The organism is Micromonospora sp. CPM1 (genome assembly GCF_023896895.1).
Taxonomy (GTDB): domain Bacteria; phylum Actinomycetota; class Actinomycetes; order Mycobacteriales; family Micromonosporaceae; genus Micromonospora; species Micromonospora tulbaghiae.
In genome coordinates, this window is the sequence record NZ_JAMHIU010000010.1 from 114,044 (window position 1) to 224,345 (window position 110,302).

119 protein-coding genes, 1 pseudogene and 1 riboswitch (1 of these 121 only partly in view) are annotated in these 110,302 nt (G+C 73.1%); of the genes and pseudogenes, 74 read left to right on the forward strand and 46 right to left on the reverse strand.

What is annotated here, in order from left to right:
• The 7 genes from pdxH to M8C11_RS14530 form a co-directional block, all read left to right on the forward strand.
• On the forward strand, positions 1–429 hold the 3' portion of the coding sequence (gene pdxH, locus M8C11_RS14500; protein WP_252450006.1) for a pyridoxamine 5'-phosphate oxidase. 201 nt of this gene lie to the left of the window's left edge; 429 of the gene's 630 nt are visible here — the last part of the coding sequence; its start codon lies beyond the left edge, outside the window; it ends in the stop codon at positions 427–429.
• Entirely contained in the window at positions 426–1,718 is a 1,293-nt protein-coding gene (locus M8C11_RS14505; protein ID WP_121685968.1) for an MFS transporter, read from the forward strand. Before pdxH ends, M8C11_RS14505 begins: the two co-directional genes overlap by 4 nt.
• Positions 1,719–1,734: 16 nt before the next feature.
• The gene (locus tag M8C11_RS14510; protein WP_252449902.1) at positions 1,735–2,661 is read left to right on the forward strand and encodes an aldose 1-epimerase family protein; all 927 of its coding nucleotides are present in this window, start codon (positions 1,735–1,737) and stop codon (positions 2,659–2,661) included.
• Positions 2,662–2,663: 2 nt separating this feature from the next.
• On the forward strand, positions 2,664–3,266 hold the full coding sequence (locus M8C11_RS14515) for a nitroreductase family protein (RefSeq protein ID WP_252449903.1): 603 nt from the start codon (positions 2,664–2,666) through the stop codon (positions 3,264–3,266).
• Positions 3,267–3,319: 53 nt separating this feature from the next.
• Positions 3,320–3,625, forward strand: coding sequence for a type II toxin-antitoxin system VapB family antitoxin (locus M8C11_RS14520; protein ID WP_013283726.1), 306 nt, complete (start codon positions 3,320–3,322; stop codon positions 3,623–3,625).
• Positions 3,626–3,656: 31 nt separating this feature from the next.
• A complete protein-coding gene (locus tag M8C11_RS14525; RefSeq protein WP_091414735.1) occupies positions 3,657–4,817 on the forward strand; it encodes an acyl-CoA dehydrogenase family protein in 1,161 nt (386 codons plus the stop codon).
• 115 nt (positions 4,818–4,932) lie between these two features.
• A complete protein-coding gene (locus M8C11_RS14530) occupies positions 4,933–5,709 on the forward strand; it encodes a DUF4230 domain-containing protein (RefSeq protein ID WP_120571985.1) in 777 nt (258 codons plus the stop codon).
• A 97-nt stretch (positions 5,710–5,806) separates the two neighbouring features.
• On the opposite strand, the gene M8C11_RS14535 is transcribed toward M8C11_RS14530, so the two are convergent.
• A complete protein-coding gene (locus tag M8C11_RS14535) occupies positions 5,807–6,010 on the reverse strand; it encodes a PspC domain-containing protein (RefSeq protein WP_013473752.1) in 204 nt (67 codons plus the stop codon).
• A gap of 762 nt (positions 6,011–6,772) precedes the next feature.
• Here M8C11_RS14535 and M8C11_RS14540 point away from each other — a divergent pair.
• The 6 genes from M8C11_RS14540 (at position 6,773) to M8C11_RS14565 (ending at position 15,431) form a co-directional block, all read left to right on the forward strand.
• On the forward strand, positions 6,773–8,143 hold the full coding sequence (locus M8C11_RS14540) for an L-serine ammonia-lyase (RefSeq protein ID WP_252449904.1): 1,371 nt from the start codon (positions 6,773–6,775) through the stop codon (positions 8,141–8,143).
• A 66-nt stretch (positions 8,144–8,209) separates the two neighbouring features.
• Positions 8,210–9,037, forward strand: a complete 828-nt coding sequence (locus M8C11_RS14545; protein WP_120571984.1) for an ABC transporter permease — start codon at positions 8,210–8,212, stop codon at positions 9,035–9,037.
• Positions 9,038–9,781 (forward strand): ABC transporter ATP-binding protein, encoded by a 744-nt coding sequence (locus M8C11_RS14550; RefSeq protein WP_030503547.1) that lies wholly within the window; start codon positions 9,038–9,040, stop codon positions 9,779–9,781. It begins immediately after the preceding gene.
• Positions 9,778–11,757, forward strand: a complete 1,980-nt coding sequence (locus tag M8C11_RS14555) for a DUF5941 domain-containing protein (RefSeq protein WP_252449905.1) — start codon at positions 9,778–9,780, stop codon at positions 11,755–11,757. Before M8C11_RS14550 ends, M8C11_RS14555 begins: the two co-directional genes overlap by 4 nt.
• Before the next feature lie 16 nt (positions 11,758–11,773).
• Entirely contained in the window at positions 11,774–13,957 is a 2,184-nt protein-coding gene (locus M8C11_RS14560) for a bifunctional glycosyltransferase family 2 protein/CDP-glycerol:glycerophosphate glycerophosphotransferase (protein WP_252449906.1), read from the forward strand.
• A 157-nt stretch (positions 13,958–14,114) separates the two neighbouring features.
• Positions 14,115–15,431 (forward strand): ABC transporter ATP-binding protein, encoded by a 1,317-nt coding sequence (locus tag M8C11_RS14565; RefSeq protein ID WP_252450007.1) that lies wholly within the window; start codon positions 14,115–14,117, stop codon positions 15,429–15,431.
• A gap of 33 nt (positions 15,432–15,464) precedes the next feature.
• Here M8C11_RS14565 and M8C11_RS14570 read toward each other — a convergent pair whose 3' ends face one another.
• Both M8C11_RS14570 and M8C11_RS14575 read right to left on the reverse strand, forming a co-directional pair.
• Entirely contained in the window at positions 15,465–15,797 is a 333-nt protein-coding gene (locus M8C11_RS14570) for a hypothetical protein (protein ID WP_091414746.1), read from the reverse strand.
• Complete coding sequence (locus tag M8C11_RS14575) at positions 15,794–16,054, reverse strand: hypothetical protein (RefSeq protein WP_252449907.1); 261 nt, start codon at positions 16,052–16,054, stop codon at positions 15,794–15,796. Before M8C11_RS14575 ends, M8C11_RS14570 begins: the two co-directional genes overlap by 4 nt.
• 158 nt (positions 16,055–16,212) lie before the next feature.
• Here M8C11_RS14575 and M8C11_RS14580 point away from each other — a divergent pair, with 158 nt between their 5' ends.
• The 3 genes from M8C11_RS14580 to M8C11_RS14590 are packed head-to-tail and all read left to right on the forward strand — an operon-like array spanning position 16,213 to position 18,187.
• Positions 16,213–17,013, forward strand: a complete 801-nt coding sequence (locus tag M8C11_RS14580) for a helix-turn-helix transcriptional regulator (protein WP_252449908.1) — start codon at positions 16,213–16,215, stop codon at positions 17,011–17,013.
• Positions 17,004–17,192 carry a DUF397 domain-containing protein gene (locus M8C11_RS14585; protein WP_252449909.1) on the forward strand — a complete coding sequence of 63 codons (189 nt, stop codon included), beginning with the start codon at positions 17,004–17,006 and terminating at the stop codon, positions 17,190–17,192. Before M8C11_RS14580 ends, M8C11_RS14585 begins: the two co-directional genes overlap by 10 nt.
• Before the next feature lie 47 nt (positions 17,193–17,239).
• The gene (locus M8C11_RS14590) at positions 17,240–18,187 is read left to right on the forward strand and encodes a phosphotransferase (RefSeq protein WP_252449910.1); all 948 of its coding nucleotides are present in this window, start codon (positions 17,240–17,242) and stop codon (positions 18,185–18,187) included.
• On the opposite strand, the gene M8C11_RS14595 is transcribed toward M8C11_RS14590, so the two are convergent.
• The 3 genes and pseudogenes from M8C11_RS14595 to M8C11_RS30545 all read right to left on the reverse strand — a co-directional run.
• On the reverse strand, positions 18,129–18,458 hold the full coding sequence (locus M8C11_RS14595) for a hypothetical protein (protein WP_252449911.1): 330 nt from the start codon (positions 18,456–18,458) through the stop codon (positions 18,129–18,131). The genes M8C11_RS14590 and M8C11_RS14595 overlap by 59 nt on opposite strands.
• Positions 18,459–18,518: 60 nt before the next feature.
• Positions 18,519–18,902: a nuclear transport factor 2 family protein gene (locus M8C11_RS30540; RefSeq protein WP_308212746.1), complete on the reverse strand. Its 384-nt coding sequence runs from the start codon at positions 18,900–18,902 to the stop codon at positions 18,519–18,521.
• Positions 18,903–18,923: 21 nt separating this feature from the next.
• A pseudogene (locus tag M8C11_RS30545) lies at positions 18,924–19,634 on the reverse strand (hypothetical protein); the annotation flags it as partial.
• Between M8C11_RS30545 and M8C11_RS14605 the strand changes: the two are divergent.
• A complete protein-coding gene (locus M8C11_RS14605) occupies positions 19,633–20,589 on the forward strand; it encodes a sulfotransferase (RefSeq protein WP_252449914.1) in 957 nt (318 codons plus the stop codon). The pseudogene M8C11_RS30545 and the gene M8C11_RS14605 sit on opposite strands and share 2 nt — an antisense overlap.
• 21 nt (positions 20,590–20,610) lie before the next feature.
• On the opposite strand, the gene M8C11_RS14610 is transcribed toward M8C11_RS14605, so the two are convergent.
• The gene (locus M8C11_RS14610; RefSeq protein ID WP_252449915.1) at positions 20,611–21,135 is read right to left on the reverse strand and encodes a hypothetical protein; all 525 of its coding nucleotides are present in this window, start codon (positions 21,133–21,135) and stop codon (positions 20,611–20,613) included.
• A gap of 110 nt (positions 21,136–21,245) precedes the next feature.
• Between M8C11_RS14610 and M8C11_RS14615 the strand changes: the two genes are divergently transcribed.
• From M8C11_RS14615 to M8C11_RS14640, 6 genes are read left to right on the forward strand one after another with little or no spacing between them, the layout of a single operon-like run.
• The gene (locus M8C11_RS14615; protein WP_252449917.1) at positions 21,246–21,674 is read left to right on the forward strand and encodes a GntR family transcriptional regulator; all 429 of its coding nucleotides are present in this window, start codon (positions 21,246–21,248) and stop codon (positions 21,672–21,674) included.
• Entirely contained in the window at positions 21,671–22,579 is a 909-nt protein-coding gene (locus tag M8C11_RS14620; protein WP_252449918.1) for an ABC transporter ATP-binding protein, read from the forward strand. Before M8C11_RS14615 ends, M8C11_RS14620 begins: the two co-directional genes overlap by 4 nt.
• Complete coding sequence (locus M8C11_RS14625; RefSeq protein WP_252449919.1) at positions 22,576–23,640, forward strand: ABC transporter permease; 1,065 nt, start codon at positions 22,576–22,578, stop codon at positions 23,638–23,640. The genes M8C11_RS14620 and M8C11_RS14625 overlap by 4 nt, the downstream gene beginning before the upstream one ends.
• A 48-nt stretch (positions 23,641–23,688) precedes the next feature.
• On the forward strand, positions 23,689–24,156 hold the full coding sequence (locus M8C11_RS14630) for a DUF4442 domain-containing protein (protein ID WP_091414765.1): 468 nt from the start codon (positions 23,689–23,691) through the stop codon (positions 24,154–24,156).
• A gap of 47 nt (positions 24,157–24,203) precedes the next feature.
• Positions 24,204–24,956 carry an HAD family phosphatase gene (locus M8C11_RS14635; protein WP_252449920.1) on the forward strand — a complete coding sequence of 251 codons (753 nt, stop codon included), beginning with the start codon at positions 24,204–24,206 and terminating at the stop codon, positions 24,954–24,956.
• Entirely contained in the window at positions 24,953–27,328 is a 2,376-nt protein-coding gene (locus M8C11_RS14640; protein ID WP_252449921.1) for a glycoside hydrolase family 65 protein, read from the forward strand. The genes M8C11_RS14635 and M8C11_RS14640 overlap by 4 nt, the downstream gene beginning before the upstream one ends.
• Before the next feature lie 42 nt (positions 27,329–27,370).
• Here the strand turns inward: M8C11_RS14640 and M8C11_RS14645 are convergent, their stop codons facing one another.
• The 3 genes from M8C11_RS14645 to M8C11_RS14655 form a co-directional block, all read right to left on the reverse strand.
• Positions 27,371–27,550 (reverse strand): hypothetical protein, encoded by a 180-nt coding sequence (locus M8C11_RS14645; protein WP_252449922.1) that lies wholly within the window; start codon positions 27,548–27,550, stop codon positions 27,371–27,373.
• A gap of 61 nt (positions 27,551–27,611) precedes the next feature.
• Positions 27,612–27,959 (reverse strand): thioredoxin, encoded by a 348-nt coding sequence (trxA, locus tag M8C11_RS14650; protein WP_305884545.1) that lies wholly within the window; start codon positions 27,957–27,959, stop codon positions 27,612–27,614.
• Positions 27,929–28,321, reverse strand: a complete 393-nt coding sequence (locus M8C11_RS14655) for a MerR family transcriptional regulator (RefSeq protein ID WP_013283752.1) — start codon at positions 28,319–28,321, stop codon at positions 27,929–27,931. Before M8C11_RS14655 ends, trxA begins: the two co-directional genes overlap by 31 nt.
• Positions 28,322–28,592: 271 nt before the next feature.
• Here M8C11_RS14655 and M8C11_RS14660 point away from each other — a divergent pair, with 271 nt between their 5' ends.
• Positions 28,593–29,246: a dienelactone hydrolase family protein gene (locus M8C11_RS14660; RefSeq protein WP_252449923.1), complete on the forward strand. Its 654-nt coding sequence runs from the start codon at positions 28,593–28,595 to the stop codon at positions 29,244–29,246.
• Positions 29,247–29,366: 120 nt separating this feature from the next.
• Here the strand turns inward: M8C11_RS14660 and M8C11_RS14665 are convergent, their stop codons facing one another.
• Positions 29,367–30,518 (reverse strand): AI-2E family transporter, encoded by a 1,152-nt coding sequence (locus tag M8C11_RS14665; protein WP_252449924.1) that lies wholly within the window; start codon positions 30,516–30,518, stop codon positions 29,367–29,369.
• A gap of 130 nt (positions 30,519–30,648) precedes the next feature.
• Here M8C11_RS14665 and M8C11_RS14670 point away from each other — a divergent pair, with 130 nt between their 5' ends.
• Positions 30,649–30,831 (forward strand): antitoxin, encoded by a 183-nt coding sequence (locus M8C11_RS14670; protein ID WP_252449925.1) that lies wholly within the window; start codon positions 30,649–30,651, stop codon positions 30,829–30,831.
• Between the two features lie 120 nt (positions 30,832–30,951).
• Here M8C11_RS14670 and M8C11_RS14675 read toward each other — a convergent pair whose 3' ends face one another.
• The 8 genes from M8C11_RS14675 to eccB all read right to left on the reverse strand — a co-directional run bounded on the left by M8C11_RS14675 (position 30,952) and on the right by eccB (position 37,423).
• Positions 30,952–31,563, reverse strand: coding sequence for a C39 family peptidase (locus tag M8C11_RS14675; RefSeq protein ID WP_252449926.1), 612 nt, complete (start codon positions 31,561–31,563; stop codon positions 30,952–30,954).
• Positions 31,564–31,709: 146 nt separating this feature from the next.
• A complete protein-coding gene (locus tag M8C11_RS14680) occupies positions 31,710–32,123 on the reverse strand; it encodes a pyridoxamine 5'-phosphate oxidase family protein (RefSeq protein WP_252449928.1) in 414 nt (137 codons plus the stop codon).
• Positions 32,124–32,154: 31 nt separating this feature from the next.
• The gene (locus tag M8C11_RS14685; RefSeq protein WP_252449929.1) at positions 32,155–32,490 is read right to left on the reverse strand and encodes a YkvA family protein; all 336 of its coding nucleotides are present in this window, start codon (positions 32,488–32,490) and stop codon (positions 32,155–32,157) included.
• A gap of 93 nt (positions 32,491–32,583) precedes the next feature.
• Entirely contained in the window at positions 32,584–33,414 is an 831-nt protein-coding gene (locus tag M8C11_RS14690) for a hypothetical protein (protein WP_252449930.1), read from the reverse strand.
• Positions 33,415–33,569: 155 nt separating this feature from the next.
• Positions 33,570–34,025, reverse strand: coding sequence for a hypothetical protein (locus M8C11_RS14695; protein WP_252449932.1), 456 nt, complete (start codon positions 34,023–34,025; stop codon positions 33,570–33,572).
• A 161-nt stretch (positions 34,026–34,186) separates the two neighbouring features.
• Positions 34,187–35,473, reverse strand: a complete 1,287-nt coding sequence (locus tag M8C11_RS14700) for a WXG100 family type VII secretion target (RefSeq protein ID WP_252449933.1) — start codon at positions 35,471–35,473, stop codon at positions 34,187–34,189.
• Positions 35,466–35,804 (reverse strand): hypothetical protein, encoded by a 339-nt coding sequence (locus M8C11_RS14705; RefSeq protein ID WP_233585692.1) that lies wholly within the window; start codon positions 35,802–35,804, stop codon positions 35,466–35,468. The genes M8C11_RS14700 and M8C11_RS14705 overlap by 8 nt, the downstream gene beginning before the upstream one ends.
• Positions 35,805–35,953: 149 nt before the next feature.
• The gene (eccB, locus tag M8C11_RS14710) at positions 35,954–37,423 is read right to left on the reverse strand and encodes a type VII secretion protein EccB (protein WP_121684412.1); all 1,470 of its coding nucleotides are present in this window, start codon (positions 37,421–37,423) and stop codon (positions 35,954–35,956) included.
• A 162-nt stretch (positions 37,424–37,585) separates the two neighbouring features.
• Between eccB and M8C11_RS14715 the strand changes: the two genes are divergently transcribed.
• Positions 37,586–38,758, forward strand: a complete 1,173-nt coding sequence (locus M8C11_RS14715) for a type VII secretion protein EccE (RefSeq protein ID WP_120571964.1) — start codon at positions 37,586–37,588, stop codon at positions 38,756–38,758.
• Here M8C11_RS14715 and eccD read toward each other — a convergent pair.
• Positions 38,742–40,139, reverse strand: a complete 1,398-nt coding sequence (gene eccD, locus M8C11_RS14720; protein WP_252449934.1) for a type VII secretion integral membrane protein EccD — start codon at positions 40,137–40,139, stop codon at positions 38,742–38,744. The genes M8C11_RS14715 and eccD overlap by 17 nt on opposite strands.
• A gap of 170 nt (positions 40,140–40,309) precedes the next feature.
• Here eccD and eccCa point away from each other — a divergent pair, with 170 nt between their 5' ends.
• From eccCa to M8C11_RS14755, 7 genes are all read left to right on the forward strand, one after another.
• Positions 40,310–44,275 (forward strand): type VII secretion protein EccCa, encoded by a 3,966-nt coding sequence (eccCa, locus tag M8C11_RS14725; protein WP_252449935.1) that lies wholly within the window; start codon positions 40,310–40,312, stop codon positions 44,273–44,275.
• 74 nt (positions 44,276–44,349) lie between these two features.
• Complete coding sequence (locus M8C11_RS14730) at positions 44,350–44,760, forward strand: YbaB/EbfC family nucleoid-associated protein (protein ID WP_252449936.1); 411 nt, start codon at positions 44,350–44,352, stop codon at positions 44,758–44,760.
• A gap of 18 nt (positions 44,761–44,778) precedes the next feature.
• Positions 44,779–45,072: a hypothetical protein gene (locus tag M8C11_RS14735; RefSeq protein WP_252449937.1), complete on the forward strand. Its 294-nt coding sequence runs from the start codon at positions 44,779–44,781 to the stop codon at positions 45,070–45,072.
• A 31-nt stretch (positions 45,073–45,103) separates the two neighbouring features.
• Entirely contained in the window at positions 45,104–45,832 is a 729-nt protein-coding gene (locus tag M8C11_RS14740) for a hypothetical protein (protein ID WP_121684416.1), read from the forward strand.
• A 12-nt stretch (positions 45,833–45,844) separates the two neighbouring features.
• The gene (locus tag M8C11_RS14745; RefSeq protein ID WP_252449938.1) at positions 45,845–46,114 is read left to right on the forward strand and encodes a hypothetical protein; all 270 of its coding nucleotides are present in this window, start codon (positions 45,845–45,847) and stop codon (positions 46,112–46,114) included.
• 214 nt (positions 46,115–46,328) lie between these two features.
• Entirely contained in the window at positions 46,329–46,637 is a 309-nt protein-coding gene (locus M8C11_RS14750) for a WXG100 family type VII secretion target (RefSeq protein WP_013283772.1), read from the forward strand.
• A gap of 28 nt (positions 46,638–46,665) precedes the next feature.
• Entirely contained in the window at positions 46,666–46,947 is a 282-nt protein-coding gene (locus M8C11_RS14755) for a WXG100 family type VII secretion target (RefSeq protein ID WP_013283773.1), read from the forward strand.
• Between the two features lie 60 nt (positions 46,948–47,007).
• On the opposite strand, the gene mycP is transcribed toward M8C11_RS14755, so the two are convergent.
• Positions 47,008–48,246, reverse strand: coding sequence for a type VII secretion-associated serine protease mycosin (gene mycP, locus M8C11_RS14760; protein ID WP_233585693.1), 1,239 nt, complete (start codon positions 48,244–48,246; stop codon positions 47,008–47,010).
• Between the two features lie 56 nt (positions 48,247–48,302).
• A complete protein-coding gene (locus tag M8C11_RS14765; RefSeq protein WP_120571957.1) occupies positions 48,303–48,644 on the reverse strand; it encodes a helix-turn-helix domain-containing protein in 342 nt (113 codons plus the stop codon).
• A gap of 166 nt (positions 48,645–48,810) precedes the next feature.
• On the opposite strand from M8C11_RS14765, the gene M8C11_RS14770 reads away from it, so the two are divergent.
• Positions 48,811–49,464 (forward strand): carbonic anhydrase, encoded by a 654-nt coding sequence (locus M8C11_RS14770; RefSeq protein ID WP_252449939.1) that lies wholly within the window; start codon positions 48,811–48,813, stop codon positions 49,462–49,464.
• Between the two features lie 57 nt (positions 49,465–49,521).
• Here the strand turns inward: M8C11_RS14770 and M8C11_RS14775 are convergent, their stop codons facing one another.
• From M8C11_RS14775 to M8C11_RS14790, 4 genes are all read right to left on the reverse strand, one after another.
• Complete coding sequence (locus M8C11_RS14775) at positions 49,522–50,550, reverse strand: hypothetical protein (protein WP_121684419.1); 1,029 nt, start codon at positions 50,548–50,550, stop codon at positions 49,522–49,524.
• 3 nt (positions 50,551–50,553) lie between these two features.
• A riboswitch (cyclic di-AMP (ydaO/yuaA leader) is annotated at positions 50,554–50,685 on the reverse strand.
• A gap of 154 nt (positions 50,686–50,839) precedes the next feature.
• Positions 50,840–52,114 (reverse strand): YibE/F family protein, encoded by a 1,275-nt coding sequence (locus tag M8C11_RS14780; protein ID WP_252449940.1) that lies wholly within the window; start codon positions 52,112–52,114, stop codon positions 50,840–50,842.
• A 164-nt stretch (positions 52,115–52,278) separates the two neighbouring features.
• On the reverse strand, positions 52,279–52,488 hold the full coding sequence (locus tag M8C11_RS14785; RefSeq protein WP_121684421.1) for an SHOCT domain-containing protein: 210 nt from the start codon (positions 52,486–52,488) through the stop codon (positions 52,279–52,281).
• Positions 52,489–52,612: 124 nt separating this feature from the next.
• Positions 52,613–52,912, reverse strand: a complete 300-nt coding sequence (locus tag M8C11_RS14790) for a metal-sensitive transcriptional regulator (RefSeq protein WP_013283780.1) — start codon at positions 52,910–52,912, stop codon at positions 52,613–52,615.
• Positions 52,913–52,992: 80 nt separating this feature from the next.
• On the opposite strand from M8C11_RS14790, the gene M8C11_RS14795 reads away from it, so the two are divergent.
• From M8C11_RS14795 to M8C11_RS14810, 4 genes are all read left to right on the forward strand, one after another.
• On the forward strand, positions 52,993–53,199 hold the full coding sequence (locus tag M8C11_RS14795; protein ID WP_120571952.1) for a heavy-metal-associated domain-containing protein: 207 nt from the start codon (positions 52,993–52,995) through the stop codon (positions 53,197–53,199).
• A 36-nt stretch (positions 53,200–53,235) separates the two neighbouring features.
• The gene (locus M8C11_RS14800; RefSeq protein WP_252449941.1) at positions 53,236–54,207 is read left to right on the forward strand and encodes a DUF748 domain-containing protein; all 972 of its coding nucleotides are present in this window, start codon (positions 53,236–53,238) and stop codon (positions 54,205–54,207) included.
• A gap of 17 nt (positions 54,208–54,224) precedes the next feature.
• Positions 54,225–56,480 (forward strand): cation-translocating P-type ATPase, encoded by a 2,256-nt coding sequence (locus tag M8C11_RS14805; RefSeq protein WP_252449942.1) that lies wholly within the window; start codon positions 54,225–54,227, stop codon positions 56,478–56,480.
• Positions 56,481–56,547: 67 nt separating this feature from the next.
• Positions 56,548–56,721 (forward strand): CsbD family protein, encoded by a 174-nt coding sequence (locus M8C11_RS14810; RefSeq protein ID WP_091416163.1) that lies wholly within the window; start codon positions 56,548–56,550, stop codon positions 56,719–56,721.
• Positions 56,722–56,788: 67 nt separating this feature from the next.
• On the opposite strand, the gene M8C11_RS14815 is transcribed toward M8C11_RS14810, so the two are convergent.
• From M8C11_RS14815 to M8C11_RS14825, 3 genes are all read right to left on the reverse strand, one after another.
• On the reverse strand, positions 56,789–58,039 hold the full coding sequence (locus M8C11_RS14815; RefSeq protein WP_252449943.1) for an RNA polymerase sigma factor: 1,251 nt from the start codon (positions 58,037–58,039) through the stop codon (positions 56,789–56,791).
• The gene (locus M8C11_RS14820) at positions 58,036–58,395 is read right to left on the reverse strand and encodes a YciI family protein (protein WP_233585707.1); all 360 of its coding nucleotides are present in this window, start codon (positions 58,393–58,395) and stop codon (positions 58,036–58,038) included. The genes M8C11_RS14815 and M8C11_RS14820 overlap by 4 nt, the downstream gene beginning before the upstream one ends.
• A 100-nt stretch (positions 58,396–58,495) precedes the next feature.
• Positions 58,496–59,686, reverse strand: coding sequence for a DUF2786 domain-containing protein (locus M8C11_RS14825; protein ID WP_252449944.1), 1,191 nt, complete (start codon positions 59,684–59,686; stop codon positions 58,496–58,498).
• Between the two features lie 204 nt (positions 59,687–59,890).
• Between M8C11_RS14825 and M8C11_RS14830 the strand changes: the two genes are divergently transcribed.
• Entirely contained in the window at positions 59,891–60,673 is a 783-nt protein-coding gene (locus tag M8C11_RS14830; RefSeq protein WP_252449945.1) for a DUF3152 domain-containing protein, read from the forward strand.
• 42 nt (positions 60,674–60,715) lie between these two features.
• On the opposite strand, the gene M8C11_RS14835 is transcribed toward M8C11_RS14830, so the two are convergent.
• Together M8C11_RS14835 and M8C11_RS14840 are read right to left on the reverse strand one after the other, a co-directional pair.
• Positions 60,716–61,141, reverse strand: a complete 426-nt coding sequence (locus M8C11_RS14835) for an ATP-binding protein (RefSeq protein WP_252449946.1) — start codon at positions 61,139–61,141, stop codon at positions 60,716–60,718.
• A gap of 38 nt (positions 61,142–61,179) precedes the next feature.
• Positions 61,180–61,935, reverse strand: coding sequence for a cyclopropane-fatty-acyl-phospholipid synthase family protein (locus M8C11_RS14840; protein WP_252449947.1), 756 nt, complete (start codon positions 61,933–61,935; stop codon positions 61,180–61,182).
• Positions 61,936–62,020: 85 nt separating this feature from the next.
• On the opposite strand from M8C11_RS14840, the gene M8C11_RS14845 reads away from it, so the two are divergent.
• On the forward strand, positions 62,021–62,239 hold the full coding sequence (locus M8C11_RS14845; protein WP_120574013.1) for a hypothetical protein: 219 nt from the start codon (positions 62,021–62,023) through the stop codon (positions 62,237–62,239).
• A gap of 8 nt (positions 62,240–62,247) precedes the next feature.
• Here the strand turns inward: M8C11_RS14845 and M8C11_RS14850 are convergent, their stop codons facing one another.
• Positions 62,248–62,958, reverse strand: a complete 711-nt coding sequence (locus M8C11_RS14850) for a GAF and ANTAR domain-containing protein (RefSeq protein WP_252449948.1) — start codon at positions 62,956–62,958, stop codon at positions 62,248–62,250.
• Between the two features lie 180 nt (positions 62,959–63,138).
• Positions 63,139–63,588, reverse strand: coding sequence for an STAS domain-containing protein (locus tag M8C11_RS14855; RefSeq protein ID WP_252449949.1), 450 nt, complete (start codon positions 63,586–63,588; stop codon positions 63,139–63,141).
• 196 nt (positions 63,589–63,784) lie between these two features.
• Here M8C11_RS14855 and M8C11_RS14860 point away from each other — a divergent pair, with 196 nt between their 5' ends.
• The 10 genes from M8C11_RS14860 (at position 63,785) to M8C11_RS14905 (ending at position 75,580) form a co-directional block, all read left to right on the forward strand.
• The gene (locus tag M8C11_RS14860; protein WP_252449951.1) at positions 63,785–64,489 is read left to right on the forward strand and encodes a GAF and ANTAR domain-containing protein; all 705 of its coding nucleotides are present in this window, start codon (positions 63,785–63,787) and stop codon (positions 64,487–64,489) included.
• A 373-nt stretch (positions 64,490–64,862) separates the two neighbouring features.
• A complete protein-coding gene (kdpF, locus tag M8C11_RS14865) occupies positions 64,863–64,952 on the forward strand; it encodes a K(+)-transporting ATPase subunit F (protein ID WP_036343797.1) in 90 nt (29 codons plus the stop codon).
• Positions 64,952–66,607, forward strand: a complete 1,656-nt coding sequence (gene kdpA, locus M8C11_RS14870; RefSeq protein ID WP_252449952.1) for a potassium-transporting ATPase subunit KdpA — start codon at positions 64,952–64,954, stop codon at positions 66,605–66,607. Before kdpF ends, kdpA begins: the two co-directional genes overlap by 1 nt.
• 20 nt (positions 66,608–66,627) lie before the next feature.
• Complete coding sequence (gene kdpB / locus M8C11_RS14875; protein ID WP_252449953.1) at positions 66,628–68,799, forward strand: potassium-transporting ATPase subunit KdpB; 2,172 nt, start codon at positions 66,628–66,630, stop codon at positions 68,797–68,799.
• Complete coding sequence (locus M8C11_RS14880; protein ID WP_252449954.1) at positions 68,799–69,680, forward strand: potassium-transporting ATPase subunit C; 882 nt, start codon at positions 68,799–68,801, stop codon at positions 69,678–69,680. The genes kdpB and M8C11_RS14880 overlap by 1 nt, the downstream gene beginning before the upstream one ends.
• 71 nt (positions 69,681–69,751) lie before the next feature.
• Positions 69,752–72,298 (forward strand): DUF4118 domain-containing protein, encoded by a 2,547-nt coding sequence (locus M8C11_RS14885; protein WP_252449955.1) that lies wholly within the window; start codon positions 69,752–69,754, stop codon positions 72,296–72,298.
• Positions 72,295–72,975, forward strand: coding sequence for a response regulator (locus M8C11_RS14890; protein ID WP_091414872.1), 681 nt, complete (start codon positions 72,295–72,297; stop codon positions 72,973–72,975). The genes M8C11_RS14885 and M8C11_RS14890 overlap by 4 nt, the downstream gene beginning before the upstream one ends.
• Positions 72,976–73,033: 58 nt before the next feature.
• Entirely contained in the window at positions 73,034–74,140 is a 1,107-nt protein-coding gene (locus M8C11_RS14895) for a magnesium and cobalt transport protein CorA (RefSeq protein ID WP_252449956.1), read from the forward strand.
• A gap of 180 nt (positions 74,141–74,320) precedes the next feature.
• Positions 74,321–75,199: an ion transporter gene (locus tag M8C11_RS14900; RefSeq protein ID WP_255498983.1), complete on the forward strand. Its 879-nt coding sequence runs from the start codon at positions 74,321–74,323 to the stop codon at positions 75,197–75,199.
• 111 nt (positions 75,200–75,310) lie between these two features.
• Positions 75,311–75,580, forward strand: coding sequence for a GlsB/YeaQ/YmgE family stress response membrane protein (locus tag M8C11_RS14905; RefSeq protein ID WP_252449957.1), 270 nt, complete (start codon positions 75,311–75,313; stop codon positions 75,578–75,580).
• Positions 75,581–75,629: 49 nt separating this feature from the next.
• On the opposite strand, the gene M8C11_RS14910 is transcribed toward M8C11_RS14905, so the two are convergent.
• From M8C11_RS14910 to M8C11_RS14925, 4 genes are all read right to left on the reverse strand, one after another.
• On the reverse strand, positions 75,630–77,213 hold the full coding sequence (locus M8C11_RS14910) for a DUF4139 domain-containing protein (protein WP_252449958.1): 1,584 nt from the start codon (positions 77,211–77,213) through the stop codon (positions 75,630–75,632).
• Between the two features lie 36 nt (positions 77,214–77,249).
• Positions 77,250–78,095: a hypothetical protein gene (locus M8C11_RS14915; protein WP_252449959.1), complete on the reverse strand. Its 846-nt coding sequence runs from the start codon at positions 78,093–78,095 to the stop codon at positions 77,250–77,252.
• Complete coding sequence (locus M8C11_RS14920) at positions 78,092–78,601, reverse strand: SigE family RNA polymerase sigma factor (RefSeq protein ID WP_252449960.1); 510 nt, start codon at positions 78,599–78,601, stop codon at positions 78,092–78,094. The genes M8C11_RS14915 and M8C11_RS14920 overlap by 4 nt, the downstream gene beginning before the upstream one ends.
• 84 nt (positions 78,602–78,685) lie before the next feature.
• The gene (locus tag M8C11_RS14925; RefSeq protein WP_252449961.1) at positions 78,686–80,104 is read right to left on the reverse strand and encodes a PLP-dependent aminotransferase family protein; all 1,419 of its coding nucleotides are present in this window, start codon (positions 80,102–80,104) and stop codon (positions 78,686–78,688) included.
• 108 nt (positions 80,105–80,212) lie between these two features.
• Here M8C11_RS14925 and M8C11_RS14930 point away from each other — a divergent pair, with 108 nt between their 5' ends.
• Positions 80,213–81,490 (forward strand): MFS transporter, encoded by a 1,278-nt coding sequence (locus tag M8C11_RS14930; protein ID WP_151499357.1) that lies wholly within the window; start codon positions 80,213–80,215, stop codon positions 81,488–81,490.
• Positions 81,491–81,573: 83 nt separating this feature from the next.
• Positions 81,574–81,921, forward strand: coding sequence for an STAS domain-containing protein (locus tag M8C11_RS14935; RefSeq protein WP_225853154.1), 348 nt, complete (start codon positions 81,574–81,576; stop codon positions 81,919–81,921).
• Here M8C11_RS14935 and M8C11_RS14940 read toward each other — a convergent pair.
• Complete coding sequence (locus M8C11_RS14940; RefSeq protein ID WP_192580639.1) at positions 81,904–83,175, reverse strand: PP2C family protein-serine/threonine phosphatase; 1,272 nt, start codon at positions 83,173–83,175, stop codon at positions 81,904–81,906. The two genes, M8C11_RS14935 and M8C11_RS14940, sit on opposite strands and share 18 nt — an antisense overlap.
• 205 nt (positions 83,176–83,380) lie before the next feature.
• On the opposite strand from M8C11_RS14940, the gene M8C11_RS14945 reads away from it, so the two are divergent.
• From M8C11_RS14945 to M8C11_RS14965, 5 genes are read left to right on the forward strand one after another with little or no spacing between them, the layout of a single operon-like run.
• A complete protein-coding gene (locus M8C11_RS14945; protein ID WP_252449962.1) occupies positions 83,381–84,979 on the forward strand; it encodes an ABC transporter substrate-binding protein in 1,599 nt (532 codons plus the stop codon).
• Positions 84,961–85,980, forward strand: a complete 1,020-nt coding sequence (locus M8C11_RS14950) for an ABC transporter permease (protein ID WP_252449963.1) — start codon at positions 84,961–84,963, stop codon at positions 85,978–85,980. Before M8C11_RS14945 ends, M8C11_RS14950 begins: the two co-directional genes overlap by 19 nt.
• On the forward strand, positions 85,973–86,839 hold the full coding sequence (locus M8C11_RS14955; protein WP_252449964.1) for an ABC transporter permease: 867 nt from the start codon (positions 85,973–85,975) through the stop codon (positions 86,837–86,839). The genes M8C11_RS14950 and M8C11_RS14955 overlap by 8 nt, the downstream gene beginning before the upstream one ends.
• Entirely contained in the window at positions 86,836–87,804 is a 969-nt protein-coding gene (locus tag M8C11_RS14960) for an ABC transporter ATP-binding protein (RefSeq protein ID WP_252449965.1), read from the forward strand. The genes M8C11_RS14955 and M8C11_RS14960 overlap by 4 nt, the downstream gene beginning before the upstream one ends.
• Positions 87,801–88,511: an ABC transporter ATP-binding protein gene (locus tag M8C11_RS14965; RefSeq protein WP_252449966.1), complete on the forward strand. Its 711-nt coding sequence runs from the start codon at positions 87,801–87,803 to the stop codon at positions 88,509–88,511. Before M8C11_RS14960 ends, M8C11_RS14965 begins: the two co-directional genes overlap by 4 nt.
• Positions 88,512–88,518: 7 nt before the next feature.
• Here M8C11_RS14965 and M8C11_RS14970 read toward each other — a convergent pair whose 3' ends face one another.
• From M8C11_RS14970 to M8C11_RS14980, 3 genes are all read right to left on the reverse strand, one after another.
• Entirely contained in the window at positions 88,519–88,959 is a 441-nt protein-coding gene (locus M8C11_RS14970) for a hypothetical protein (protein WP_151499351.1), read from the reverse strand.
• Between the two features lie 111 nt (positions 88,960–89,070).
• Complete coding sequence (locus M8C11_RS14975; RefSeq protein WP_151499350.1) at positions 89,071–89,868, reverse strand: trypsin-like serine protease; 798 nt, start codon at positions 89,866–89,868, stop codon at positions 89,071–89,073.
• Positions 89,869–90,037: 169 nt separating this feature from the next.
• On the reverse strand, positions 90,038–91,198 hold the full coding sequence (locus tag M8C11_RS14980; protein WP_121684446.1) for a peptidoglycan DD-metalloendopeptidase family protein: 1,161 nt from the start codon (positions 91,196–91,198) through the stop codon (positions 90,038–90,040).
• 168 nt (positions 91,199–91,366) lie between these two features.
• On the opposite strand from M8C11_RS14980, the gene M8C11_RS14985 reads away from it, so the two are divergent.
• A complete protein-coding gene (locus M8C11_RS14985; RefSeq protein ID WP_120571922.1) occupies positions 91,367–91,843 on the forward strand; it encodes a TspO/MBR family protein in 477 nt (158 codons plus the stop codon).
• A gap of 15 nt (positions 91,844–91,858) precedes the next feature.
• Here the strand turns inward: M8C11_RS14985 and M8C11_RS14990 are convergent, their stop codons facing one another.
• The gene (locus M8C11_RS14990; RefSeq protein WP_252449967.1) at positions 91,859–92,725 is read right to left on the reverse strand and encodes a helix-turn-helix transcriptional regulator; all 867 of its coding nucleotides are present in this window, start codon (positions 92,723–92,725) and stop codon (positions 91,859–91,861) included.
• A 132-nt stretch (positions 92,726–92,857) separates the two neighbouring features.
• Between M8C11_RS14990 and M8C11_RS14995 the strand changes: the two genes are divergently transcribed.
• The 12 genes from M8C11_RS14995 (at position 92,858) to M8C11_RS15050 (ending at position 103,185) form a co-directional block, all read left to right on the forward strand.
• Positions 92,858–93,763: an oxidoreductase gene (locus M8C11_RS14995; protein WP_252449968.1), complete on the forward strand. Its 906-nt coding sequence runs from the start codon at positions 92,858–92,860 to the stop codon at positions 93,761–93,763.
• A gap of 87 nt (positions 93,764–93,850) precedes the next feature.
• The gene (locus M8C11_RS15000) at positions 93,851–94,918 is read left to right on the forward strand and encodes a DUF2855 family protein (RefSeq protein ID WP_252449969.1); all 1,068 of its coding nucleotides are present in this window, start codon (positions 93,851–93,853) and stop codon (positions 94,916–94,918) included.
• Between the two features lie 118 nt (positions 94,919–95,036).
• Positions 95,037–95,255: a hypothetical protein gene (locus M8C11_RS15005; RefSeq protein ID WP_252449970.1), complete on the forward strand. Its 219-nt coding sequence runs from the start codon at positions 95,037–95,039 to the stop codon at positions 95,253–95,255.
• Positions 95,256–95,394: 139 nt separating this feature from the next.
• A complete protein-coding gene (locus M8C11_RS15010; RefSeq protein WP_252449971.1) occupies positions 95,395–96,144 on the forward strand; it encodes a GAF and ANTAR domain-containing protein in 750 nt (249 codons plus the stop codon).
• Between the two features lie 169 nt (positions 96,145–96,313).
• Entirely contained in the window at positions 96,314–97,066 is a 753-nt protein-coding gene (locus M8C11_RS15015; RefSeq protein ID WP_252449972.1) for a SigB/SigF/SigG family RNA polymerase sigma factor, read from the forward strand.
• A gap of 167 nt (positions 97,067–97,233) precedes the next feature.
• Positions 97,234–97,626, forward strand: a complete 393-nt coding sequence (locus M8C11_RS15020; RefSeq protein WP_252449973.1) for a lipopolysaccharide assembly protein LapA domain-containing protein — start codon at positions 97,234–97,236, stop codon at positions 97,624–97,626.
• Entirely contained in the window at positions 97,626–98,117 is a 492-nt protein-coding gene (locus M8C11_RS15025; protein ID WP_208576470.1) for a DUF5994 family protein, read from the forward strand. The genes M8C11_RS15020 and M8C11_RS15025 overlap by 1 nt, the downstream gene beginning before the upstream one ends.
• Before the next feature lie 67 nt (positions 98,118–98,184).
• Complete coding sequence (locus M8C11_RS15030; protein WP_252449974.1) at positions 98,185–98,358, forward strand: hypothetical protein; 174 nt, start codon at positions 98,185–98,187, stop codon at positions 98,356–98,358.
• Complete coding sequence (locus M8C11_RS15035; protein WP_252449975.1) at positions 98,355–99,368, forward strand: glycosyltransferase family 4 protein; 1,014 nt, start codon at positions 98,355–98,357, stop codon at positions 99,366–99,368. Before M8C11_RS15030 ends, M8C11_RS15035 begins: the two co-directional genes overlap by 4 nt.
• Positions 99,369–99,506: 138 nt before the next feature.
• Positions 99,507–100,643, forward strand: coding sequence for a glycosyltransferase (locus M8C11_RS15040; protein ID WP_208576473.1), 1,137 nt, complete (start codon positions 99,507–99,509; stop codon positions 100,641–100,643).
• Positions 100,640–101,692, forward strand: coding sequence for a glycosyltransferase (locus M8C11_RS15045; protein WP_374668251.1), 1,053 nt, complete (start codon positions 100,640–100,642; stop codon positions 101,690–101,692). The genes M8C11_RS15040 and M8C11_RS15045 overlap by 4 nt, the downstream gene beginning before the upstream one ends.
• Positions 101,689–103,185, forward strand: a complete 1,497-nt coding sequence (locus tag M8C11_RS15050) for a glycoside hydrolase family 130 protein (protein WP_252449976.1) — start codon at positions 101,689–101,691, stop codon at positions 103,183–103,185. Before M8C11_RS15045 ends, M8C11_RS15050 begins: the two co-directional genes overlap by 4 nt.
• A 47-nt stretch (positions 103,186–103,232) precedes the next feature.
• Here M8C11_RS15050 and M8C11_RS15055 read toward each other — a convergent pair whose 3' ends face one another.
• Positions 103,233–104,525 carry a GAF domain-containing protein gene (locus M8C11_RS15055; RefSeq protein WP_208576475.1) on the reverse strand — a complete coding sequence of 431 codons (1,293 nt, stop codon included), beginning with the start codon at positions 104,523–104,525 and terminating at the stop codon, positions 103,233–103,235.
• Positions 104,526–104,679: 154 nt separating this feature from the next.
• Here M8C11_RS15055 and M8C11_RS15060 point away from each other — a divergent pair, with 154 nt between their 5' ends.
• Positions 104,680–106,065: a glycoside hydrolase family 6 protein gene (locus M8C11_RS15060; RefSeq protein WP_208576476.1), complete on the forward strand. Its 1,386-nt coding sequence runs from the start codon at positions 104,680–104,682 to the stop codon at positions 106,063–106,065.
• A gap of 54 nt (positions 106,066–106,119) precedes the next feature.
• Here M8C11_RS15060 and M8C11_RS15065 read toward each other — a convergent pair whose 3' ends face one another.
• The 3 genes from M8C11_RS15065 to M8C11_RS15075 all read right to left on the reverse strand — a co-directional run bounded on the left by M8C11_RS15065 (position 106,120) and on the right by M8C11_RS15075 (position 107,956).
• A complete protein-coding gene (locus tag M8C11_RS15065; RefSeq protein WP_208576477.1) occupies positions 106,120–106,794 on the reverse strand; it encodes an NADPH-dependent F420 reductase in 675 nt (224 codons plus the stop codon).
• Between the two features lie 10 nt (positions 106,795–106,804).
• Positions 106,805–107,203, reverse strand: a complete 399-nt coding sequence (locus M8C11_RS15070) for an ester cyclase (RefSeq protein ID WP_252449977.1) — start codon at positions 107,201–107,203, stop codon at positions 106,805–106,807.
• 66 nt (positions 107,204–107,269) lie between these two features.
• Positions 107,270–107,956, reverse strand: a complete 687-nt coding sequence (locus M8C11_RS15075) for an SDR family NAD(P)-dependent oxidoreductase (protein WP_120571913.1) — start codon at positions 107,954–107,956, stop codon at positions 107,270–107,272.
• 115 nt (positions 107,957–108,071) lie between these two features.
• On the opposite strand from M8C11_RS15075, the gene M8C11_RS15080 reads away from it, so the two are divergent.
• The 3 genes from M8C11_RS15080 (at position 108,072) to M8C11_RS15090 (ending at position 110,234) form a co-directional block, all read left to right on the forward strand.
• Positions 108,072–108,695, forward strand: coding sequence for a TetR/AcrR family transcriptional regulator (locus M8C11_RS15080; RefSeq protein WP_252449978.1), 624 nt, complete (start codon positions 108,072–108,074; stop codon positions 108,693–108,695).
• A 175-nt stretch (positions 108,696–108,870) separates the two neighbouring features.
• On the forward strand, positions 108,871–109,905 hold the full coding sequence (locus tag M8C11_RS15085) for a sporulation protein (protein WP_252450010.1): 1,035 nt from the start codon (positions 108,871–108,873) through the stop codon (positions 109,903–109,905).
• Between the two features lie 107 nt (positions 109,906–110,012).
• The gene (locus tag M8C11_RS15090; protein ID WP_018788305.1) at positions 110,013–110,234 is read left to right on the forward strand and encodes a hypothetical protein; all 222 of its coding nucleotides are present in this window, start codon (positions 110,013–110,015) and stop codon (positions 110,232–110,234) included.
• Positions 110,235–110,302 lie beyond the last annotated feature (68 nt).

Genomic DNA, 110,302 nt, shown 5'->3' on the forward strand with positions numbered 1-110,302 from the left:
TTCGTCTTCTACACCAACCACGGCTCGCGCAAGGGCACCGAGGTGACCGGGAACCCGTGGGCCAGCCTGGTGTTCCCCTGGTTCCCGATGCAGCGGCAGGTGATCGTGACCGGCCGGGTCGAGCAGGTGGACCGCGCCGAGACCGAGGCGTACTTCGCCGGCCGGCCGCGCGGCTCGCAGCTCGGGGCGTGGGCCAGTGCCCAGTCGACGGTGGTGCCGGACCGGGCCGCGCTCGACGCGGCGTACCGGGCGGCGGCCGAGCGGTTCGCCGACGTCGACCCGATCCCCGCGCCGCCGTACTGGGGCGGGTTCCGGGTCCGGCCGGAGACCGTCGAGTTCTGGCAGGGCCGGGCCAGCCGGCTGCACGACCGGCTGCGTTTCCGGCGTACCGGGAACGGGGTCTTCGTCGTCGAGCGGCTCGCACCGTGACCGACGTCACGTCGGCCCGGCGGCGGGGCGCGAGCCGCTGGGCGATCGACCTGCGCCCGCTGCGGGTGCCCGCGTACCGGCGGGTCTGGACCGGCAACGCGATCGCCATGTTCGGCTTCCAGTTCACCGCCGTGGCGGTGCCGGTGGAGATGTTCGACCTGACCGGCGGCTCGCTCTGGGTCGGCCTGCTCGGCATCGCCGGCTTCGTACCGTTGCTGGTGTTCGGGCTGTGGGGCGGCGCGGTCGCCGACGCCCGGGACCGCCGCCGGGTGCTGCTCGTCGGCGGCTGCGTGCTCTGGGCCTCGACGCTCGGGCTGCTCGTGCAGTCGCTGGCCGGCGCGCGCAGCCCGCTGCTGCTCCTGCTGCTGGTCGCCCTCCAGTCGACGGCCTTCGCGATCACCTCGCCGGCCCGTAGCGCGATCCTGCCCCGGCTCGTGCCGGCCGAGCTGGTCCCGGCGGCCACCACGCTGAACTTCACCACGTTCACCGCCGCCGCCGTCTTCGGCCCGCTCGCCGCCGGGCTGATCTTCGCCGCCTGGCAGGTCGGGGTGGCGCTGCCCATCGCGTACGCGGCGGACGCGCTGCTGTTCACCGCGTCGCTCTGGGCCACGCTGCGCCTGCCCGCGATGCCGCCGTCGCCGGACCCGGACGGCGGCGTGCGCAAGGCCGGGTTCGCCAGCATCGTCGACGGCTTCCGCTATCTGGCGACCACGCGGGTGCTGCTGCTCTCCTTCGCCATCGACCTGATCGCGATGATCCTGGCCATGCCGCGGGCGCTGTTCCCGGAGCTGGCGCAGGAACGCTTCGGCGGTGCCTCGGCGGTGGGCTGGCTCTACAGCTCCATCGCCATCGGCGCGATGCTCGGCGGCCTGACCTCGGGGTGGATCGGCCGGGTCCGCCGCCAGGGCCTCGCGCTCACCGTGGCGGTGGTCGGCTGGGGCGTGGCGATTGCGCTCGCCGGGCTGGCCGGGCAGTTGTGGGTCGCCGTGGTGCTGCTGGGCGTCGCCGGTGCCGCCGACCTGGTCAGCGCCACGCTGCGCCAGTCGATGCTGCTGGTCTACGCGCCGGACCGGATGCGTGGGCGTCTCCAAGGCGTGAACACGGTGGTGGTGGCCGGCGGCCCGCGCCTGGGCGATCTGCGCGCCGGTGCGATGGCCGCCGGTTTCGGCACCGGCTTCGCCATGGTCGGTGGCGGTCTGGCCGCCGCCGTGCTCGCGGTGGTGCTGGTGGTGGCGTTCCCGGCGCTGTTGCGCTATCGCTCGACCACCCCCGCCGAGGAGCGCCGCTGACGGTAGGGTCGCCGACATGGGGATCGACGTGCAGCCACCGTCCGGTACACAGTGGACCATCGCGGCCGACGGCCACGAGGCCGTCGTGGTCGAGGTGGGCGGCGGGCTGCGGGCCTACCGCTACGACGGGGTGGACCACCTCGACGGGTACGCCGAGGACGAGGTCTGCCCCGGTTCGGCCGGGCAGGTGCTGGCGCCCTGGCCGAACCGCATCCGGGACGGCGTCTACACGGTCGGGGAGCGGTCGTTGCAGCTCGACCTCACCGAGCCGGAGCGGCACAACGCCCTGCACGGCCTGGTGAACTGGGTGCGGTGGCAGCCGATCGAGCAGTCCGCGGACAGCGTGACCATCGGCTACGACCTGCCGCCGAGCCCCGGCTACCCGTGGGCGCTGCGGCTGCGGGCCCGGTGGAGCGTCGGCCCGGACGGCCTGCGGGCCGAGCACGAGGCGACGAACCTGTCCGACGAGCCCGCGCCGTTCGGCTTCTCCGTCCACCCCTATCTGCAACTGCCGAAGGTCGGCGTGGACGAGCTGCGGCTGCACCTGCCGGCCCGGCGCCGGGTGCTGGTGGACAGCCGCCTGCTGCCGGTCGCCGCCGCGGAGGTGACCGGCTCCGAGTTCGACTTCACCAGCCCGCGCCCGATCGGCGACCTGGTCCTCGACACCGCGTTCGGTGACGTCGAGCGGGACGCCGACGGCGGCTCGGCCGTGGTGCTCAGCGCGCCGGACGGCTCGTCCGGGCTGCGGATCTGGGCGGACCGCGAGTTCGGCTGGTGGCAGGTGTTCACCGGCGACACCCTCGGCGGGGAACGGCACCGCCGGTCCGTGGCGGTGGAGCCGATGACCTGCCCGCCCGACGCGTTCCGCTCCGGCAAGGACCTGATCATGCTGGAGCCGGGGCAGACCTGGCAGGGCGCCTGGGGCGTCCGCCCGGAGGTCTGAGCGTGGAGTTCGCCGAGGTCGTCCGGCGCCGCCGGATGGTGCGCAACTACGACCCCGACCGGCCGGTGCCGCCGGAGGTGGTGGACCGGCTGCTGGACCACGCCGTCCGCGCCCCGTCGGCCGGGTTCTCGCAGGGCTGGGGCTTCCTGGTGCTGGAGGAACCCGAGGACCGGGAACGGTTCTGGACCGCGACCACGCCGGGTGGCGGCGGCCGGGAACGCTGGCTGTCCGGGATGCGCCGGGCGCCGCTGATCGTGGTGCCGCACGCCAACCGCGACGCCTACCTGGACCGCTACGCCGAGGCGGACAAGGGCTGGTCGGACCGCGCCGAGGAGCGCTGGCCGGTGCCCTACTGGTTCGTGGACACCGGATTCGCGGCGCTGCTGATGCTGCTCACCGCCGTGGACGAAGGACTGGGCGCCTGCTTCTTCGGTATCCCGCCGCAGCGCATCGGGGCGTACCGGGAGGCGTTCGGGGTACCGCCGGAACTGCACCCGATCGGTGCGATCACAGTCGGTTATCGAGCCGTCGACCACCGGTCACCGTCGCTGCGCCGCGGGCGGCGTCCGGTGCAGGATGTGGTGCGGCGGGGACGGTGGACCTGAGCGGTTAGGCTGACATCCACATTGTCAGCCTGGCCTGGGGAGGAGAGCACGCCGTGATCTTCAGGGCGGTCCGGGACGGGCGTCCCTACCCGGAGCACAACCTCACGCTGAAGCAGTGGGCCGAGATTCCGCCGCGCCCGCTGCGGCTTGACCAGCTCATCACCACCAAGCGCGAACTCGCGCTGGACAAGCTGCTCGCGGAGGACTCCACCTTCTACGGCGACCTCTTCCCGCACGTCGTCCAGTGGAACGGCGGCCTCTACCTGGAGGACGGCCTGCACCGGGCGCTGCGCGCGGCGCTCCAGCAGCGCAACCAGATCCACGCGCGGGTGCTCGTGCTCGGCGACCAGGGCGAGTGACGCCTCCCTGAGTCTTGGTTAAGGTGACGCCATGACTCCTCTCGACCTGCTCGACATCGACGCGTCGCTCAGCGAGGAGGAGCGGCAGATCCGCGCCGTCGTGCGCCGGCTCGTGACCGACCGGGTACGCCCGCACGTCGCCGGATGGTACGAGGACGGTCAGGTGCCGGCCCGCGAACTGGCCCGCGAGTTCGGCAAGCTCGGCCTGCTCGGCATGCACCTGACCGGGTACGGCTGCGCCGGCTCCTCGGCCGTCGCGTACGGGCTGGCCTGCCTGGAACTGGAGGCCGGCGACTCCGGCGTCCGGTCGCTGGTGTCGGTGCAGGGTTCGCTGGCCATGTACGCCATCTGGCGCTTCGGCAGCGAGGAGCAGAAGCAGCGCTGGCTGCCCGCGATGGCGGCCGGCGAGGCGATCGGCTGTTTCGGGCTCACCGAACCCGACCACGGCTCCGACCCCGGGTCGATGGCCACCCGGGCCCGCCGCGACGGCGACGACTGGATCCTCAACGGCAGCAAACTGTGGATCACCAACGCGCCGATCGCCGACGTGGGCGTGATCTGGGCGCGTACCGACGAAGGGGTGCGCGGCTTCGCCGTACCCATGGACACGCCGGGGGTGACGGCGCGCGAGATCCGGCACAAGATGTCGCTGCGCGCGTCCCTGACCGGCGAGATCGCGCTCGACGACGTCCGGCTGCCGGCTGATGCGCGACTGCCCGAGGCGATCGGGCTGAAGGCGCCGCTGGGGTGCCTGACCGAGGCTCGGCACGGCATCGTCTGGGGCGCGCTCGGCGCGGCCCGCGACTGCCTGGAGACGGCCCTGGAGTACGCGACCACCCGCACCCAGTTCGGCCGCCCGCTCGCCGGTTTCCAGCTCACCCAGGCCAAGCTCGCCGACATGGCGGTGGAGTGGAACAAGGGGATGCTGCTCGCGCTGCACCTGGGCCGCCTCGCCGACGCCGGCTCGCTACGGCCCCACCAGGTGAGCGTGGGCAAGCTGAACAACGTCCGCGAGGCCCTCGCCATCGCCCGGCAGTGCCGCACGATCCTCGGCGCCAACGGCGTCTCGGGGGAGTACCCGGTGATGCGGCACGCCAACAACCTGGAGAGTGTGCTCACCTACGAGGGCACCTCCGAGATCCACCAGCTCGTGATCGGCCAGCGGCTGACGGGCGTGTCCGCGTTCGCCTGACCTGCGGTTTCACCCGATCGGGTCGCTCGGCGCGCGACTGTCGCACGGTGGCCGTACCGTCATTGTCAGTCGATGTGTCGGACGAGGACTCTGTCGGACGAGGACGGTGAGGGCGATGGCCCGCGACGGTGACATCAACGAGCCCACCCGGGAGTTCCCGGACTACCCCACCAGCGAGTCCCTTCGCGACCGGGCGGAGGGCTCGCCCGACCACGACCGCGAGTACGCCCCGGGTGCCCCGGCGTCGGGCGGCGGCCCGGTGCGCGGCCTGCTCTGGGTGCTCGGCGCGGCGGCGCTGGCAGTGGTGGTGCTGCTCGGCGTGCAGGCCACCGGTCTGCTGCCCGACTTCCGCAACCCGTTCGCCAAGGAGCAGACCGACCGCAGCCAGCCGCCGCTGCTCAAGTCGATCCGTGACCTGAGCCGCTACGTCGCCGCCGAGGGCAACTTCCAGGTGGTGGTCGACGTGCAGAACGACAGGCGCAACGTGCCCGACTTCCTGCTCAACGAGCGCACGCTGTTCGTCGGGGCGGGCCGGGTCGAGGCGTACGTCGACTTCGCGAAGATCGCCGACGGCGCCGTCGTGGTCTCCGAGGACGGCAAGTCCGCCGAGATCAAGCTGCCTGCGCCGCAGCTCGGCGAGACCGACCTGGACATGGACAAGAGCTACGTGTTCGCCGAGCAGCGCGGCCTGATCAACCGGCTCAACGACCTGGTGGCCGGCGATCCCAACCGGCAGCAGCAGATCTACAAGCTCGCCGAGGACCGGATCACCGCCGCCGCCCGGGACAGCGGGCTCACCGCCCGGGCCCAGGAGAACACCCGCAAGATGCTTGAAGGACTGCTGCGCTCCCTCGGGTACGAGAAGGTGACTGTCACCTACACGGCTCCCTGACCTTCGTGCTCTGACCTTCTGCTCTGACGTCGCGCGCCCGCCCCGGTGCTCCGGGGCGGGCGCGTCGCGTGCGTGCCGGTGTCCGGCTCGTGTCGCGTCAGCGGGTGGCGAGGTAGCGGTCCTCGTTCGGCATCAGGATCCACAGGATCAGGTAGATGATCACCTGCGTGCCGGGCAGCAGCAGCGACAGCAGGAACAGCAGCCGGACCATCCCGGCCGACATGCCGAACCGCTGCCCCAGGCCGGCGCAGACACCGGCGATCATGCGCCCCTGGCGGGGCCGGACCAGTTTGCGACTCATCGTCGTCTCCCACTTCTGCGGCGATCCGCCGCGCTGATTCCACGGTAGAAAGGGGTACGCGCCGCGCCCTCAGCCCCGAGGAGGATCGGCGACCCGGGCACCCGTAGGTGCATACCCCGGACCCTCCCCACCAACGCACCACGCTGTGTCGTCCGCGAAGACTCCCCAGGCCGTCACACGATCACCCGGCCCTCGCCCCCGCTCCTCGCGATCTTGCACTTTCGGCCTCCGTTGTGCCCGATTCGCGTCGTTAGTGAGGGCCGCAAGTGCAAGATCGCCGGGGGTCGTGGGGGTTGCGTGGGCGGGAGCGCTGCTCGGCGAGGGCTGCTGCGTTGAGCGCCTTCCGTCTAGCGAGACAGGTGTTCCGTGCAGTGGGATCGGTAAAGATCTTGGTACCAAGTGCCCCTATGGGGGCCGTTCCGTACCAAGATCTCGCCCGGCGCCCGGCGCCCGGCGCCCGGCGCCCGGCTTGGCGCGCGTCGATCTTGGAGTTGTGGCACCTCTCGAATGGCGTCAATCGGGCATCCTGGGCGCCATAACTCCAAGATCGACGCGGGGAGAGGGCGGGAGGGGGCGGGAGTGGGGGGACCGCGTGGTGGTCGGGCATGGGGCCGAGTGGGGGCGGGTATTCACGGGGGCGAGGTAGGCTCGCCGGTCGGGCGCCCCCACCCCGGGTGCCGGCCGTCTACCCGCCCGGCGGGCGCGGCACCCACGCACCGGCTCGGAACCGCACAACGGGGACGACGGCGAGGAAAGCAGCCAATGATCAGTGTTTTCGATCTTTTCAGCGTCGGTATCGGGCCGTCCAGCTCGCACACCGTCGGGCCGATGCGGGCCGCCCGTACGTTCGTGGCGGGCCTGAAGGCCGACGGGCAGCTCGCCGACGTGGCGCGGGTACGGGCGGAGCTGTTCGGCTCGCTCGGCGCGACCGGTCACGGGCACGGCAGTGACCGGGCGGTGCTGCTGGGGCTGGAGGGCGAGGTCCCGGAGACCGTCGACACCGACTCGGTCGGGCCGCGTGTGGAGCGGATCCGCACCCAGCGGCGGCTCGACCTGTTCGGCAGCCAGGGGATCGACTTCGACCCGGACGCGGATCTGGTGCTGCATCGCCGGCGCTCGCTGCCGTACCACCCGAACGGGATGACGTTCGCGGCGTACGACGCGGCCGGGAACGAGGTGCGGTCGCGCACGTACTACTCGGTCGGCGGCGGGTTCGTGGTGGACGAGGCGGCGGCCGGGGCGGACCGGATCAAGGCGGACACCACCCGGGTGAAGCACCCCTTCCTGACCGGCGCGGAACTGCTCGAGGTCACCTCCGGGACCGGCCTGTCGATCAGCGAGGTGATGCTCGCCAACGAGCTGTCCTGGCGCAGCGAGGCGGACGTACGGGCGGGGCTGCTGGAGATCTGGCGGGTGATGCGCGAGTGCGTGGAGAACGGCTGCACCCGTGACGGCGTACTCCCGGGCGGGTTGAAGGTCCGGCGGCGCGCGGCCGAGATGCGGCGCAGCCTGGAGGCGGAGACCGGCAGCCAGGATCCGCTGCGCGCGATGGACTGGGTGACGCTGTTCGCGCTGGCGGTCAACGAGGAGAACGCGGCCGGCGGGCGGGTGGTCACCGCGCCGACGAACGGCGCCGCCGGGATCATCCCGGCCGTGCTGCACTACTACACCCGGTTCGTGCCCGGCGCCTCCGAGGAGGGCGTGGTCCGGTTCCTGCTCGCGGCGGGCGCGATCGGCGTGCTGTTCAAGGAGAACGCGTCGATCTCCGGGGCCGAGGTGGGCTGTCAGGGCGAGGTGGGTTCGGCGTGTTCGATGGCGGCGGCCGGTCTGGCCGAGGCGCTCGGCGGTACGCCGGAGCAGGTGGAGAACGCCGCCGAGATCGGCATGGAGCACAACCTGGGGCTGACCTGCGACCCGGTGGGTGGCCTGGTGCAGATTCCGTGCATCGAGCGCAACGCGGTGGCGAGCATCAAGGCGATCACCGCGGCCCGGCTGGCGTTGCGCGGCGACGGGGTGCACCACGTGTCGCTGGACAAGGTCATCAAGACCATGCGGGAGACCGGCGCGGACATGAAGGTCAAGTACAAGGAGACCGCGCGCGGCGGGCTCGCCGTCAACGTGATCGAGTGCTGACCTCGTTGGGGTGATCCCGGCCCGCACCCGGCCCGGGAGCGCTACTGACAAAGCGACCATCATGCGGTGACGTCAGGCGTCGCGGCGCTCTGGTCCGCCCGCACCTCGCTGCGCATCCTGGTCCGCCGGGATCTCGCGGTGAAGTACCAGCAGTCGGTGCTGGGCTACTTCTGGTCGCTGATCGAGCCGCTCGGCATGGGCCTGATCTACTGGTTCGTCTTCGGCGTGCTCTACTCCGGCGCGACCCGGCGGCACCTGGGCGAGGCGGCCGGGTCGTACCCCCTGTTCCTCATCACCGGGATCTTCGCCTGGATGTGGGCGAGCTCGGCGCTGACCGAGGCCGCGAACGCGCTGACCGGGCAGTCCCGGCTGATCACCACGATGAACCTGCCCCGGCCGATCTTCCCGATCGGGCGGGTCACCGGGCGCTTCGCCGAGTACCTGGCCGGGCTGCCGATCCTGGTCGCCGTCGCGGCGCTCTACGCGAGCCAGGGGAAGATCCGCCCCGGCTGGAGCCTGCTCGCGCTTCCGCTCGCGGTGGCGGTGCAGTTCGTGCTGCTGGTGGGCTTGGCGCTGCTGCTGTCGGCGGGCAACGTGCTGATGCGCGACATCGAGCGCACGATGCGGCTGGTCATCCGGCTGCTGTTCTACGCGACCCCGATCATCTACCCGCTCGACCTTGTGCGGGAGTCGGGCATGCCGGGCTGGCTCAAGATCGGGTACGAGCTGAACCCGCTGGTCGGGATCTTCCAGCTCCACCACGCGGTCTGGTATCCGGACGAGTTCCCCGACGCCCGGCTGCTCACGATCACGGTGTCCGGCAGCGTGCTGGTGCTGGCGCTCGGCTGGTGGGCGTTCCACCGCCTCGAACCGGCAGTGCTGAAGGAACTCTGAATGGCGCCGATCATCGAGGCGGACGGGCTCGGCATCCGGTTCGTCCGCAACCGGCGCCGCCAACTGCGGCTGCGGGAGCTGATCGTGCACCGGGGCGCCCGCGACCCGGACGCCGGCCGGTTCTGGCCGTTGCGCGACCTGTCGTTCCGGATCGAGCCGGGCGAGACGGTGGGCGTGGTGGGGCGCAACGGCACCGGCAAGAGCACGCTGCTGCGGCTGATCGCCGGTGTGCTCATCCCGGACGAGGGTTCGATCCGGGTGCACGGCCGGGTGGCACCGCTGCTCGAACTGTCCGCCGGGTTCTCCGGCGACCTGACCGGCCGGGAGAACCTGTACCTGGTGGGCGGCCTGCACGGCCTGTCGTCGGCGTACCTGCGGGAGCACTTCGACGAGATCGTCTCGTTCGCCGGTGAGCAGGTGGAACGCGCGATCGACACGTCGGTGCGGCACTACTCGTCGGGGATGAAGGTGCGGCTGGGCTTCGCGGTGATCGCGCACCTGCCGCACCCCGTACTGCTTGTGGACGAGGTGACGGCGGTCGGGGACGCGGAGTTCCGCGCGAAGTGCTATGCGACCATCGAGCGACTTCTCGCGGAAGGGCGCACGCTGGTGCTGGTGTCACACAACGACAAGGACCTCACCCGGTTCTGCCGTCGGGGGCTCTACCTCGACGCCGGACGGCTGATCGTCGACGGGACGATCGACGAGGCGCTGGCCGCCTACGCCGACGCGGCGAAGCGGTGACGCTCGCGATCGTGCTCGCCGCCGAACCGGCGGCGGGCCCGCTCACCGAACGCCTGGCCGCGCAGTGGCGCCGGGCCGGGGCGGCCGACGTGCGCGTCGCCGCGGACCTGACCGAGCTGGCCGACCTGGTCGCCGACGCGACCGGCCCGGTGCTGGTGAGCGGCGCGGATCTGGTGGCGCACACGGCCGTACTCAAGCATCTCGCGACCAGCCCGGTGGGGCCGACGGTGGCGCTGGTGCTCACCGATCCGCCCGCCCCCGGGCAGGCGACCGTGCGCGAGGAGCGGGGGCAGGTGGTCGAGGTCGGCGCCGCCGACCCGAGCGGCGTGTTCGGCGGCGCGCTGCGGGTGGGCGCGGCCGACCTGCCGGCGCTCGCCGAGGCCGCCCGCCGCGCCGCGGGCGTCGCACCAGGCGCGGCCTCCGCGCCGGACGCGCGCCTGGCCGGCCCAGTGCCCGCGCCCGGCGTCAGCGCCGTCCAGGGCGGGCGGCTCGACGCGGTGGACCGGCTCGTGGCCGACCTCGCCGCGCGCGGCACGCTGATCTTCGCCCAGCGGGTACGTCTGCTCGTGGCGCACCGGGTCGGCGACGAGGCGCAGCGGGCGGCGGCCGAGTCGGCGGTGGCCGCCGTCGACGAGGACCGGGCCGAGCTGAAGCTGTCGGTGAAGGAGCGGGACGACTTCTTCACCACGTTCTTCGTCAGCACCTGGTCGCCGTACGTCACGAAGGCCGCGGCCCGGATCGGGATCGGCCCGACCGGGGTCACCATGGTCTCGGTGGCGTTCGCGGTGGCCGCGGCGGTGCTGTTCGGCACCGGTGGACGGCCCGCGCTGGTCGCCGGCGCGGTCCTGCTCTACCTGGGTTTCGTGCTGGACTGCGTGGACGGGCAGCTCGCCCGCTACACCCGGCACTTCAGCGCCTGGGGCGGCTGGCTGGACACGATGGCCGACCGGTTCAAGGAGTACGTGGTCTACGCCGGTCTCGGCTTCGGGGCCACGCACGCCGGGTTCCGGTACGGCTGGGCGCTGGCCCTGGCCGCGATGACGTTGCAGACCGTGCGGCACATGACCGACACCTGGTACGGCGCGCTGCACGACGAGGCGGCCCGGCGGCCGAAGGTGGTGAGCGCCGACGCGGGTGGCATCGGCGGGAAGCTGAACGCCGCGTCGACGCGGGTGCAGGCGGACACCGGTTCGGTGTCGTACTGGCTGAAGCGCACGGTGGTGTTCCCGATCGGTGAGCGGTGGGCGTTGATCGCGATCGCCGCCGCGCTGTTCGGGCCGCTGGTGGCGCTGGTCGCGGTGCTGGTCTGGGGGACGCTGGCGTTCGCGTACACCGGGGGGTTGCGGACCTTGCGGGCGCGGTGGATGCGGGTGCCGGTGCTGACCACTGTGGACGCCGGTCTGCACCGGGACGACGGTCTGCTGGCCCGGACGCTGCCGACCGCGCGACGGCCGCTGCTGCTGGCGGTGCTCGGTGCGCTGGGCGCGGCGGGGACGCTGGTGTGGGCGCTGCTCGCGGTGCACGGCGGCGGCGACCTGCCGGTCTGGGTGCCGGTGCTCGCGCTGGTGCTGCTGCTGGGCGCCGCCCAGGGCTCGCGGGCGCCGCACGACGGGTCGCTGGACTGGCTGGTGCCGGCCGCGTTGCGGGCCGCCGAGTACCTGTTCGCCATCGCGGTCGGGGTGGCGGGCCGGGCGCCGGCCTGGCTGATCTTCGGGTACGTCCTGGTGCTCACGCTGCTGCACTACGACCTGACCGCACGGCTGGAGAAGCGGCAGGCGGCGCCGCCGCTGCACGCCGCCACGTTGGGCTGGCCGGGGCGTTCGCTGCTGCTGGCAATCGGGCTGATTGCCGGATATGCGAGTTACGCTCTGGCTACACTCGGTGCGTACCTTCTCGTGGTTTTTGTCGCGAGCGTGGTCCTCGCCTGGGTGGTCCTGCCGGCCCGCGCCCGTGGGGGTGTGCGCTCGCCGGGCTGACGGAGGGCGGGCCGGGGTGACCTTGATCAGCTTCGTCGTGCCGGCCTTCAAGGTGCAGGGCTACCTGCGGGAATGTCTCGACTCGATCCTCGACCAGCCGTTCGGCGACATCGAGGTGATCGGGGTCGACGACGCCTCCCCGGACGACAGCGGCGAGATCCTGGCCGAGTACGCGCTGCGCGACCCCCGGGTCCGCCCGGTGCGCCTCGCCGAGAACGTCGGGCTCGGTCCGGCCCGCAACATCGGGCTGGACCGGGCCGTCGGCGAGTACGTGTGGTTCGTCGACGGGGACGACTGGCTGGTGCCCGGCTGCCTGCCGCACGTCGCGGACCGGCTCCGCGACACCGCGCCGGACGTGCTGATCGTGGACCACGTCCGGGCGCACTGGAACAACATCGGCACCCGTAGCGCGATGCGCGACGTGTTCCCCGAACCGCCCGGCGCGACCACGTTTCCGCTGCGGGACCGGCCGGAGACGCTGAAGCTGCTGCACACCGCGTGGAACCGGGTGGTGCGCCGGGAGTTCCTGCTCGAACGCGGGCTGCGCTTCGAGCCGGGCTGGTACGAGGACGTCTCGTTCAGCTATCCGGCGTTGATGGCGGCCGGGCGAATCGGCGTACTCGACCGGATCTGCCTGAACTACCGGCAGCGCCGCACCGGCGCGATCACGAAGACCCGGGGGGACCGGCACTTCGAGGTCTTCGCGCAGTGGCACCGGGTGTTCGGGCTGATGGACCGCTGGAGGGTGACCGGGCTGCGGCCGGCGGTCTTCGAGCGGATGATCTGGCACTACCTCACGGTGCTCGGCAACGGCGACCGGATCGCGCCGGAGCTGCGGGCACCGTTCTTCGCCCAGATGCACGCCGACTACGTGCGGTTCCTGCCGCCCGAGGGTTATCCGGTCCCGCCCGGCGCGGAAGGGCTCAAGCACCGGCTGGTGGCGGCCGGGCGCTGGCGGACGTTCAGCGCGTTGCGCGAGGCGCACCAGGCGGGGGAGACGGCCCGGCGGACCGCCCGGCGGGCCCGGCGGCGGGTGACGCCGGTGGTGCGGCGTACCGCCCGGCGGGCCCGTGACCTGGCGCTCGGCGAGTACTACCGGGCCGAGCTGCACCGGCCGGTCGACCCGACGCTCGCCGTGTACGCGGCCTACTGGTACCGGGGCTACTCGTGCAACCCGGCGGCGATCTACGAGGCGGCCCGCCGGCTCGCGCCCCAGGTGCGCGGCGTGTGGATCGTCCGCCGGGACCGGGTGGCCGCGTTGCCGCCGGGTGTCGAGTACGTGGTGGCGGGCAGTCGTGAGTACCACCGCGTCCTGGCCCGCGCCCGCTGGCTCGTCAACAACGTCAACTTCCCGGACTTCGTCCGCAAACGGCCCGGCTCGGTGCACGTACAGACCCACCACGGCACGCCGGTGAAGGTGATGGGCCTGGACCAGCAGCGCTACCCGGTGGGCGCGGTGGGGATGAACTTCGCCGGCCTGCTGCGCCGCGTCGACCGCTGGGACTACAGCATCACTTCGAACAGCTTCTCGACGCAGATGTGGGAGCGGGCGTACCCGGCGGAGTACACCACGCTGGAGGTCGGCTACCCGCGCAACGACCGGCTGGCGCTGGCCACCGCCGAGGACCGCGGCCAGGTCCGCGCCGCGCTGGGCATCGCACCCGACGAGTACGTGGTGCTCTACGCGCCGACGCACCGGGAGCATCTGCCCGGGTGGCGGCCGCCGTTCGACCCGGATCGGATGCTCGACGTCCTCGGGCCGCGGGGCCGGCTGCTGATGCGCAGCCACTACTTCCACGACCGGGAGCGGAACCCCCGGGGACCGGCGGCGGACGGCGTGCTGGACGTGAGCGCGTACGACCGGGTGGAGGACCTCTACCTGGCGGCGGACGTGCTGGTCACCGACTATTCCTCGGCGATGTTCGACTACGCGGTGCTGGACCGGCCGATAGTGGTCTACGCGCCGGACTGGGACGCCTACCGGGTGGCCCGTGGCGTCTACTTCGACCTGCTGGCCGAGCCGCCCGGCGCGGTCGCGCTGGACTTCCCCGGGCTGCTCGACGTGTTCCGTTCCGGCGCGGTCGACGACGAGGCGGCCGAGCGGGCCCGGACGGCGTTCCGGTCGCGGTTCTGCGCGCTCGACGACGGGCACGCCGCCGAGCGCGTGGTGCGCCGCGTGTTCCTCGGCGAAACGCCGTAAAAGTGGTTACTGGCTGGTCACTTAACCGTCGAGCCCGGCGAATACCGCTTAATAGGACTGTCACGAGCCGAACATGGCACGTTTACCCGATGTGCGAATCAGATGATCCTGGTCACAGTCATTCCCGGGTTTGGGGCGAGGAACTGGGGAGGTGACGGTGGCGACCGTCGCGCTCAAGGATGTCACCAAGGTGTTCCCGGACGGAACAGTCGCGGTCGACACCATCAATCTGGACGTCAACGACGGCGAGTTCATGGTGCTGCTCGGCCCGTCGGGATGCGGGAAATCGACAGTTCTGCGCATGGTGGCCGGGCTGGAGGACCCGTCCTCCGGCGCCATCATGCTCGGCGGTGAGCTGGCGAACGACCTGCCGCCGCGCGACCGGAAGATCGCCATGGTCTTCCAGGACTTCGCGCTCTATCCGCACATGACGGTCGGCGACAACATCGGCTTCCCGCTGCGGCTCTCCGGCGTCGAGCCCGCCCCGCGCGGCGAGCGGATCCAGGACGTGGCGAGCGCGCTCGGCATCGGCGACGTGCTCGGGCGCAAGCCCAGCCAGCTCTCCGGCGGCCAGCGGCAGCGGGTCGCGATGGGGCGGGCGATAGTGCGCCGGCCCGGCCTGTTCCTGATGGACGAGCCACTTTCCAACCTGGACAGCGGGCTGCGCGCCGAGCTGCGGGCGGAGATCTCCGGACTCACCCGCGAGCTGGGCGTCACCACGATCTACGTGACCCACGACCAGGCCGAGGCGCTGACCATGGCCGACCGGGTCGCCATCATGCGCAAGGGCGTGCTCCAGGACGTGGGCACCCCCACCCAGGTGTACGGGCGGCCGGCCACGCTCTACGTCGCCGCGTTCCTGGGCAGCCCGCGGATGAACCTGCTGGAGGCGTCGGTCTACGTCCACCTCGACCGGTACGTCGCGCTGAACCTCGGCGAGCAGTCGCTCTACCTGCCCTGGGACGACATCCGCAGCCGGGCGGTGGCGCACTACCACGGCGAGCGGATCGTGGTCGGCATGCGCGCGGAGGCGCTCACCCCGGTCGCCCCGGACACCGCCGGTGACGTGCTGCACGGGCGCATCCGCTACCTGGAGCACCACGGCCACGAGTCGCTCGCGTTCCTCGACATCGGCGCCACCGCGATCGTCGTGGACGAGATGGGCACACCGGTCGAGCAGGCCGCACCGGGCCAGCGCGGCCTGCGCCGGTTCAACCAGGTGATGCAGCGGCTCACCGGCCGCGCGACGGAGGCTCCGGCCGCGGCCCCGGAGGCCGGCGGGGGCGGGGGCGGCAACCGCACGAGCGTGCTGCCCGACCCGGGCCGCCACCACCGTCGTCCGGCGGAACTGGCGGTACGGCTCGCGCCGTACCCGCAGGTGTCGCCCGGGCACCCGCTCGCCGTGCAGGTACGGATGGACGCGCTGCACTTCTTCGACGAGCGAGGCGACCGCATCGACGTCGGCTGGCGGTGAACTGCCGGTCTCATCCGCGGACGGGCGGACGGCTCATCCGCGGATGATCGGCCGGCGGTGCGGGCCCCAGGCGACGAAGCGGGCGAACATGTCGGCGGGGGCGGGCGCGTCGTCCGGGTTCAGCCGGTAGAGGTCGCGCGTCGCCTCGTAGAACAGCCCGCACAGGTAGATGGCCAGGCCGATCTGGTTGTCCTCGTACTCGGTCTTGAGCAGCAGCCGGGCCATCGGGCACGGCCACGGCCGGCCGCAGGCCCGGCAGCACCACATGGGACGCAGCGGCGTGTGCGGGGTGGCGTGCAGCGGGTACGGCCGGGGGCGGTCCGGCGTGGGTCCGTCCGGCGGCTGCCCGAGCTGGTGGCTGATCACCGGCGCTCCTCGTGGTGGCCGTTCCTCGGGAACTGCTCCGGGTGACCGCCGTTGGTCCCGCGCTGCTGCGGGGCGGACCAGCGGCCGCCGTTGGCCCGCCACTGCTGGGCCGGGGTGAGGTTGCCGACCCGGCCGGGGCCCATCGTCGGCAGTGGACGCCTCGGCTGCCGCATCCACTCCGGCAGGTTGTCGCCCCGTACCCGGTGGGGCAGTGTCGGTGCCGACGCACCCCGGCAGCGGAACCAGCGCAGTCGCACGGCGCAACTCCTCTCGGTAGCGGGAACCGGACGAATTCGGCTCCACTGCGTGACAGTCTCGTCACCGCGCCGCTAGGGTCGGAAGGCGTTCCACCCCCACCTTCCTGGCCGTCCTACCGGCCGTCTTTCCGTGTGCAGCCGTGTGCAGAGGTGTGCAGATGATCCGTGTGCCGTTGTGGGAACTGTTCGCCGGTGAGCTGCGCCGGTTACGTACCGATGCCGGGCTGACCCAGGAGGCGCTGGGCGAGCGGGTGAGCTATTCGGCGTCGCTGGTGGCGGCCGTCGAGCAGTGCCGCCGTGCGCCGCGCGCCGAGTTCACCGAGCGCTGCGACGAGGTGCTGAACGGCGGCGGCCTGCTGGTGCGGATCCGGGACGCGCTGATGCAGGAGGCGCTGATGCCGTGGTTCCGCGAGTGGGTGAGCATCGAGCAGGAGGCTGCCTCACTGCGTAGCTTCGAGCCGCTGGTTGTTCCCGGGTTGTTGCAGACCGAGGAGTACATCCGCGCGCTGCACGAGGGCGCGAGTCCACTCGTCGGTGAAGCGATGGAGCAGCAGGTAGCCGCGCGGTTGGCCCGCCAGCCGGTGCTGGACCGGCCCGCGCCGCCGCAGTTCGTGGCGGTGCTCGACCACTCGGTACTGAGCCGTGCGGTCGGCGGGCCGAAGGTGATGCGTGAGCAGTTGGAGCATCTGGTCGAGATGGGCCGCCGACCGCGGGTGCATCTACACCTGGTCCCGGAGACGGTCGGCGCCTATCCCGGGCTCAACGGTGCGTTCGTGCTCGCCACCCCCGCCGACGGCGACGACGTGGGCTACCTCGATAACCAGTTGCACGGCACAATCGTGGAGCGGACGGTGGACGTGAACTCACTGCGACAGACGTGGGAGTCCGTCCGCGCGGAGGCGATGCCGCACGGGGCGACTCTGGCGGCGATCACGGAGGCGGCGAAGCGATGGAGTTGACCGGCGCGATCTGGCGCAAGAGCACCCGCAGCAGCGGCAATTCCGGCAACTGCGTCGAGGTGGCGGACAACCTGCCCGGCGTGGTGGGGGTGCGGGACAGCAAGGACCGGCAGGGGCCGGTGTTGGCGTTCACGCCGTCGAGCTGGGCGGCGTTCGTCGCGTACGCCAAACGGGCGTGAGTGCCGTACCGGATCTCGGTCCCCCGCCACGGCGCACACCCGTCGACGTGGAGCAGGTGCGTCGCCTGGTCGCCGACCAGTTCCCGCACCTGGCCGACCTCCGGATCGAACCGGTCGCCAAGGGCGGCTGGGACAACTGGACCTTCCACCTCGGCCCTGAGCTGCTGGTGCGCCTGCCCAGCGCTGCCGAGTACGCCCTGGCCGTCGAGAAGGAACACCTGTGGCTCCCGGCCCTCGCCGCTCGGCTGCCGCTACCCGTCCCCGCGCCGCTGGCGAAGGGCGAGCCGGGTGCGGGCTACCCGTATCCGTGGTCGATCTACCGCTGGCTCGACGGCGAGACCGCGGCCGTGGACCGGATCGCCGACCCGGCGCGGTTCGCCCTCGACCTGGCCGACTTTCTCGCGGCCCTGCACGGCGTCGACGCCACCGGCGGGCCGCAGCCGGGTGTCCACAACTGGTTCCGGGGCGGCACTCTGCGCACGTACGACAAGAAGGTCGAGCGTGCGCTCGCGGCGCTGGGCGGCCACGTCGACGGCGAGCTGGTCCGCGAGATCTGGGCGCGGGCACTCGACTCCCGCTGGGACGGGGTGGACCGCTGGTTCCACGGCGACATCGCCTCGGGAAACCTTCTGCTCGCTCACGGCCAGCTGGCGGCCGTCATCGACTTCGGGACGTGCGGCGTCGGTGACCCGGCCTGCGACCTGGCGATCGCCTGGACGTTGCTGACCGCCGAGGGCCGGGAGGCGTTTCGCGAGCGGCTGTCGGTGGATGACGCGACGTGGGCGCGCGGACGTGGCTGGGCCCTCTGGAAGACCCTTTCCACCTACTCCCGCTCTTTCGACGACCCCGAGGACACGGAAGAATCCGCGGACGCGCAGCGTGTCCTCGGGGAGATGTTCTCCGAATACGCCGCCGGCGCCGTCGAGGCGGCGAACGTCAGCAGGAGCTCATCCGGTCGATCGGAACCGTCAGGCTCGCGCTCACGACCATCGTGAACACGGAGGCCGCGAGCCACGGCCAGGGACTCCGGACACGGCTCCACCTGCCGCCCCAGGCGAGGGCGATGGACAGGCCCGCCGTCAGCAGCATCACCACGCTCAACAGGAAGAGGACCAGCCTCGCCTGTTGAAAGGAGTCGACGGTGTCGTTCGGGCACGGTGCCGTGGGCGCGAGGAACGGCAGGCAACTGAGACAGCCGAGAAGGGTGAGCAGCCCCGACAACACGGTGACCACAATCGCCGCAGCCCTGGCCGCACTGGATCGCATCTCCCGGAGGGTAGGGATCGAAGGTCTCGCGGGCGACACGACCAGGCAACGGTGCCGACCTCACCCGGCGCCGGCGGCCTGCTCTCCCGGCGCGAACGGCCACTCCTCGAACGACAGGCACCGGCCGTCCTCGGCGAACCGCATGATCCACAGATCGCGCCACTCCTGGTCGACGGGGTCGCCGTACCGGACCTGGACCCGGGCCACAGCGGTGTCGCCGTCGACGGCGACGACCTCCGCTGTCATCTCGAAGACCTCGTCGGGCCCGTCGCGCTCGCTGTCCCACATGCGGGTGATGGCGGGCAGGCCGACGACCGGGTCCCGGTACGGCCCCTGCTGGTAGCTCGCGTCGGACGTGAACATCGTGCCGAGCGCCGCCGTCCCCGGTGTGCGCCACGCCTGCTCGTACGCCGCGATCCAGGCGGCCACCCGATTCCGGTCCATGGTTGCCAGCCTGCCACCCGAGCGTGCCCGGGTCTCCCAGATCGGCTGCGCGGGGTCGTCGTTGTGCACGACGACGTCGGCGTGCTCGACCGGGCGGGCCGTGGCGAAGTAGAGCCGCTGGGCGGGGAGGTAGCGCTCGCGCCAGCGCCGTTCGACGTCCGCGCGCGGCGACACCTGGCGCTCACGGATCACGGCACGGCCCACGGTCCGGTCGAGCGCGGTCGAGACGAAGACGCGCAGCTCCCACCGGTCGACCAGCTCCGGGCGCAGGAGGAAGACGCCGTCGACGATCAGCACGGCGTCCGCCGGGGCGGTCGTGAGCGGCGGGGACAGCACCGTATCCGTGGCGTGGTCGTAGACCGTGTGCCGGAAGCGTCGATCGCCGCCCGGGCCGAGCGGATCGAGCAGCACCCGCTTCAGCGCCCCGTGGTCGTGGGTGTCGACGTAGCAGCCCTCGGCCGAGAACTCGCCGCGTCGATAGCGCCGCGCCCGGGGGAAGAGGAAGTCGTCGACTGTCGCCCGGATGACGTACCGGCCGCGGGCGCGCAGGACGGCGGCCAGCTCGTCGGCGAGCGTGGTCTTGCCGGCGGCGGGCGGCCCGTCGACGCCGACCCGGGTCGGGTGCGCCACGGTGACGGACCCGATCGCGTCGGCCAGGAGGTCGGTCAGCTGATCGCGGCGGGGATAAATGGATTGCCGCTGCGCCGGGCCGGGAGTTTGACTGCCGTCCATGCCGTCCCCCTCACCGGTCTTCGTCGCGGGCACGGGCCGTTCGGGCACGTCGCGGATCGCCGACATCATCGGCCAGCATCCGCTGATCCACCGGATCCCGATGGAGACCAAGTTCCTCGTCGAGCCCGGTGGCCTGCGGGACCTGGCCGACGCGCTCACCGACCGGTACGACCCCATCGTCGGCGAGGACGCCCTGCACCGGCTGAGTGACTTCCTCACCGTACGCGTGCCCGGGCGGCGTGACGACCGTGGCAAGACAGTGCCCGAGCTGGTCGGCGAGCGGCGTTACCGGGACGCCGTACACCGGCTCTGGCCGCGGCTGATCGCGCACGCCTTCGAGGAGCCCGTGCCCGCGGAGGGCTTCGGCGACGGCGACCGCCCGGCCGGGCCGTTCGGGCCGGCCGGCCGACGGCGGGTCGTGCCGAGGTACTTCCGCGACCGGGGCGAACTGATCGCCGTCCTGCGGGGCCTGGTCGAGACCCTGTTCGGCGGGGCGGCCGCCGACGCGGGCAAACCGACCTGGTGCGAGAAGACGCCGTTCAACCTCTTCACCATGGACTTCCTGTGGGAGCTGGTCCCCGAGGCGACGATCGTGCACATCAAGCGTCACCCGGTGGCGGTGTTCGCCTCCCACCTGGCCCAGCCGTGGGCGCCGTCCACTGTCGACGGGGTGCTCGCCTACCTCGTGCCGGTCTACCAGCGATGGCTGGCCTGGAAGGACGCGGCCGATCTGACGAGCAGGCGATACGTCGAGGTGAAGGCGGAGAACCTCGCGGCCGACTGGCCCGGGCAGCGGCGGGCCCTGTTCGAGCGGCTCGGCGTCGAGGACGCCGTCACCGCGTCGACGTTCCAGGCGGACAAGCTGGCGCACCGCGACGACCAGTTCGACGCCGGCACCCGCACGTACGTCGAGCGGGAACTGGGCGAGATCATCCCCGCGATGGGATACGAGTGACGGCCGCGACGGCCCCCCGGATCACGCCTTGTGGCGCAGCTCGCGGAGCACGCCGTGCCGGCGGAGCGCCCACCCCAGGCGCCGTGCGCCGGGGTGCCTGACGAACAGCACCGCCGCCCGGCGGATCAGCCCGAACCGGTTGTCGCTCACCTGGTCGTCGACCGCCCGCCAGATCAGCTCGCGTACGCCGGCGCTGTCCAGCATCGCCCGTACCTCGTGGCGTACCCGGGGATCCTCGGCCGCGGACGTGACGGCGGTGACCAGGCCGGGCCGGTCGGCGAGCGGCTCCACCGCCGCGGCGACGAGCGGCCGGCGTACGGTGTCCCGCTCCAGCAGCAGCAACACCGCCTCCCGGACCTCGGTGCTGTCGAGCCCGGACCGCAGCAGGCCGAGCGCGCTCCGCTCGACCTCGCGGTCGCGGTCCGGCAGGGACAGCGCGGCCAGCAGCACCGTCACCTCGTCGAGGTCGACGAGGTGACGCAGCCCGTCGCGGAACTCCGGCAGCGCCCACGCCACCGTCAGCCCGCGCGCGAGATCGCGGTTCATGGGCCACTCGCTACCCGGAGTCGGCAGCCTCCGAAACGCCGTCCGGTCGTTGCCATGTCGTTTAACTGGTGTTCTACTTAACCATAACAATCTGACGGAGGGTCACCAGTGTGATCAACTTTCATGTCGACCGGTCCAGTAGCGTCCCCGCGTACGCCCAGCTCGTGCGGCAGGTCCGTGAGGCGTTGCGGATCGGGACGCTGCGCCCCGGGGACCAGCTCCCCACCGTGCGCAGCGTGGTGACCTCGTGCACCGTCAACCCGACCACTGTGCTCAAGGCCTACCGGGAGCTGGAACTGTCCGGCCTGGTGGAGGCAAGGCAGGGCGCGGGCACGTTCGTCAGCGGCACGCTCGGGCACGCCGATCCACACGTCATGGCCCGCCTGCGCGGCAGCCTGGCCCGGTGGCTCGGCCAGGCCCGGGAGGCCGGTCTGGAGGACGAGGACGTCCAAGCGCTGCTCGCCTCGGTGATCGCGGAGAACGCGACACCCGCGACGAGGGAGAACGCGGCGGCCCGGAAGGTGGGGGGCGCGGCGTGAGCGGCGGGCCGGTCGCCGTCGAGGCGCGTGACCTGAACCGGCGCTACGGCCCCGTGTGGGCGCTCCGGGAGTGCTCGTTCGCGCTGCCCGCCAACCGGGTCGTCGCGCTGGTCGGCGCGAACGGCGCGGGCAAGTCGACGCTGCTGAGCATCATCGCCGGCACCCTGGCGGCCACCAGCGGCACCGTGCTGGTGCACGGCCGGCCGGTGGTGCGGGGCGGTTCCGCCGACGGCGGCAGCCGGGTGGCGATCCTCGCCCAGGACAAGCCGCTCTACCGCGACTTCACCGTGTCGGACATGCTGCGCTTCGGCCGCTCGACGAACCGGGTGTGGGACCAGCGGCGGGCGCTGTCGTGGCTCGACCGCTTCGCCGTCCCGCTGGACCGGCGCTGCGGCAAGCTGTCCGGCGGGCAGCGGGCGCAGGTCGCGCTGGCGGTCGCGCTCGGCTCCCGCCCGGCGGTGCTGCTGCTGGACGAACCCCTCGCGAACCTGGATCCGCTGGCCCGCGTCGAGGTGACAGGCGAGCTGCTGGCGGAGGTCGCGGACGACGACATGACAGTCATGCTGTCGACCCACATCGTCGCCGAGCTGAGCGGCGTCGGTGACCACCTGCTGCTGCTCGACGCCGGCCGGCCCGTCCTCACCGGCGACGTGGAGGAACTGCTCGACAGCCACGTCCGGCTGACCGGGCCCCGGGCCGACCAGCCACCCGGGCCGGGCACAGTCGTCCAGGCGCAGCACACCGGTCGCCAGTCCACCTTCGTCCTCCGGCGGCCGGCGGCACCGGCGGCGCACGCCGTCGTGGCGCCCGGCTGGGCCGCCCAGCCCATCACTCTGGACGAGCTGATCCTGACCCACCTGAGGGCGTCGGCCGCCGTGTCGCACGAGCGGGAGGCAGCCGCATGAGCCCGATCGGTCAACTGTCCGCCCCGACGGTCCGCCGGAGCGACCTCGGGCGTGCCGGGGGCGTACGCGGTCTGCTCTGGCTGACCTGGCGTCAGCACCGCTGGACCGTGATCGGCACGCTGGTCCTGGCCGCGGTCCTGGTGGGCTGGATGACCTACCTGTCAGTGGAGCTGACGAGCCTGTGGCACCAGTGCCACGAGACGTTCTGTGCGGAGGACTCGCCACAGGGCCGGCGGCTCGGCGGCTCCTCCAGCCTGGTCCTGACCCTGGCCGTCCTGTCGCAGCTGGTGCAGTGGATGCCGCTGCTGATCGGCGTGTTCGTCGGCGTCCCGGTGCTGACCAGGGAACACGAGCAGCGCACCCTGCTGCTGGCCTGGAGCCAGGATGTCTCGCCGCAGCGGTGGCTCTGGACGAGGCTGGCCCTGCTCGGCCTGTTCGTCGCGGCCGTGACCTCGGCCGTCGCCGGCGTCAGTGATCACCTGGAACGACTCCAGGCCCGGGTCGCCCCGGTGAGCCTGTTCGAGTACGGGCCGTTCCTCAACACCGCGATGCTTCCGGCCGTGATCAGCCTCTGCTGGTTCGCGGTCGGCGTCGCACTCGGCGCCGCGATCAGGCGCACGCTCCCGGCCGTGTTCGGCGTGATCGTCGGCTTCGTCGGCCTGAACTACCTCGTCCGGTGGCGCTACCCCACGCTGATGGAGCCGTTGACCGCGCACCGCGTCATCGGCGGGCCGGGTGTGGGTGTGCTGCGCGACAACGCCCTGGTCGTCAGCGGCGGCATGATCGACTACGGGATCGACGGGCCGTCCGGCGCGTTCGACGCCTCGGGGCGAGAGCTCAGCGGGGTCGAGCTGCAACGACTCTGCCCACCCGACAACGGCACCGGCCGGACGCTCGCCTGCTTCGTCGAGCACAACCTTCAGCAGCACCTCCAGTACCAGCCGGGCAGCCGGATCCCCGAGTTCCACCTGATCGTCGCCGGCGGCTATCTGGGCCTGACCGCGCTGGCGTTCCTCGTCGTCTGGTGGATCGTCCGGCGTACCGACCTGAGCGCGGGCTGACCGGGAACCGGCCTTGCCGGTGTTGTTACTGGCGAGTAGCGTTCGGGCATGAGCATCGACTCTCGCCAGGTGGCGGCCGGTCTCCTCGACGCCGTGCCGTTCGCCCGCACGCTCGGAATCGAGTTCGTCGAGGTGGCGCCCGAGGCCGAGGGCGGGGTCCGGGCCGTGGTCCGGCTCCCCGACGACCCGGCGCACCACAACCACGTGGGCGGCCCGCACGCCGGGGCCATGTTCACGCTGGGGGAGACCGCCTCGGGCGCGGTTGTTCTGGCCGCGTTCGGGCAGGTGCTCGACCGGGCCGTACCCCTGGCCGTGACCGCGACCATCCGCTACCTCAAGGTGGCGGTGGGGCCGGTGCTGGCGACCGCGCGGCTCGGCGGCGTACCCGCCGAGGTGCTGGCGGAGCTGGACGCCGGACGGCGGCCGGAGTTCCCGGTCGAGGTGGAGGTCCGCACCGAGGACGGCACGCTCACCTCCTCGCTCACCGTGATCTGGACGCTCCGCCCGAACCGCTGAGCCCCGAACGGGGTTTGCCCGGGGCGAGCGCTGGATAGATTCAAGCGATGCTGGGCCTCCCCGCGCACGTGAGCGCTTGTCTCTTCGATCTGGACGGTGTGCTGACGCAGACCGCCAAGGTGCACAACGCCGCCTGGGCGGAGACGTTCGACGCGTACCTGCGGCGACGGTCGGCCGAAACCGGCGAGCCGTTCCACCCGTTCGACCCCGGACCGGACTACAACCGGTACGTGGACGGCAGACCGCGCGCCGACGGGGTGCGCACATTCCTGGCCTCGCGCGGCATCACGCTGCCCGAGGGATCGCCGGACGACCCGCCCGAGGCGGACACCGTCAACGGCCTCGGCAACCGCAAGAACGTCGTCCTGCTCCAGCAGATCGAGCAGCGCGGCGTCGAGGTGTACGAGGGTTCGGTGCGCTACCTGGAGGCAGCCACCACGGCCGGGCTGCGCCGCGCGGTCGTCTCGGCCAGCGCCAACTGCGCCGCCGTGGTCCACGCCGCCGGGCTGGACCGCTGGCTGGAGGCGCGGGTGGACGGCGTGGTCGCCCGCGCGAGCGGGCTGCGCGGCAAACCGCACCCCGACACGTTCCTGGAAGGCGCCCGGCTGCTCGGCGTCGAACCGGCGCAGGCCGCCGTCTTCGAGGACGCCCTCGCCGGGGTGGCCGCCGGGCGGGCCGGCGGATTCGGGTACGTGATCGGCGTCGACCGGGTCGGCCAGGCCGACGAGCTGCTGGCGCAAGGCGCCGACGTGGTGGTCACCGACCTCGCCGACCTTCTCGCCCCGGAGCCGGCCGCGTGATCCGGGAACGGGCGTACCCGGTCGAGCCCTGGCACGTCCGGGAGATGCAACTCGACATGGACGTGCTGGCCCAGTCCGAGTCGGTGTTCGCGCTGTCGAACGGCCACATCGGGCTGCGGGGCAACCTCGACGAGGGCGAGCCGCACGGGCTGCCCGGCACCTACCTGAACTCCTTCTACGAGCTGCGCCCGCTGCCGTACGCGGAGGCGGGCTTCGGTTTCCCCGAGTCCGGGCAGACCATCGTCAACGTCACCAACGGCAAGCTGATCCGGCTGCTCGTGGACGACGAGCCGCTCGACGTGCGCTACGGCGAACTGCTCGCCCACGAGCGGGTCCTCGACATGCGCGCCGGCACGCTCCACCGGGACCTGCACTGGCGCTCGCCGGCCGGCCGCGAGGTCAAGGTCCGCACCACCCGGCTGGTGTCGTTCACCCAGCGCTCGGTGGCCGCCATCCACTACGAGGTGGAGCCGGTCGACGGGCCGCTGCGCCTGATCCTCCAGTCCGAGCTGGTCGCCAACGAGTCGCTGCCGCCGCAGAGCCGCGACCCCCGGGTGGCCGCCGTCCTGGAGTCGCCGTTGCAGGCCGAGGAGGAACTGACCACCGACGACGGCGGCCAGCTCATCCACCGGACCAAGGTCAGCGGCCTGCGGGTCGCCGCCGCGATGGGCCACGACGTCGACGGGCCCGAACGCACCACGATCGAGAGCGAGGGGTACGAGGACTGGGTCCGCACCACCATCGGCTGCGTGCTCAAGCCCGGCCAGAAGCTCCGGGTGGTCAAGTACCTCACGTACGGCTGGTCCAGCCGCCGGTCCCTCCCGGCGCTGCGCGACCAGGTCGGCGCGGCGCTCGCCGCGGCCCGGCTCGACGGCTGGGACGGCCTGCGCCGGGCCCAGCGCGAATACCTGGACGCGTTCTGGGACGCCGCCGACGTGCGCGTCGAAGGCGACCCCGAGGTGCAGCAGGCCGTCCGGTTCGGCCTCTTCCACGTCCTCCAGGCCGGCGCCCGCGCGGAACGGCGGCCGATCTCGGCCAAGGGCCTCACCGGCCCCGGGTACGACGGCCACGCGTTCTGGGACACCGAGATGTTCGTGCTGCCGGTGCTCACGTACACGCAGCCGGGAGCGGTCCGGGACGCGTTGCAGTGGCGGCACGACACGCTGGCCCAGGCGCAGGAACGCGCCCGCACGCTCAACCTCGAAGGCGCCGCCTTCCCGTGGCGCACCATCGAAGGGCCGGAGTCGTCGGCGTACTGGCCGGCCGGGACCGCGGCGTTCCACATCGCCGCCGACGTCGCCGACGCGCTGCGCCGCTACGTGCTGGTCACCGGCGACGAGGCGCTGGAACGGGAAATCGGCCTGGAACTGCTGGTCGAGACCGCCCGGCTGTGGCGCTCGCTCGGCCACCACGACCGCGCCGGACGGTTCCACATCGACGGCGTGACCGGCCCGGACGAGTACACAGCGGTCAAGAACGACAACGTCTACACCAACCTGATGGCCCAGCGGAACCTGCGTACCGCCGCGGACTGCGCGATGCGCTACCGGGACCAGGCGCTCGACCTCGGCGTCACCGAGGAGGAGGCCGCCGCCTGGCGGGACGCCGCGAACGACATGCACGTCCCGTACGACGCGGAGACGGAGGTGCACGAGCAGGTGGAGGGGTTCACCCGCTTCCAGGAGTGGGACTTCGAGCACACGCCGCCGGAGAAGTACCCGCTGCTGCTGCACTACCCGTACTTCGACCTCTACCGCAAGCAGGTCGTCAAGCAGGCCGACCTGGTGCTGGCCATGCACTGGCGGGGCGACGCGTTCAGCGCCGCCGAGAAGCTGCGCAACTTCGTCTACTACGAGCGGCGCACCGTACGCGACTCGTCGCTGAGCGCCTGCACGCAGGCGGTGCTCGCGGCCGAGGTCGGCTACCTCGAACTGGCCCACCGCTACCTGCGCGAGGCCGCGCTGATGGACCTGCACGACCTCAACGAGAACACCCGCGACGGCGTGCACATGGCGTCCCTGGCCGGTGCCTGGATCGCGCTGGTGGCCGGGTTCGGCGGGCTGCGGGACCACGACGGGACGCTCTCCTTCGCGCCCCGGCTCTCCAGCCGCCTCAGCCGCCTGGAGTTCTCGCTCCAGTGGCAGGGGATGCGGTTGCGGGTCGACGTCCGGCCGCACCAGACGACGTACTCGCTGCGCAACGGAGGCCCGGACACCGTCGTGGAGCTGCGGCATCACGGCGAACCGCTGCGGGTCACCTCCGCGCAGCCGGTCACCGTGGCGGTGCCGCCACCGGCACGCCCCACCGGGCCGCAGCCGGAGCAGCCGCAGGGCCGCGCGCCGCTGATGCACCTGCCGGAACGCATGGACTGAGCGGCCCCGCCACGAAGGGCGGGACCGCTCGGTACGCGTACCTCAGAACTGGCGGCCGTTGGACGGACGCCCGCCGGCGTCACGCGGCGCCGTGGCCCGCGGATCGTCGGCGGTACGCGCCGTGGCGGCGCGGTCGGCCCAGTCCGGGGAGCCCTTCAGCTCCTGCTTACGGCGTTCCTGGTCGGTGAGTTCCTGTTCCCGGGACCTGTCCTGTTTCGCCATGACGATCCTCGCGATCGGTCGGGGTCCGTGGTCACCCGGCGCGTTCCCGCCCGGCGGCGGCTCAACCGTCCAGGTGCTGGGCGAAGCTGCGCCGCAGGTGGTCCTTGGGGCGGGAGCCGACGATGGAGCCGACCACCTCACCGCCCCGGAACACCAGCATGGTCGGCGCGGACATGATGCGGTGGGCGCGTGCGGTGGCCGGGTTCTCGTCGGTGTTGAGGGTGACGAAGCGCAGCGCGTCACCGAACTCCTCGGCCAGCTCGGCGAGGTGCTTCGACACCACCCGGCACGGCGGGCACCACTCGGCCCAGAAGTCCACCACCACCGGCCGGTCGGCGGCCAGCACCGTGGCCGCGAACGTGTCGTCGGTGACCGGGTTCAGCCGGCCGGTCCCCGTGTCCTGAGGCATGTTTCCTCCCGTTGGGCGATCGCGTGGGCGAGCTGGTCGTGCAGCCGGCGGCGGACGTCGCCGAGCCGGTCGAGGTAGTCGTCCACCTCGGCGAGCTTGCGCCGCAGCACCGCCACCGAATCGGGGCAGACGTCACCGGAGTCGTTTCCGGCGCGCAGGCAGGCGACGAACGGGCGGATGTCGTCCAGGCCGAAGCCGATCGCCAGCAGGGACCGGATCTCGCGGACGACGCGCAGTTCCGCCTCGTCGTAGACCCGGTATCCGTTGGCGGACCGGTTCGGCCGGACCAGCCCGTGGGCCTCGTAGTAGCGCAGGGTGCGGGTGCTCGTACCGGCCCGCTGCGCCAGCTCCCCGATCCGCATCCGCCGCCCCCGTCCCTCACTGCCAGGTCGACGCTAAACCTTGCCGCCGACGTCAACGCAACCCCACACGCGTCCGTTTCCCCCTGCTGTCTCCTGTCGATCATGAACTTGGCGGCGTTGTGGATCTCGAAATCCGCCGCCAACTTCATGATCGACGCGATCGGGCGGGTGATCATGAGGTTGGCGGGTGGGGGGAGCGCTTTCTGGGCCGTCAACTTCATGATCGTCGGGGTGGGGGGTATGCGGTGGGTGAGAGCGGGGGGTGAAGGAGATGCGTGAGGTCTCGGTGCCTGTGGTGGACGGCGGGCTCGTGGGGGACGTGGTGGTGCCGGCCGGGGCGCGGGGGGTGGTGCTGTTCGCGCACGGGAGCGGCAGCTCGCGGCACAGCCCGCGCAACATGGCCGTCGGGCGCGCGCTCAACGAACGCGGGCTCGCCACGATGCTCGTCGACCTTCTCACGGCCGACGAGGAGGCCCGGGACGAGGTCACCGCCGAGCTGCGCTTCGACATCGGGATGCTGGCCGAGCGCCTGGCCGGGATCGTCGACTGGATGGGTGCCGACCCGGAGCTGGGGCGGCTCCCGATCGGGCTGTTCGGCGCCAGCACCGGCGCCGCCGCCGCACTCGTCGCCGCCGCGGCCCGGGCGGACCGGGTGGGCGCTGTGGTCTCCCGGGGCGGCCGGCCCGACCTGGCCGGCAGCTCACTGGCCGCGGTACGCGCACCGACGCTCCTGCTCGTCGGCGGCCTGGACGAGCAGGTGATCGTGCTCAACGAGCAGGCCCGGGACGCGCTGGGCGAGGTGGCGGAGCTGCGCGTCGTGCCCGGCGCCACGCACCTGTTCGAGGAGCCCGGCACGCTGGAGCAGGTGGCCGACCAGGCAGGTACGTGGTTCACCACGCACCTGCGCCAGCCGCATCCCGCCTGACCGGCACTCGCGCCGGCCCGCATGGAACGGCAGCGGCGGCCGGGCGGCCCTCACCTCGTGCGGCCGCCAGCCCGCGCCACGCGCTGTCGGACCGCGCCGGCAGTCGGACCGCGCCGGTCGTCAGCCCGCTGCCTCGGCGGCGCGGCCCGGGTCGGCGGTCGGTGCGGGAACGCCGGTGCCGTTCCGTTCGGCGGCGCGGTGCCGCTGCACGGTGTCCAGCACCCGCCACAGCACCGCCGCGATCGGCACCGACACGAACGCGCCGGCTACCCCGGCGACCAGCGTGCCGGCCGTGACCACCACGAGGATGACCGCCGGGTGCAGCTGCACCTGCCGCCGCATGACGAGCGGTTCCAGCAGGTTGCCCTCGATCTGCTGGACGGCGATCACGGCGGCCAGGGTCAGCAGGGCGGTGGTGGGACCGTTCGCGGCCAGCGCGACGAGCACCGCCACCGCACCGGCCACCGTGGCGCCGATGATCGGCACGAACCCGCCGAGGAACGTGATCAGGGCGAGCGGCAGGGCCAGCGGGACACGCAGGACGACCAGGGCCAGCCCGATGCCGATGGCGTCGATGGCCGCGATGATCATCGTGCCCCGGCTGTACGCGCCGAGCGTCCGCCAGCCCGCCCGTCCCGCCTCGGCGGTCAGCTCCCGGCGCGGGCCGGTCAGCCGGCGCAGCACCCAGTGCCACATCGAGCGGCCGTCCTTGAGCAGGAAGAACAGCAGCACCAGGGCGAGCAGCATCGCCCCCGCGACCTCGGCGACCTTGCGCGCCCCGGCGACCGGGTCGGGCGCACCGCTGCTCAGGCCCTGCCGGATCTGCTCCACGAGCCGGTCGAGCTGCTGGTCGGTGACCGGCAGGCTGGACGTGACGAAGTCGCGGGTGCGCTGCAACCCCTCGTCGAGCTGCTGGCTCAGCTCGCCGAACTGGCTCGCGGTGAGGTTCCAGACCAGGACGCCCGCGCCGCCCAGGATGCCGAGCAGCAGCAGGATGCTCAGCAGCGCGGCGAGCCCGGCCGGCACCCGCAGCCGGCGCAGGCGCACCAGCACCGGGTCGAGCAGCGCGGCGAGGAAGAGCGTGCCGGCCAGCGCCACCGCCAGCGGCGCGAGCAGGACGGCGATCTGCCCCAGCAGCCACAGCCCGGCCGTCACCACCAGCAGGCAGGCGCTCCAGGTGACCGCCGTCCGTACCGGCCAGGGCAGTCCGGCCCAGGTCTGCCGCGGTCCGGCGGCCGGTGCCCGCCCGGGTATTCCAGCGTCGTCGTCCACGTCGCCCTCCTCGATCGTGGCCGTTGGTACCCGACGCGGGTCGATCCGACACCAGGGCCGCAACCGCCCACCCGGTGTTTGTGCCCCCGGCCTTAGGGAAGGCATTCAACGTATCGAAGGGAGATCCGACATGAGCGACTTCATGGACAAGGCCAAGGACTTCGCGGACAAGCACGACAAGCAGGTCGACCAGGGCATCGAGAAGGCGGGTGACGCGGCCGACAAGCGCAGCGGCGGCAAGTACGACAACCAGATCGACAAGGGTGTCGACGCCGCGCAGCAGCGCACCGGCGAAGGCGACACCGGTCGCTGACGTACACCCGCTCAGAGGCCGGAACACGACGGCGGCCACGCCCCCCGAGGGGAGCGTGGCCGCCGCGGCGTCGGGCCGGCCTCCACAGGGGAGACCGGCCCGTCCGTCAGGCGTCGCGGGTCAGGAGCTGTAACCGCGGCCGGCGATCCAGTTGGCCAGCTCGGTCACGTCCATCCAGTACGTCGGCTCGTCCGGCCGGGCCGGGTCGGCGATCAGCACCCGGTCGCCGTCACCCTCGTACCGCACGACAGTCACGTAGTGGCCGGGGTAGCTGTGCTCCACCCCGTCGATGTCCCGGGCGCCGCCCAGGATGTTCGCCACCACCGGCCGGTCGTCGTCCACAGCGGTACGGATGTCCGCGCGCAGGCGTTCGACCTGCTCCCGGGTGGCCACGTCGTCGCGGATCTCGGTGGTCCGGTACTTGCCTCCGGTGTACTCGTTGAGCACCCGGGTGATGTCGATGGCCGAGTCGGTGCCGTTCTCGGTGGTGCCGAGCTTGGCGGCCAGCTCGTCCTGGCTCACGTCCTTGCCCTCGGCCGACAGCGCGATCCGGGTCGAGGCGGGACCGCAGTAGAAGAAGTTCGGCTGCGCCTGGTACTCGTAGTCGGCGGTGCGGTCGCCCTTGCCCTTGACCGGGGCGGCGTGGGCGGCGACGGCCGGACCGGCGACGGCACCGCCGGCGGCGGCCAGACCGGCGACGGACAGCACACACTTACGGATGATCGGGTTCATGGTCGAGGCTCCATTCGGGGGTCGACGGCTCCGTGCGGGAGACGCGGCACCAGGAGTGGCGCTCGGCGTACGGAGAGTTCAACCGCCCTGCCGCGGCAGCCCATTTCCAGGCGTGACCGGGGCCACCGCGGAACCGGACAGACGCCTCAGCCGGGGAGACTTCCCAGGAGCCCGGTCACCGCGATCTCGATGACCACCCGTTCCGGATTCGGACGCGGCGTGCGATACCGCTCGGCGTACCGGCGCTCCGCCTCGGCCACCGACTCCGGGTCGCGGCGCAGCACCGCCCGGCCCTCCACGGTCAGCCACCACCGGCCGTCGACCTGGCACACCGCGACCGGGACGCCGTCCGGTCCGGCCGCCGCGACGTGCCGGGCCTTGGCCGACCCGGCCGAGGTGATCACCCGGGCCAGCCGGGCCGCCGGGTCGAAGGTCACTCCCACGGGTACGACGTGCGGGGTGCCGTCGGCGCGCGGTGTGGTGAGCGTGGCGAGGTGCCGGTCCGCGAAGAAGCGGGCCACCCGCTCGTCGTGCGGCTCCAACCGGTGCCGTCCCGCCATGTCGTCTCCTCGCTCGCGTCCCGGTGACGTCTCAGCGGCGGGGTGCCGCGCCGGGCGGCAACGTCGCCACCGGGGACTCCCCGGCGGCCCGCTGCTCGGCGCGGTGCTTGGCGACCAGCCGGCCCAGGTAGAACAGCGCGCCGGCCAGCACGCCCATGTCGTCCAGGTAGATCGGGTCGGGCAGCAGGTCCACCGGCAGGATCGTGTAGATCAGCGCGCCGTAGAACGCGACCTTGCCGCCGGCGCCGAGCGCGCCGAGCATGCGGCGGGTGCGAATCACCCGGATGGCGAGCAGCACCGCCCCGGCCAGCATGGCCGCCGCGAGGACGGCGGCGAGGACGACCAGCACCCAGGTTTCACGGGACACGTCACCACGCTAGCCGAGCCGGGCCCGCCACGCCCGGCGGTCGTCCCCGCCGCGAGGGGCGCCCGCCCCGTGGCCGGGTCGCTGCCGGCGTCCTCAGGTCGCCACGGCAGCCCGGCCGCGCGCCACCGGCGGCAGCTCGCGGGTGACGTCGGCGCCCGTCCCGGCCGGCAGTTCCCGGGTGGTCTCCGGGCCGGCGAAGCCCACGATGGAGAGCGCGGTCTGCGGCTCGGCGACCGGGTGCAGTGCCGCGAACGCCTCGTCGCGCAGGCTCTGCGCCGCCGCCGCGGCCCGCTCGGCTGCCTGCCAGGCGGCCTGCTCCCGCTGCGTGGCGGCGCGGTGCCGTGCCGCCATGTTGTCCCGGACCAGCCGGCGCAGCAGCAGTTCCTGCTCCACCGGGTGCCGGCTCGGATCCCAGCCGTTGCCGCCGAGGATGTCGCTGAGCTGTCGCACCGTGATCTCGTCGCGCCACTGGGCGTCCATCGCGGCCCGGTGCAGCCAGCGCTCCCGGTCGGCGTACTCGGCCGGGGTCTTGGCGGTCCGGGGCAGCGGCAGCGCCGCGGCGGCGCTCAGGCGCCGGACGTCCTCCTCGGCCGCCTGGTACGCCTGCCAGGCGGCCTCGGCCTCCTCCTGGGCGGTCAGCCACTCGGCGCGGCTCCGCTCGGCGGTCGCGGTCGCACGGGAGGCCGCCACGGCCACCTCGTCGGCGTAGCGGATTCGCTCCTGGTCCCGTACGCGGGCCCGCTCGGCGCGTTCGATGCTGCTCGGCCGGGCGGCGTCACTGATCCGGTCGACCAGTTCGGAACGGAACCGGGACGGGCGGACGATCAGCGCGGCGACCACTGTCGCGGCCACGGCGAGCAGGACCAGCCAGATCACGGCGGCCGCGGGCATGTCGGGCAGGACGGTGGAGAAGACGGTCTGCATCACCAGCACCTCGTGGTGGAACGAAGGACGATCAACGGTTGTGGCCCGGACATCCGGGCGGGTGCGCGTCGTGACTTCAGACGCGACGGGAGGCGCGCAGGGCGCGCGGCGTGCGGCCCGTGGGACCGCGCCGGGGCGTACCGGAAGGCGCCCGGTCAGGCGCGTGGCGGACCGCGACGGGCGATGTCCGCCCGGCCGGGGTCGGCGGCGGCGACCACCTCGACGCCGGGAACGGGCCCGGCGGAGTCGGCGGAAGGCGCTTCGGTGACGGCCGGGCCGGTGCCGGGACCGGTGGTCCGCAGCGCGGCGGTCGGGGCGTCGGTCGCCGTGAGTTCGGCGGAACGTGCGGCGCCGGTCGTGACCGCCTGCCGCGTCGCGGCGTGCCCGACGGCGGTGACGTGCTTGATCGCCCCGACGTGCTTGATCGCCCCGACGTGCTCGGTGGCGACGGCGTGCGAGGCGACGGTGGCGTGCGAGGCCGCGTCGGCGTGGGCGGGTGCGGCGGCGATGCCCTGGAGGCCGACGATCAGCACCAGGCCGGCCACGGCCGTGCGGGCGATTCGGCGCAGCGTCGCCGTCCAGGTGGACGGGGCGAACGCTACGGGCAGCACCGTTTCAACCTATCGGTCGGCGGAGGATCTCGCAGCTCAAGGATCTTGCGGTTTACGTGAGCCACCCCACGGGTCGGTGTGGACGGAGGCCCACGCGGGGCCCGACGCGCGACGGCGCGGCGCCCCTGCCGGGGTGCCGCGCCGTCTCGTGGATGCCGGGGTCAGTTGCCGCCGAGCACCGGCGGCGGGGCGGCGTCACCGTCGCCCCAGACCATCTCGTCCTCGGTGAGCCAGGTCAGCCGGCCGTCGGACTCGTCGTCGCCGTGGCCGCCGCGCCCGCCCAGCACGCCGCCGCGGCCGGCCATCGCGGGCCGACCGGTGGCGCCGCCGGTGCGCTCGGCGGACTTGCTCCCGGCGTCGACCACGAGGCCGCGACCGGAGGTGAGCCGGCCCGTGCCGGCGGCGGAGCGGTTGTCGGCGCCGGGCATGCCGCCGAGACGAGCCGCCGACGCCGAGTTGGCGCCGGTGCCCGCGAGCGAGCCGGTGCTCAGGACGCCGGGGGCGCCGTAGAGGGCACCACCGCCTCCACCTGCGGTCATCGTCGTCGGGCCGGCGCCGCCGGGACCGAAGCCCGGGCCGCCGCCGATCGTCGGACCGCCGACGGTGCTGGTCAGCGGAGCGGCGCCGGCGAGCGAGGTGCCGCCCGGGTCGACGGTGCCGCCGACCGGCACCGAACCCGGAGCACCGGCGCCGGGCTGACCACCAGGGGTGCCCGCACCCGGCGTGCCCTCGCCCGGCGTGCCGCCGGTCGGGGCCGTGTGGTGCACGCCCGACGTGGTGGCGGTGGCGCTCGCGCCCGGGCCGAAGCTGCCCAGGCTCGGGCCGGACGACGGCGTCTTCACCGACGGCCCGTTCTGCAGCGTCGGGTCACCGTTGCCGGTGTGGCCGGGCAGCTCGGTCTCCGGCGGGTCGGGTACGACGATCCGGCCGTACGCCGAGAAGTCGTAGCCCTCGGCGAGCTTCGCCACGACCTGCACCATCCGCTGGTGCGCCTTCTCCTGCTCGGCCTTGTCCTGCTGGTGGCCGACGATCCCGCCGATCACCGCGCCGGGGGCGCCACCGATCAGGAAGCCCTTGCCGGCGCCGGAGAGCAGCTTGTCGTTGTCGTCGGTCTTCTCCGGGCTCTCCGCCTTGGACTGGGCGGCCCGCAGCTCGCTGGACATCATGTCGAGGCCCTGTCGGATACCCGTCATGCCCTCGGCGAGGTTGCCGGAGTAGCGGACGACCATGTCCAGCCGGCGGTGGAACTCGCGCGCGGCGTCGCCGGTCCAGGTCTTCGCCAGCGCCTCCAGGTCGGCGGTCAGGTCGCGGCCGAGATCGTCGAGCGTGCCCTTCAGGGAGGTCCACTGGGCGCTGAGCGCCTCGATCTGCTTCGGGTCGCCGGCGTTGACGCCCTGGTAGAGCTCTTCGTGACTGACGTGCTCGTAGCGCCGGGTGTACTCAGACACGCGGGTCCTCCTTCGGCTGCTTCATCGCCTCGTTCAGCCCGGAGAGGGCGGCGGCGATGTCGGCCGCGGCGGCGGCGTTGCGGGCCTCGGCGGTCTTGTAGTTCGTCATGATCTTGTGGGTCGCCTCGCGGGCGGCCAGGATCGCCCGGCGCAGCCGGTCGACGTGGTTGACGTAGCTCTGGTGGGTCTCGGAGTAGCGACGTGCGTTGTCGGTCGCGTCGGTGAACGTGCCGAGCGCCGGCGGGCGGCACTGCATCTGGGTGTTGAGCTTGCGCAACACCGACTCCGCCTCGTTCAGGCGCCGCTCGAGCCGCTGGTGAAAGTCCTCCAAGGACAGTACGTCTACTGTCGTGCGCCCCGTCATGGCTGCATCCCCGTAGTCATCGTCGATAACCGTTCGCCGTACTCAGGTTAGTCGAAGCGGGCCAACCCGGGCGACCCGTGACGGAGATCCTCCACTTCGGATCGGCCCGGGGCCGGTCAACCGCCCTGGACCTGCGCCGCCGCGCCACCGGCCGAGGGCGTCGCGGTGGCCCCCGGTGGCGTCGACGCATCGAAGTAGGTCATCGCGTCCTCGCGGGACAGCGTCGGACCGGTCGGCACCAGCGCCAGCAGCGAGGCGGGTACGGCGAGCGGCGTCACGTCGCCGTACCCGAGCGCGCTCTTCGCGTCGCCCCCGGCGGTGCCGAGCGGATAGCGGATGCCCTGGGCGGTGATCAGGTAGACCGTCGAGCCGGCCGCCGCCTTGCCGCTCTCCCCGGCCGTGGCCTGCACCAGCACGCCCTTGCCGCCGGGCAGCAGCACGCTCTCGGCGGTGCGTACCGCGTCCCGGGCGCCCTGCCGGGCCGGCATCGCGGTCGCCGAGGTCAGCTCGGCCGGCGGGGAGTCGAAGACCTCCAGCGTGGTGGCCGGCGGCTGACCGGCCGGGCCGGGCCGGTAGGTGGCGCAGAGCACCGTCCGTCCCGGACGGACCTCGTGCAGCGTCGGCAGCCGGGCCGGCAGGCCGTCCGCGTCCAGGCGCTGGTCGGTGAGGAGCCGGCCCGCCTCGTCCGGAGTGATCTGCGTCACCTCGCCGCCGCCGCCGAGCAGCAGCAGCGCGGTCACCTCGCGGACGGTCGCCAGCCCCTGCCGGGTGAGCACGTAGTACTGGCCGGCGGCCTGGTAGACCTGGCCGATCCGGGCCGGCCGGTCGGCCACCGTCAGCCCGCTGGCGCTGCCGTCCCCGGCGATCGTCGGCTTGCGCAGCACCGGCCCGACCGGCACCGCGTTCAGCAGTTGCTGCCCGACGGTCAGGTTCGTCGCGCCGGCCATCTTCAACGCCACCAGCGCCTGCTCGTCACCGGCGACCCGCAGCCGGGAACCGCCAGTGAGCAGGTAGCGGGCGTCGCTGGTCCGCACCACCACGGCCCGGTCGGTGAGCGCCGTGCCGCCGGGCAGCGCGCGGTCGATCACCAGGTGCGTGGTGGAGCGCTGCGGGTCGTTCGGATCCGGCACGTCGCACACCGACCAGGGGAGCCCGACCAGCGACTTGCGGTCCGGCAGGTCGTCCGGGGCGCCCACGATGCCGACCAGCCGCCCGCGTGGACGGTCCTTGATCGACGCCTGGGACATGGTGCGCGGCTGCGCCGCGGCGTCGTTGACGATCAGCCGCGCCGAGGCGTAGTTGAGCGTCGGGCGCAGCACCTTGTCCTCGCCGAAGTAGTACGTCGCGCCGGTCTCCCGCTCGATCACCAGCGTGTTCGGCTCCAGCGGCGCGGAGTTGCTGGTGAGCTGCCCGTACGCGCCCACGCCGCCGAGCACCACGGCCGCCGCGATGACGCTGCCGAACACCGCCATGCCGAGGCGGCGCATCGGCAGGTCGTTGGTCTCCGGATCACCGGAGAGCAGCGCCGAGACGATGCGGCGGGTGACGAAGCGGTACGCCTGCACCTGATCGCGGCGGGTCCGCATGACTAACCTCCGGCGGGGGTGGGTCCACGGCGACAGGACCGAACGGCGCCGCGGGCTTCCCTACGATAAGGGGCCGTCGGGGGTGCGCCGGACCCCGTCCGCCGCCCGAACGACCGCACCCGCCCGGCGGATGCCCAGGATGTCCAGAAGGGACGCACACCGATGACGCAGCTCCAGGCGCCACCCGGTCGTACCGCCACCGTTCCCGCCGTACCGCCGGACCGGCCGGTCACCCCCGCCGACAAGCGCCGCCGGGGACGGCTCGGCCCGGTCGTGGTCGGGCAGCTCGTGGTGGTGGAGTGCGCCGCGCTCGCGGTCTGGTTCGCCACCGCCGGCCCGGCGTGGCTGCTCGGGGTGGTGGCGGTCCTGGCGCTGCTGGCGGTGGTCGCGGCGTTCGCGCGCCGCGGCGGCCGCTGGTGGTACGAGGATCTGATGCTCCGTCGCCGGCTGCGCCGGCGCCGCGACCGGGCCCGGGGCGCGGCGCCCGGTGGTGACCCGAGGCTGGCCGCGCTCGCCCCGGAGCTGACGGTGGTGGAGCTGACCGAGCGCGGCACCCGGCTCGGCATCGGGCAGGACGACCGGGGCTGGTTCGCCGCGCTGGCGCTGACCGGCCGTCCCGGCGCGCCCGCCGGCTCGATCGAGGCGGCCGTGGTGGACCGCGCCCTGGCGGTGCTCGCCGACTTCTCCGGCCCGGTCACCCAGACCCAGGTCGTCTCGCACACCCTGGTCTGGTACCCGGCGCCCGGCGCGCCGCCGTCGGCGTACCGGACCGTGTGGGTGGCGCTGCGCCTGTCGGTGTCCGACGCGCGGGCCGAGGCGGTGAGCCGTGGCGGCGGTCTGCGCGGCGTGCACCGCACGGTGGCGGCCGGGGTGGGCCGGCTCGGCAAGGCGCTCAACGCCGCCGGCCTCGGTCACCGGGTGCTCGACCGGAACGAGCTGCACGCGGCGGTGGTGTCCGGAGCCGGGCTCGACCTGGCGCCGGAGTCCCCGGTGGAGACGTGGACCAGCCTGCGCGGAGGCGGCTGGACGCAGCGCTGCCTGGCCCTGCGGGTACGCCCCAACGGCTCGCTCGGCGCGCTGGTGGACGCCGTCACCGCCACCTCGGCGCCCTCGCACACGGTCGCCGCGGTGGTGCTCCCGGGCGGCCGGCAGGTGCCGCCGCTGCTGCGGGTGGCAGCCATGGACGGGCACGCCGAGGCGCTGGTGAAGGCGGTCCGGGAGATGGCCCGGCGCGCGGGCGTGCCGGCCCGCCCGCTGGACGGCCAGCACGGCCCCGGCGTCTACGCCACCGCGCCGGTCGGCACCGCGATGGGGACCGTCACGGTCGAAGGTTGACGATCCAGCCGTACGCGCCGCACACCCAGACGGCCAGCGGCACCAGCGCGATGATCAGCAGGATCTCGACGATGTCCAGGGTCCGGCCCCAGACCGGGGAGATCCGCTTGCCGGCCACGGTCAGGCCGTAGACCAGGCTGATCACGGCCAGCACGGCCAGGCCGCCCAGGATCAGCCCGAGGCGTGTCGCCAGCGAGCCGGCGGCGAACGTGGCGGCGGCGACCAGCCCCAGGCCGACGGTGCCGGACAGCAGCACCGGCGTGCGCTGGGCGCGGCTCAGGAACGGGCGTGCCCGCAGCAGCGACAGCAGCGCCAGCACCAGGCAGAGCAGGACCGCCGGGAGCCGGCCGTTCCCGGCCAGCACCACCTCGCCGCCGAGCACCAGCAGCGAGACGGTCCAGAGCAGGCCGGTGAGGAACGCGTCGGCGCGCTCGCTGTTGCGCAGCACCGACGGCCCGTCCACCGACTCGGTGTCGGTCTTGAGGTCGTCCGGGCCGGTGGGGATGGACGGCACCGGCAGCCGGGCCAGGCGGTAGGCGAGCATCGGCAGCGCGGGCAGCGCGCCGAACGCGACCGTCGCGACCACCGCCGCCGAGGCCGCCGCGCCGATGTCGAAGGCCAGGCTGAGCACCGCGCCGAGGCCGACCGCCGCACCCACGCCCACCGCGCCGAGGAACAGCGGCAGGCGGTCGCCGACGGCGAGCGCGGCGACCGCGCCGAAGACCACCACGGCGGTGCCGGCGAGCAGGACGTGCGGACTGGCCAGCTCGCCGAGCGTCCGGTCCCCGGCCAGCACCAGCAGGCCGCCGACGCCCGCGTAACCGATCCCGACCAGGGCCAGCACCGCGCCGGTGCGGCTGTCGCCGGCGGCGCGGGACAGCACCGCGGCGCCGACCAGCAGCGCCACCGCGACCACGAACGCGGCGGCCGCGCCGGGTAGCTGCGGCGGGCCGGTGAGCAGCGTCGCCACCGCGCCCGCGGCGAGCGCCGAGGCGGCCAGCAGGATCGCGAACGTCCGCGTGGTGCCGACCTGCCAGGCGCCCGCCCGCTGGGTGGTGGAGGTGGCGACCGCGTCCACCACGTCGTCGAAGACGATCTCGGGGGCGGTCGCGGCTCGCGGGTTGAAGTAGAGCACCTCGCCGTCGCGTACGCCGAGCTGCGCGGCGGTCCGGCCGCCGTCGAGCGGCTGACCGCCGAGCCGGGACAGTGCCCAGCCGCCGTGCCGTACGCCCTCGTCGGCCAGGTCCTCGCCCGCGTACCGCAGCAGCGTGGGAAGCAGATCGGCGAGCGGCACGTCGGACGGCAGCGCCAGATCCATCCTGGTACGCGGCGCCACGATGGTGATCCGGCTCAGCCCACCGGTCGCCGTCTTCGTCGCCACAGTGGCCTCCTCGTGCTCGCATACGATCCGCTGGGCCGTCGGCGTCGCCCCCCACGGGTCCACGACGCCACCGGGAGATTACCTACGATGGCTGTCGCACAGGTTGCCCACCCGACGCTCACCGGCGGTGGTAGACCACGATCAGGGCCACTTCTGGGGAGGGGAGAGCCGTGAGTACGGTGGTGTTCCGCCGACTTCCGCGTCAACCGGGGCCCGCGCTGCCGCGCGGCGAGGTGCTGCTGGAATCCCCGCCCGAGCTGCCGGAGCCGCAGGCCAAGGGCATGGGCCAGGTCCTGATGATCCTGCCGATGCTCTGCGGCGTCGGCGCGATGGCGTTCCTCTACGCCGGCCGTGGCGGCGGCATGATGACGTACGTCGCGGGTGGCCTGTTCGGTGTGTCCATGTTGGGCATGGCGATCGGCACGCTCGGCAACGGCGGCAACGACAAGGCCGAGCTGAACGCGCAGCGGCGCGACTACATGCGCTATCTCGCGCAGATGCGCAAGCGCACCCGGCGGGCGGCCGAGCAGCAGCGCGCCGCGATGACCTGGCGGCACCCGGAGCCGGACGCGCTCTGGTCGATCGCCGCCTCCCGCCGGCTCTGGGAGCGGCGGATCACCGAGGACGACTTCGGCGAGGTGCGGATCGCGCTCGGCCCGCAGCGGCTGGCGGTGGAGATCGTGCCGCCGGAGACCAAGCCGGTGGAGGACCTGGAACCGATGAGCGCGATCGCGCTGCGCCGGTTCGTCCGGGCCCACTCCAGCGTGCCGGACCTGCCGACCGCGCTGTCGCTGCGCGCGTTCAGCCGGATCGCGTTGCGCGGCGACCGGGAGCCGGTGCTCGACCTGACCCGGGCCGCGCTGGGCCAGCTCGTCACGTTCCACGCCCCGGAGGACCTCCTGGTGGTCGTGGTGGCCGCGCCGGACCGGCAGGCGGCCTGGGACTGGGTGAAGTGGCTGCCGCACGCCCAGCACCCGGGGCGTACGGACGCGGCGGGCGCGCGCCGGATGGTGTTCGCCGCGCTGGACGAGGCGGAGACCGCGCTGGCCCAGGATCTGGGCGGTCGGCCCCGGTTCGCGCCGGAGGCGAAGCCGCTGACCACCGCGCCGCACGTGGTGGTGGTGCTGGACGGCGGCGAGGTCTCGGCGACGTGCGCGCTGACCGGCCCGGGCCTGCTCGGCACGACCGTGTTCGACCTGTCCGGCGCGGTCCCGCGCGACGCCGGGCGCTGGCTGCTCTGCCTGGACGCCGGGGACGGCACCGGGCTCGACCTGGTCCGCGGCACCGCCACCTCGCGGCTCGGCCGGCCGGACCGGCTGTCCCTGAGCGCGGCCGAGGGGCTGGCCCGGCAGATCGCCCCGTTCCGGCTCTCCCAGCAGCAGGGCGCCAGCACCGAGGAGCCGCTGGCCCGCAGCATGGAGCTGCCCGACCTGCTCGGCGTCGGCGACGCCGCCACAGTGGACACCCGGCAGACCTGGCGTCCGCGCAGCCACCGCGACCGGCTGCGCATCCCGCTCGGCCTGGGACCGGACGGCAACGTGGTGGAGCTGGACTTCAAGGAGTCCGCGCACGAGGGCATGGGCCCGCACGGCCTGGTGATCGGCGCGACCGGTTCCGGCAAGAGCGAGCTGCTGCGTACGGTGGTCGCGGCGCTCGCGGTGACGCACTCGTCGGAGGAGCTGAACTTCGTCCTCGTCGACTTCAAGGGCGGCGCCACCTTCGCCTCGCTGGACGCGTTGCCGCACACCAGTGCGGTGATCACCAACCTCTCCGACGAGCTGCCGCTGGTCGACCGCATGCGGGACGCGCTGGCCGGTGAGATGAACCGCCGGCAGGAGGTGCTGCGGGCGGCGGGCAACTACGTCTCCCGGTACGACTACGAGAAGGCGCGGGCCGCCGGTGAGCCGCTGGAGCCGATGCCCAGCCTGCTGATCATCTGTGACGAGTTCTCCGAGCTGCTGGCCGCCAAGCCGGACTTCATCGACCTGTTCGTGATGATCGGCCGCCTCGGCCGGTCGCTCGGCGTGCACCTGCTGCTCGCCTCGCAGCGGCTGGAGGAGGGCAAGCTGCGCGGCCTGGACACGCACCTGTCGTACCGGATCGGTCTGCGCACGTTCTCGGCGGTGGAGAGCCGGATCGTGCTCGGCGTGCCGGACGCGTACGAGCTGCCCAGCGCGCCGGGTCACGGCTACCTGAAGACCGACACCGCGACCATGCTGCGGTTCCGCGCCGCGTACGTGTCCGGCCCGTACCGGGCGCCGGGGCAGGTGCAGCGCTCCACCCGGGCGCAGGTGCAGCGCCGGATCGTCCCGTACGGCATCGACTACGTGCCGGTGCCGGCCCAGCCGAGCCCCGCCGAGGCGGCCCCGGAGCCGGAGCAGAGCGGCGACGGCAAGGCCGTGGCGATGCTGGACGTGCTGATCGACCAGCTCAAGGGCCGGGGCAAGCCGGCGCACCAGGTCTGGTTGCCGCCGCTGGCCGAGCCGTCCGGGCTGGCCGAGCTGCTGCCCAAGCTGAGCGTGCACCCGACGTTCGGCCTGACCACCGCCGACTGGCCGGGCCGCGGCCGGCTCGCCGTGCCGGTCGGCATCGTGGACCGGCCGTACGAGCAGCGCCGCGACCCGATGATGGTCGACCTGGCCGGGGCCGGCGGCAACGTGGTGATCGTCGGGGCGTCGCTGAGCGGCAAGAGCACCATGCTGCGCTCGATGCTGGCCTCGCTGGCGCTGACCCACACGCCGCGCGAGGTGCAGTTCTTCTGCCTCGACTTCGGCGGCGGCGCGCTGCGCAGCCTGGACGGGCTGCCGCACACCTCGGGTGTCGCGGGCCGGCGGGACGTGGAGGCGGTCCGGCGGACGGTGGCCGAGGTGGTCGCCGTGATCGACGAGCGGGAGAACCGGTTCACCCAGCACGGCATCGACTCGGTGGCGAGCTACCGGCGCCGCCGGGCGGCCGGTGAGTTCGCCGACGACCCGTTCGGTGACGTCTTCCTCGTGGTGGACGGCTGGAACACGCTGCGCCAGGAGTACGAGGAGCTGGAGCAGACGATCACGAACCTGGCGAACCGGGGTCTCGGCTTCGGCGTCCATGTGGTGATCACGGCGGTGCGGTGGGCGGAGATCCGGATCAACATGCGGGATCTGCTCGGCACCAAGCTGGAGCTGCGGCTGGGTGACCCGTCGGAGTCGGAGATCGACCGGCGGGCGGCACAGAACGTGCCGGTGGGCGCGCCCGGCCGCGGCCTGACCCGGGACAAGTTGCACTTCCTGACCGCGATCTCGCGGATCGACGGCAAGCGCGACATCGAGGACCTGACCGAGGCGTCGGTGGCGCTCGCGGGTCACGTCGCGGCGAACTGGCCGGGGCCGCCGGCGCCGAAGGTCCGGCTGCTGCCGCGCAAGCTGACGGTCACCGAGCTGGCGAAGGTCATCGACCGGTCCGCCCCGGGCATCCCGATCGGCGTGAACGAGTCGGCGCTCGCCCCGGTCTACCTGGACCTGGCCGGCGAGCCGCACCTGACCGTGTTCGGCGACGCCGAGTGCGGCAAGACCAACCTGCTGCGGCTGATCGCCCGGGGGATCGCCGAGCGGTACACCCCGGCCCAGGCGCGGCTGGTCATCGCCGACTACCGGCGCGGTCTGCTGGGCGCGGTCGAGGGTGACCACCTGCTCGACTACGCGCCGTCGAACCAGGTGTTCAGCCAGGGGCTCGGCTCGATCCGCAGCGCGTTGCAGAACCGGCTGCCCGGCCCGGACGTGACCACCGCGCAGCTTCGCGACCGGAGCTGGTGGAAGGGCCCGGACCTGTACGTCCTGGTGGACGACTACGACCTGGTCGCCTCCGGCGGCAGCAACCCGCTGAGCGCGCTGCACGAGCTGCTGCCGCAGGCGCGGGACATCGGCCTGCACCTGATCATCACGCGCCGGGTCGGCGGTGTGGCCCGGGCGCTGTACGAGCCGGTGCTGCAACGCCTGCGTGAGCTGGACTCGCCGGGCCTGCTGATGTCCGGCAGCCGGGAGGAGGGTGCCGTCTTCGGCAACCTTCGGCCGACCCCGCAGCCGCCGGGCCGGGGCACGCTCGTCCGCCGCCGCGACGGCCAGCAGCTGATCCAGACCGCGTGGACGGAACCGGCCTGACGGGACGGACGCCGGGCGGCCCGGTCCGGTAGCGTCGGCGCGATCGATCGTCGCGAGTGGAGAGGGGCGCGCAGGTGAGCAGCCCGTCGGGTTTCGGTGCGGCCATGGAGGGCCTGCTGCGGCAGGCGCAGGAACAGCAGCGCCGGCTGGCCGATCTCCAGCGGCAGCGCGCCGAACTGCGGGTCACCGGGGAGAGCCCGGACGGGCTGGTGCGGGTGACCGTGGACGGTGACATGAAGGTCGGCGACATCGAGCTCAACGCGCGGGCGATGCGGCTGGACAGCTTCTCCCTGGCCGAGGCGATGCAGGCGGCGATCGACGCCGCCTACGCGGCCTTCGAGGAGCGCCAGCGCGAGATGCTGAGCGAGATGCTCGGCGACTCCGAGATGGTCCGCCGGGCGCAGGACGGCACGCTGACCCCGGAGGACTGGTTCCGTCAGTTCGGGGTGGACGTGTCCGACCCGACCCGCAACCTGCGGCGCTGAACGAGAGGAAGGCCGGCGATGCCGAACACCGTCGACGTCGACGCGATCCGGAAGGCGGGCAGGATGCTCGACGCCCCGGACGGCCCGATTCAATACCTCCGCAACGTCGAGACGTTGCTGGGCGAGGTCAAGCTGCCCGGCGGCGCGCTGAGCTGGTTCGGCACCGGCGCGGTGGAGCGGCACAACGCGGCTGTGGACGGGCACCTGGACAACATCCGCACCGGCGTGGAGCATCTGCGCAAGGCCGCCGCGCAGCTCGAACAGAGTGCGAAGAACTGGGAGAGGTCGGATCAGCCCTGGGTGGTCAAGTGACCGGCCGGGTCCGCCACGGGAAGGACACCTGATGCCTCCGGAGATCCTCATCGCCAACGCCTCGGGGACGGTGACCGGCACCGTGACGGTCGCCGAGACCACGGCTCCGGTCCGGTCGGCGGCGGCCATCGCCAAGGGCAACGTGGTCTGGATCGTCGCCTCGGCGGCGCTGATCGGCACGATCCTCTACCTGGAGTCGTTCGACAACCAGCAGGTCAACGAGTCGATCAAGAAGTGGGACGAGGCGGCCCGCCTGCTCGGCGCGGACCAGTTCGGCGCGGCCATGGCCGCGGTTCCGCCGGACGCGGCGGAGTGGGACTTCGACGACCGCGACGCGTTCGACCTGTTCCTCCGCAAGCTCGGGGCGGAGATCAACTCGCTGGCCGAGGCGTTCGCCGCCAACCGGGACACGCTCACCGCCGCCCGGGACGCGTACAACGACGCGATCTCCGGGCTGGCCCAGGCGCTCATGCCGATCCTGGTCGCGGTGATCGCCTCGATCGCGCTCCAGTTCTTCCCCGCCACCACCGCACTGGCTCAGGCCATCGGCATCGTCGGTCTGACCGCCACCGCCGCCGTGCTGGTCCTGGTCTTCGGCGAGATCAGCGCGCTGCTGCACGCGCTGCTGGCCGCCTTCCACACGGACAACCGGTTCACCTTCACCGCTGACTCCCGCCCGGGCTGGGCGCCGACCGGCTCGGACCCGGACATCAAGGACATCAAGATCGACTGGGTGCGGGACGCCAAGTTCTACGGGTGACGGGAGCGACGCATGGACACCCTGCTCTTCTCGCTGCTGCTGTACGTCCTGCTGACCATCCCGGTCTTCGTGGTCCTGATGCTGTTCGCCGCGCTGACCCGCTCGGCGCGGCTGCGGCGGGCCGCCGAGGTGGTGTCGCTGAGCACCTGCGCGGCGCTTCTGGTGCTGTCGTTCCAGCGCGCGTTCGAGAAGCCGATGCTGTGGGCCGTGGTGGTGCTGCTGGTCGCGGTGCTGGTCTTCGGCGTGTCGATGATCGTCAAATCCTCACGCGAACGATCCTGACCTCAGCGGGGACCGTCCAACTCGTACGGAGAGTGCCGGATCGCGTTGTCGGTTCGGGGCTGTCGGAATACGACGATGGGACAGGCAGGGCTGCGCGGGTTGGACATCGTCCGCTACGGTTCGGATGAAGTGTCCGTCGGTGGGGTGTGTACGCCTTGCCGCGGGGGAGGGCGCGGCGGAACCGCCGCCACAAGATGACGGAAGGGTGTGAAGCATGGCGTTCGAGGTCAGTGCAGCGACTCTGCACACCGCCGCGAGTGACGTGCGGTCCACGCGCAGCGATGTCGACGGCGAGCTCAAGAAGCTGTGGAACGTGGTCGACGACCTGGCGATGGCCTGGAAGGGCCAGGCGTCCACGGGCTTCCAGAGCCTGATGACTCGCTGGAACGAGGACACCACGAAGCTGCTGACCGCGATGGACAACATCGCGGATCTGCTCGACAAGTCGGGCACCACGCACCAGGTCAACGACGAAGAGCAGCAGCAGATGCTGGACAAGTTCCACGCTGCTCTCAACCCGTGATCCGCGAAGACAGGCAGAGGAGGAATCGATGAGCATCAAGGTTGATTACGCTGTTCTGGAGAGCAGCAACCAGCAGATGCAGGCCATCTCGCGGACCATCGACGAGAAGCTGGACACGCTGCGGGCGATGCTGACCAAGCTCGAGTGGGAGGGCCAGGACCGGGCCGCCTACCAGCAGCACCAGGCCCAGTGGGACGCCGCCGTGCGGGACATCAACAAGGTCCTGAACGAGATCGGCGGCGCCGTGGGCATCGCGCGTGAGAACTACATGACCACGGAGATGAGCAACTCCAAGGTCTGGGGCAACTGACCCCCGACCGGTCCACGACGGCTCCGCTCCGGCTCGCGCCGGGCGGAGCCGTCGTGCTTGTCAGGCGTCCTGCGGGACGTCGCGCCGGCCGGGCCGCCACCCGCGCCGGCGTCCGCGTACCACGATGGGGCGCAGCGTCAGCAGGACGCCGGCCAGCAGCGCGCCGACGACGGCCACCCAGATCGCGACGGTGCGCTGCCAGGCCAGCGGATCGGTGGGCGGCGCCGGTGGCGGCATCGCGCCCAGCGGCGGATCGCTCCGGGTGCCCAGCAGGCTGGTGACCGCCCGGTACGGGTTGACCATCCCGAAGCCGACCTCGGCGTTGTGCCCGTCGGGCGGGTTGTCGGCGGTACGGGTCAGCCGGTAGGCGACCTCGTCGGCGCTGATGTCCGGGTGTGCGGCCCGCACCAGCGCGGCCACCCCGGAGACGTACGCGGTGGCGAAGCTCGTCCCGCCCTGCGGCTCGGCCCGGTATCCCGATCCCTGCGGCGCGGGCCCGACGATGTTCAGGCCGGGCCCGGCGATGTCCACATAGTCCCCGCTGACCGAGCTGCCGACGTGCCCGCCCTGCTCGTCGATTCCGGCGACGGCCACGACACCGTCGTACGCCGCCGGGTAGGCCGGCCGGTCCTCCCGGTTCTCCTGCCGGTTGCCGGCGGAGGCGACGACCACCACGTCCTTGGCGAGCGCGTACTGCACCGCGGACTTCAGCGCCGGGTCGTCCAGCGTGACCAGGGACAGGTTGATCACGTCGGCGTCGTGGTCGACGGCCCAGCGGATCGCCTTGCCGATCTCGGCCGGCACGTCCGGGTCGAAGTTCTCCTTGTTCTCGGCCAGCACCCGCAGCGGCAGGATCTTCGCCTCCGGCGCGATGCCGGTGTACGGCGAGCCGGTGCCCTCCCGGCCGGCGATGATGCCCGCGACCATGGTGCCGTGGCCGACCAGGTCGCACTGCCCCTTCAGGCGGACGAGCTGGTTGAAGTCCTCACCCGGCAGCACCCGCCCGCGCAGCAGGGGGTGGGCCGGCGAGACCCCGGAGTCGATCACCGCCACGGTGGTTCCCGCGCCCTTGCCGATCCGCCACGCGGCGGCCGGGTCGAGGCGGCTCAGCGCCCACGGCACCTCGGTGGGTGCGGGGCCGCCGGCCGGGCCGCACTTCGGGGCGGCCTGCGCGGGCGCGGGCACCGCCAGCGCGCCGCCGAGCAGGGCGGTGACCGTCGCTCCGGAGAGGACGGACCTGATCCGGTGTCCGGCCCGGACGCGTCCCGTGGTCGCGCCCGGCCGCAAGCTGTCGCGCACGCGGTGAGATTACCCGCCGCGCCCGCCCGTGCGGGCACTCGTGGTGCCGGTCCGGGTCACCTGTCGGCGGTGGCGTCCCCGGCCGGCTCGGCGGCGAAGAGGGCCAGCAGGGCGCCGACCTGCTGGTCGGCCTCGGCCGGGTGCCGGAAGCGGCCCTTCGGGTTGATCGTGTACTCGTTGCGCCGTCCCACCCGCGTACGCCGCAGGTAACCCCCGGCCTCCAGGTCGGCGACGATGGCCTGGGCCGCCCGTTCGGTCACACCCACCTCGTCGGCCACGTCGCGCAGCCGGGCGGTGGGGTTGCGCGCGATCGCGAGCAGCACGTGGCCGTGGTTGGTGAGGAAGGTCCAGTTACGGCGGCTCCCGTCCTCAACTGGTGTGGTCGCCATGGTGGTCATGCTATGGCCACCGCCGCCACCGGCCGAATCGGCGCGGGCCGGGGCGGGTGGCAGCGGGAAAGTATGAAATGCGTATCACGAATCTTGACGGGCCCCGAGGTGCGTGTGACCGTGGGTCGCGAGGCCGTTCGGCCCGGTAGTTCCCCAGGTAGACGAGGTGAGGGACATGACGCCGAGCACCCCGGAGCAGGCACTGACCGAACTGCGTGCCGGTAACCACCGGTTCGTCACCGGTGCCCCGCAGCATCCGAATCAGGACGCCGGGCACCGCGCGGCTGTCGCCGGCGGCCAGCATCCCTTCGCGGTGATCGTCGGCTGCTCCGACTCACGGCTCGCCGCCGAGATCATCTTCGACCGCGGTCTCGGTGACCTCTTCGTGGTGCGTACGGCCGGGCACACCGCCGGGCCGGAGGTGCTCGGCAGCGTCGAGTACGCGGTCACCGTGCTCGGCACGCCGCTCGTGGTGGTGCTCGGGCACGACTCGTGCGGCGCGGTCCAGGCCGCCCGGGAGGGGTTCCGGACCGGTTCCGCCCTGGTCGGGCACCTGGGCGCGGTGGTGGACGCGGTCTCGCCCAGCCTGCTGCGCGCCTCCCGCCAGGGCGTCGACGACCTCGACGGCATCATCGACGTGCACATCGCGCAGACCGTCGAGACGCTGCTGGCCCGCTCCGCCGTGCTGGCCGAGCGGGTGGCGGCCGGGCGGTGCACGGTGGTGGGCATGTCGTACCGGCTCGCCGGCGGCGAGGTGCGGACCGTGGCGCAGTCCCCGGCCCCGCTGCCCGCTCCGGCGGCGCCCGCCGACCCGGCGCTGGCCGGCTGAGCCGTCGGGAAGACGAAAAGGGGCCGCCCGAGGGCGGCCCCTTTCACCGTGTCCGGGTCAGAGCAGCGACATGTGGACGTGGTCGGTGTGGTTCGACGGTCCGCTGTACGAACTCCAGCCGGTGGCCGGGAACCAGATCTGCCGGTTCCAGATGACGTAGTAGATGCCCAGCCGGTCGGCGTTGCGGATGAGGAACGCGGCGACCTCGTTGCCGTACCGGCGGGTGTCGTTGTTGTGCCAGGGCGCGAACCCGCTGTTCTGGAGCGACCAGTCGCACGCCTTGCCCTTGGGGTGCTCCCACGGCCCGCCGGGCCGGTAGCAGCCCACGAAGCGCTTGAAGCCCGCGCGGCGGACCTCCTTGTACGCGTGCAGCGTGCGCGGAGTGACGCAGCCCGACGTGGTCGGGTCGTCCTCGCTGCACGACTCGGCCTTCCAGCCGCCGTCGGCCGTGCGGCCGGGGGCGATCTTGGCGACCGGTGAGGTGGCGGAGACCAGGCCGCCGGTGAAGCCGAGACCGCCGACGAGCTTCAGCGCGCGCTCGGCCTGCACCTTCTCGCGCTCCATCGCGTTCTTCTGCTTCTCCTGCTCGCGCACCTCGGCGTCGAGCGCGATCTTGGCCTGCTCGGCGCGGGTCTTGACCGCGTTGATGGCGGCCAGGCGCTGCGCGTTGAGGAGGTTCAGCTCGTCCAGGGCGTTGACCCGGCGGACGAACGAGTCGGGCGAGTTGCTCTCCAGCAGCATCGCCATCGCGCCCATCCGGCCGGTCCGGTAGGACTGGGCGGCGAGCTGGTTGACCTGCGGGCTGAGCGCGTCGAGTTCGGCCTGTGCCGTCTTCACCTCGGCCGCCAGCCGCCGCTGGCGGTCCTGCGACTTGGCGAGCTTCGCCTTGGCCTGGAGGAAGTTCCGGTTGGCGGCGTCGATCGCCTCGGTGATGAGCGGCGGTTCGCCGTCCTCCTCGTGTCCCGAGGGGGTGCCGGGGGCCGCCGCGGTGGGGGCCGCGGTCGCCGGGGCCGGCCCGGCCAGCACGGCCAGCGAGGTCAGCACGGCCACCACGGGTGTCAGCCAGCGGCGCAGGGGTGCCGTCACAGTGTTCCCTTCCGTCGGCCGCCGACCGGGTTAGCTGACGGGTTCGGGACGGAAGTGGCCCCTACCGCTGTCGCGGATTCACCCCATGTACCTGGTTCCCCGGCTCGCCCGCGGGCGATTGGGCGGCGGCACCGCTGGCGCCGGTGCGCGCCTTCGGCGGTGACCGGCAGCGAGGTTACCTGACAGCACTCCTGAGGATCTACGTCCGGAAGCCGACCAATAGCGAGATTTCGCCGTGGCGCACCGTGACCAGCGTCGCGTTTGAAATCGATGGTCACGCTGCGGAGTGTCACCATGCGGCCTCCGTACTCTTCCCGCCGCCGAGCGCCTCCAGCGCGTCGTCCCGTCCGGCCGGCGGCCGGGCCGCGGGTGGCGCCGGTTCCGCGCCGCGCGAGCGCCGTCCGGCGGTGGTCACTACCGCGGCCAGTCCGGTCGTCAGCGGTACGGCGGCGATCAGGCCGAGCGTGGCCACCGCGCTGCGGACGATCTCCTGGGCGAGGAACTCGCTCGTGAGGATCTCGCTCACCGGGCGGGAGTCGGCGACCAGCAGGAGCAGCAGCGGCAGCGAGGCGCCCGCGTACGCCAGCACGATGGTGTTGACGGTGGACGCGATGTGGGCCCGGCCGACCCGGGTCGCGGCCCGGTAGAGCTGCCGCCGGGACAGCCCGGGGTTGGCGTGCGCCAGTTCGGTGACGGTGGCCGCCTGGGTGACCGTGACGTCGTCCAGGACGCCCAGCGAGCCGATGATGATGCCGGCCAGCAGCAGCCCGTGCAGGTCCACGTCGCCCTGGAACATGGACAGCGTGGTGGCGTCCTCGCTGCCGAATCCGGTCAGGTGGGTGGCGGACGTGGCGAGCAGGCCGAGCACGCCGGTGACCACCAGGCTGCCGAGCGTGCCGAGCACCGCCACCGACGTCTGGGCGGTGATGCCGTGGGTCAGGTAGAGCACCACGAACATGATCAACGCGGCGCCCACGATCGCCACCAGCAGCGGAGGCTGGCCGGCGCCGATGCCCGGCAGCACGAAGCCGAGCAGGATGGCGAAGCTGGCCACCAGGCCGCCGAGCGCGGCGAGACCGCGCCAGCGGCCGAACGCCACGATCGCGGCGGCGAAGAGCACCATCAGCCAGATCAGTGGCGTGCCGCGCTGGTGTTCGGCGATGTTGTAGGACTTCACCGCCGGGTCGGCCGGGTCGGTCAGCTCGACCAGGACGACCTCGTCGCCGACCGCGACCCGGGGTGCGCCCGGCCCGGCCGGGATCGGCGTCTCGACCTGCCGGCCCGCGTCCGGGCCCTGCTCGACGGTCACCGTCACCGTGCCGCAGGGGCCACCTGCGCCGTCCGGGGACTCCGGGGTCGGCGGGCAGGGTTCGGTGACCACCCGGGTCACGGTGCCGTGGTAGCGGGGGACGTCCGCGCCGCCGACCGGCTCCCGGTCCTGCCGGGGCCAGAGCACCAGCGCTGCGATCACGGTGATCACGAACAGCGGCACCACGACGGCGACGAGCAGCCGTCGTACGCCCGGCGGCGCGGCGGGTGCGGGGTGGGTGTGGTCGGCACCCATGGCGTCTCTCCCAACGGTCGCGGCGACGCCTGGTCCGCCGGACCGGTCTGGTCACCCGGCCGGCGTGGACGTGTCGACCACGTCCGGGTCGTCGCCCGGCCATGGTAGGCAACCCGGCCGGGCGCTTCCGGGCACCGTGACCGGTGACGCGCGCTCCGCGCGGATCAGCCCAGGCCGGCCCGGCGTCGCCGGTACTCGTCCTCGTCGATCTCGCCGCGGGCGTACCGCTCGTCCAGGATGCGCCGGGCCGTCGTCGGGCCCAGGTACTGCGGGCCGGTCCACCGCACGGCCGCCCAGACGAGCCCCGCCAGCACCGCGAGCACCAGCAGGGACCAGATCCACATCCAGCCCATCATCGGGCTCTGCCACATCATCGGGCCGCCCTCCGTCCGTCGCCGCGGGTCCGCCGGTCCGGCCTGCCCGCCACTTCGACGGTACGACCGGCACGACGCGTCGGCGCGGGTCGATGTGCCCCGCTCCGAGGGCCGGAGGTCCCGCTCAGCCGCGCTTCATCAGGCGGCCGACGGCGGCCATCATCTCGGTGGCCATCTCGTCGGCCCGGCCCTCGGCGGCGCCCTCGTGCATGCAGTGCCGGGCGTGGCCGTCGAGCAGGCCCAGGCCGACCTTGTCCAGCGCCGCCTGGATGGCCGAGATCTGGGTCAGCACGTCGATGCAGTATCGGTCGTCCTCGACCATCTTCTCGATGCCACGGACCTGGCCCTCGATCCGGCGGAGCCGGGCGAGGAGTTGGTCCTTGCTGGCGGTGTAGCCCCGGGTCGGGCTGGACGGCGCGGTCATGAAACCGAGGATAGCGTACCCCTCGGGGGTATGCTAACGTTCCGAACGTACCCCTGGGGGGTATCAGATCGGAGGGCGACATGGAGACCACCTACCAGGTGAGCGGCATGACCTGCGGGCACTGCGTCAACTCGGTGAGCACCGAGCTGAGCGCACTGCCCGGCGTCACCGACGTCCAGGTCGACCTGGCCAGCGGCCGGGTCACCGTCACCAGTCAGAACCCGCTGGACGCGGACGCGGTCCGCGCGGCGGTCGACGAGGCCGGCTACGACCTCGTCGGTGCGTGACGGGTCCGACGGACCCGTAGAAACCGAGGAGACACCATGAACACGGCGACGAAGCTCAGCGGCTTCGCCCTCGGCCTCGTGGCGGTGTTCGGCGCGGCGTACGGGATCGGCAACCTGGCCGATCCCGTCGCCCCGGCCGCCGAGACCCGCCACGACGACAGCGACAGCGACCACGGGGCCGGCGACACCGGCCACGGTGACGAGAGCGGCGCCTCCGCGCACCTGCCCGGCGGGCTGCTCGTCTCCGAACGCGGCTACACGTTCCAGCCCGCCACCGCCCCGGCCGGGCAGTTCGCCTTCCGGATCACCGGCCCGGACGGCGCGCCGGTCACCCGCTTCGAGGTGGCCCACGACAAGCGCATGCACCTGATCGTCGCCCGACGGGACCTGTCCGGGTTCCGGCACGTCCACCCGGAGATGACCGGCGACGGCACCTGGCGGGTCGCCTCGCCGCTCGGAGGCCCCGGCGTCTGGCGGGCCTTCGCCGACTTCACCCCCGAAGGCGGCGAGCCGCTGACCCTCGGCCTGGACGTCACGGTCCCCGGCGAGCTGACCGCCCGGCCGCTGCCGGCACCGGTGACCAGCACCACAGTCGACGGCTACACGGTCACGCTGACCGGAACGCCGGAGCCGGGCCGCACCAGCCGGCTCACGCTCTCCGTCAGCCGCGACGGGCGGCCGGTCACCGACCTTCAGCCCTACCTCGGCGCGTACGGGCACCTGGTGGCGCTGCGGCAGGGCGACCTGGCGTACCTGCACGTGCACCCAGAGGGGACGCCCGGCGACGGGCGCACCCCCGCCGGTCCGGCGATCACGTTCGCGGCCGAGGTGCCCTCCGCCGGGGCGTACCGTCTCTACCTGGACTTCCGGCACGGCGACGCGGTGCACACCGCCGAGTTCACCGTCCTGGCCGGCGACCGGACCGCGCCCGCGCCCGCCGCGCCGGCATCCACCACCGCACCGACCCCGGACGCCGGACACGGCACCCCGGGGCACGGGCACAGTTGAGCGCCGGAGGTGCCGCGATGACTGCCACGGGAAAGGCGCTGCCCACCGCGCCGAACCTGATCGAACTGGCGATCGGCGGGATGACCTGCGCGTCCTGCGCCGCCCGGATCGAGAAGAAGCTCAACCGGATGGACGGCGTCGAGGCGACCGTTAACTACGCCACCGAGAAGGCCACCGTCCGGTACGCCGACGACATCGCGCCGGCCGACCTGATCGCCACCGTCGAGAAGACCGGCTACACCGCTGTGGTGCCGCCTCCGCCCGAGCAGGCGGAGGCCGCCACGGCCGGGGAGCCGGTGGACGAGCTGCGCACCGCGCGTACCCGGCTCTGGGTCTCCGCCGTGCTCACCCTGCCGGTGATCGTGCTCGCCATGGTTCCGGCCTGGCAGTTCGACTACTGGCAGTGGGCCTCGCTCACGCTGGCCGCCCCGGTGGTGGTCTGGGGCGGGCTGCCGTTCCACCGCGCCGCGCTGGTCAACCTGCGGCACGGCGCCGCGACCATGGACACGCTCGTCTCGCTCGGCACGCTGGCCGCGTTCGGCTGGTCGCTCTGGGCCCTGTTCCTCGGCACCGCCGGCATGCCCGGGATGACGCACGCGTTCAGCTTCGCCATCACCCGCGGCGACGGCGCCGGCAACATCTACCTGGAGGCCGCCGCCGGGGTGACCGTGTTCATCCTGGCCGGGCGGTACTTCGAGGCCCGCTCCAAGCGCACCGCCGGTTCGGCGCTGCGCGCCCTGCTCGAACTCGGCGCCAAGGACGTGGCGGTGCTGCGCGACGGGCAGGAGACCCGGATCCCGGTCGGCCGGCTCGCGGTCGGTGACCGGTTCGTGGTCCGGCCCGGCGAGAAGGTCGCCACCGACGGCGTGGTCGAGGAGGGCACGTCGGCGGTCGACGCCAGCATGCTCACCGGCGAGTCGGTGCCGGTCGAGGTGGGGCCCGGCGACGCAGTGGTCGGCGCGACGGTGAACGCCGGCGGCCGGCTGGTGGTCCGGGCCACCCGGGTCGGCGGCGACACCCAGCTCGCCCAGATGGCGCGGCTGGTGGAGCAGGCGCAGACCGGCAAGGCGGCGGTGCAACGGCTCGCCGACCGGATCTCCGGCGTGTTCGTGCCGATCGTGATCGCGCTGGCCGCGGGCACGCTCGGCTGGTGGCTCGGCACCGGCTCCGGGCCGACCGCCGCGTTCACCGCCGCGGTGGCCGTACTGATCATCGCCTGCCCGTGTGCGCTCGGCCTGGCCACGCCGACCGCGCTGCTCGTCGGCACCGGGCGCGGCGCGCAGCTCGGTGTGCTGATCAAGGGGCCGGAGGTGCTGGAGTCCACCCGCCGGGTCGACACAGTGGTGCTGGACAAGACCGGCACCGTCACCACCGGCCGGATGGCGCTGGCCGAGGTGCTGCCGGCCGACGGAGAGGACGCCGCCGAGCTGCTCCGGGTGGCCGGCGCGCTGGAGGCCGCCTCCGAGCACCCGATCGCGCGGGCCGTCGCCGAGGCTGCGGCCGAGGCCGGGGCGCTGCCGCCGGTCGGCGAGTTCGCCAACGCCGAGGGGCTGGGCGTGACCGGCACCGTCGACGGCCGGACCGTGGTGGTCGGCCGGGCCCGGCTGCTGCGGGAGCGGGGTCTCGACGTACCCGAGGAGGTCGTGCGGGCCGCGACCGGCGCGGAGGCCGCCGGGCGCACGGCGATCCTGGCCGGCTGGGACGGGCGGGCCCGCGGTGTGCTCGCGGTGGCCGACGCGGTGAAGCCGACCAGCCGGGCGGCGGTCGCCCGGCTGCGTGAGCTGGGCCTGAAGCCGGTGCTGCTCACCGGCGACAACACCACTGTGGCGAAGGCGGTGGCGGCCGAGGTCGGCATCGACGAAGTGATCGCGGAGGTGCTGCCCGCCGACAAGGTCGACGTGGTCGAGCGGCTCCAGCGCGAGGGCCGGGTGGTCGCCATGGTCGGCGACGGGGTGAACGACGCCGCCGCGCTGGCCCGGGCCGACCTCGGGCTGGCCATGGGCACCGGCACCGACGCGGCCATCGAGGCCGCCGACCTGACGCTAGTCCGGGGCGACCTGATGGTCGCGGCGGATGCCATCCGGCTCTCCCGTCGGACGCTGGCGATCATCAAGGGCAACCTGTTCTGGGCGTTCGCCTACAACGTCGCGGCGCTGCCGCTGGCGGCGGCCGGGCTGCTCAACCCGATGCTCGCCGGGGCGGCGATGGCGTTCTCGTCGGTCTTCGTGGTGGGCAACAGCCTGCGGCTGCGGCGCTTTCGCCCGATCGGGTGAGGGGATTGAGCCGATGGCCGACGGGGTAACCAGTTGTCGACAGGCAACCGCATCAGTGGAGGTCATCATGGGTCTGGACGACAAGATCGACAACACGTCGCAGGACACCGCGGGCAAGGTCAAGGAGGGCATCGGCCGGGCGACCGACAACGAGCGCCTCGAGGCCGAGGGCCGCAACGACCAGGCCGGCGCCAAGCTCAAGCAGGCCGGCGAGAAGATCAAGGACGCCTTCAAGAGCTGAGTACGCGACGCACACACACCCACCGGGTCGGCCCACGGGCCGGCCCGGAGTGCTGTCCAGGCGCGGGTCAGCGCGGCCGGTCACCGGCCAGGCGCGCGGCGCGTACCTCCAGGTAACGCCGTTCCGGCAGGCTCGTGGTGGCCCGCGCGGCGGCCAGGTACGCGGCCCGGGCCTCCGTACGGTCGCCGGCCAGGTCGAGCAGGTGCGCGCGGACGGCGGCCAGCCGGTGGTGGCCCGCGGTCCGGTCGTCGCCGTCGAGCGTGGCCAGCAGCGCCAGCCCGGCACGCGGGCCGTCCACCATGGCCACCGCGACGGCCTGGTTGAGCGTGACCATCGGGTTCGGCGCGACCCGCGCGAGCACCCGGTAGAGCGCGACGATCTGCCGCCAGTCGGTGTCCTCGGCGGTGGGCGCCTCCGCGTGCACCGCGGCGATCGCCGCCTGTACCTGGTACGGCCCCGGCGCCGACCAGGTGAGCGCCTCGGTCACCAGCGCCACCCCCTCGGCGGTCGCGTCCTGGTCCCACCGCCCGCGGTCCTGCTCGGCCAGCGGCACCAGCTCGCCGTCCGGCCCGGTACGGGCGGCCCGGTGCGCGTCGGTGAGCAGCATCAGCGCCAGCAACCCGGCCACCTCGCCGTCGTCCGGCAGCAACCGGCGCAGCTCCCGGGTCAGCCGGATCGCCTCCCCGGTCAGCTCGGCCCGGTGCAGCGCCTCGCCGCTGGACGCGGTGTAGCCCTCGTTGAAGATCAGATAGAGCACGCGCAGCACCGCGCCCAGCCGCTCGTCCCGGTCAGCCGGCGAGGGCAGCGTGAAACGCGCGCCGGCCGCCTCGATCCGCTGCTTCGCCCGGCGGATCCGCTGGCTCATCGTCGCCTCCGGCACCAGATACGCGCGGGCGATCTCGGCCGTGCTCAACCCGCCCACGGCACGCAGCGTGAGCGCCACCTGCCCGCTCACCGGCAACGCCGGATGACAGCAGAGGAACAGCAGCTTCAGCGTGTCGTCGGCGCTGGGCGGCTCCTCGTCGGCGGGCGGGGCGACAGCCGCGTACGCGGGCTGCCGCACCGCCACCGCCACCTCGCGTTCCCGGCGGGCGTGCTCGCTGCGCCACTCGTCGGTGAGCCGGCGCGTGGCGACGGTGACCAGCCAGGAGCGGGGATGGTCCGGCAGGCCCTGCTCCGGCCACTGCACGGCGGCGGCGAGCAGCGCCTCCTGGACGGCGTCCTCGCAGGCGTAGAACTGGCCGTGACGGCGGACCAGCACGCCGAGGACCTGCGGCGCGAGCGTGCGCAGCAGGTCCTCGAGCACAGGTGCTGTCACATCTCCGTCCCGGCCTGCTCCATCACCGCGCGCACCTCCAGCACGCCGAAACCGTGCCGGACGTCCGGCCAGCGCGCGGCGATCTCGGCGGCCCGTTCCGGGGTCTCGCAGTCGACGGTCAGGTAGCCGGCGAACTGCTCCTTGCTCTCCATGAACGGCCCGTCGGTGATCTCGACGCCGCCGGCCGCCGGGCGGGCCGTACGGGTCTGCGAGGGGTGGGCCAGCGCCTCGCCGCCGACCAGCTCGCCGGACTCGGTCAGCTCCTTCATGATCTCGTCGACCTCACCGAAGATCGCGGTGCGCTCCGCCTCGGTCAGCTCCTCCACGAAGCCGGGCCGGTTCCAGATCAGCAGCATGTACTTCACGGTGCACTCCTCGGATGCGGGCCACCGGCGGTGGCGCCTCGCAGACGGGTCGGAGCCGGTCCGCCCGATCCGACATCATCCCCCGGGAAGTTCAGCGACCCCCGCGAAGCGGACGGCGCGCCGGTCGGCCCGGGTCGAGCGAGGCCCGGTCGGCCGCGCTGGTGCCGGAGACCCAGCCCTGCTCGTCGCGCACCTGGAGCCGGTGCCGCGTGGTGCCCGGGAAGAGCTGGTCGACGCGTTCCCGGACGGCGTCCGAGCGGGCCGCGAGCACCGGCAGCAGGCGGTCGTCGTCGAGTTCCTCGGCCGCCGCCGCGCTCGCCTCCCGCAGCCGGTCGCCGATGCGCAGCGCGAACGCGTTGAGGAACGACTCGTCGTAGCCCTTCGTGCGCCGACCACCGGCCCTGCCGCGCTCACCCCGGCCGCGCAGCATCGCGGCGGTGGCCTGCACGAGCAGCGAGGTGTGCAACAGCTCGACCGCCGCCAGGTCGGCCGGGAAGCCGAGCACCGTGGCGAAGCCCAGGTCGTCGGACCACACCGACTCGCACCGGTTCGCCGCCGCCACCTCCTGGATCAGCAGCGCCTTCGCCGCCGCGTACGGGGCGTCGACACCGATCCGGACGCCGCCCGGGCCGCCGGACCGCTCGGCCCCGGCATCGAGCAGCGCCGCGTCGATGCTGTGCCGGGCCATCAGCTCCTGCGCCTTCGCGGTGAACGCCTCCGCCTCGGCCGGGTAGCCGGTCGACTCGGCCTTGGCGAGCAGCGCGCGTACCCGGTCGAGCATCCGGGAACCGCTCGGCGTCGCGGCGGCAAGCGCGGTGCCGGCCGAGCCGGGTGGCGGGCGGAGCGCCGCGACCGGCGGCAGCCCCGCCACCAGGACGACCGCGTCGACCGCGTCCCGCAGGGTGGTGATCCGGTCGCCGTCGGCCCGCCGGTCCAGCCAGCCCGCGTCGTCGTCCCAGCGGGCGCCGGCCTCGGTGAGCTGTTCGTCGAACCAGGCCGGGACCGGCGCGGGCAGGGTGCGCCGCTGCGCGGCCATCGCGTCGCGCAGCAGCCGGGCGCCGCGCGGGGTGAGCCGCCGGGTGGCGAGCCGGTCCAGGTCCGCGGGCTGCCAGCCACGCGGCCAGAGCCGGCCCACGTCCCGCGTCAGCCGGGCGAGCAGCGCCGCGTCCACGGCCGCGCCGTCGGCGACCACGAGCCCGTCGAGGGCTCGCTCGGCAGCGCGTACGTCGGTGCCGCGCGCGGTCGCGACGGCGGCGTCGAGCAGTTGCTCGGCTGGTGACACGGGTGGCTCTCCCTGGACTCCGACAGGCGGCAGGTCGTCCACCCCGGCACCGACGGTACCCGGCCGCCCGTTCAACCGTCCGGGCCCGGCGTCCGTACTCCTGGCCGGAGCGGGGCGGGGCGACGGACGGAGATCGACGTGGGCGGGCATGACCGGGGGCTGCACCGGCGACGGCGGAGGTCGCGATCAGGGCGGTTCCTGGCGGTGGTCCTGGTCGGTGCCGCGCTCGCCGCCGGCGGGTACGCCGCGCGGCATCCGGACCTGCTGGACCGCATCGAGGCCCGGCGGACCGTGCCGGCGGCGGCACCGAGCGTGCCCGCACCGGGCGTCCGCTCCACGCCGACTGCCACGCCGACGCCGGTTCCGGCGGCCGGCCGGGTGGCCCCCGGCATCGGCTACCCGGCCCGGGGCGCCGGCACCTTCCGGACCGCCGACACGGTCGGCGCGGTCGCCGGTAGCTCCGGTCAGCTGCTGCGCTACCGGGTCGCGGTCGAGGACGGCATCCGCAACGTGGACGTGGAACGCTTCGCCCGGGACGTGGCCGCCACCCTCGCCGACCGGCGCGGCTGGACCGGCGACGGCCGGTGGCGGCTGCAACGGGTGGGCCGCGACGACCGGGCCGACTTCACGGTGCTGCTCACCACGCCGGTGACGCGGGGGCGGCTGTGCGGCGACCCGAGCGACCGTTACACGTCCTGCCGCAACGGCGACCGGGTCGTGATCAACGTGGCCCGCTGGGTGTACGGGGTGCCGCACGTCAGCGATCTCTCCCGGTACCGGCAGTACCTGCTCAACCACGAGGTCGGTCACCGGCTGGGCCGCGGCCACGAGCGCTGCCCCCGCGCCGGTGGCCCGGCGCCGGTGATGGTGCAGCAGACGCTCGGCCTGCACGGCTGCACGCCGAACCCGTGGCCGCTGGTGGGCGGCGAACCGCTGGCCGGGCCGCCCGGTCAGTACGACGACCCGGTTCCGGCCGGCGACCACTGAGCCGGCCCGGCGGCCGGGCCGACACGTGGCCCGGCCGGGCCGTCACCGGGAGAACGAGGCCCAGATGTTCTTGGTCTTCTCGGTGGCGTACCAGCCCACGTCGAGCGAGACCGACTGAGCCAGGAACAGACCCCGGCCGCCCGAGTCCGTGGGACTGATGTCGGTCAGCTCCGGCACGGTGCTCACGTCGTGGTCGGCCACCTCGAGCATGAACCGGTCGTCGGTGGCGAGCAGCGTGATGATGGTGGGCGGGCGGCCGTGCCGCAGCGCGTTGCTCGCCAGTTCGGTGGCGACCAGCACGACCAGGTGCGGCACCTCGTCCAGGTCCTCACCCTGCACCAGTCCGTGCCGGTTCAGCGCCTCGCGCAGCGACGCGCGCAGGCCGCGCAGATCCTCGGGACTGTCCAGCACCCACTGTTCCAGCTCCGAGGCCTGTGGCGGCGGCGGCGAGGTGCGCAACTGTCCCATGATCTGGCTTTACCCTGCGTAGCTGTTCGTTAAGCAGATCAGCGCCGCAGCAGCGCGAAGACGCCCCACCCCAGGTACTCGCGCTGGAAGCGGACGTACCGCAGCGGATCCTCGGTCAGTTCCCGCCGCAGTTCCGGGGCCAGTTCGTCGTCCGGGTTGGCGTCGAGCCAGCGGCGCAGGTTCAGCCAGTGCGCGGCGGCGTACCGGTCCCAGCTGTCCTGATCCGCGAGGACCATCTCGACCAGGTCCCAGCCGCAGTCGCCGAACGACTCGACCAGGCCGGGCAGGTCACGGAACTCGTCGCGGGAGCGGGCGTGCGAGCCGGTGACGGCCTCGTCGTCCGGCGGGTCACGCCGCCAGTAGGGTTCGCCGACGAGCGCCATGCCGCCCGGCCGCAACGCCCGGCCGAGCAGTTCCAGCGTCCCGGGCACCCCGCCGGCGATCCAGGTCGCGCCGACGCAGGCGGCCACGTCGACCGGCCGCTCCGGGGTGTACGCCGCGGCGTCGCCGTGCACGAAACGTACCCGGTCGGCCACGCCCAGTTCGGCGGCGCGTTCCCGGGCGGCGGCGGTGAAGACGGTGCTCAGGTCGACCCCGGTGCCGGTGATCCCGTGGTCCCGGGCCCAGGTGCAGAGCAGTTCCCCCTTGCCGCTGCACAGATCCAGCAGCTCGTCGCCCGGGCGCAATCGGATCGCCCGGCCCAGTGTGGCCAGCTTGACCTCGTCGATCGGGTTGAGGACGCGTAGCTCGCCCTCGCGGATGGTGAACTGGCGCGGCAGGTCCGGTGAGGTCATCCGTGGAGGATGCCGCCGCCCGGTGACGCGGAGCAACGGAATTCCGGTCTGGGCCGGTCCGGGTGTCCTGGGGTACGGTCACGGCATGGTGGTCGAGGAACACTGGTGGAACGGCGTCAGCAACCCTCGCGGACGGCGCGACGTATACATCCGTACCGACGGAAGCCAGTGGCAGGTCCAGGCGCAGATCGGCGGGGCCAGCGGCCGGTCGAAGATTCAGCAGTGCCCGAGCCGCGGCTCGGCGACGATCCTGGCGGGCGCGTGGCGTGCGAGCGGCTCCGGCTGGCGCGAGATGCCGCGCTGACCGCACGCTCAGTCACGAGGGCCGTGCACAGCGCGGTCGACGAGTGACTCGGCGACCTCCCGCAGCTTGCGGTTGGAGTCCTGGGACACCCGGGCCAGGATGGCGAACGCCTCGTCGGCCGTGCAGCGGCGCTGCCCCATGATGATGCCCTTCGCCTGCTCGATCACGGCCCGGCTCTGCATCGCCTCCTGCATCTGCTGCGCCAGCGTCGCGGTGCTCTCGTAGAGGTGGACGTTCGCGAGCGCGATGGCGGCGTACCCGGCGAGCGTCTGCGCCAGCTCGACCTGCCGGTCCAGGACGCCCGGCGCCGCGCCGTAGATGTTCAGCGCGCCGACCACGGCCTCCTGGATGGGCAGGCCGATGGAGAGCGAACTGGCGGCACCCGCCTCGTGCGCCCGGGCCGCCCACTCCGGCCAGCGGCTCTCCGCCGCCATGTCGGGCACCAACATGGCGGTGCCGGTGGTGGCGGCGTCCAGGCACGGGCCACGGCCGTGGGCGTACTGCCACTCGTCGAGGGTCAGCGCCAGCTCGCCGGTGTACGCGGCGGTGTGCGCCTGCGTGCCCTGGACCAGGGTGACCGACACCTCGGCGGTCCCGGGCAGGGTGTCCTTGGCGACCTGGGCGATGGTCGACAACACCACGTCGAGGTCGACCTCGTCGTACTTGATCCGACCGAGTCTGATCAGGGCTGCGGCGAGGTCGGGGTGGGCCTGCGGCATGAGCTGTGACGTCCTTGTGCGAAGCGACGCCGTCGGCCCGGCGGGGCACGACGGCTGGTGGCGAGGGTCGGCCCGTGGTGACGGACCAGCGTCCCGATTCCGGCAAGGGATCGGGACCGGCGCCGCTTCTTGACGCTCGTTCGTGACGCCCCGGACGGGACGTCGACTACCCGGACAACTCTACGACCCGAAGCGGGTGGGTACGACGGGACGTGCCCAACCGTCGTCGGCGGCCGGTGGGGCGGGGCGATCGACGACCTCGAACGCGGCGAGCGTGCCGGTGACGCGCAGGACGCGCCGGACCACCGGTGACGGCCGGTGCAGGACCAGCCGCCGGCCGTGCCCGGCGAGCATCCGCTGCGCCAGCACCAGCGCGTTGGTGCCGTACGCGCCGAAGAAGCTGACCTCCGACAGGTCGATCACCACGAGCGGGGCGGAGGCCGCGACGGCTGCCTCCACGAGTTCGGTGAGCAGGTGCGCGTTGCTGAGGTCCACCTCGCCGGCCACCGAGATCCGGGTCACGTCCACGCCCGCGTCGCAGCTCAACCACATGATCGGCTCGTCCGGCCGGAGCGACCCGGACGCCGTCGGGACGTGATGGCAGCCGAAGACCGGCCGTTCGTCCGACATGGCACCTCCCGCCTCAATATCCGAGGACGCTCCCGGCGGAGTTCGCCGTGAGCAGGAGGGCACATGTCTTGACCCGTCCTCGAAGATACGCCGACCGGGTGGACGTCGCAGCGTGGGAAGCTTTCGGACCCGACCGTCCCGGGTACCGTCAGCGGAACGACAGGTGCCGATGACGCCGCCCGGACAGGACACGCTGATGGAAGCCGCCCGTATGGACCCCACCGACGCCCTCGCGGAGCTGAGCCGGATCCGGCTCGACGAGGTGGCGCTCGACGACGTCCTGGCGCGCGTCGCCGAGCTGGCCAACCGGGCGGTCCCGGGCAGCGTGCACGTATCCGTCTCCCTGGTGCAGGCGGGCGCCAACCGGGCCATCGCCTACACCAGCGACCTGGCGCGCAGCCTCGACGAGTGGCAGTACGAGCACGACGACGGCCCCTGCCTGGACGCCTCGGTCAGCGCGGGGAGCGTCTCGCTGCCCGACCTGGCCGACGAGCCGCGCTGGCCGGGCTGGGCGGCTCGGGCGCGGGCGGCGGGCGTGCAGAGCTCGCTGTCGATCGGGCTGCCGATCCAGGAGGCGGTCACCGGGGCACTCAACGTCTACGGGGGCACGACCCACGCCTTCGACAAGTCGTCGATCGAGCTGGCGGAGGAGTTCGCCGCGTACGCGGCGGTGGCGCTCGCGAACGCGCACCTCTACGAGAGCACCGCGACGCTGGCCCGGCAGATGCAGGAGGCGATGCGCAGCCGGGCCGTGATCGAGCAGGCCAAGGGCATCATCATGGGGCAGCGGCGCTGCTCGGCCGAAGAGGCGTTCACGCTGCTCGCCAAGCTCTCCCAGGACTCCAACCGCAAGCTGCGCGAGGTGGCCGAGGCGCTCGTCGCCCGCGCCGCCGTCCGCTGAGGTAGCACCCGGCGAGCGGCCGGGGCGGACGACGCCTGGTCCCGGGCCGTGCCGATCGGGCTCGCCGCGGTGCTCGGCACCGGCTACCGGCATCTCCGGTCGATCGGCGCCGAGGCCCGTCCGGTGACCCGGATCACCGGCCACGGAGGCGGCGTGAAAAGCGCGTCAAGAAACCGCGGCCCCGCGTGATGGTCGCGTCAAGAACCCTGTCCGTCCGGCGGATCCGGCGTTGTGATTGCCCGGCGCGGCCGGGAGGCGGTCGCGAGGACATCTTCCGCTAGGAGAGATCAGCCGTGTCTGACGTGCTGTTCGTGTTGCTGACGGTGGGGCTGTTCGCGGCTCTCGCCCTCGTGGTGAGGGGCGTGGAGAAGCTGTGAGCGCCGTCAACGCCGTCGGCCTGGTGCTGGCGATCGGCCTGGGCGTGTTCCTGGTCGTCGCCCTGCTGTTCCCGGAGCGCTTCTGATGAGCATGACCACAGCCGGCGTGCTCTTCGTCCTGTCGCTGGTGGCGGCGCTGGCCGCCGTGCACCGGCCGTTCGGCGACCACATGTACCGCGTGGTCGCCGGAACCCGGTCGTCCCGGGTCGAGCGGGGGATCTACCGGCTGGTCGGGGTCAACCCGGCCGCCGAGCAGACCTGGGGCGTGTACGCCCGCTCGGTGCTGGCCTTCTCGGCTGTTTCCCTGTTGTTCCTGTACGCGTTCCAGCGCCTGCAGAACCACCTGTGGCTCTCGCTGGGCTTCGACCCGGTGGTGCCGCACGGCGCCTGGAACACCGCGGTGTCGTTCGTGACCAACACGAACTGGCAGTGGTACTCGGGTGAGTCGACGATGGGCCACCTGGTGCAGATGGCCGGCCTGGCGGTGCAGAACTTCGTCTCGGCCGCTGTCGGCATCGCCGTGGCGGTGGCGCTGGTCCGGGGTTTCGCCCGCAGCCGCACCGGCGAGCTGGGCAACTTCTGGGTCGACCTGACCCGGGTCACGCTGCGGATCCTGCTGCCGATCGCGGTGCTCGGCGCGCTCGCGCTGATGCTCGGCGGCGTGGTGCAGAACCTGTCCGGCGGCACCGACGTGACCACGCTGACCGGCGGCACCCAGACCGTCACCGGCGGGCCGGTGGCGAGCCAGGAGGTCATCAAGGAGCTGGGCACCAACGGCGGCGGCTTCTACAACGCCAACAGCGCCCACCCGTTCGAGAACCCGACCGCGTGGACGAACTGGCTGGAGATCTTCCTGATCCTGGTGATCCCGTTCAGCCTGCCGCGGGTCTTCGGCCGGATGGTGGGCCAGAAGCGGCAGGGCTACGCGATCGTCGCCGTGATGGCGATCCTGGCGGTCGCCGGCATCACTCTCACCAACGTCTTCGAGCTGACCGGCGACGGCACCGTGCCGCAGGCGGTCGGCGCGGCGCTGGAGGGCAAGGAGGTGCGCTTCGACGTGTCGAACTCGGCCACGTTCGCGGCGGCCACCACGCTCACCTCGACTGGCGCGGTCAACTCGTTCCACGACTCGTACACCGCGCTGGGCGGGATGATGCCGCTGGTAGACATGATGCTCGGCGAGGTCGCCCCGGGCGGCGTCGGCGCCGGCCTGTACGGGCTGCTGATCCTCGCGGTGATCACGGTGTTCGTGGCCGGGCTGATGGTCGGGCGCACCCCGGAGTACCTGGGCAAGAAGATCGGCTCGCGCGAGATCAAGTTCGCCTCGACGTACTTCCTGATCACCCCGGCGCTGGTGCTCGCCGGCACCGCCGCCGCGTTCGCCACCGGCAACGCCTCGACGGCGCTCAACGTCGGGCCGCACGGACTGTCCGAAGTGCTCTACGCGTTCACCTCGGCGAGCAACAACAACGGCTCCGCGTTCGCCGGCATCACGGTGAACACGCCGTGGTGGAACACCGCGCTGGGGCTCTGCATGCTGTTCGGCCGGTTCCTGCCGATCATCTTCGTGCTCGCGCTGGCCGGCTCGCTGGCCCGACAGCAACCCACACCCGCCTCCGAGGGCACCCTGCCGACCCACCGGCCGCTGTTCGTCGGCATGGTCGTCGGCGTCACTGTGGTCCTCGTCGCGCTCACCTTCCTTCCCGCACTCGCGCTCGGCCCGCTGGCCGAAGGGCTGTGACCACCATGAGAGACAAGGACATGACCGCACTTCAGACCGTCGACGCGCCGGTCTCCGGCACGCCGGGCCGCCGCGACGGCCGGGTCGGCGGCGGACTGCTCGACCCTCGCCAGTTGCTCCGGTCGCTGCCGGACGCGCTGCGCAAGCTCGACCCGCGCACGCTGTGGCGCAACCCGGTGATGCTGATCGTGGAGATCGGCGCGCTGTTCACCACTGTGCTCGCGGTGGCCGACCCGTCGGTCTTCGCGATCGCGATCACCGTCTGGCTCTGGCTCACCGTGATCTTCGCGAACCTGGCCGAGGCGGTCGCCGAGGGGCGAGGCAAGGCGCAGGCCGACACGCTGCGCCGGGCCAAGCAGGACACCGTCGCCACCCGCCTGGTCGGCTGGACGCCCGGTGCCGCCGCGAACGCGTACCGGGACGAGGCGGTGCCCGCGCCGCAACTGCGTCAGGGCGACGTCGTCCTGGTCGAGGCCGGACAGGTCATCCCCGGTGACGGCGACGTGGTGGAGGGCATCGCCAGCGTCGACGAGTCGGCGATCACCGGCGAGTCCGCACCGGTGATCCGGGAGTCCGGCGGCGACCGCAGCGCGGTCACCGGCGGCACCCGGGTCCTCTCCGACCGGATCGTCGTCCGGATCACCCAGAAGCCGGGCGAGAGCTTCATCGACCGGATGATCGCGCTGGTCGAGGGCGCCAACCGGCAGAAGACGCCGAACGAGATCGCGCTGAACATCCTGCTCGCCGCGCTGACGATCATCTTCCTGCTCGCGGTCGTCACGCTCCAGCCCATGGCGATCTTCGCGAAGGGCTACCAGGCCGCCGCGCCCGACACCGCGGCGATCACCGACTCCGGCGTCACCGGCGTCGTCCTGGTGTCGCTGCTGGTCTGCCTCATCCCGACCACCATCGGCGCGCTGCTGTCCGCGATCGGCATCGCCGGCATGGACCGGCTCGTGCAGCGCAACGTGCTGGCGATGAGCGGCCGGGCGGTCGAGGCGGCGGGCGACGTCAACACGCTGCTGCTGGACAAGACCGGCACGATCACGCTCGGCAACCGGCAGGCCGCCGAGTTCCTGCCGGTGACCGGTGTGGACCCGGCCACGCTCGCCGACGCGGCGCAACTGTCCAGCCTGGCCGACGAGACCCCCGAGGGCCGGTCGGTGGTGGTGCTGGCCAAGAACGAGTTCGGGCTGCGTGAGCGCGAACCCGGCCTCATCCCGCACGCCACGTTCGTGCCGTTCACCGCGCAGACCCGGATGAGCGGCGTCGACCTGGACGCCGACGGGGGTGTCCGGCACGTCCGCAAGGGCGCCGCCGCCGCGGTGATGAAGTGGGTACGCGACAACGGCGGCCACCCGACCGAGCAGGTCGGTGAGCTGGTCGACGCGATCAGCGGCACCGGCGGCACGCCGCTCGTGGTGGCCGAGCACGTGGCCGGGGAGCCGGCCCGGGCGCTCGGCGTCATCCACCTCAAGGACGTGGTGAAGGCCGGGATGCGGGAGCGCTTCGACGAGATGCGCCGGATGGGCATCCGGACCGTGATGATCACCGGCGACAACCCGCGTACCGCGAAGGCGATCGCCGACGAGGCGGGCGTGGACGACTTCCTCGCCGAGGCCACGCCGGAGGACAAGCTCGCGCTGATCAGGAAGGAGCAGGAGGGCGGCCGGCTCGTCGCCATGACCGGCGACGGCACGAACGACGCGCCCGCGCTGGCCCAGGCGGACGTCGGCGTCGCCATGAACACCGGCACGTCGGCCGCCAAGGAGGCCGGCAACATGGTCGACCTCGACTCCGACCCGACCAAGCTGATCGAGATCGTGGAGATCGGCAAGCAGTTGCTGATCACCCGGGGTGCGCTGACGACGTTCAGCATCGCCAACGACATCGCGAAGTACTTCGCGATCATCCCGGCCATGTTCGCCGGCATCTACCCGTCGCTGGACCGGCTCAACATCATGCGCCTGGCCAGTCCCGAGTCGGCGATCCTCTCCGCCGTCGTCTTCAACGCGATAGTCATCGTGGCGTTGATCCCGCTGGCCCTGCGCGGCGTGCGCTACCGCCCGGCCAGCGCCTCGACGCTGCTGCGCCGCAACCTGTGGCTCTACGGCCTCGGCGGCATCGTGGTGCCGTTCGCCGGCATCAAGCTCATCGACCTGCTCGTCCAGTTCGTCCCGGGGATCTCGTGATGCGCCTTCCCAGTTGGCTCTCCCAGCACCTGGCCGCCCTGCGCGCGGTGCTCGTCTTCACCGTGCTGCTCGGCCTGGTCTACCCGCTCGCCCTGGTCGCCGTGGGCCGCCTGCCCGGCCTCGACGGCAGGGCCGACGGCTCACTGCTCACCGTCGGCGGCAGGACCGTCGGCAGCTCGCTGATCGGCCAGTCGTTCACCGACGCGGACGGCGACCCCGTCCCGCGCTACTTCCAGTCCCGCCCGTCGGCCGCCGGGGACGGCTACGACCCGACCGCCACCGCGGCGAGCAGCCTCGGCCCGGAGAGCGTGGTGGACACGCTCACCGGCGACGAGGAGACCTCGGCGCAGAGCCTGCTCACCCAGGTCTGCGCCCGCAGCAAGGCGGTCGGCGAACTGGACGGCGTGGACGGGCGGCGTCCGTACTGCACGCCGGACGGGGTGGGCGCGGTGCTGGCCGTGTTCCGCGCCGACGGCCTCACCGGCCCGATCACCCGCGTGGTGAGCGTCAACCAGGCCGCGCCCGCGACGCCGTTCGTCACCACCTGGCAGGGCGTGCCGGTGGAGGCGGCCCGGCCCGGCCACGACTACGTGGCCGAGGGCGGCATCGTCACCCCGGTACGCGGGGACGCCCCGGCGCGCCCCGCCGTACCGGCCGACGCGGTCACCGCCAGCGGCAGCGGCCTCGACCCGCACATCTCCCCGGCGTACGCGGAGATTCAGGTGGCCCGGGTGGCGCGGGAGCGCGCCGCGGACCCGGCGGCGGTACGGCGGCTGGTCGCCGAGCACACCACCGGGCGGGCGCTGGGCTTCATGGGTGAGCCCGGTGTGAACGTGCTGGAACTCAACCTCGCGCTGGACGAGGCGTTCCCGGCGCGCTGACGCGACAGTGACCGGAGCGGCCCCGGGGAAGACCCGGGGCCGCCCCCGGCCGGTCAGGGAGGATGGGGTGCGTGGGCAGGGGTGAACTGCGGATCTATCTCGGGGCCGCCCCGGGCGTCGGCAAGACGTACGCCATGCTGGAGGAGGCCCAGCGCCGGGCCGAGCGCGGCACCGACGTGGTGGTCGGCCTGGTCGAGACGCACGGCCGCCGGCACACCGCCGAGATGATCGGCGATCTGGAGGTGGTGCCGCGCCGGTCGATGACCTACCGGGGCGTCGAGTTCACCGAGATGGACCTGGACGCGGTGCTGGCCCGGCGGCCCGAGGTGGTCGTGGTGGACGAGCTGGCCCACACCAACGTGCCCGGCTCCCGCCACGACAAGCGCTGGCAGGACGTGCAGGTGCTGCTCGACGCCGGGATCAGCGTGCTCACCACCGTCAACGTGCAGCACCTGGAGTCGCTCAACGACGTGGTCGCGCAGATCACCGGCACCACCCAGCGGGAGACCGTGCCGGACCAGGTGGTCCGGGCCGCCGAGCAGGTCGAGCTGGTGGACATGACGCCGGAGGCGCTGCGCCGCCGGATGGCGCACGGCAACATCTACCGGCCCGACAAGATCGACGCCGCGCTCGGCAACTACTTCCGGGTCGGCAACCTCACCGCGCTGCGCGAACTGGCGCTGCTCTGGCTGGCCGACAAGGTCGACGAGCAGCTCGACGCGTACCGTGCCCAGCAGGGCATCTCCGACACCTGGGAGGCGCGGGAACGAGTCGTCGTCGCGCTCACCGGCGGGCCGGAGGGCGAGACGCTGATCCGCCGGGCCGCCCGGATCGCCGCCCGCAGCAAGGGCGCCGACCTGCTCGCCGTGCACGTGGCCCGCAGCGACGGGCTGGCCGGTGCCGACCCGGCCCAGCTCGCCCGGCAGCGGGTGCTGGTGGAGAGCCTCGGCGGCACGTACCACCAGGTGCTCGGCACCGACATCCCGGCGGCGCTGCTCGACTTCGCCCGGGGCGTCAACGCCACCCAGCTCGTGCTCGGCGCGAGCCGCCGGGGCCGGTTCGCGCAGGTGTTCGCCCGGGGCGTCGGGGTGACCACCACCGCGCTGTCCGGCCCGATCGACGTGCACCTGGTCACCCACCCGCAGGCGGGACGCGGGCGCCGGGGCACGGCCGTGCCCGCCGCGCTGTCCCGGCGGCGACGGCTGATCGGGTACGCGCTCGCGGTGCTCGGCATGCCCCTGCTCACGCTCGTGCTGCGGACGCTGCCCGACCTCACCCTCACCAACGACATCCTGCTGTTCCTCGCCGGTGTGGTGGGCGTGGCGCTGGTCGGCGGGCTGTGGCCTGCGCTGGTCGCCGCGCTCGGCGGCTCGCTGCTGCTCAACTGGTTCTTCACCCCGCCGTACCGGACGCTGACCATCGCCGAGGCGGACAACCTGCTCGCCCTCGGCGTGTTCGTCGGCGTCGCCATCGCGGTGAGCTGGGTGGTCGACGTGGCGGCCCGGCGTACCCGGGAGGCGGCGCGGGCCTCCGCCGACGCGCAGACCCTGGCCACCGTCGCGGGCAGCGTGCTGCGCGGCGAACGCCCGCTGCCCGCGCTGCTGGACCGGCTGCGGGAGACGTTCGGACTGCGCGCGGTGAGCGTGCTGGAGCTGACCGACGAGGCCGGCGGGCGCCCGGCGCGCGCCCGGGAGGCGGACGCCTGGCGGGTGGTGGCGAGCGTCGGCGAGCGGCCGCCGGGCAGCCCGAGCGCGGGCGAGACGGTGGTGCCGGTCGACGACCGGCTCAGCGTGGTGCTCGCCGGCCGGCGGCTGGAGGCGGCCGACCGGCGGGTGGTCGAGGCGTTCGCCGCGCAGGCCGCCGTCGCGCTGCGCCAGGAACGGCTGGCCGAGGAGGCCGCCACCGCCCGTCCGCTCGCCGCCGCCGACCGGATGCGGACCGCGCTGCTCGCGGCGGTCAGCCACGACCTGCGTACGCCGCTGGCGTCGGCCAAGGCGGCGGTGAGCAGCCTGCGCAGTCACGACGTCGAGTTCGACGCGGACGACCGGGAGGAGCTGCTCGCCACCGCCGACGAGTCGCTGGACCGGCTGGGCCGGCTGGTGGCGAACCTGCTCGACATGAGCCGGTTGCAGGCCGGGGCGCTGGGCGTGAGCGCCACCGCGATCGGGCTGGAGGACGCCGTACCCCTGGCTCTTGACGAACTTGGTGCGGCGGCGGCCGAGGTGACCACCGACATCCCGGCCGACCTGCCGGCGGCGCTGGCCGACCCGGGCCTGCTGGAGCGGGTGCTGGTCAACATCGTGGCGAACGCGTTGCGGCACAGCCCACCCGGACACCCGCCGACGATCACCGGCAGCGCGCACGCCGGGCAGGTCGAGCTGCGGGTGATCGACACCGGGCCGGGCATCCCGGCGGACCAGTGGGAGCATGTCTTCCTGCCGTTCCAGCGCCTCGGCGACCGGGACAACCAGACCGGTGTCGGCCTGGGGCTCGCGCTGTCCCGGGGACTGGCCGAGGCGATGGGTGGCAGCATCACCCCGGAGACCACGCCCGGTGGCGGTCTCACCATGGTGCTGCGGCTGCCGGCCGCCACCCAGCCGGAGGGGCCGCGGGAATGACCCGGATCCTGGTCGTCGACGACGAGCCGCAGATCCTGCGCGCGCTGCGGATCAACCTGCGGGCCCGGGGCTACGACGTCGAGGTGGCCGACAGCGGCGCCGCCGCGCTCAAGGCCGCCGCCGGTCACCCGCCGGACCTGGTGGTGCTCGACCTCGGCCTGCCCGACCTGGACGGCACCGAGGTCATCCGGGGGCTGCGCGGCTGGACCGCCGTGCCGATCATCGTGCTCTCCGGCCGGGCCGGCAGCGAGGACAAGGTGGCGGCGCTCGACGCGGGCGCCGACGACTACGTGACCAAGCCGTTCGGGGTCGACGAACTGCTCGCCCGCATCCGGGCGGTGACCCGGCGCCTCGCCCCCGCCTCGCCCGCCGTGCCCGCGCTGCGGATCGGCCGCAACACCGTCGACCTGGCCGACCGGACCGTCACCCGGGACGACGGCGTCGAGGTCAAGCTCACCCCCACCCAGTGGGCCATGCTGGAGAAGCTGCTGCGCAACCCGGGCAAGCTGGTCAGCCAGCGCCAGTTGCTGCACGACGTGTGGGGGCCGGAGTACCACCACGAGACGAACTACCTGCGGCAGTACATGGCCCAGTTGCGGCGCAAGCTGGAGGACGACCCGGCCCGGCCCCGCCACCTGATCACCGAACCGGGGATGGGCTACCGCTACCGCCCCTGACGTTTGCGCGGGCCTCGGCGGGGGACTCGGCGAGCCGGCCGAGCAGCGGGGGAGGGGTATGGCGGACAACCGGTCCTCGGAGGGGTTCGGCCGCCGCCTAGACGAGCACGCCATCGACGCCGGCGCGGCCGAGCCGGAGCGACCCGACGGGCTGGTCGACAGCGGCGTCTACGTCGGCGGCGTACGCCGGGCGTCGCCGATGAGCCTCGCCGACACGTACCGCTGCCTGCAACAGCTCGACGACGCGATGGCCTGGATCGGGCTGCGCCGGCCCGGCCGGGAGGAGGTCGCCTCGCTCGCCGCCGAGTTCCAGCTCCCCGACCTGGCCGTCGAGGACGCGATCAACGCCCACCAGCGCCCCAAGCTGGAACGCTACGGCGACACCCTGTTCGTGGTGCTGCGCGCCGCCCGCTACCTGGACGAGCGGGACGCGGTCGAGTTCGCCGAACTGCACCTGTTCCTCGGCCCCGGTTTCGTGATCACGGTCCGGCACGGCGGCACACCCGACCTGGCCGGGGTGCGGCGGCGGCTGGAGGCCGAACCCGAGGTGCTCGCGCTCGGCCCGGAAGCCGTGCTCTACGCCGTGCTCGACCGGGTGGTGGACGGCTACGCGCCGGTGGTCGCCGGGCTGGAGAACGACATCGACGAGATCGAGACCGAGGTGTTCGGCGGCGACCCGAACGCCAGCCGCCGCATCTACGAGCTGAGCCGCGAGGTGATCCAGTTCCAGCGGGCCGCCCGGCCGTTGCTGAAGGTGGTCGACGCGCTCACACACGGCTTCGGCAGGTACGGCACGGACGAGGAACTGCGCCGCCGGCTGCGCGACGTGGCCGACCACCTGACCCAGGTGGTGGAGCGGGTGGACGGGTTCCGGCACCTGCTCCAGAACATCCTCACCGTCAACGCCACGCTGGTGTCGCAGGCACAGAACGAGGAGATGCGCAGCCTGACCGCGGCGAGCTTCGAGCAGAACGAGGAGATCAAACGGGTCTCCGCGTGGGCGGCGATCCTGTTCGCGCCCACCCTGATCGGCACCGTCTACGGGATGAACTTCAGCCACATGCCGGAGCTGGACTGGCGGTACGGGTACCTGTTCGCGGTGGCCCTGATGCTCGCCGTCTGCAGCGCGCTCTACCTGCTGTTCAAGCGCCGCGGCTGGCTCTGAGCCGGGCCGGGCGCGCCTCGGCCGGAGCAGTTCGCCGTCGGTGATCCACTAAAGTGTCCGGGTGGCTACCCCCTGTCGTGCTCGCTTCGTCCGGTTCCGGCGCTCCGGAGGGGAACGCTGATCGGGGACACGGTTCCGGCACCGCGCGGCGGGCGCCGGACCGCCACCGGAAAGCGCGGGCTGGCCGGCCACTGTGCCCGGATCGTCGCGTCCCGGCCGTTCGAGGTGGCCATCGTGGTGCTCATCATGGCCAACGGGGTCGTGCTGGGCATCGAGACGTACCAGGATCTCGGCGCCGCCGGGCCGGTGCTGCGGTGGACGGAGTGGATGTTCCGGGCGGTCTTCGTCGTGGAGATCACCATCCGGGTGCTCGCGTACGGCCGCCGCCCGCAGGACTTCTTCCGGCACGGCTGGAACGTCTTCGACCTGCTGGTCACCGCCGCCATATTCATCCCGGGCCTGCACGGCGACTCCGCGGTGCTGCGGTTCATCCGGGTCGCCCGGGTGCTGCGCCTGGTCCGCTTCTCGCCCGGCCTGCGGACCATCGTCGCGGCACTGTGGCGCAGCCTGCCCGGCGTCGCGGGTTTCCTCGCGCTCGCCGCCGTCACGCTCTACGTGTACGGCATGGCGGGCTGGCTGATCTTCGGCGACCGCTATCCCGAGCAGTACGGCGACATCGGCCGTTCGCTCGTCACGCTGTTCGTGCTGCTGTCCCTGGAGACACTGCCGGACCTGCTGGAACAGGGTCTGGAGGTGTCGCCGTGGACGCTGCTCTACTACGTCAGCTTCGTGATGATCGCGGTGAACCTCCTGCTGAACATCCTCATCGCCGTCATCGTCAACTCGATGGAGGAGGCGCGGCGGCTGGAGATGACCGAGGGGCTGGCGTCCGACTACGACTCCGACGGGGACGGGATACCGGACGAGTTGGACCGGATCGCGATCAGTCAGCGCCTGGACGACCTGCGCATGGTGATCGCCGAGCTGGAGCGGGAACTGCGCATCGACAGGGAGGAGCCGCCCGGCGCGCCGCGCCGCCGGCAGCCCTCGGATCACTGATCAGGGACGGTCATGACAGTTCCGTGACGAAAGCGGTTCCCGGGTTTGGCCGAGTGGTTGATCGGGGCAACCAGCGAGGCGTCAACACATCCGAGGGAAGGGACGCCTCTCGTGGAGATCACGGGCTTCTTCACCGCGCTCATCATCGGCCTCGTCATCGGTGCGCTCGGGCGCCTGGTGGTACCGGGCAAGCAGAACATCCCGATCTGGCTGACCCTGCTCATCGGTGTGGTCGCCGCGTTCATCGGCACGCTGGTGGCCGGCGCGTTCGGCGTCGACGACACCCCCGGCATCGACTGGATCGAGCTGGCGCTCCAGGTCGGCTTCGCCGCCATCGGTGTCGCCGTCTTCGCCGGCCTCTACGGCCGCCGCCGCATCTGAGGCACCCGCCGGGGCCGCTTCCGCACGTCGCGGAAGCGGCCCCGTCGTGTCATTCCCGCCAGCCGGTCAGCTCGACGCCCTTCGCCAGCTCCACCCGGAAGCCGAGCGCGATCTCGCCGCTCTCACCCGGCGCCAGCGACAACCGCCAGGTCAGCTCGCCCAGCTCCGTACGCTCGGCCGGGGGCGGCGTCAGCGCGGTCTCGCGTACCACCACGGACTCGTCCCGGGACACCGGCAGCTGGTCCCGCACCTCGACGGTGGCCGGGCGGGGCGTGTGGTTCGCGACAGTGATCCGGTACTCCACCTCCCGCCGCCGTGTCGACCCGAGCGTGGCCTTGCTCTCGGTGCGCCGGGACAGCTTCCGCTCCACCCGTACCCGGTCGTCGATCCCGAGCGCCAGCTCCGTCTCCTCGCCCGGAGCCCAGGTCTTCAGCCGCGTCGCCGCCACGAAGTCGGCGCCGTGGAAGACCGACGCCGGGCCGGGCAGCAGTGTGTGGTCCGACGTGTTGCGGACCGTGGCCCGCAGGTGCGCCTCGGCGGCGCGCACCGGCACGCTCACGTGGTCCAGCCGGGCCGGCAGCTCCAGCACCGCGATGGTGACCCGGTGCGCGCTGCCGTCGGCGGGCACCGCCACCGGCCGGGCGGGGCGGTAGGTAGCCGCCGTCACGCCCTGCTCCACCTCGGCGACGCTCTCCCGCACCGCCGGTGCCGCGGCCCGCGCCGTGCGGGGACGGCCCGCCGGCGCCGCGCCGGGCGCCGGAGGCGGCACCATGCCGCCGAACGACGCGGCCGACGCGGCCATCGGCGGCTCCGGCCGGAACCGGTCGAGGTACCAGGGCGACAATTCGGGTACGCCGCTCGCCGCCGCCGGCCGGGCGGTGGAGAGCTGGAGTTCGCACTCCGGCCAGTCCTCCCCGGTGCCCTGGCTGACCAGCCCGAACCAGGTGACGGTCATGGTGTCCTCGACCAGCCGCAGGTCGTAGGAGGGCGTCCAGCGGGCGCCGTCCACCAGGTACGTCAGCTCCAGCTCCACCTCGGTGTCGTCGGCGTCCACCGAGACGGACACCTCGGCGGCCAGCCGGTCCGGCTCCCGCTTGCCGCGCGCCGCGTCCAGCTCCCGGTCGACAGCGGCCAGTTCCTCGGCCAGCTCGGTGCGCCGCCGGGCCAGCCCGCGCCGCCGGGCCCGGGACTCGGCGAGCTGACCGGACACCGAGTCGGTGAAGGCCGCGACGTCGGCCGGGGCCGCGTCACCGGCGGCCAGTGCCCGGGCGTACGTGCCACCGGCGCGCTCGGCCAGCCGGGTGAGGAACTCGCCGCGCTGTTCCTCGACCGCGTCGGTGTCGCCGGCCTCGGCCAGCTCGTCGGCCAGGTCGCGGCGCCGCCGTTCCAGCTCGACGACCTGGGCGTCGGTGCTGCGGGCCTGCCGCCACGCGCTCACGTCCACCCCGAGCACCGTCACCGCGCCCCGGCCACCCACCCGGATCGAGTCGCGGCGCAGGCCCAGCGGGAGCGGGGCGACGCGTACCCGGTGGTCGCCGGCGGCGAGCCGGACGCCGCCGCGGCGGGTGACCCGGGCGCGGTCCGGGTAGACGGTCACGCCGACGACCGGCGCATCGATCTCCACAGTGTCCACGGCGGCGAGGGTAGTTCAGGCGCGCCCGCGGCGGGGCTACCGAAGGTGCAGCCGTTCGTCGACGGCGAGCGCCGCCAGTTGGCGCGCGGTGAACGGCAGCGGGGACGCGGGCGCCTGCCGGTCGTACGCGCCCTGCGCGACGAAGACGACCACGCCGTCGGGATGCCGGTAGGCGGCCCACTGGTCGAACCGGTCGTCCGAGCCGGGCCGGACCACCACACCCACAGTCGCCTCGCCGACGGTCATCGGCTGGCACTCGCCCCCCATGCCCCAGAACTCACGCGCCAGGTCGCACGGTTCGGTCGGCAGCAGGTTCCCCGGTGTGTGCACCTCGGTGAGCAGGCGTCCCCTCCACGTCCCCTTCGTCACGTCGACCGAGGCCATGTAGCTCCACAGCTCGACGCCGTCGGCCCGTCCGCTGAAGTTCGCCTCGTGCGTCCCCAGCGTCTCCTTCCCGGTCTCGGTGGAGACGGTCCTCTCGGCGGTGTACCCGTCGGGCACCACTGTGACGAGCCGGTCGAGCAGCAGTGCGGCCTGGTCGTACCGGGTGCCCGCCCGCGCGGTGCGGTCCTCCTGCGGCAGGCCGTCGGGCCCGGTGGGCATCGGCTCGGCGCTGCCGTCCGACGACGGCGGCGGGGCGGCCTGGGGCAGCGCGGCCGGTGGACGCCGGTCGCCGCCCTCCGGGGTGGAGAGCGCCACGACACCCGCGACGCCCGCGAGCGCGAGTACCGCGGTCGCCGATCCGGCGCAGGCCCGGACGGCTCGGCGCTTGGTGCGGGCCCGCCGGGCGGAGCGCAGCATGCCGTCGGCGTTCAGGTGCGGTGGCGCGGTGACGCTGAGCATCTCGTCGCGAAGCGCCTCGCGCAGCTGGTCTCCGTTCATCGTTGCCCCTTCTCGCTCGGTGAGTGCATGGGTGACAGGAGGCCGCGCAACGTGTCCAGACCGCGGGCGGACTGGCTCTTCACCGTTCCCGGCGAGCAGCCCAGCAGCGCCGCCACCTCGTCGACCGGCAGGTCCTCCCAGTAGCGCAGGACCAGGACGGCCCGTTGCCGGGGTGGTACGGCGGCGAGTGCCTGGAGCACCACGAGCCGGTCCTCGGGCGGACTCGCCGGCACCGGCGGATCGGTGTCGGGCGTGCCCACCCGTTCCCGCCGCCACCAGCCCCGCCGCCGTTCGTCGAGGAAGGACCGGACGATGATCTGGCGCAGGTAGGAGTCGAGCGCCTCGTGCCGGGCGACCCGATTCCAGACCAGGTACAGCTTGGTGAACCCGGTCTGGACCAGATCCTCCGCGCGGTGCCAGTCACCGCAGAGCAGATACGCGGTGGCGCGCATGGCGTGGTGCCTCGCGGAGAAGTACTCCGCGAACGCCGTGTCGCGATCACTCATTCGGACCTCCGATCGGATACGGGATAGTCACGCCAGGTGTGGCTCCCGGGGTTGCTCGGCGGGCGGAGTGAATTCGTGGCGCGGTCAGCCGCGGAAGCTGCGGGCGAGCAACCGGAGCCCCTCCGGTACGTCGGCGGTGGCGACGGCGCCGTAGCCGAGCACCAGGCCGGCCGGGCCGGGCGGGCCCGCGTGGTAGCCGGCGATCTCGCGTACCGTGACGCCGGCCTCGGCCGCCCGCGCGACGACCGCCGGCAGGTCGACGCCGGCCTCCGGGCGCAGCCGCGCACACAGGTGCAGGCCTGCCGTGGACGGCACCGGGTCGAGCCAGTCGGCGAGGTCGGAGCGCAGCGCGGCGTCGATCAGCTCGCGCCGCTGGGCGTAGACCCGGGTCGCCTTGCGGATGTGCCGGGGCAGCTCGCCGGAGTCGATGAACCGGGCCAGCGCGGCCTGCGTGGTGTGGTCGCCGTGCCAGTCGGTGAGCTGCCGGGCGGCCAGCAGCGCGGGGCGCAGCGACGCCGGGGCGACCAAAAACCCGAGGCGCAGCATGGGCAGCAGGGTCTTGGAGAACGTGCCGACGTAGACCACCTTCCCGGCCCGGTCCAGCGTCTGCAACGGGTCCAGCGGGCGCGCCGAGAAGCGGAACTCGGTGTCGTAGTCGTCCTCGACGACCACCGCGTCCCGTGCCGCCGCCCAGTCCAGCAGCGCCGCCCGGCGGGCCGGCGACATCCGGACGCCCAGCGGGAACTGGTGGGACGGGGTGACGTAGACCAGCCGCGCGTCCCCGGGCAGCGCGCGTACGTCGATCCCCTCGTCGTCGACGGGCACCGGCACGACCCGCGCGCCGTGGCCGGCGAACAGCCGCCGGGCAGGGGGATAGCCGGGATCCTCGACGGCCACCCGGTCGCCCGGTTCGAGCACGACCCGGGCGATCAGGTCCAGCGCCTGCTGCGCGCCCTGGGTGACGACGACGCCCTCCGGCCCGGCCCGTACCGCGCGGGCCAGCCCCACGTACCGGGCGACGGCGGCACGCAGGCCCGGGTGCCCGGCCGGGTCGGCGTACCCGCCCCGGATCGTCGCGGTGCGCAGCTCACCGGCGACCAGCCGACGCCAGGTGGCCAGCGGGAACAACCCGGTGTCCGGGGTGCCGGCCCGGAAGTCGTGGCCCGGCCGGGGCGTGGCGGTGGGTGCCGGTGCGGCGGACGCCCAGAACGCGCGGGGGCGTACCCCACCGGCCGGCGCCGGACGGGGCCGGGCGCGGGCGACCGGCTCGTCGGCGACGAACGTCCCCGCGCCGACCCGGGCGGTCAGCAGGCCCTCGGCGGTCAGCCGCTCGTAGGCGACCGCGACAGTGTTGCGGGAGACGTCGAGCCGCCGAGCCAGTTCGCGGGTCGGTGGCAGCCGTTCGCCGGGCCGCAGCCGGCCGTCCAGGATCGCCTCCAGCAACTGCCTGTGGATCCGGGTGGCGCGGTCGCCGGGCCCGGCCAGGCTGACGTGTATGTCCACGGCGCCGACCCTACATTGGCCCAATCGGATCGCCGGGAATCGGCGCTTCTGCGAGCCAATCCGCGGGGCTTGGATGGAGGAGGGAGCACGGCGAACGGGGGACGAGCAATGACCGATGTCGACACCGGCCGCCGGGTCCGGGTGCTGGCCCTGGCCCAGCTCGCGAACTCGGTGGGCGACGGCGCGTTCTACGCCTGCTCGGCGCTGTTCTTCATCCGGGTGGTCGGGCTGTCCCCGGCGCAGGTCGGGATCGCCCTCACCGTGGGCTGGTCGACGGGCATCCTCGCCGGGGTGCCCGCCGGCCAGTTGGCCGACCGCTACGGCGCACGGCGGATGACGGGCGTCTTCGCGGTCGCCACGGCCGCCGCGCTCGGCGGCTTCCTCGTGATCCGCTCCTTCCCGCTGTTCGTGCTGCTCGCCTGTTGCTACGCCGCCTGTCAGGCCGGGCTCACCGCCAGCCGGCAGGCGCTGCTGGTCGGGCTGATCGAGCCCGCGTGGCGCACCGCGGTACGCGCGCGGTTGCAGTCGGTCTCGAACGCCGGCCTGGCCGCCGGGGCCGGGCTGGGCGCGCTCGTGCTCTGGGCGGACAGCCGCCCGGCGTACCTGTCGGCCTTCGCGCTGGACGCGGCGAGCTTCCTGGCCGCCGCCCTGCTGATACGCCGGCTGCCCGAGGCGGTGGCGCCGGTGCCGGCCGGACCCGAGCCGGGACGGCTGGCCGTGCTGCGCGACCGCCCGTACGCGCTGATCACGCTGCTGAACGCGGTGATGTGCCTGAACATGCCGCTGCTCAGCCTGGCGCTGCCACTGTGGATCGCGGAACGGACCGACGCCCCGGCGCCGATGGGCGCGATCGTGCTCACCGTCAACATGCTGTGCGTGGTGCTGTGGCAGGTCCGGGTGGCCCGCCGGGTGACCGATCCGGGCACGGCGGCCCGGGCCAGCGGGCACGCCGGCTGGGTGCTGCTGGTCGCCTGCGGCGCGTACGCGGTGTCCGGGATGGTCGGCGGCGCGTGGGTGGCCTCGGCGGTGCTGCTCGCCGCGGCCCTGGTGCAGGTGTTCGGCGAGATGGTGCAGGCGGCCAGCGGCTGGGAGGTCGGCTTCACCCTGGCCCGCCCCGACCGGCAGGGGCAGTACCAGGGCTTCTTCGGCATGGCGCCGCAGCTCGCCCGGATGCTCGGCCCGGTGCTGCTGACCTCGCTGCTGCTCGGCTGGGGCACGCCGGGCTGGCTGGTGCTCGGCGGGCTGTTCGTGGTCGCGGGCCTGGCCATGCGTCCGGCGGTACGCCTCGCCGAGCGCCGCCGGGCCGCCGCCGGGGTGCGGATTCCCGCTCCGGTGCGGCGGAACGGCACCGAGGTGTCGTCCACCACTTCCCGGGAAGACCGCTGAGCCGACGTACGCCCCACGGGAGGCGGTAGGGGTCGGTTTCTGGCACGGTGTCGGGTAGCGAGGTACGCGGTTGAGGGGGAGTGGTGGAGTTCTCGGCGACGAGCAGGCAGGGGCGTGTCGGCACGGTGATCGAAGTCGTCGGCGACCTGGACATGAGCACCACTCCGCAGTTGCGCGACCGGCTGCACGAGCTCACGGAGGGCGGTGCCCGGGTCGTCGTCGACCTGACCGGCGTCGGGTTCATGGATTCCAGTGGCTTGGGCGCGCTCGTGGTCGGCTACAAGAGCCTGCGCGAGCGCGACGGCTGGCTGGGTCTGGCCGGGGTCCGCCCGTCCGTGCGCAGAGTCTTCTCGATCACCTCGGTGGACCGCGTGATCCCGCTGTTCGACACCGTGCCGGAGGCGGAGGACGCGTCACCGCTGGTGCCGTGAGCGCTCCTCGCCGGGGCGATAGCTGGTGCGGGTGAGGTCGGCGCCGGCGGTGCTGCGCCGTGGCCCGTGGTCGCCGTACCAGTCGACGACGAGCAGGGTGGCGTCGTCGGCCAGAGCCGGCCCGGCGATCTCCAGCACCGCGTCGGACAACGCCCGGACCGCCTCGCGGGGGTGCAGGTCGGCGAAACGGGGCAGGGCGGCGGGCAGGTCGAGGTCGGCCGCGTTGCGTTCGCGCATGCCGTCGGTGACCACCACCAGCCGGTCGCCGGGCCGCAGTGGCAGCTCCGCGCTGCGGTAGCTCTCGTCGGGGAACATGCCCAGCGGGAAGTTGCCCGGTAGTTCCACCGGTACGACCCGGCCGTCCCGGACCAGCAGCGGTGGGACGTGCCCCGCGTTCAGCAGCTCGCAGCGCCCGGTGGTGAGGTCGATGCGGCCCAGCACGGCGGTGACGTACGCGCCGCGCACGTTGCCGTGCTCCGCGACGGCCCGGTTGGCCTCCTCGGCCTGGGCGACCAGGCCGGCGCCGCGCCGGCGGGTGTTGCGCAGGCTGCCCACGCCGAGGGTGGCGGTGAGCGCGCTCGCCACGCCGTGGCCCATCGCGTCGGTGACGCTGAGGTGCAGCAGGTCCCGGGCGAGGCTGTAGTCGAACGTGTCGCCGCCGACGCTGGCGGCGGGTTCCAGCCAGCCGGAGAGGGCGAAGGCGCCGGCCTCGCAGGTGAACGAGGCGGGCAGCAGGCGGCGCTGGATCTCGGCGGAGAGGGTGAACGGCGTGGTCCGCTGTCCCCACTCGAACAGGTCGGTGTGCCTGCGGTTGGCGATGACCACGAACGCCAGCGCGTGCGCGGTACGGGCGACCCAGTTCACCGCGTCGTCGTCCGGCTCGTCGGGCAGGTCGATCTCCAGCAGGCCGATCGTTTCACCGCGGTCGGTGACCGGTGCCAGCACCGTCCACTCGCCGTCGCCGGGGACGACCCGGGGAGTCTGCTGGCGTAGCGCCTGTTCGTAGTGCCCGCCGTCGAAGGGGAGGACCTCGGCGTCCTCCTCGCCGTGGCGCCGGCCGGGACCGCCGCCGGCGGGCTGGTGGGTCAGCCGGACCAGCGCACGGCCGCTGAGGTCGGCGATCAGCAGCGAGACGCCGAGCGCGTTCAGCGCCGTGGCGATGACGCCGGTGACGGCCTCGACCGCCTCCACCGGGGCGGCGTCCTCGGCGGACTGCAACATCCCCGCCAGCACCGCCTGCTCGCTGTCCTCCACGCTCTGAGCATATTCAGCGCGCCGGGTGGCCGCCTCACGAGCGGACGCCCGAGCCCAGAGGGCCGTCCGCCGTCGATGGCCCCCTATTGCATATGCTTGGCAACTACCGAATAGTGGCAGAAGTGGGCGGGCGCTCGGGCACACGGTGATCTGATCTTCGCCGGAGCGCCCGCCCGCTATAGAGGACGAGTTCGAGGGGTTGCCGGTGGCAATCAAGCCCAAGCCCGTACGCGTGGCCGCGGCGCTCGCCGCCGCCCTGCTCGCCGTCACCGGCTGCTCGTCGCCGACGGCCTCGACCGGCGGGACGGGCAGCGCCGGCACGCTGGTGGTCGCCACCGCGGGCGAGCCGGACACGCTCAACCCGGTGCTCAACTACGGCGTCGACGGCGCGTCGCTGATCTTCGACGGGCTGGTCGCCCGGGACGCCCGCAACGAACTCGTGCCCGCCCTGGCCCGCGAACTGCCCACCGTCTCGGCGGACGGGAAGACGGTCACCGCGAAGCTGCGCGAGGGCGTGCTGTTCCACGACGGCAGCCCGCTGACCGCGCAGGACGTGGTGTTCACCTACCAGGCGGTGCTCGATCCGGCCGTCGACTCCACGCTGCGCTCCGATCTGGACATGCTCGCCTCCGTCACCGCGCCCGACCCGGCGACTGTGGTGTTCGCCCTCGAGTACGCGTACGCGCCGTTCCTGCAACGGCTGGCGCTGGGGATCGTCCCGGCGAAGGCGTTCGCCGGGCAGGACGTCAACAAGGCCGGCTTCAACCGCAAGCCGGTCGGCACCGGCCCGTACCGGTTCACCTCCTGGACACCCGGTGACCGGCTCGTGCTCGCGGCGAACGAGACGTACTGGGGCGGCAAGCCGGCGAACTCCGGCGTCGTGGTGGCGTTCGTCGCCGACGACAACGTCCGGGCCCAGCGGATGCGGGCCGGCGAGTTCGACGCGGCGGAGCTGGCACCGAAGCTCGCGTCCGGGTTCGAGAGCCGTAACGGCTACCGGGTGCACAAGGTGCCGACCGCCGACTACCGGGGCGTCATGCTGCCGATGGGCAACCCGGTCACCGGCGACCTCGCGATCCGGCGGGCGCTGAACCTCGCCGTGGACCGACAGGCCATGGTCACGGGTGTGCTCGGCGGTGCGGGCGAGCCCGCGTTCGGGCCGGTGCCGCCGACGTCGGAATACGCCGAGCCCTCGATCGCGGGCAAGCCCGGCGCCGACACCGCCGCGGCGACCGCCGCGCTGGACGCCGCCGGGTGGAAGCCGGGCCCCGACGGCATCCGGGTCAAGGACGGGCGGCCGGCCGCGTTCGCACTCCTGTACCCGGCCACCGACAGCCTGCGCAAGGAACTGGCCCTGGCCGTCGTCGCCGACGCGAAGAAGGTCGGCATCAGGGTCACACCGGAGGGCCTGACCTGGGACGCGATCACCCCGCGGATGGGCCGCGACGCCCTGATGATGGGCTACGGCACGCCGTACGACCCGGACTTCGTCTCCTACAAGCTGTTCAACTCGGCCTTCGCCGGGCAGGGCTTCTTCAACCCCGGCTCGTACCGCTCGGCGGTCACCGACGCCGCGTTGCAGGCCGGCCGGGACAACGCCGACCCGGCCGCCCGCAAGGCCGCGTACGCCACGTTCCAGAAGCGGCTCGCCGCCGACGTGCCGTGGGTGTTCCTCACCTACCTCCAGCACACCTACGTGCTGAAGGACGCCGTGACCGGGGTGACGCCGCGGGTCGAGCCGCACGAGCACGACGTCGCCAACAGCATCTGGTGGAACGTGCACACGTGGACGAAGACGTCGTGACGGCGCCCGTGACCGGCCGCCGACGACTGGCCGGGGCGGGTGCCGTGGTCCGGCGGCGGCTGCTGGTCGCCGTACCGGTGCTGGCCGCGACCAGCATGGGCATGTTCGCCCTCGGCGCCGCCTCCCCGATCGACCCGGCCCAGCAGTACGCGGGCGCGGCGGCGTTCACCACGAGCGAGGAGAACCTCGCGCAGATCCGCGCCAACTGGGGCGTCGACGACCCGCTGCCGGTGCAGTACGCCCGCTGGATCGGCAACCTGCTGCGCGGCGACCTGGGCTGGTCGACGAGCCGGCACGAGCCGGTCACCTCGGTGCTCGCCGCCCGGGCCGGGTGGACGCTGCTGCTCGTCGGCACCGCGCTCGCCCTGGTGCTGGTGGCGAGCGTGCTGCTGGGCACGCTGGCCGCGTACCGGCGTGGTGGCTGGTTCGACCGGGCTCTGCGCGCCGTCGCGTACGCCGTGCAGTCCATGCCGGTGTTCTGGATCGGCCTCGCGGCGATCGCCGTGTTCGCCCTCAGCCTCGGCTGGCTGCCCGCCGGTGGGCTCACCGACATCACCGCCACCGGCACCGACCCGGCCGACGTGGCCCGCCACCTGGTGCTTCCGGTGACAGTGCTGGCGATCTCCCAGGCGCCGTGGTTCGTGCTGTTCGTCCGCGACGCGGTCGCCGAGAGCCTGCGCGACGACCACGTGCTGGCGGCCCGCGCCCGAGGGCTCCCCGGCCGGGTCGTCCTGTTCGGACACGCGCTGCGTACCGCGCTGCTGCCGTTCCTCACGCTGGTCGGCACGCACCTGCCCGAACTCGTCGGCGGCGCGGTCCTGGTGGAGACCGTGTTCTCCCTGCCCGGGCTCGGCGCGGTCACCGTCGAGGCCGCGCTGGGCGCCGACTTCCCGCTGCTCGCGGCCACGACGCTGGTCACCACCGTCGTGGTGCTGACCGCGAACCTGCTCACCGACCTCGCCTACGCCGCCGCCGACCCCCGGGTACGCCTCGATGACTGACCTCGCCCTCCCCGCGCGCGTCCGGCGCCTGCGCCGCCCCGGCAGCGTGGGCACGACAGTCGCCGTCGTCGTGCTCGCCGGTGTCGTCGCCGCCGCGCTGCTCGCCCCGGTCCTGTGGCCGCTGGACCAAAGCGCCGTCGACCTCTCCCGTACCCGGCTCGCGCCCTCGCCGGAGCACCTGGCCGGCACCGACGACCTCGGCCGCGACGTGGCTCTGCGCAGCCTCTACGGCCTGCGCGTCTCGCTGCTCGTCGGCGCGGTCGCCGCGCTCGTCGCGGCGGTCATCGGCGGTCTGGTCGGCGCCGTCGCCGGCAGCGTCGGCGGCTGGGTCGACCGGGCGCTCATGCGCGTCGTGGACACCGTCGCCGCGCTGCCGCACCTGCTGCTGGGCATCTTCATCGTGGCGATGCTGCGGCCCAGCCTCGGCGCGGTGATCGCGTCCATCGCGCTGACGCACTGGCTGTCCACCGCCCGGATCGTCCGCTCCGAGCTGCTCAGCCTGCGCAACCGGCCGTTCGTGGACGCCGCGATCTCCGGCGGTGCCGGGCGCGTCCGGGTGCTCACCCGGCACCTGCTGCCGCACGTGCTGCCGCGCCTGGCGCTGGCGACCACGCTCATGGTGCCGCACGCCGTCTGGCACGAGACCGCGCTGTCGTTCCTCGGCCTGGGCCTGCCCCCGCACCTCGCCTCGATCGGCAACATGATCAGCGACGGTCAGCGGTCGCTGCTCACCGGCGCCTGGTGGGCCAGCATCGTCCCCGGTCTCCTGCTCGTGGCGGCCACGCTGGCGCTGGCCGTGCTCACCGGCCGGTGGCGCGACCGCCTCGACCCGCGTGTACGAGCGGAGCTGCACCTGTGACCGCCCTGCCGCTGCTGACCGTCGACGGGCTGACCGTCCGCTTCCGGCTGCGCGACGCGGTCGTGCACGCCGTGACCGACCTGAGCCTCACGCTGCGGCCCGGCGAGCTGCTGGCGGTGGTGGGCGAGTCCGGGTGCGGCAAGTCGGTCCTCGCGCACGCCCTGCTCGGCCTGCTGCCGCGCAACGCCGCCGTCACCGGGCAGGCCCGCCTGCGCGCGCCGGGCCGCGCCGAGGCCGACCTGATCGGCGCGGGGGAGCGGCACCTCGCCCGGCACGTACGCGGCCGGGGCGTCGGCCTCGTCCCGCAGAGCCCCGCCACCGCGCTCACGCCGGTGCGTACCGGGCGGAAGCTGCTGGAGGAGACGCTGCGCGCCCACGGGCACAGCCGCCGCGACGCGCCCGCCGCCGCCGATCGGATCGCCGCCGACGTCGGCCTCGACCCGGCCGACCTGAACCGGTACCCGCACGAGCTGTCCGGCGGCATGGCCCAGCGGCTCGCCACCGCGCTCGCGCTCGCGCCCGACCCGCCGGTGCTGCTCGCCGACGAACCCACCACCGGCCTCGACCGGCCGCTCGTCGACCACACGCTGGACCTGCTGCGCCGCCGCTGCGACACCGGCGCCGCCGTCCTGCTCATCACGCACGACCTGGCCGCCGCGCGCCGTGTCGCGGACACCGTCGCCGTGATGTACGCCAGCCGGATCGTCGAGCACCGCCCCACCGAGGCGCTGTTCGACGGCCCGGCCCACCCCTACACCGCCGGTCTGCTCGACGCCCTGCCCGACCGCGCCTTCGTGCCGGTGCCGGGGCACCCGCCCACGCTCACCGACCTGCCCGGCGGCTGCGCCTTCGCCCCGCGCTGCGCCCGCGCCACCGACACCTGCGACAGGCTGCCCCGACTCGCCGCCGACGGCACGGGCCGGGTCGCCTGTCACCACCCGCTGCGCGAGGAGGTACCGGCATGACGATCACGGTTCCCGGCGCCACCGACGCCGCCGCCCCGGGTGACGCGGCGGCCGGCGGGCTCGCCGCGCACCAGGTCTCCGTCGCGTACGGCGGGCAGCGCGTCCTCGACCGGGTCGACCTGCACGTCGCCCCCGGCGAGACGGTCGGGCTGCGCGGCCCCTCGGGCAGTGGCAAGTCCACGCTCGCCCGCGTCCTCGCCCTGCTGCACGCCCCGGACAGCGGTCACGTCACGATCGACGGGCGACCGCTCGGCGGCGTCCGCCACCGCCTGCCGGCGGAACTGCGCACCCGCGTCGCGATCCTGTTCCAGAGCCCGCGCGCCGCCACCGACCCGCGGCTCAGCCTCGCCGACATCATCGCCGAGCCGCTGCGCGCCACCGGCACACCGCGCGAGCAGGCGGCGGCCCGTACGGCGGAACTGGCCGACCTGGCCGGCCTGACCCCCGACCTGCTGAGCCGCCGCCCGCACGCGGTGAGCGACGGGCAACTGCAACGCGCCTGCCTGGCGCGCGCCCTGGTCCACCGGCCGGACTACCTGCTCTGCGACGAGGCCACCGCGATGCTCGACGCCTCCACCCAGGCGCACGTCGCCGCCGTCGTCACCGACTACCAGCGCCGGCACTCCGCCGGGGTCCTGGTCATCACCCACGATCCGGCGCTGATGGCCCGCTGGGCCACCCGGGTGGTGGACCTGCCGGCGGCGTGACCCCGCGTCACTCCTCGGCCGGGCGGCGTACGGTGCCCAGCGCCCCGGCGACGACCGCCCCGAATCCGACCGCCATGAGCGGCATCCCCATCTCGAACGGCAGCTCACCGACCCAGTTGATGCTGTCGCGCTCCGGCAGCCCGCCCAGGCTCACCGCGACCACCGCACCGGCGAGGAACATCCCGGCCACCGCCGCGCCGACCGCGAGCTTGGCGCACGCCACGCTCCGCCCGGCCCAGAGGCCGGCGAGGACGGCGATCACCAGGGACACCACGACCAGCCAGGTCCAGCCGCCCTCGGTCTCCAGGTAGGCCCAGCCCGAGTACGACCACTGGTGGAGGCGGCTGGCGCGGAACCACGGGACCAGGTAGCCGAGCAGCGCGGTGGCGCTGCCGACCGTGAGCAGCACGTCGGGGGCCGGGCGGTACCAGCGAGGGGAGTCGTCCATGCGTCCGGAAGTTAGCAGTCACCGTCACCGTCGTGAGCGGGCGGCGGATCCGCGCGGACGTGGCGGTGGCCCGGCCGCTTCGCCGCGACCGGGCCACCGCGCCGTGCGTTGTCAGCCGCCGAGGCTCGTGGCGGCGGACCGGATCGCCGAGGCGAACGTGCTGACCTGGGTGTAGACGCCGGGGTAGTTGGGGCGGGCGCAACCGTTGCCCCAGCTCACGATGCCCACCTGGATCCAGGCGCCGGCGGCGTCCCGGCGGAACATCGGGCCACCCGAGTCACCCTGGCAGGTGTCGACACCGCCGCTGGCGTAACCGGCGCAGATCTCCTCGCTGGGGATCACGTCGCCGCCGTAGTAGCGGTTGCAGGTGGTGTCGTCGACGAACGGCACCGTGGCCTTGAGCAGGTAGCGCTGCTGCGCGCCGCCCTCCCGCGCGGCGCCCCAGCCCGCCACCGTGAACGTGCCGTTGTCGTACGCGGTGCTGGTGGCGATGTTGAGCGTGGCGAGCGAGGTGACCGGGGTGGCGAGCCGGATCAGCGCCCAGTCGTCACCGTTGCCGTTGTAGCCGGGGGCCCGGTAGACGTAGTTGGAGCGGACCTGGATCCGGCTGGAGGACTGGAGGTCCACCACGCCCAGCGTCGCGGTGATGCTGGTGTTGGCGCCGGTACGGCCGACGCAGTGCGCGGCGGTCAGGACCAGTCGCGGGCTGTAGAGCGCTCCGCCGCAGCCCATCGAGAGCCGGACCATGAAGGGGAACTCGCCCTGCGCGGCCCGGGTGCCGCCGACGACGTACGGCGTCATGTCCCCGGCCGGTGCCGCTGCGGCGGGCGCCACCGCGGTGACCGCTCCCGCGGTGACCACTGCCAGAACGGCCGCCATCCGGCCGAGGAATCTGCGCCAACGGACCATGGTTCCCTCCAGACATCGACGCTGTGCCGCCCCGCCGGGCCGCACTCGCGATGGCAGGGAGCCTATGGGCAGGCATCGATGAACGGCAATGGATGTGGGCATCCCGTCTGCGTCATACGCCGCGCGTGCCGACGCCGTGTCCGGCGCCGGCACGTGTCTCGCGGCGTGGTCAGCACCAGCCGTTGATCGGCCCGTTGACCCCGGTGGAGAGGTAGGCGTCGGACACCCAGCTGCCGTCGCTGAGCCGGTCCCACAGCGCCGTGGTGCCGTACCGGCCGGTGTGCGAGGTGCCGTTGGCGGAGCAGGAGACGGTGACGGTGGCGCCGTCGGCTATCGACCCGACCGCGCCGTATCCCGTGCCGGGGCCGGAGCGCCGGGTCAGCGTGCCACCGCCGTTGGCGTCGACGACTCCCTGGTTGAAGCCGAGCGCGCCGTAGTTGTAGACGCCGCCACCGCCGCCGACGTAGGCGGACCCGTGCCGGGCGCCGCCCTGGTACGCGGCCGCGCCGCTGACGAAGTCCCACTTGCCGATGCCGTGCCCGGCGATCGGCACGTACGCCGAGTTCTGCCGCAGCCCGAAGTGCACGTGCCGGCCGGTGGCGGAGCCGCCGCAGGTGACGTCGGTGCCGGTGTAGCCGAGGTACGCGCCCTGCGCGACGGCGGCGCCGTTGACGGAGATGCTGCTCCACAGGTGGTAGTAGTCGGTCGAGTAGCCCCGGTCGTGGATGACCCGGATCCACCCGGTGCACATCGTGTACGCGGTTCCGGCCCGCGCGGCGCGAACCACCTGGTCACCACCGGCGAGGTCGACCGAACTCCACGGCGCGGCGGCCCCGCCCCAGCCGTGCGGCCCGGAGGTCAGCGTCCACGTCTGCCCGACCGCGAACGGCAGTGCCATGCCGGTGCGGAAGTCGCCGCCCGCGGCCAGTGGCGCGACCGGCGTGCGGAACACGGCCTTCTCGTTCTCGCTCACCAGCGGTGACGCGGCGGCCAGGTCACCGAACGACGCCTCGCCGTCGAAGGCGACGGTCCAGCCCTTGGTGTCGGACCGGGCGAGGAAGACCGATCCGGTGGGGTGCGCGTCCTCGGACCGGTCGGCCAGCAGTACCGCGGTGCCGAAGGCCCACCGGCCGTCGGCGCGGGTGACCGTGACCCGGGTCCGCTGCGGCCCGGCGGTCCGGGTCGCGGCATCGGCCTGGCCGAGGAGTTTCGCGGTCACCGCGTCGGTGACGGGCGCCGGTGCCGGGCGGGGTGCGGCCGAGGCCGGTGCCGGCACCACGGCCCAGGCACCGATCGTCGCCAGCGTGAAGGAGAGCACGAGCCGTCGCATGGAGCCTCCTATCGACAAGCATCACTGAATGGCGAGGCTATCGAAGGGCATGAAAATTGTCTACGAGTTCGGCATCCTTCGATGAAGGATCTGTGCGCCGGGGGTGTCCGGAAGTGGATCTTCCGGTGGTGCGGGTTTATCCGCCGCTGGCCGGGTAGCTGACCTGGTATGCGAGTACCGACCCTGGTCAAGACCGCGGCAGCAGTCGCTGCGACCGCCGCAGCGGGCGCCGCCGCCACCTCCACCGGCACCTCGTCGCGCTGGTACCGCCGCCTGCGCAAGCCCGCCTGGCAGCCGCCGTCCACCGCGTTCCCCCTGGTCTGGACCCCGCTGTACGGGCTGATCGCGGTGGCCGGCGCCCGCGCGCTGGACCGCTCCGAGGGGCCCGAGCGCGCCGCCTTCGCGCGCGGCTACGCGCTCAACCTGGCGCTCAACGCCGGCTGGAGCGCCCTGTTCTTCGGCGCCCGCAGGCCCGGAGCCGCGCTGGCCGAGATCGCCGCGCTCAACGTGTCCAACCTCGTGCTGCTGGGCCGCGCGGCGCGCACCGACCGTCCCGCCGGGGCGGCACTCGCCCCGTACGTCGCCTGGACCCTCTTCGCCACCGCCCTCAACGGCGCGATCGTCGGCCTCAACCGGGGACGGTGACCGGTGTCCGCCTGATCAAGCGGACGCCGGGCCGGTCGCGCGCCACGACGCCAGGAGCCGTAGCCGGTCGGCGTCCGGGCTGCCCGGCTCGGCGGTGAAGACGAGCACGACCGGGCCGGGACTGCCCGGCAGCGGATAGGTGTCCCAGTCCAGGACGATGTCCCCCAGCCCGGGCACCCGGAACGTCTTGGTGCCGCTGACCGAGGCGCGCACGTCGTGCCGTGCCCACAGCCGCCGGAAATCCGCGCTGCGGATGCTCAGCTCGCCGACGATCGCGGTCGCGCGGGGATGGGTCGGGTCGTCGGCGACGGCGGCACGCAGCATCCCGATGTAGTCCAGCGCCTGCCGCTCCCAGTCCGGGCAGCTCCGTCCCCCGGTCAGCGCGTCGTCGAACAGCAGCAGGAGCATGTTGAGCCGGCCGGGCGGCTGGTCCGCCGGGTCACCCAGCAGCGCCTGCGCCATCGGGTTCCAGTCGAGCAGGTCCAGGTGCCGGCCGAGGACCACCGCCGGGGTGTCCATCACCCGCAGCAGCCGCCGGGTGCTGTCCGGCACCCGCTCCGGACCGCGCTCGACGCGGGCGGGCACCGGCCGCCGGGCGGCCCGGGCCAGCGTGAACAGGTGCCGGCGTTCGGTGTCGTCCAGGCCGAGGGCGCCCGCGAGCGCGTCCAGGACGTCGTCGGAGGGGCGTACCTCCCGGCCCTGCTCCATCCGCTGGTAGTAGTCGGTGCTCAGCCCGGCCAGCAGGGCCAGTTCCTCCCGCCGCAGGCCGGTCACCCTGCGCCGGCCGCCCGGCTCCAGGCCAACGTCGCGGGGGCGCAGCCGGCCGCGCCGGGCGCGGAGGAAGGCGCCCAGCTCGCGTGCGTACGGATGCGGGCTGCTCATGCCGCCAGTCTGCCGTGACGCCGCGCGCCCAGGGTAGGTCCCACGGACCTAGGCAACCGCGAACGACCGAGACACCCCGGACCGCTCCTAGCGTCATCGCTCGACGCCAACCCCGCACCCGAGGAGCAGCAGATGACCGGATGGACCGCCGACCGCATCCCCGACCAGCGCGGCCGAGTGGCCGTCGTGACCGGCGCGAACTCCGGCCTCGGCCTGGCCACCGCCACCGAGCTGGCCCGCCACGGCGCCCACGTCGTGCTGGCCGTGCGGAACACCGCCGCCGGCCGGCAGGCCGCCCGCCGCATCGGCGGCGACACCGAGGTACGCGAGCTGGACCTGGCGAGCCTCGATTCGGTACGCGCGTTCGCCGCGAAGCTGACCGCCGACCACCCGACGATCGACCTGCTGGTCAACAATGCCGGTGTGGTGCTGCTCGGCCCGCGCCGTACCTCCGCCGACGGCTTCGAACTCCAGTTCGCCACCAACACGCTGGGGCCTTATGCGCTGACCGGCCTGCTGCTGGACGCCCTGGCCGGGGCGCGGGCGGCGCGGGTGGTGAGCCTCAGCTCCCTCACCCACCGCAACGCGCGCCTCGACTTCGGCGACCTGATGTCCGAGCGCGACTACCGGGCCTCTGCCGCGTACGGCCGCTCGAAGCTCGCCACCACCGTCTTCGGCGTCGAGCTGGACCGCCGCCTGCGCGCGGCCGGGTCGCCGGTCGTCAGCGCGCTGGCGCATCCCGGTCTCACCCGCAGCAACCTCACGCCGCGTGCCTGGGCACACCGGGGCCGGCTGGGGCGGGTGATCGGGCGGCTCGGCCTGCTCGCCACCCAGCCGGTCGAGGGGGGCGTCCTGCCGCAGTTGCGGGCCGCGACCGACCCGGAGGTACGCGGCGGCCAGTTCTTCGGCCCGTCCCGGTTCTTCGAGACCTGGGGTCCGGTGACCGAGGCGCGGCTGAGCCGGCAGGCCGCCGACCCGGCCGTCGGGAAGCGGCTCTGGGCTGCGGCGGCGGAGCTGACGGGTGTCGGTTACCTCTGAACCGCCGGCGCGCAACGGTGCTGCCGAGTGGGATTTTGCACTCCCAGTGCACTTGTCTGGAGTTTCGCGCCTGCCTAGCGTCAGGCCATGGCTGACTCGTGGACGTTCGCTGTGGCCCGTGACGACCTCGCTCGCACCACACTCGTCGACGGCGCCGTGCCCGGCCTCGCCGACGGGGAGGCGCTGCTGCGCGTGGACCGCGTCGGCCTGACCGCCAACAATGTCACCTACGCGGTGCTCGGCGATGCGATGCGCTACTGGGAGTTCTTCCCGCCGCAGCCGCGTGGGCTCGACGGTGGGTGGGGGCTCCCGCCACTGTGGGGCTTCGCCGAGGTCGTCACGTCCACAGTGGCCGGCGTCGAGCCGGGGCAACGGGTCTACGGCTACCTGCCGCCCGCCGGTCACCTCGTGGTACGCCCGGACCGGGTGGACGCGTCCGGGTTCCGGGACGCCAGCCCGCACCGGGCCGGCCTGCCCTCGCCGTACAACTCCTACCGGTCGACCGACGGCGACCCCGCCTACCGGGCGGAGCAGGAGGATCTGCTGATCCTGTTCCGGCCGCTGTTCTTCACCTCGTTCATGCTCGCCGACCAGGTCGTCGACGAGGACGGCTACGGAGCGACGGCGCTGGTGCTGTCGTCCGCGTCGAGCAAGACGGCGTACGCCGCCGCGTTCGAGCTGCACGGCCGCGGCCCGCGCCTGATCGGGCTCACCTCGCCCGGCAACCTCGCCTTCACCCGGTCGCTGGGCTGCTACGACGAGGTCCTCTCCTACGACGACATCGGCGCGCTCGACGCCGTTCCGACCGTCTACCTCGACCTGTCCGGCTCACCCGCGACCCGCGCCGCCCTGCGGGCGCACCTCGGCGACCTGCTCGTCCGGGACATCGCCGTCGGCCTCACCCAGCAGACGCCGAACGCCGGCGCCGCCGGGGAGGTCTTCTTCGCGCCGGTACGCATCCGCAAGCGCAGCCAGGACTGGGGCCGGGCCGGTCTCGACGAACGCTTCGCCGACGCCTGGCAGCGGTTCTCCCAGGTGGTGAGCGGATGGCTCGACGTACGGGTCGGCACCGGCCCGGACGCGCTGCGGGACGCGTGGCTCGACGTCCTCGCGGGCCGGACGCCGCCCCGGGTGGGTCACGTCGTCCAGCTCTGAGAACGTCGCCGATTTCGACCGTGACGGGCCCGGTCGGCCGATGCGCGCTAGGCTGTCGGTACGGGGTACCGACGGCTGATCGCCGACCCCTTGCTTTTCCCACGGTTTCCCAGCCGCGATGACTGAGTCGAGCGCTGCCGTGCAGATTCCCTTGGAGCACCTCGTGCCCGACAATACGTTCGCCTTGAATCCCTTCCGTGCGGAGAGGTTCGGGGTCACCGACGACGAGCGCAGTCCGATCGCGGACATCAGCGCCGAATCCATGACCCGCCTGCGGAGCCCGTTCACCGCAGAGCGCTTCGGACGCGAGTCGGCCGGCGAGCCCGCCCGGCGCTAGGCCGTCACTGCAGCGTGACGGACGCACACCTACCTCTGAAACGGGTCGTGGGCGGACGCCACGTGCATCTGGTCCGCCGGGGCGATGACGCGCCGCTCGGGGATCCGACACCGGGACCGCCGAGCGCGAGGTGACCGAAATGCCCGAGACCCCGCTGGCCGACGTCTTCGTGGAGATGGCCGACACTCTCGTCGACGACTTCGACGTGATCGAGTTCCTGCAGGGGCTGACCGAGAGGTGTGTCGAGCTGCTGAATGTGTCGGCGGCCGGGCTGCTCCTGACCGACAAGGGCGCCACGCTGCGGGTGGTCGCCGCCTCCTCCGAACGCACCCGGCTGCTGGAGCTGTTCCAGCTCCAGACCGGCCAGGGGCCCTGCCTCGACTGCTTCACCTCCGGGCAGCCGGTGTCGGTCGCCGACCTGACCCTGAGCACCGCCCGATGGCCGAGGTTCGGCGCCGCCGCGGCCGAGGTCGGCTTCGCTGCGGTGCACGCCCTGCCCATGCGCCTGCGTTCCGAGGTGATCGGCGCGCTGAGCCTCTTCGACGTCCGGCCGGGAGCTGTCGACCAGGGCAGGCTCCGCATCGCCCGGGCGCTCGCCGACGTGGCCACCATCGGACTGCTGCAACACCGCGCCATCCACGAGCGCGACATCGTCACCGAGCAGCTGCAGACCGCCCTGAACAGCCGTGTGCTGATCGAACAGGCCAAGGGCATCCTGGCCGAGCGCCTCCAGGTGGACGTCGGCCAGGCCTTCGCGATGTTGCGCGACGGCGCCCGCAGCCGCAACCGGCGGCTGTCCGAGCTGTCCCAGGCGATCGTCGACGGCTCCGAGCAGCTCGCGCCGGTACGGTCGCCGACAAGTCCGACTGACGACCGGTTCGACACCTGAGGGCGCTTCGCCGGGCCGCCCGGGTTTCGGTCGGGGGGATGAAGGCGTACGGTGACGGTGTCGCCCGGGTCCCCGGTGGCCGCCAGTCTCGCCGCCACCAGCCCGTTAGGGGCATAGGACAATGGTCACCACAACCGTGACACCCCCGGCCGTGCCGTCCCCTCCGACAGTGACCCCGGCAACGGGGGCGAGTGAACAACTGTTGCGTCGACGCGCGGCCCTGAGCCCCGAAGATCCCGACCGGGCCCGGCTGCGAGCCCGGATCATCGAGGCGAACCTGCCGATGGCGGGCCGGCTGGCCCGCCGCTACACCGGCCGCGGAGAGTCCTACGAGGATCTGGCTCAGGTCGGTGCGCTCGGTCTGATCAAAGCCGTCGACGGTTACGACGCCGACCTGGGCGCTCCGTTCGCCGGCTACGCCATTCCGACCATCCTCGGCGGCATCCGACGACACTTCCGCGATTCGGCCTGGGCGATCCGGGTGCCGCGATCGATGCAGGAACTGAGCGCCCGGGTGCCGGAGGCGCGGAGCAAGCTCGGGCAGCGGCACGGTCGCGAACCCACTGACGCAGAGCTCGCCGACCACCTGGAGGTGACAGTCGCCCAGATCGTGGCCGCCGTCACCGCCTTCGACTTCTATCGCCTTCAGTCGGTGAACGAGCCACGGCCCGGGGGCAACGGCGTCGAGCGGATCGCACACGTCGGCGCCGCCGATCCGGGATACGCGGCAGTGGACGACCACCTCACCCTCCGAGGACTCCTCGCGGCGCTTCCCCTACGTGAACGTCGGATCCTGACCATGCGGTTCTACGGTGACCTGACCCAGGCAGAGATCGCCACCCGGGTCGGGCTGTCGCAGATGCACGTCTCCCGGCTGCTGACGCGCTCTCTGGCCCAGCTGAGAGCCGGGATGCTCCGCTGAGCGGTCGCCGGACAGGGCTCTGACGGTACGTGTTCGGCCAGAGGGGTAGTTCCGACATCTTGGACGTACCGATCGGTCAGGCGGCGAGTAGGCTCAGGATGTCGTCCCGGACCCCGACGGCCCCCGGTTCGCGTTGTTCGCGCACCACCGCCGAGATGAGGTCCACCATGACCAGGTTCGCCGACTCCACCCGCTCCGCCACCGCGCGGTCCACACCTGAGATCAACAACCAGCCCCGTCCGGTGCCGCGCGTCCGCGCCGCGGGGTCGCTGGTCGCGATCACGGCCTTCGCCGTGGTGCTGCTCCTGCTTCTGATCTTCATCCTGCAGAACGGTCAACGCACGACAGTGCACTTCTTCGGTGCGAGCGGGGAACTTCCGATGGGGGTCGCACTGCTGCTGGCCGCGGTGTTCGGCGTGCTGCTGGTGACCGTCCAGACCACCACCCGACGCGTCATCCAGCTGCGGCTGGCGACCCGCAGGCGCCGCACCACCCCCGGCACCCGCCCAGACCCCGCCGGCACCGGCCCGGACGCCGGCGTACGAGAGGGACGGAACTGATGGTCCGCTCAGCCCAGGACCGCATGACGTGGATCTGCACCAGTGAACCGCCGACGGCACGCCTGCGGCTGGCCGATCCACCGTCCAGCCGCGCGATGCTCGACGGCGGTTGGTGGCCCACGTCACGAGACCCGGTCGTCGAACTGTCCAGCCTGATCACCGCGCTCGCCGCCCGAGGCGACGGCGTGATCGAACGGGTCATGCTTCCACCGGCGGCGTGGGACAGCCATCCGACGCGGATCGGTGTCGGCGGCACCGTGGTGCGGGTGGGCTGGTTCGCCACCCTCGACGCCGAGCGGGTGATCCTCACAGGCACGCGGAATCTGCGGATCGACCTGGCCGTGACAGCGCCCCACACCGGCGACGTCGCGGCGACCGCCGCCATGCACGCGGCCTCGCACCTCGCCGACACCACCCGCATCGCGGCCTGGGAGACCGAAGGCGGCCACCTTCGACCCGATCGGCACCCGACGGCGCCGGTCCGGGCCTGAACGCCCGGACCAGCCCGGCCCGGGGGAGGACCACGACCGTTCCGCACCGCTTCACGAAGGGGTACCGATGAGGATCGCCAGATACCGGATCGCTGCGGCGCTGCGCGAGCGCGGGCAGCAGGTCAGGGCCGAATGGGTCGAGCGGGAACTGCCGGAGCTGGTGGATTCCGACCAGCACGCCGGGCTGCTCGCCACCCTGCGTCTGGATCCGGCCGACCTCGTCGCCACCCGGTCCTGGTGAGGGTTGCCCTGCTCGGTCCGGTCGCCTGGCGGACACCCCCGCACCACTACGGTCCCTGGGAGCAGGTGACCGGCCTGCTCGCCGAGGGGCTGGTCACTCGCGGCGTGGACGTGACCCTCTTCGCGACGCTCGACTCCGTCACGTCCGCCGTCCTCGACGGTGTGTGCCCCCGTGGCTACGCCGACGACCCCGGAATGGACGGGCGGGTGTGGGAGGCGATGCACGTGTCCCACGCGATGGCCCGCTCCTCGGAGTTCGACCTGGTGCACAGTCATCTCGACTGGCTGCCGCTGGCGTTCGCCGAGCACTGTCGTGCTCCGCTGCTCACCACCGTGCACGGCTTCTCCGGCGCGGGCATTCTCCCCGCGTACGCCCGGGCCCGCTCGTCCTACGTGTCGATCTCCGACGCCGACCGGAGCGCGGAACTCGACTACGTCGCCACGGTGCACCACGGTGTCGACCTCACCGGGCTGCCGTTGAGGCGGGAGGCCGGTCCGGGGCTGGCCGCCTTCGGCCGGATCCATCCGGACAAGGGCATCCACACCGCCATCGAGATCGCCCGCCGCGCCGGACGGCCGCTGACCATCTGCGGCATCGTGCAGGACGAGCGGTACTTCGCCGAACAGGTGGCCCCGCACATCGACGGCGACCAGGTCGTCTTCCTCGGCTCGGTCGGCCCGAAACGACGTGCGGAGGTGCTGGGCGCGAGCACCGCGCTGCTGCACCCGATCGCCTTCGACGAGCCGTTCGGGCTGTCCGTGGTGGAGTCGATGTCCTGCGGCACGCCTGTCGTCGCGTACGCGCGAGGATCCATGCCGGAGGTGGTCGACGAAGGGGTGACAGGCTTCCTCGTGCACACCGTCGAGCAGGCCGTCGACGCCGTCACCCGGGCTGCCGAGCTGGACCGGGCCGCCTGTGGGGCGCGGGCCCGGGAGCGCTTCGGCGGCGACCGGATGGCCACCGAATACCTTGCCGTCTACGACGACCTCATCCGTCGACCGAGACGCTGAACCTGCCGGGCGGCGCCCCGCACCGGGCAGCTCCCGAATCCGTTCCGCCGGCCACACACGCTGGCCGGCGTACGCCGATACCGCGTGAGGCTCGTCCCCGTACCCGGAGGTGGCCGACAACCGGAAGGCCCGACACCGATGCCCAGCTACGGATTTCTCAGCACCCACCCGCCGACACGGTGTGGACTGGCCACCTTCAACTCCACCCTCGCCGCCCACCTGACCGCCGACGGCACGCGCGGTGGCATCGTCCGGGTCACCGACCGCGGCGACGACCTGCGGGCCGGGCCCGGGGTCGTGCACACCTGGTCGACCCGCACCCAGGCCGGCTGGCGGGACGCCGCAGCCGCCCTGAACGCCTTCGACGTGGCCGTCGTGCAGCACGAGTACGGCATCTACCCCGGGGCGGACGGCGAGGACGTCCTGCCGTTGCTGCGCCGGCTCACCGTGCCCAGCATCGTGGTCCTGCACACCGTGCTCCGCCGTCCCACCGCCCGGCAGAAGTCCCTGCTTGAGCAGATCGTCACCGCCGCCGGAGCGGTCGTCACGATGACCGGCACGGCTCGCGACCGGCTGCTCGTCGGCTACTCCGTACGGCCGGAGAAGGTGACGGTGATCCCGCACGGCGCCGCCGACCACGTCCGCGTGCCCGCCGACCGCCGTACCCGCCCACACCTGCTGACCTGGGGACTTCTCGGCCCCGGCAAGGGCGTCGAGTGGTCGTTGCAGGCGCTCGCGCGGTTGCAGGACCTCGATCCGACCCCCACCTACACCGTCGCGGGCCGGACCCACCCGAAGGTGGTCGAGCACCAGGGGGAGGCGTACCGGGCGGGACTGCACCGGCTCGGCGCGCAGCTCGGCATCGCCCACGCCGTGGACTACCAGGACGTCTACCACGACCAAGCCGCCCTCGGCCGGTTGATCCGCTCCGCCGATGTGGTCGTGCTGCCCTACGACTCCCGCGAACAGGTCACCTCCGGGGTGCTCGTCGAGGCGGTGGCCGCCGGGGTGCCCGTCGTGGCCACCGCCTTCCCGCACGCGGTCGAGCTGCTCACCGGCGGCCCCGGTCTGGTCGTACCCCATCGGGATCCGGCGGCGCTGGCCGCCGCGATCCGGCGGATCCTCAGCGAACCGGGCCTGGCGGCCCGGCTGGCCGGCCGCGTCCGCCCGCTCGCCTCGGACCTGCGCTGGCCGGCGGTGGCGGCCCGCTACGGCGCCCTCGCCGAACGGCTCGTCGCCGCCCGCCTTCCCGCGGTCAGTGCGGCATCGGCGTGACCGCGACCACCGGCCTGTCCAGCATGCCGGGCAGCAGCCGCCGGCATCCGGCGCCCCGGCCGAGCTTCGCGCACCTGATTCGGTTGAGTGACGACACCGGGCTGTTCGAACACGCCCGGCACGCGATCGTCCGCCGCGAGCACGGTTACTGCACCGACGACGTCGCCCGCGGCCTGGTCGTCACCAGCCGGGAACCGGAGCCGGCCGAGGAGGTGCTCCGGCTCGCCGAGCGCTACCTCGCCTTCCTGACCCACGCCCAGGACGCCGGCGGCGCCTTCCACAACCGCCTCGGGCACGACCGGCGCTGGACCGACGAGGCCGGCCTCGGCGACTGGTGGGGCCGGGCGCTGTGGGGGCTCGGCACCGCCGCGGCCCGCAGTCCCGCCGCCTGGATCAGGGAGGAGGCACTCGTCGCCTTCAGCCGGGGCGCCAACCGGCGCTCCCCGGCGCCGCACACGATGGCCTTCGCCGGGCTCGGCGCGGTCGAGGTGCTTCGCCGCCACCCGGCCCACGCTGCCGCAGCCGCACTGCTGGCGGACGCGGCCACTACGATCGGCGCCCCCGGAGCCGACCCGCTCTGGCCCTGGCCACAGCCACGGCTGAGCTATGCCAACGCGGCCCTCGCGGAGGTCGTCATCGCCGCCACCCAGCTGCGCCACGACGGCCCGTCCCTCGACGACGGCCTGCGGATGCTGACCTGGCTGCGCGACGTCCAACTGCGCGACGGGCACCTGTCGGTCGTACCCGCCGGCGGATGGCAGCGCGGCGCGGCACGGTTGCGCCACGACCAGCAACCGATCGAGGTCGCCGCCTTCGCCGACGCCTGTGCCACGGCCGCCGAGGTCACCGGCGATCCCGGTTGGGAGGCCGGGATACGGCAGGCGGTGGGGTGGTTCCTCGGCGAGAACGACACCGGCACACGGATGTGGGATCCGGCGACCGGCGGCGCCTACGACGGTCTGACCACGCACGGGCCGAACGCCAACCAGGGCGCCGAGTCGACTCTCGCGCTGATCTCCACCCTGCAGCACGCCCGGCGGTGGTCGTGACCGGGGGCCTGGCCGTCCGGCAGGACGTCGTCCTCACCCCGGACCCACGCCGGGTGATTCTCAAACTCTTCGTCCCGGGCGAGGACGCCGCCCTGGTGCGCACCCGCGCGCGGGCGCTCATCGACCGCGTCGCGCACCTCGACGAGGAGGAGACCGGCCGCCTGTTGCGGGCCACCTTCGAGCGATTCGGAGCTCGGCACCGGGACCTGGACGGCCGGCTCCACCACCACTACGACCTGGTGCGGCACCGCGCCGCCCGGGCCTGGGACCTGTCCCCCGCCGCCCGTCTCCTGGTCGGCGCCTACTTCAGTCACGAGTACGCGGTCGAGTCCGCCGCGCTGTGCAACCCGTCGATGGTGGTCCACCCCGATCAGACCGGTCTGAGCGCCGGGCAGGTACGCGTCGCGGTCAGCCTGCGCCAGATCGGCGAGGGCCACCTGTCGTCCATCGGCTTCGCCACCGCCGTCCTCGGACCCGGACGCCGGCTGACAGTCGCCGAACGCTCCGGTCCGCTCGTGGTGGGGCAGCGGACCGGCGTACGGCACCGGCGAGACCTCCTGGCCGCCGGCCTGGCCGAGGTGGACTGCGACAACGAGATCACCGCCACCGTGCTGGACGCCCTGCCCGAACGGTACGACGAGTCCACCTTCGAGCGGGTGCTCGGCGACCTGCCACCGGACCTGCTGTCGCGCAGTAGCGGGATGGTCAGTCTCGAACAACTGCGCCGCACCAACGCCGCCGGCTACGCCACCGCCTTCCCCGCCGACACCGCCCTGCATCAACGGGTGCTCTGGCCGGCCACGCCGGCGGAGAGCAACGGCATGGAGGACGCCCGGTTCGTGCGGTTCACCGACGAGAACGGACCGGTGTACCGGGCCACCTACACCGCCTACGACGGCCGGCGCATCGCCACCCGCGCGCTGGCCAGCACCGACCTGCGCCGATTCGAGGTCACCCCGATGCGCGGGCCGGGCGTCCGCAACAAGGGCGTCGCGCTGTTCCCCCGTACCGTCGGCGGCCGGCACCTCGCCCTGTGCCGCGCCGACGGCGAGACCATCGGCCTGACCTGTCTGGACGGCGAGAACCGGTGGCAGGAACCGGTGCCGCTGCACGCCCCCCGGGACAGCTGGGAGCTGATCCAGGTCGGCAACTGCGGGTCGCCCATCGAGACCGACGACGGCTGGCTGGTGCTCACCCACGGCGTCGGCCCGATGCGCCGCTACGCCGTCGGCGCGCTCCTGCTGGACCTGCACCGGCCGGAGCGGGTCGTCGCACGGCTTCCCGGCGCGCTCCTGGCACCCGACGAGGCAGACCGGGACGGATACGTACCGAACGTCGTCTACTCCTGCGGCGGGCTCGTCCACGCAGGCGAGCTGTGGCTGCCGTACGGGGCGAGCGACGCCCGGGTCGGTTTTGCCACCGTGCCGCTGGCCGCGCTCATCGGGGCGATGGTGCGATCGCCGCACGACCCCTCCGCCCAGGCGGCGGAGTAGACGAAGGACGCGCCCCCTCCAGGCCTCGGCGCGGCGTCGAGCGGTGGTCAGCGGTTGAGGTAGGCGGCCAGGCCGCCGAGTTCCTCGTTGGCGATGAAGACCGAACGCACGTTGATGATTGCCTCCTCGACGTGGAGCGGGCAGCCCCACGCCGAGTCGCCCCACGAGTCAGCGATCTTGATCTCGGCGGGTGCCGTGCAGCCGTCGCCGCCGCCGAGCTGACACCGCTCGGGGCGCGGACTGGCGGCCTGCGCGGCGGCGGCGGCGCGCAGCCGGGCGGTGAGTTCCGCCGCCGCGGCGGCGCGCTGTTCCGCCTCGGCCCGTAGTTCCCGCTCCGCCCGCACCACCCGGGCCAGCTCGTCGTGGGCGGCCCGGGCGCGGGCGTCCGCTTCGGCCTTCGCCTGTTCGATGTGGTGGCGTTCGATGGCCAGGGCGGCGGTGCCGGTGAAGACCCGGGCGAGGGCCAGGTCGGCGTCCCGCGGGACACGCGGGGTGCGGTGGTACATGGCGAACGTGCCGAGCAGGCTGCCGTCGCGGGCCAGGATCGGCGTGGACCAGCAGGCGGCCAGCCCGGCCCGCTCGGCCAGGTCGCGGAAGTCGGCCCAGAACGGGTCGGTGGCGATGTCGGTGACGACGACCGGCTCACGCCGGTGCGCGGCGGTGCCGCACGAGCCGACACCCTCGCCGGTGGCGATCCCGTCGATGGCCTGGTTGTAGAAGTCGGGCAGGCTGGGCGCGGCGCCGTGGCGCAGGTGCCGGCCGTCGGCGTCGGCGAGCAGGACGGAGACGAGCACCTCCTGCGGCGCGAGGTTCTCGATGCAGCGGGCCATCCCGTCGAGCACCTCGGCCAGCGGCGCCTGCCGGGCGATCTGCTCCAGCATGGCGCGGTGCTCGGCCATCAGCCGTTGCGCGTGCTTGACCTGCGTGGTCTCCACACCGATCACGCGGATCCCGGTCACCGTGCCGTCGGCGTCGCGGCGTGCCTCGTAGGTGAAGTCGAAGAACGCCTCCCGCGCCTGCGACCCGGTGCCGAGCATGATCCGGGCGTCGTGGGCGGTGTAGGACTCGCCCGTGCGGTAGACCTCGTCCAGCAGGGCGATGAAGCCCTGGGCGTCCAGTTCCGGCATCAACTCGGCGAGCGCGACCCCGGTGCGTGCGCGTTCCTCGCCGATGGCGGTGAAGAACGCCGGGTTCGCCGCCTCCACCACGTGTGTCGGCCCGGCGAGCGCGGCGAAGACGGCGATGGACTTGCCGAACAGTGTCCGCAGATCCTCGTCCGCGGGCCGTCCGGCGACGGACGAACTCGCCGTAGGCAGATGCTGGCCTGGTAGCGCCGTCATGCCTGGTCTTCCTCCTCGCCCGCTTCGCCGACGTCGCCAGATTACGGGGCAGTGGCCGACGTTCACATCTTGGCATCGACGCCCGCCTCCGTTACCGTCGTGGGAACGCTCCCACGAACTTAGATACGTCTATGTGATCAGGAGGAAACACGACGTGGCTATCCTCTCGTCCCGCCGCAGTTCAGCGGCCATCAGCGTGGCCGCCGTCGCGGGGCTCGCCGCGGCCGGCGTCGGCTTCGCCGTCGGCGGCGCGTCCGCCGGCACCGTGTCCGGATCGCTCTACCGCGACCCGTCCTCGGCAGTCGTCCGCTGGGTCGCCGCCAACCCCGGCGACTCGCGCGCCGCAGTCATCCGCGACAAGATCGCGAGCCAGCCGCAGGCCCGCTGGTACGCCAACTTCAACCCGTCGACCATCCAGTCCGAGGTCTCCGGATTCGTCGGTGCCGCCAACGCGGCGCAGCAGATCCCGGTGCTGTCGGTGTACGAGATCACCAACCGCGACTGCGGCGGCGCGAGCGCCGGCGGGGCGCCGGACCTCAACCAGTACCAGACCTGGGTGTCCAACTTCGCCCGGGGACTCGGCAACCAGACCGTCCTGATCATCCTGGAGACCGACTCGCTGGCGCTCCAGACCTGCCTGAGCACCGGTGAGCTGAACGCCCGCAACCAGGCGCTCACGACGGCGACCCAGACCATCAAGTCGGCGAACCCGAACGCCAAGGTGTACCTCGACGGCGGCCACTCGACTTGGAACAGCGCCAACGACACGGCCAACCGGCTCCGGGCGGCCGGCGTGCAGTACGCCGACGGCTTCTTCACCAACGTGTCGAACTTCAACCCCACCTCCAGCGAGGCGAACTTCGGCCGCGCGGTCATCTCCGCGCTCAACGGCATGGGCATCTCCGGCAAGCGGCAGGTCATCGACACCAGCCGCAACGGGGGAGCCGCCGGGGACTGGTGCGCCGACGACAACACCGACCGGCGCATCGGGCAGTACCCGACGACGAACACCGGCGACGCCAACATCGACGCGTACCTCTGGGTGAAGCCGCCGGGTGAGGCGGACGGCTGCCGCTACACGGCCGGTTCGTTCCAGCCGGACCTGGCCTTCAGCCTGGCCAACGGTGCGCCGAACCCGCCCACCACCGCGCCGCCGACGACCAACCCGCCGACGACCGCGCCGCCGACCACGGCGCCCCCGACGACCGCGCCGCCCACCACGGCGCCGCCGACCACGCCGCCGCCGGCCGGTAACGGCTGCTCCGCGGCGGTCGCGATCAACCAGTGGAACGGCGGCTTCACCGCGAGCGTGAACGTCACCGCGGGCTCCGCGGCCATCAACGGCTGGACCGTGACCGTCGCGCTGCCGGGCGGCGCCGCGATCACCGGCACCTGGAACGCCCAGGCCAGCGGCACCAGCGGCACCGTCCGGTTCACGAACGTGGGTTACAACGGGCAGGTCGGCGCCGGCCAGACGACCAACTTCGGCTTCCAGGGCACCGGCACCGGCCAGGGCGCGACCGCGACCTGCGCCGCCTGACCGGACCCGACGCCAGGGCCCGGTGCGGAGGATCGCTCTCCGCGCCGGGCCCTGTCACTTCCCCGCTGATGTCCGCGACGGAGTGACGAACCGCCGCGCACGCCTCAGGTTGCGCGCCAGCTCCTCGCGGTTCTGGTGCGCGTGGCGGATCCACGCCGGCTGGCCGGGGCCGGTACGCCAGGACTCGCTCAGCGGGCTGTTGTCCACAGTGTCGAAGCCGAACCGGTCGTAGAGTCGCGTCACCAGGTCGACCGCCTCCGGGTGGTCGCTGGAGACGGACAGCGCCAGCCGGTCCGGCGCGCCGGCGGGCCGGGCCGAGGTGAGCAGCCGCGGCGCCTGGATGTGGGTGAACGCCTTGGCGACCTTCGACGTGGGGAGCTGTTCCTGGCGCAGCTCGTGGACCGTCTTCTCACCCGAGTCGAGCACCGGGATGTTCCCGTCGCGCCAGACCATGTAGTTGTTCGTGTCCAGCACGACCTTGCCGGCCAGCTCCTCGACCGGCATGTCGTTCACGACCTTGAGCGGCACGGCGACGATCGCGAAGTCGCCCGCTGCCGCCGCCTCCGCGGCGTACGCCGCCCGCGCCGGCGGCCCGAGTTCGGCCACGAGGTCCGTCAGCGTGTGCGGCCCCCGGGAGTTGGCGATCACGACCGCGTATCCGGCGGCTACCGCCGCGCGGGCGAGCTGGCTGCCCACCTCACCCGCGCCGATGATGCCGATGGTGGTCATCGTCGGTCCCTCAGCGGGCGGCGGTGAGCTGCCGGAGCATCTCGGCCGAGTCGTGCAGGGCGGTCATCTGCACGAACCGCCCGTCGCTGACCTTGTAGATGGCGTACTCGACGACCTCGAACGAGGCGCCGGAGGGCGGTACGCCCAGCCACTCCTTCACCGGCGTGCCGTAGTTGATCGCGCGGACGGCGATCCGGTCGCGGTCGAACAGCAGCTCCTCGACCTTCCAGCGGAGGTCCGGAACGGCGTCCACGTCATGCTTCTGCACCGCGATGACGTCGTCCCGGGTGCCCGGCTCACCGTTCAGCATCACCGTGTCGTTGATGAACTCGTCCATGCCGTCGAACTCGTGGGCGTTGAGCGCGGCGACGTAGCGCAGGTACCAGTTGCGGAGATCGTTCTGAGTCATGTCACTTTCCCTTTGATGTGCGGATGATGTGCGGACCCCGGCCGGGGTCGCGTTCGGGGCGGACGGCTACCAGCTCAGGAGGCCGGAGTCGTCCTGGAGGGTTCCGGTCGGGCCGTCGGGGGGCAGCGTCGCCAGGCGTACGACGGTTCGGGCGCTCTCCGCGGGGGTCCTGCCGCCGCCGATCGCGGCGGTCAGGTCGGTGGCGGTGTAGCCCGGCTCGACCGCGTTGAACCTGATCCCCGGCTGGGACTTGGCGTACTGGACGGTGATCATCGTGGCGGCGGACTTCGACGCCGAGTAGAGCGGCGACGTCAGGGTGAACTCCGGCCGGTCGGGGTTGTTGACCGCCCAGAAGGAGCCGGCGCTGCTCGACACCGTGACCACCGTCGGATTGGACGACCGGCGCAGCAGGGGCAGCGCCGCCTCGGTGACCCGGACGATGCCGACCGCGTTGGTGTCGAAGACGCGCAGGGCGGTCGGACCGTCGACGACACCGTTCTCGGCGATGCCCGCGTTGTGGACGAGGACGTCCAGCCGCCCCTCGTCGGCGTCGATGGTCGCCAGCGCCCTGGCCACCGAGGCGTCGTCGGTCACGTCGAGCGGCACGAAGCGTGCCCCCAGCGCCGAGGCGGCCTCCTCGCCTCGCCTGGCGTCGCGCGCTCCGACGTAGACGACGTGCCCCAGATCGAGAAGCTGTCTGGCGGTCGCGAAACCGATGCCCTTGTTCGCGCCGGTGATCAACGTGATGGTCATGCTCTTCCCTCGCGCCGCAGTTTTGTACTGATCGGTTCGTGATCACCGTAGCAGCTTTCTGTACCGATCGGTTCGTGGTTTGGGTCACTTCTGTACCGAGCGGTATAGTCGAGGCATGGGCACTGAGACTCCGACCCCGGGACGGCCGCGCGCCTTCGACGAGCAGACGGTCCTCGATCGGGCCGCCGAGGTCTTCTGGCAGCAGGGCTACGAGGGCGCGTCGCTGAGCGCACTCACCAGGGCGATGGGCATCAACCGCCCGAGCCTGTACGCCGCGTTCGGCAGCAAGGAAGAGCTGTTCAGGCGGGCCTTCGACCGCTACCACGAGACCAACCTCGCGAACGCCCGCGCCGCCCTCGACCAACCGACCGCGTACGCCGCGATCGAAGCCTTCCTGCGCGCCAGCGCCGACAACCTGACCGCGGGCGGCCACCCCGCCGGCTGCCTCTCCATCCAGGGCGGCCTGGCCTGCTCCCCGGAGAACGCCCGGATCTCCGAGATCCTCGCCGCCGGCCGGGCGGCCACCGAGGCCGCGCTCGAAGAGCGGCTGGCCCGCGCGGCGAAGGAGGGGGACCTCCCCGACGGCCTGGACAGCCGGGCGCTCGCGCGTTTCGTGATGGCGCTCAGCGAGGGTCACGCCGTCCACGCCGCGGCCGGCGCGAGCCGCGAGGACCTCCAAGCCTCCGTCGACGTCGCCATGCGGGCCGTAGCGGCACTCCACCCCGGTTCCGGAGAGTAACCCGCTGAACCCATTCAGCTACTTCTCAGGTGGCGTTGGTAGCTTCCCCGCTCGACGGCTTCCATTATGGACGCCGTTGATCTCGTTGCGGCACAAGGGTTTCACGTGAATTCCTCACGATCCTGGTGTCGCGCGTCGGCGGTCGTCGAGGGAGAGGTTCGTAGTGTTCAAGAAGATGCTGGGCGCGTTCGGGGTGGGCGGCCCGAGCGTCGATACGGTCCTGTCCAATCCGAGCACCCGCCCGGGGCTCGTGCTGGGCGGGCAGGTGAACCTGACCGGCGGCAGCCACGACGTGGAGATCGACCACGTCACCGTCGGGCTGGTCACCCGCGTCGAGATCGACGGCGCGGAGGAGGAGTACGACGCCCTCGTCGAGTTCCACCGCGTCCAGGTCGCGGGTGGTCTGCACCTGCGTGAGGGTCAGCAGTTGTCGCTGCCGTTCCAGGTGGCGATGCCGTGGGAGACCCCGGTGACCGACCTGTACGGGCAGCACCTGCACGGCATGACGATGGGCCTGCGCACCGAGGTGGCGGTCCGCGGCGCGATCGACAAGGGCGACCTGGACCCGGTGTACGTGCACCCGCTGCCGGTGCAGGAGCGCATCCTCGAGGCGTTCGGCCGGCTCGGCTTCGGGTTCAAGGGCGCCGACCTGGAACGCGGGCACATCTCCGGGCTGCGCCAGAATCTGCCGTTCTACCAGGAGGTCGAGTACTACGCCGCCCCGCAGTACGCCCACGGCGTCAACGAGGTCGAGCTGACCTTCGTGGCGAACGAGCACGGCGTCGACGTGGTGCTGGAGTTCGACAAGCGCGGCGGCCTCTTCACCGGCGGCCACGACTCGTACGGCCGCTACCACGCCGCGCACGCCGACGCCGACCGTGTGGACTGGGCCGCGCAGGTCGACACCTGGGTCCGCCAGGCCCTCGACGGCTACCAGAGCCTGCACACCGGCCACGGCTACGCCCCGCCCGCCCAGGGCTACGGCGCGCCCGGCTACCCGCCCCCGCCGCCCGGCTACGGGCACGCCGCGTACGGCCACCCCGGCGGTCACCACAAGGAGCACCACCAGGAGCACCACGGCGGTCCCGGCATGGGTGCCGTTGCCGCGGGCGTGGTGGGCGGCGCCGCCCTGGGCTTCGCCGGCGGCATGGTCGCCGACGAGGTCTTCGACTCCTTCGGCGACGACGAGGGCGGCGACGAGGAGGCGTGAGCCAGTCCTCGTCCATAGTGGACTGACACGCCCGCTCCATGATCTAATTCGGCAGTTTTGTCCGTAGGCGATCGGGTTCCACCGATCGGGATTTCGAAGGAGTGCGCATGCCCGTCACCGCCGACCTCACCAAGCTGGTCGACAAGGCCTACCAGGACAAGACCCTCACCGAGATCGTCGACGCCCCGGTGTCCGCCCTTGCCGGGGTCAGCGACGGCGACGCGAAGCTCCTCAAGGACGCCTTCAACATCACCACCGTCGGCGACCTGGGCCGTAACCCGTACTTCCGGACCGCCAACGCCCTGGTCGCCCTGACCGGCGCCAAGTAGCACCACCGCCGGCGGCCCGCGAGACCCCTCCGGGCCGCCGGACGTCGGCTCCGGCCGGTGTGGTTGGT

Excerpts from the sequence above, each read along its gene's own strand:
- M8C11_RS15065 (WP_208576477.1), bottom strand. The coding sequence starts at position 106,794 with ATGACCACCATCGGCATCATCGGCGCGGGTGAGGTGGGCAGCCAGCTC.
- M8C11_RS14745 (WP_252449938.1), top strand. The coding sequence starts at position 45,845 with ATGGACACCCTGCTCTTCTCGCTGCTGCTGTACGTCCTGCTGACCATC.
- M8C11_RS14835 (WP_252449946.1), bottom strand. The coding sequence starts at position 61,141 with ATGGGACAGTTGCGCACCTCGCCGCCGCCGCCACAGGCCTCGGAGCTG.
- M8C11_RS14510 (WP_252449902.1), top strand. The coding sequence starts at position 1,735 with ATGGGGATCGACGTGCAGCCACCGTCCGGTACACAGTGGACCATCGCG.
- M8C11_RS14580 (WP_252449908.1), top strand. The coding sequence starts at position 16,213 with ATGATCCGTGTGCCGTTGTGGGAACTGTTCGCCGGTGAGCTGCGCCGG.
- M8C11_RS14755 (WP_013283773.1), top strand. The coding sequence starts at position 46,666 with ATGAGCATCAAGGTTGATTACGCTGTTCTGGAGAGCAGCAACCAGCAG.
- M8C11_RS14595 (WP_252449911.1), bottom strand. The coding sequence starts at position 18,458 with ATGCGATCCAGTGCGGCCAGGGCTGCGGCGATTGTGGTCACCGTGTTG.
- M8C11_RS14970 (WP_151499351.1), bottom strand. The coding sequence starts at position 88,959 with ATGGACGACTCCCCTCGCTGGTACCGCCCGGCCCCCGACGTGCTGCTC.
- M8C11_RS14790 (WP_013283780.1), bottom strand. The coding sequence starts at position 52,912 with ATGACCGCGCCGTCCAGCCCGACCCGGGGCTACACCGCCAGCAAGGAC.
- M8C11_RS14630 (WP_091414765.1), top strand. The coding sequence starts at position 23,689 with ATGAGCATCGACTCTCGCCAGGTGGCGGCCGGTCTCCTCGACGCCGTG.
- M8C11_RS15010 (WP_252449971.1), top strand. The coding sequence starts at position 95,395 with ATGCCCGAGACCCCGCTGGCCGACGTCTTCGTGGAGATGGCCGACACT.
- M8C11_RS14965 (WP_252449966.1), top strand. The coding sequence starts at position 87,801 with ATGACGATCACGGTTCCCGGCGCCACCGACGCCGCCGCCCCGGGTGAC.
- M8C11_RS15070 (WP_252449977.1), bottom strand. The coding sequence starts at position 107,203 with ATGACTCAGAACGATCTCCGCAACTGGTACCTGCGCTACGTCGCCGCG.
- M8C11_RS14895 (WP_252449956.1), top strand. The coding sequence starts at position 73,034 with ATGGCGGACAACCGGTCCTCGGAGGGGTTCGGCCGCCGCCTAGACGAG.
- M8C11_RS15025 (WP_208576470.1), top strand. The coding sequence starts at position 97,626 with ATGGTCCGCTCAGCCCAGGACCGCATGACGTGGATCTGCACCAGTGAA.
- M8C11_RS14805 (WP_252449942.1), top strand. The coding sequence starts at position 54,225 with ATGACTGCCACGGGAAAGGCGCTGCCCACCGCGCCGAACCTGATCGAA.
- M8C11_RS14670 (WP_252449925.1), top strand. The coding sequence starts at position 30,649 with ATGAGCGACTTCATGGACAAGGCCAAGGACTTCGCGGACAAGCACGAC.
- M8C11_RS14715 (WP_120571964.1), top strand. The coding sequence starts at position 37,586 with ATGACGCAGCTCCAGGCGCCACCCGGTCGTACCGCCACCGTTCCCGCC.
- M8C11_RS14810 (WP_091416163.1), top strand. The coding sequence starts at position 56,548 with ATGGGTCTGGACGACAAGATCGACAACACGTCGCAGGACACCGCGGGC.
- M8C11_RS14675 (WP_252449926.1), bottom strand. The coding sequence starts at position 31,563 with ATGAACCCGATCATCCGTAAGTGTGTGCTGTCCGTCGCCGGTCTGGCC.
- M8C11_RS30540 (WP_308212746.1), bottom strand. The coding sequence starts at position 18,902 with ATGGACCGGAATCGGGTGGCCGCCTGGATCGCGGCGTACGAGCAGGCG.
- M8C11_RS15040 (WP_208576473.1), top strand. The coding sequence starts at position 99,507 with ATGCCCAGCTACGGATTTCTCAGCACCCACCCGCCGACACGGTGTGGA.
- M8C11_RS15075 (WP_120571913.1), bottom strand. The coding sequence starts at position 107,956 with ATGACCATCACGTTGATCACCGGCGCGAACAAGGGCATCGGTTTCGCG.
- M8C11_RS14635 (WP_252449920.1), top strand. The coding sequence starts at position 24,204 with ATGCTGGGCCTCCCCGCGCACGTGAGCGCTTGTCTCTTCGATCTGGAC.
- M8C11_RS14645 (WP_252449922.1), bottom strand. The coding sequence starts at position 27,550 with ATGGCGAAACAGGACAGGTCCCGGGAACAGGAACTCACCGACCAGGAA.
- M8C11_RS14890 (WP_091414872.1), top strand. The coding sequence starts at position 72,295 with ATGACCCGGATCCTGGTCGTCGACGACGAGCCGCAGATCCTGCGCGCG.
- M8C11_RS14690 (WP_252449930.1), bottom strand. The coding sequence starts at position 33,414 with ATGCAGACCGTCTTCTCCACCGTCCTGCCCGACATGCCCGCGGCCGCC.
- M8C11_RS14840 (WP_252449947.1), bottom strand. The coding sequence starts at position 61,935 with ATGACCTCACCGGACCTGCCGCGCCAGTTCACCATCCGCGAGGGCGAG.
- M8C11_RS15005 (WP_252449970.1), top strand. The coding sequence starts at position 95,037 with ATGACTGAGTCGAGCGCTGCCGTGCAGATTCCCTTGGAGCACCTCGTG.
- M8C11_RS14765 (WP_120571957.1), bottom strand. The coding sequence starts at position 48,644 with ATGACCACCATGGCGACCACACCAGTTGAGGACGGGAGCCGCCGTAAC.
- M8C11_RS14980 (WP_121684446.1), bottom strand. The coding sequence starts at position 91,198 with ATGCGACGGCTCGTGCTCTCCTTCACGCTGGCGACGATCGGTGCCTGG.
- M8C11_RS14920 (WP_252449960.1), bottom strand. The coding sequence starts at position 78,601 with ATGAGTGATCGCGACACGGCGTTCGCGGAGTACTTCTCCGCGAGGCAC.
- M8C11_RS14605 (WP_252449914.1), top strand. The coding sequence starts at position 19,633 with ATGCCGTCCCCCTCACCGGTCTTCGTCGCGGGCACGGGCCGTTCGGGC.
- M8C11_RS14735 (WP_252449937.1), top strand. The coding sequence starts at position 44,779 with ATGCCGAACACCGTCGACGTCGACGCGATCCGGAAGGCGGGCAGGATG.
- M8C11_RS14585 (WP_252449909.1), top strand. The coding sequence starts at position 17,004 with ATGGAGTTGACCGGCGCGATCTGGCGCAAGAGCACCCGCAGCAGCGGC.
- M8C11_RS14530 (WP_120571985.1), top strand. The coding sequence starts at position 4,933 with ATGGCCCGCGACGGTGACATCAACGAGCCCACCCGGGAGTTCCCGGAC.
- M8C11_RS15080 (WP_252449978.1), top strand. The coding sequence starts at position 108,072 with ATGGGCACTGAGACTCCGACCCCGGGACGGCCGCGCGCCTTCGACGAG.
- M8C11_RS14800 (WP_252449941.1), top strand. The coding sequence starts at position 53,236 with ATGAACACGGCGACGAAGCTCAGCGGCTTCGCCCTCGGCCTCGTGGCG.
- kdpA (WP_252449952.1), top strand. The coding sequence starts at position 64,952 with ATGAGCATGACCACAGCCGGCGTGCTCTTCGTCCTGTCGCTGGTGGCG.
- M8C11_RS14655 (WP_013283752.1), bottom strand. The coding sequence starts at position 28,321 with ATGCGGATCGGGGAGCTGGCGCAGCGGGCCGGTACGAGCACCCGCACC.
- M8C11_RS14995 (WP_252449968.1), top strand. The coding sequence starts at position 92,858 with ATGACCGGATGGACCGCCGACCGCATCCCCGACCAGCGCGGCCGAGTG.
- M8C11_RS14820 (WP_233585707.1), bottom strand. The coding sequence starts at position 58,395 with ATGCTGCTGATCTGGAACCGGCCCGGCTTCGTGGAGGAGCTGACCGAG.
- M8C11_RS14795 (WP_120571952.1), top strand. The coding sequence starts at position 52,993 with ATGGAGACCACCTACCAGGTGAGCGGCATGACCTGCGGGCACTGCGTC.
- M8C11_RS14750 (WP_013283772.1), top strand. The coding sequence starts at position 46,329 with ATGGCGTTCGAGGTCAGTGCAGCGACTCTGCACACCGCCGCGAGTGAC.
- M8C11_RS14975 (WP_151499350.1), bottom strand. The coding sequence starts at position 89,868 with ATGGTCCGTTGGCGCAGATTCCTCGGCCGGATGGCGGCCGTTCTGGCA.
- M8C11_RS14845 (WP_120574013.1), top strand. The coding sequence starts at position 62,021 with ATGGTGGTCGAGGAACACTGGTGGAACGGCGTCAGCAACCCTCGCGGA.
- M8C11_RS14540 (WP_252449904.1), top strand. The coding sequence starts at position 6,773 with ATGATCAGTGTTTTCGATCTTTTCAGCGTCGGTATCGGGCCGTCCAGC.
- M8C11_RS14780 (WP_252449940.1), bottom strand. The coding sequence starts at position 52,114 with ATGGGTGCCGACCACACCCACCCCGCACCCGCCGCGCCGCCGGGCGTA.
- M8C11_RS15055 (WP_208576475.1), bottom strand. The coding sequence starts at position 104,525 with ATGACGGCGCTACCAGGCCAGCATCTGCCTACGGCGAGTTCGTCCGTC.
- M8C11_RS14990 (WP_252449967.1), bottom strand. The coding sequence starts at position 92,725 with ATGAGCAGCCCGCATCCGTACGCACGCGAGCTGGGCGCCTTCCTCCGC.
- M8C11_RS14550 (WP_030503547.1), top strand. The coding sequence starts at position 9,038 with ATGGCGCCGATCATCGAGGCGGACGGGCTCGGCATCCGGTTCGTCCGC.
- M8C11_RS14855 (WP_252449949.1), bottom strand. The coding sequence starts at position 63,588 with ATGTCGGACGAACGGCCGGTCTTCGGCTGCCATCACGTCCCGACGGCG.
- M8C11_RS14930 (WP_151499357.1), top strand. The coding sequence starts at position 80,213 with ATGACCGATGTCGACACCGGCCGCCGGGTCCGGGTGCTGGCCCTGGCC.
- M8C11_RS14850 (WP_252449948.1), bottom strand. The coding sequence starts at position 62,958 with ATGCCGCAGGCCCACCCCGACCTCGCCGCAGCCCTGATCAGACTCGGT.
- M8C11_RS15030 (WP_252449974.1), top strand. The coding sequence starts at position 98,185 with ATGAGGATCGCCAGATACCGGATCGCTGCGGCGCTGCGCGAGCGCGGG.
- M8C11_RS14610 (WP_252449915.1), bottom strand. The coding sequence starts at position 21,135 with ATGAACCGCGATCTCGCGCGCGGGCTGACGGTGGCGTGGGCGCTGCCG.
- M8C11_RS14880 (WP_252449954.1), top strand. The coding sequence starts at position 68,799 with ATGCGCCTTCCCAGTTGGCTCTCCCAGCACCTGGCCGCCCTGCGCGCG.
- M8C11_RS14770 (WP_252449939.1), top strand. The coding sequence starts at position 48,811 with ATGACGCCGAGCACCCCGGAGCAGGCACTGACCGAACTGCGTGCCGGT.
- M8C11_RS14860 (WP_252449951.1), top strand. The coding sequence starts at position 63,785 with ATGGAAGCCGCCCGTATGGACCCCACCGACGCCCTCGCGGAGCTGAGC.
- M8C11_RS14785 (WP_121684421.1), bottom strand. The coding sequence starts at position 52,488 with ATGATGTGGCAGAGCCCGATGATGGGCTGGATGTGGATCTGGTCCCTG.
- M8C11_RS15000 (WP_252449969.1), top strand. The coding sequence starts at position 93,851 with ATGGCTGACTCGTGGACGTTCGCTGTGGCCCGTGACGACCTCGCTCGC.
- trxA (WP_305884545.1), bottom strand. The coding sequence starts at position 27,959 with ATGCCTCAGGACACGGGGACCGGCCGGCTGAACCCGGTCACCGACGAC.
- M8C11_RS14535 (WP_013473752.1), bottom strand. The coding sequence starts at position 6,010 with ATGAGTCGCAAACTGGTCCGGCCCCGCCAGGGGCGCATGATCGCCGGT.
- M8C11_RS15020 (WP_252449973.1), top strand. The coding sequence starts at position 97,234 with ATGACCAGGTTCGCCGACTCCACCCGCTCCGCCACCGCGCGGTCCACA.
- M8C11_RS14740 (WP_121684416.1), top strand. The coding sequence starts at position 45,104 with ATGCCTCCGGAGATCCTCATCGCCAACGCCTCGGGGACGGTGACCGGC.
- kdpB (WP_252449953.1), top strand. The coding sequence starts at position 66,628 with ATGACCGCACTTCAGACCGTCGACGCGCCGGTCTCCGGCACGCCGGGC.
- M8C11_RS14680 (WP_252449928.1), bottom strand. The coding sequence starts at position 32,123 with ATGGCGGGACGGCACCGGTTGGAGCCGCACGACGAGCGGGTGGCCCGC.
- M8C11_RS14625 (WP_252449919.1), top strand. The coding sequence starts at position 22,576 with ATGAGCCCGATCGGTCAACTGTCCGCCCCGACGGTCCGCCGGAGCGAC.
- M8C11_RS14985 (WP_120571922.1), top strand. The coding sequence starts at position 91,367 with ATGCGAGTACCGACCCTGGTCAAGACCGCGGCAGCAGTCGCTGCGACC.
- M8C11_RS14955 (WP_252449964.1), top strand. The coding sequence starts at position 85,973 with ATGACTGACCTCGCCCTCCCCGCGCGCGTCCGGCGCCTGCGCCGCCCC.
- M8C11_RS15090 (WP_018788305.1), top strand. The coding sequence starts at position 110,013 with ATGCCCGTCACCGCCGACCTCACCAAGCTGGTCGACAAGGCCTACCAG.
- M8C11_RS14660 (WP_252449923.1), top strand. The coding sequence starts at position 28,593 with ATGCGTGAGGTCTCGGTGCCTGTGGTGGACGGCGGGCTCGTGGGGGAC.
- M8C11_RS14915 (WP_252449959.1), bottom strand. The coding sequence starts at position 78,095 with ATGAACGGAGACCAGCTGCGCGAGGCGCTTCGCGACGAGATGCTCAGC.
- eccB (WP_121684412.1), bottom strand. The coding sequence starts at position 37,423 with ATGCGGACCCGCCGCGATCAGGTGCAGGCGTACCGCTTCGTCACCCGC.
- M8C11_RS15085 (WP_252450010.1), top strand. The coding sequence starts at position 108,871 with ATGCTGGGCGCGTTCGGGGTGGGCGGCCCGAGCGTCGATACGGTCCTG.
- M8C11_RS14525 (WP_091414735.1), top strand. The coding sequence starts at position 3,657 with ATGACTCCTCTCGACCTGCTCGACATCGACGCGTCGCTCAGCGAGGAG.